This is a genomic window from Legionella quateirensis (genome assembly GCF_001467955.1).
Taxonomy (GTDB): Bacteria; Pseudomonadota; Gammaproteobacteria; order Legionellales; family Legionellaceae; genus Legionella; species Legionella quateirensis.
In genome coordinates this window covers 634,411-717,886 of sequence record NZ_LNYR01000012.1, presented here as the reverse complement: position 1 = coordinate 717,886, position 83,476 = coordinate 634,411, and the positions used below count along the sequence as shown (strand labels likewise).

The following is an 83,476-nucleotide window of genomic DNA, read 5'->3' as shown; positions in this document are numbered from 1 at the left end:
GTAAATAAATACTTCCCGGTTTTATAAATGATGAGACGATAATTATCTACTATTCAATGTAAATGTTCGTCTTTGCGAACGTAGTGAAGCAATCCAGAACACAGTTCCAATTAGGTTCCGATGTGGATTGCTTCGCGTTGTTCGCAAAGACGGGTATTTATAGGACCATGAAGACTTAAATAAATACATTTTCGGCGTGATCATTTATTAGAGGATTACTCAATCCTCAGCTCAAACGGATCAGGGCGAATTCCTTAATTTGATTGCAGTGTTCACTGGGCTTGTTGGTACTTTAGTTTAGTTCAACGGCTTATCATCGGCAAAAGATCTAAAGCCGTTCAAATATGGTTCTGGTATTAAACCCAAACAACCGTTCATGCATTCGGTAAGCATATTCATCTGTCATATTCGCCAGATAATCACAAACAACGCGGTAGGCTTGCGTTTCATCTTCGGCTTGCTTAAATAATTCCCGATTCTTATTATCCAACAGACTGGCCGGATTGGAACTGATGGCATCAAACAATCGGAGCACAACGGTTTGTCCACCGTATTCAAAGGTACGTGCTTCCTGTGAATCAATTACGTTGTGAAAAATACATTGCATTAAATACTTTAACAATGCGGCTGCTTCAGGGATTAGCGCGATATTGTATTTTAATACATTATTTTCAAATTGTTCATTCATAGTCACTATTTGGGTTGAGGTAATAAAATAATTAACCATTTCCCCAATGGTTTGTTTTCTTAAACAAAGCTCATTTGAAAATAATGAATTGATTAAGCGATCCTGATGTTTTGCCAGAGAGGTATTGCTAAGTAGCTCTCTGAATTCTGGTGTATCCAGATGAGAAGGATTGATGAGTCGTAAATGAATGGCATCCTCCAGATCATGAACCCCATAAGCTATATCATCCGCAGTATCCATTATGGAACAATCGAAACTATGGAAGGCTGATTTACCACATTGAGTATCCTGCGGCTGTTTGGATAACGATTGAAATAATGTTCTATCACTTTCAGAAAATGGGGATAAGAGCCAATCGATTTCAGGTTGCTCACAATCAAAATAGGCTTTAGGTGGTAACCAATCGTTAATTTTTATGGTTTTATGGATGGACTCATGGATAGGGGGTAGCTTTTTTGCAACCACATCGGATCGTTTTACGGGATATTTTAATATGCCCAATAATGCACGACGGGTTAAATCAAGACCGAATCCCCCGTAGCTGTTCTCAACCTTGGTGAGCAGTCTTAGAGTCTGGCCATTTCCTTCAAACCCGCCATATTCACGCATCATGTAATTTAAAGCGACTTCACCACCATGTCCAAAAGGAGGGTGTCCTATATCGTGGAGCAGGCAGATAACACTGATCAGATCATCATTGGGTAACAGGCTGGATAAAAACATAGGATGATTTTGATTAGTAATCAGATTACGAACTATGCTTCTGCCAATGGAATCAACTTCCAGCGAATGAGTCAAACGAGTACGATGAAAGTCACCTTCATCTGTTCCTAAAATCTGAGTTTTTCGTTGCAATCTTCTAAAAGCAGGACAGTGAATTACTCTGGTTCTATCTCGTTCATAAGGATCTCGATGATCCTGAGAACCTCGTTGATTGGTTTGACCAGAGCGTCGATGTGTCCACATAGTATTCATCACAGAGAAACAAAAAAGATACTTTATGCCATAGTCTGTCTGGAAACAACCGGATTTCTAAAGTTTTCTTCAAATCGGTAGATAACAAGCAATAAGAACAAAAGTAAAAAATATAAATCAGGGGGTTATGATGAATTATAAAATAAGATTCCTGTTTTTGGGGGTGTGTATCGGTAACTTATCCTCATGTATGGTTTATGAAGAATATAATACAGCAAGTTATCAGACTTATACTTATAATGATGCTCAATTATACCCGCAAGCCGACTATCGAATGTACAATTATGGTTATCAGAATGGACCGAGCCAGAGCGGGGTCAGTGTTCCAGATTCCTATCATGTAGGTGAATATCATTCGCCAGTATCTTTTAAGGACAGAGATAGAAACTGGGTCAGCGGTCAAAATCCCCAAGGATATACAATTCAGGTCGCTGATGATGAAAAGGCATCAAAAGTAGCTCAAAAATTATATAAAGCTCCTAAAAATGATCGTATGGCTCAGATTAAATATCAGCGTAATGGTAAAGCCTATTACAAGGGGTTATATGGCACTTATGATAGTCAGGAAGCAGCTCAAAAAGCATTGGATGAGCTTCCTCCTGAAATTAAGCAGGGTGCAGGCGTAACCAACTGGGGTAATGTCCAAAATAATTTGAATGAATAGGGCAGTAATTAGCCTGCTGCAGTAATAATAATCATCAATTTGGTAACTCCAGGGCTATTGGTATGTTCCACATCAAATTGTTTAATGGTTATGGTGTATTTATCATTTAGTTTAGCAAGCCATTGCATGAACAGCTTAAACGGGACCGTATCAAAGGTGAGCTGGATGTCTCCTGAACCGGTTTGTTGCAATTGATAGGGAAATTTCAGAGTTTCATTATTTTTCAATTGTGTAGCGAGTAGAGTGAGTAATTGGCTGTTATCAACAGATTGTTTTTTGGTAGCTGAATGTGCTTTTTGCCGTACCTGGTTCATCCAGGCCAAGGTTTCAGTTTTTTCAATGAGTTGAGATGATTTTAAAGCCACACTATTGCTTAATGGGGTATAAAGAAATTGATAGTAAAAGTAAATAACCAGGCTTAACACAGCGGCTATTACCATCCATTTTTCTCGTTCATTAAGCGAATTCAAATAGGATTTCACATGAGCTCCAGGGTAGCAACTACTTGTTGATCTCGAGTTGATGCTTGGGTTTGTTTTACTTTTAATTGCATCGTTTTTAATTTATTTTCCAATTGTTCCAAATTGGCAAAATCAGCACTGACCAGGGTAACTGATAATGTTTTATTTTGATAACGCAAATCTTCTATCGTGTTATGATTTTCATTCATGGCTTTGGCAAATTGATTTAATAAAAACCAAAAACGCGTCTGACTGTTTGAGTTATTATCTCCCAGAAGTTGGCTGATGCGAAATTTAGGACTTATTACCTGCTTGGCATCAGGAAAAAACTCATGATAAATAGTCGCAATCTGGTCATCCAGTTCTTTGTTTTGTTTATTCAACGAGTATAAGGATATGGCATTTACTAATAACAGTGAGACTAACCAAAAACAGCAGAGTATACCTGCGAGTTGATACCCTTTTTTTATCCAGTCAGAAGTATTCCCATGCTGCATTTCACCTTGACACAGGTTTAATGGTTTGGCGTTTAATAATTTTTGAGCGATCCAGGTGTATGAAAAATCATTTCTCTTTGTAATTGATGCTCCAGTGTTTAATTGACTGTCCTGAAATAAGAGAACCTGATCCAGCGGATGTTTTTTTAAATAATTCTGAGCAAGCTCTCCTGAGAGTGCTCCTTTAAAATCATCATGATAAACCAACAGAGAAGATTCCGTAATGATTAACTCCTGAGGAGACAGTGCGAACCAATCAAGGGTAATTCCTTCATAGTCGATAGTGTTTTCATCCAGGAGGTGCATGATGAATTGTATTCTTGTTTTACTTATTACGGTAATAATGTACTGGTTGTTTTGATATCTGAGTTTATCAAACGCAAAATGAAGTTCTTCCACTGGCTGAGCCAGTTTTTCCTCAAGAGCAAAAGGTATGGCTACTCGCGCTTTACGTTCTGGAAGCCAAGGAAGCTCCAGATCCAGGATGCTTGCACTGGCACTTGTTTCAACTATTAGCGTCGTACATTCATTTTGTAAGGATTTAATTTCGGCAAAATTACGTTGTGCTGGTGGAGCACTTAATACTCCTTCCGAAGAGAGTTTCAAACAAAAGCAACCATTATCATCAAGATGCTGAGTAAACAAGAAACATTTATCCATGAGTTAAACTCTATATTAGTTATCGATGTTAATGGTGCTTTTGATTTCAGTATATCTTATATAATGCAAATTAGAATCATACATAAGCCCTATGCTTTTTTGTATTTTGTACCGCCCATTGCTGTTTTAATTGTTGTGATAACAGATAAACTGCCATTGCATACTGAGGACTGGAGTTATAACGGGTGATTACAAAAAAATTAGGGTAAGCCAACCAATATTCGTTACCTTCATCAGTAAGAAGTTCAATCACACCTGCACGGCCTGGATGATATAACGATGCGGTAACCGGTTTGATTCCCGCAGCTTCCAGTTGAGCAAAATTATAATTAGCTGTTTTAGGATTCATTTGTATTTTTTTGTACTTCAATCCTGAAATTTTAGCTGGTTGCGCGATTCCGCCATTTAATTTCCATCCATGTTTATGAAGATAGTTGGCAATGCTTCCAATGGCATCGGCGTTATCCGTAACCAAATCTCGGCGTCCCTTATTATTAAAGTCCACTGCATAATATCGATAACTGCTTGGCATAAATTGTGGTTTACCAATTGCACCTGCATAAGATCCTTTGTGATAAGTAGCCGGTACTTTGTGTTCACGGCAAAGCAGCAAATATTCTTTTAGCTCTTTGGTAAAGAAAGGAGAACGTTTAGGATAGTTGAATGCCAGAGTTGCCAGCGCATCAAGAACTCGATAATCTCCCTGACGTTCACCATAAAGTGTTTCAACACCTAAAATTGCAATAATGATTTCAGGAGGTACCCCGTATCTTTTTTGTGCTTTGTCGAGATCTTTTTGATTTGCAGCCCAAAAATCTAAACCTCCTTTTAATCGTTGAGGTGTTAGAAATAATGCTTTATAAACATCCCAGTTTTTCTTCTCATAAGGCTTATCCATCGATTCAATAATCTGTGGTTGAAGAACCACTTGATTCATGACGTCCGTTAATTGTTTTTTGTTGAAATGATGTTGCTTTACCATGCTGTTTATAAAATTCTGTACGTCTTTGCGTTGGGTAAAGGCTGTGTCTGAATAGCTCGAGAAGGTTAGCAGAAAAAGTAGGGAATAACCTAACCAGATGATTCGTCGCATTGTGCATCCTATTAGTGAAGCGAAAGGAAGAATTTTAGTAAAATTGAGGGGCATTAGCAAATTTTCTTTACAAAATGAACCAATTAGTCCACAAAAATAACAGAAATAGCTTAGCCTACTTTCTGCACGGCCACATTTAAGATAGACTTATGCAATTTGCAAAAAGGGTTATTTCAGTTGAGCGATTTAAAGCGGATTCGTAATTTTTCAATAATTGCCCATATCGATCATGGCAAATCTACTTTGGCTGATCGATTCATCCAGATATGTGGCGGGTTAACAGAGCGAGAAATGAGTTCTCAGGTTCTTGATTCTATGGACATTGAACGAGAGCGGGGCATTACCATCAAGGCGCAATGCGTCTCATTAAATTATACTGCCAAGGACGGCAAGACCTACCTCCTCAATTTTATTGATACCCCGGGCCATGTCGATTTCAGCTACGAAGTATCTCGCTCTCTTGCTGCATGTGAAGGTGCCATTTTAGTTGTTGATGCTGCTCAGGGGGTCGAAGCCCAGACAGTTGCTGTATGTTATACCGCGATTGATCAATCACTGTCAGTACTGCCGGTATTAAATAAAATTGACTTACCCCAGGCTGAGCCAGAACGGGTAATAGAAGAAATTGAAGACATTATTGGTCTGGACGCGCATGATGCCATAAGAGTCAGTGCTAAAAGTGGTATCGGGGTAGACGACGTCCTCGAAGCGCTTGTTGCTAACATACCGCCTCCTGAGGGTACTCTGGATGCTCCTCTGCAGGCACTTATAATCGATTCATGGTTTGATAGTTACCTGGGAGTTGTATCACTGGTTCGTATTGTTAATGGTTCCATACGTAAAGGCGATAAAATGCGGGTGATGTCTACTGGCCGATCCTATGAAGTGGATCAGGTAGGTATTTTCACACCTAAAAGAACCAAGCTGGATGCATTAAATGCTGGGGAAGTAGGGTACGTTGTCGCCGGGATTAAAGAAATTCAAGGGGCTCCGGTTGGGGATACTTTGACACTCGATAGAAATCCTGCTGCACAGGTATTGCCTGGTTTTCAGCGGGTTAAGCCACAGGTATATGCCGGGTTATTTCCTATAAGCTCTGATGATTTTGAAGCATTTAGAGAAGCATTGGCTAAATTGAGTTTAAATGATGCTTCACTGTTTTATGAGCCAGAGTCTTCAGAAGCATTGGGATTCGGTTTTCGTTGTGGATTCCTCGGTATGTTGCATATGGAGATTGTGCAGGAGCGTTTGGAGAGAGAATACAATCTTGATTTGATTTCAACCGCACCAACTGTGGTTTATAAAATAGTGACTCAAAAGGGTGAAACGCTGCTCATTGACAATCCATCCCATTTGCCGCCATCACCGCAGATAAAAGAAATGTATGAACCTATCGTCAGAGCGAACATACTGGTTCCACAGGACTATCTGGGTCCCATTATTAATTTGTGTGTTGAGCGTCGTGGTGTGCAGGTGAATATGACCTACAGTGGGCGTCAAGTCTCCGTAGCTTATGATATTCCGATGAGTGAAGTGGTTTCGGATTTTTTTGATCGACTTAAATCAGTCAGTCGGGGTTATGCTTCACTTGATTATAATTTCCTGCGATTTGATGAGGCTGATTTAGTGAAAATGGATGTACTCATTAATAGTGAAAAGGTTGATGCCTTATCTGTTATTGTGCATAGAAGTTCCGCCAACAGTCGTGGTAAGTTAATTGCTGAAAAAATGCAGGAACTTATTCCCAGACAAATGTTTGATGTAGCAATACAGGCCGCTCTTGGCAGCCATATTATTGCCAGACAGACTGTTAAGGCTTTACGAAAAAATGTCACTGCAAAGTGTTATGGCGGTGATGTGTCACGTAAACGAAAATTATTAGACAAACAGAAAGCAGGTAAAAAGCGCATGAAACAGGTTGGACATGTTGAAATACCGCAGGAAGCATTTATGGCAGTTTTTCAAACCGATAGAAAGAAATAATTTGGTTGTACGCGGTATATGGATTTTTAGATTTGGTACATTTTAGGAAATTAATTTATGAACTTTGCTTTAATTTTAGTGGTTCTGTCCGCAATCAGTGGATTTATATATCTTTTGGATGTGGCTTTTTGGGCTAAAAAACGGGGTTCGGATCAAAAACCAGGCCGCATTATTGAATATTCTCGTTCTTTTTTTCCGGTGTTCTTTATTGTTCTTTTATTGCGTTCTTTTTTAATTGAGCCGTTTCGAATTCCTTCTGGCTCATTGGAACCTACTTTATTAGTGGGTGATTTTGTTGCAGTGAATAAATTTGCCTATGGGTTAAGACTTCCTGTCTGGGAAAAAAAGGTAGTTTCAATATCAAATCCTAAAACTGGCGAAATCGCAGTGTTTCGCTGGCCACCTGCACCTTCATATGATTATATCAAGCGTGTCATCGGTGTTCCTGGTGATCGTGTGGTCTATCATGACAAGAAATTAACGGTGAATGGCAAGGAAGCAAAGCAAACCTTTGTTGAGTACACTATTGATGAAAGTTCTGGAAAAGCGGTTACCAAATATAAAGAAGATCTGAATGGTGTAGTACACGATATTTTCGTCAGAGCAGATGTTCCAGCTGTAGATTTTGATATAGTGGTTCCTGAAGGGAATTATTTTATGATGGGTGATAATCGAGATGACAGCGCAGACAGCCGTTTCTGGGGATTTGTTCCTGACAATTATTTAAGAGGGAAGGCCTTTTTGGTCTGGATGAGCTGGAATGGTAAGACAGATAATTTACGCTGGTCAAAAATTGGAAGATTAATTAAATAAAGGAATATAGAATGCAAAAGCAGAAAGGAATGACATTAATAGGGATGTTGTTTACTGTAATTGTCGTTGTTATGGCAGCAATTGTGGTAATGAGGGTGGTTCCTGTGTATATACAACACTATTCTATAGTTCAGTCTATAAAAGGTTTAAATTCAACACCAGCCTCTACTTTAACCGGAGATTCTTATACTGATATTGATACGCTCAGAAAAAGTCTTACCAAGCGTTTTGATATTAATGGTGTAGACGATCTGAAGAATGATCAGTTAGTTATTTCACCGGATGGTCCTAATAAATTCAAAGTAAAATTAAAATACCAGGTTGTTAAACCTTTGGTATATAATATGAGCTTATTGGTCGATTTTGACGATACATATGAGGTGGTAGCTGGTAGTGAAAATTGATTTAGACAGACTGTGCAGACGATTAAACTATAAATTCCAAAAACCTGCTTATTTGAAGCAGGCTCTGACTCATTGTAGTGTAGGCAGTGATAATTATGAACGGTTTGAGTTTCTGGGTGACTCCATTTTAAGCTTTGTTATAGCTCATGAATTGTTTCATCGGTTTCCTTTGCAAAGTGAAGGACAATTGAGTCGTCTTCGATCATTTTTGGTTAAAGGCGAAATGCTGGCTGAAATTGCCAAAGAATTATCTCTTGGTGATTTTCTTTATCTGGGACAGGGTGAATTAAAGAGCGGTGGTTTTCGACGTGCTTCTATTTTAGCTGATGCATTGGAAGCCCTGTTCGCCGCTATTTTCCTGGATGGAGGTATCACTGCCGCAAAAGATGTTATCTTAAATTTATATCGTTCTCGACTCGATAGTCCCAATTTAAATGATTGTTTGAAAGATGCCAAAACACAATTACAAGAGTATTTACAAGCTGAAAAATATGCTCTTCCAGAATATACTTTAACGAAAGTAGAAGGCGATGAGCATGACCAGATCTTCTATGTTACCTGTTCAGTTGAAGGAATAAAGCATGTTTCTTATGGCCAAGGTGCTAATAGAAGAAAGGCTGAACAGTTAGCCGCCAAATCTATGTTAGAGCAACTACGACTAACAATACAAACCAGCTGAGACTAGGGGGCTGTTGACAGTTGGTTGATCCTCATCCCTGTTCATAAAATCAGGTGTTAGTGGTGATTTATAGGTCTAAACTCTAACATACAATTACTTCCATCACTTGAAACGACCAGTTCGTCTCCATCATCCGTAACAGTTATGGGCTTTGAGTAATATTGACTCATTCCTGAAATAAATTGTTTCTTATCTTCATCTTTGGTGGAAATTGATGGCAATAAATGAGTGAGAAACAGGTTTTTAACATTTGAATTATGTGCCATTTTAGCCAGCTCAATAGTGTCTGAGTGATAGGATTCTATGGCAGCAAGTTGACTTTTGCTGTCATTGGTTGCTGGCTTCTTACTCTCTGTATACATTGTGGTATTAAGGGCTTCATTTATCAAAACATCAGCATTTTTTGAATTGTCAGCAAGTGATGCAACTATTCTGGTATCACCGCTAATCACTATTTTGCATCCTTTATAATGAATCGTATAGCCTAATGCCGGGTATACAGGCGCATGATCGACTTCAAAGGCTGATACGGTGACACCATTATTGTTATATACCATGAGTTCTTTCGAATGAGGATTAACGACATGAGTTGTTGCAAATGCCGCATTGGGATCAAATTTTTGATTAATAGACCTGAATAAAACATCCTGACGATATGCTTTGATTATTCCGTTAACGACGTCTTTAACTCCATAGGGGCCATAAATATCTAAAGGTTTCGAACGACCAGCGTACCATGATACATTCATGACTTGGCCTAATCCTGAAAAATGATCAGAATGCCAATGAGTAAAAAATATTTTAGAAATCGATGAAATGGGTAATTTTAACGCAGCTAAAGTAATAATCGCAGCCTCGCCTGCATCGAATAGCATAAAATCATTATTAACCATCACTGCTAAACACGATGCTTTTCGTACGCTTTGTCTGATTGGATTAGGTACTCCAGTGCCGCAAAAGTAGATATGTAAGGAATCGTCATTGAGTAAGGATTGGTTTGAATTCAGTTGTGTTGTTTGTGAATTTTGACTGTATACGTTTTGCGAACAGGAAATAATAAGCAATAAGACCAGCACATAAAATTTTTTCATAGTTCGCTCTCCATAAAAATCTTGGTATTTCCATAAGTTAAAATCTCATCCAGAACAGTGTGATGGATTTTCTGAATGTGTTGCTGTTCCAGGTTTAAGAGATCCCTCTTTACATTCGGGATGACGATATTAAGTGTAATTGTACTTTAAAATTATACGATACTGATCCTAGGGTGTGTTGACAATTCATCTATTTATTTCCAACGTCCCGCGACTTGTTCCTGAGAGATCCTCACAAAATTTAAGCATCTTATAAGTGCCTACGTACCGCGCTTTATGCGCGGTATCCATAGTAATGGTAGTGCTATGCAAATACTTTTTTCCTTAGGAGCAAAGCCTGGATACCGCCCATAAAGCGCGGTACGTCGATTTTTAATTATAAATCAATTGGTTGCGCTCGCATTTTTGTGACCATCTCTCAGGACTTGTTCGCGGGATCCAGAGATCAAGTATCATTAACAAACATAATGTATTCATCAAGATCGAACTGGATCCCGCGATCAAGTCGCGTGACATCGAAATCGAAAATGTCAACAGCCTCTAATATAAATCTGTTATGAGTTGGATGTCCATCATCTCCTGAAATAATATTATGCAAGTTGTTCCAGCATGGTGTAGCAGTCCATCCACTCTTCTTCTGATTGATGTAAGGAAGACAGAGCATTATCTCTTTTAGCTAATAACTGTTCTAATTTTTGCTGTTGATTGCTGTTTTCATAAAGTAATGGGTCTGCCAGTTGACTATCCAATTTTTGAATGTCATTTTGGAATTGATCAATAAGCTGTTCCAGTTTTTTTATTCGATTTTGAATTACTTTTTTCTCTTTATAGTCGTTTGTTGATTGAACTGAGGTTGTTGGTTTTATATCTTTAGATTGCAGCCATGAATAATAATCATCCAGGTCGCCATCAAACGCGAGAACTTTTTGATTATGTACTAAATAAAAATTATCCACGCTCGTTTTTAGCATATGCCTGTCATGCGAAATAAGAATTAAAGCACCTTCATAACTTTGGAGAGCAAGTTCGATGGCTGAACGCATGCCCAAATCCAGATGGTTTGTGGGCTCGTCAAGTAAGAGCAGATTAGGTTTGAGCCAGACCAGTTTTGCAAGAGCAAGACGTGCTTTTTCACCGCCCGAAAAGTGCTGAATGGGTTGGACTGCCATATCGCCTATAAAATTAAAACCACCAAGGAAATTACGTATGGTTTGTTCTCTGACTTCAGGTGACAGGATTTGGATGGTTTCAACGGGACTTAATTTACAATCCAGTTGCTCTAGTTGATGTTGTGCGTAGTAGCCTATTTTTAAATGGGCTGAGCGATGAATCGTACCGTTTAATGTAGGCAGGACTCCGGTTAACGTTTTAATTAAGGTTGATTTACCTTCACCGTTGGGTCCTAATAAAGCAATTCTATCACCTGGATTCAGGGAGAGGTTAATTTTTTTTAAAATAGGGTTTTGATACCCTGCATCCACAAGATTGCATTGAATCAATGGATTCCCTGCACGAGGGCAGGGGAAAAAATCGAAAGAAAAAGGAGAGTCAGCTTGCGCCGCGGCAATAATCTCCATTTTTTCAATGGCTTTGACTCGACTTTGCGCCTGCTTGGCTTTTGTTGCCTTTGCTTTAAATCGATTGACGAAAGACATCATGTGAGTAATTTTAGCTTGCTGTCTCTCGTGCATAATCTGCTGCAATGCTAATTGTTGCGCGTGAGTTTTTTCAAAACAACTGTAATCACCGGTATATAAATGCAGCTGTTGATGTTCGATGTGCACGATGTGCGTTACAAAGGCATCGAGGAACTCTCTGTCATGCGAAATCAAAATAATAGTACTCGGACTTTGTTTTAGAAAACGCTCCAGCCAGAATATGGCTTCCATGTCGAGGTGGTTTGTTGGCTCGTCAAGTAACAGCAGTGAGGCTGGTTTCATTAAACAGCGCGCGAGACTCAGGCGCATACGCCAGCCTCCGGAGAAACTATTGACTGATTCTTGCTGTTGATCACCCCTGAATCCCAAACCGGACATAATAGTCGCTGCCTGAGCAGGTTTGCTGTAACCCCCGCTATGGCTTAATTCGTCGTGACAGGCCAATACTTCGGAATCATTACCGGATTGCTCTGCTTTAGCCAGACGTTGTAACAGTTTAATGTATTCTTCATCACCTGCGAGAACGAAATCCAGGGCCTTTTCATTACTGTCAGGCAATTGTTGCGATAAGTGGCTGATACTTAATTGTGGATTTATTAAATACTCACCAGTATCTGCTATCAGTTTTCCCAACAAGAAGTCAAACAGAGTTGATTTACCGCAACCGTTGTGGCCAATAAGACCAATTTTTTGTTTTTCATAAAGACTGACATCTGCTTTATCCAGCAAAATTTTATTGCCGCGCGAGAGAGTGATTTGACGAAGGGTTAGCATCATGAACCATAGAACTGATATTAATGATTTATTTTATCATATTTAACGGGATGATATAAATTTAAATGCGTGCACTGCTGATGTTTCAATCGCTTTTAATGACGCAACTCCCCCAATTCTAATTGCTGGGTTCAATTGTTTTTTTTCGTGCTGATTGATAACGCGCTTGTTTCTCTATATCAATATAACGATCTGTTGTTGCACTGGAACTATGTCCGGCATCATCTCGAACATGTTCTCTTGGCCGAATTTTGACATCTTCAGAAATTCCGGTATGCCTCAGCCAATGTACTGTTGCGGCAGATAAATTATCGGCTTCTTCTGTAAGTCCTTTTTGACGTAAGCGTTCACCGGCCAAATCAAAACAGCGTTGAATAATTCTGCGAATTGGAGCGGTATCACTCATTGGTCCATTTCCTCGAATTTTCGGTATTAAAGGTGAATTATCGGCAGGTGAGGGGAGGGCGGTTAAACCTAAAAACAAACGCCAGCGAGTTAAGCTTTCCAGCATCGCTTCGCTTACGGCAATCTGACGCTCCTTATTTCCTTTACCTACAGTAGTAAACCACCAGTGACCATTACTGTCTTTGGCAAAATCATTCATACTGGGAATCCATCGATCACTGGCCGCGAGTTCAGATATACGTAAATACATCCCAAAGAGCAAACTAAGCATAAATCGAGTACGTTCATGCTTTTCAGGCGAGTCTTCAGCCATAGATTCCGCCGCATTCAATACTTCATTCCATTGTACAAGACTTAATCGTCGGATCGGAGTATTGTGTTGTCTTTTGCGAATAAACTTACTTTTTTGACGGATGAGCGCAACGGGATTGGAAATGGCATACTCTTCAGCAATTAAAAAATTAAACAGAGTACTTAAAATGGCAAATATTTCCTGTGTTGCTCCTTGTGATAAGCTAAACTGTTCAACTGATGCATTGTGACCATTCTTAATAGACGTTTTACTGATCGTCACTACAAAGGGACGCCATTCAACATTGGGTATTCTTTTACCGTCCTTTTCTATGAATCGAGGAACTTTTTTTAAGCTGATCCAGGATTTGGGAGGATTTTGACAAAAATGAATATACTCTTCGATGTCATCTCGTTTTAATTCATTCAGCGTTTTATTTTTTACATGCCAGGTCCATTGAAGCAAGCGTTCTGCTTCCCTACGATAACTATTAAATGTTCCTTGACTTCCAGTGTAGCTTTTAAGAAAGCTTAGCGTGTAGTTAAAGTCATTTTGAAAACGGGCATCAGGTAACATCACGTGTTCATGATTTTTATGCAGATGAGTCAGATTATCAAAAATAGGAAGGAGTATAGTTTTCATAATTCAGTATAAAGTTCATGATTATTAATGCTAGCTGAAAATCACTGATTTAGATAGAAGGACAATAATATTCTAAAATGATATCTTTCAAATCAAAAGGATTAATAATTAAATTAAATTGAACTTTTAATTAAAAATTAGTGAATTAAGATATTGACCTTGAAGTTATGAACTAGTATTATCTGCGCTCTGTCCTTGGACGGGTAACGGGGTGTAGCGCAGTCTGGTAGCGCGCCTGCTTTGGGAGCAGGATGTCGGGGGTTCGAATCCCTCCTCCCCGACCAATTTAGCGCCCGTAGCTCATCTGGATAGAGCATCGGCCTTCTAAGCCGAGGGTAGCAGGTTCGAATCCTGCCGGGCGCGCCAGCCGTCATGTTGTATTAAGTTTACGCTGGAAAAAATTTTATGGTGAGCGTAGCTCAGTTGGTAGAGCCCCGGGTTGTGATCCCGGTTGTCGTGGGTTCGAGTCCCATCGTTCACCCCATTTGTAGAAAAAATAATAGTCTACCGCTAAAGATTCCATCTGAGTCTTTACAAGACTGAATTACTGATTGATAATCCAACCTGATTGCGAAAGTGGCGGAATTGGTAGACGCACTGGATTTAGGTTCCAGCGGGGCAACCCGTGAGAGTTCGAGTCTCTCCTTTCGCACCATTTCATGATAATTTCCAAGAGGTGAATTAATGCAAGTTTCTGTTGAGACCTTAAAAGGTTTGGAGCGTAAGGTAACAGTTTCTGTACCTACAGAGAAAGTTGAGGAAGAAGTGAGCTTACGTCTCAGAAATCTTGCTCGCAAAGTAAAAGTTGATGGATTTCGTCCAGGTAAAGTGCCAATGAATGTAGTTAAGAGCCGCTATTCTGACAGTGTCAGGGAAGAAGTCGCTCGCGAAATGGTGCAGTCTACTTTATTCGAAGCATTACAAAAAAATGAACTGGTTCCTGCAGGTTATCCATATGTTGAACCTGAACAGGTAGAGCAAGGTAAAGATTTCAGATACACCGCAGTATTTGAAGTAATGCCAGTATTTGAAGTTGTAGAACTGAATCAAGCCACAGTTGAGTTAACACGTTCAGAAGTTACTGATAAAGATGTTAACGATATGATGGATAAATTACTTGAGCAAAATAAAGAATGGCATGAAGCGTCTCATGCTGTTAAAAAAGGCGATAAAGTGGTTATTGATTTCCAGGGATTTCTGGATGACAAACCTTTTGAAGGCGGTAGTGCTGAAGGACATGAATTAATCATCGGTTCTGGAGCAATGATTCCTGGATTTGAAGATGGAATTATTGGCGGTAAAATAGATAAGCCTTTTGATATTAAAGTGAATTTTCCAGAAGATTATGGACATAAAGATTTAGCGGGCAAAGAAGCTACCTTCAAGATTACAGTTCATAAGGTAATGGAAGGTAAATTGCCTGAATTAAATGATGCTTTCGCAGAGAAATTCAATATCAAAGAAGGTGGTATTGAGGCACTCAAAAAAGATATTAAAGACAATATGGCTCGTGAGTTGGAACGCCGTGTCAGCATGATGAACAGAGAAAAACTGTTTGATAAACTGATGGAAGTAAATACAATTGACTTGCCTGTAGCTCTTATTGATAAAGAAATCGAACATCTAAAACATGATATGTATCATCGATTGTTTGGACATGAGCATAAAGAAAATGAACAAATTCCAGACTTTCCACGTGAATTGTTTGAAGAACAGGCTAAACGTCGTGTTCATCTAGGCTTGCTCTTTTCAGAATATGTTAAAAAACATGAAATAGTTGCAGACAAGGATAGAGTTAATGCTATGATTGATAAATTCGCCAGTGCTTATGAAAGTCCTGATGAATTGCGTGCATGGTATCAAACCAGCAAGGAACATATGGCTGAAATTGAAGCGCTAGTGATGGAAGATATGGTTGCTGATAAAATCGCTGAAGATGCAAAGCTAAAATATAAAAATAAGGATTATGATTCAGTGATGAATCCCAAAAAGGGCACTGAGAACAAAGGAGAGTAAGTATGCCGGGCTATTCAGATAACTTAATTCGAAGTGCTAGTGGATTAGTTCCAATGGTGATTGAGCAAACATCACGTGGTGAGCGCTCATATGACATTTACTCAAGATTGTTGAAAGAGAGAATTATTTTTCTTTTGGGTGAAGTCGAAGACCACATGGCTAATTTGGTAGTTGCCCAATTATTGTTTCTTGAATCTGAGAATCCTGAGAAAGATATTTCTCTGTATATCAATTCTCCTGGTGGTGTTGTTACTGCAGGTCTTGCAATTTACGACACAATGCAATTTATTAAACCGGATGTAAGCACACTGTGTATCGGACAAGCGGCCAGTGCCGCTGCCCTGTTACTATGTGCTGGTGCGGATGGTAAACGTTTTTGTCTTCCTAATTCACGAGTAATGATTCACCAGCCTCTGGGTGGTTATAGAGGTCAGGCTACAGATATTGAAATTCATGCACGTGAAACTCTGGCAGTTAGAGAGCGTTTAAATAGCATTATGGCCAAACACACTAAAAAAACACCTGATCAAATTATGCGGGATACCGAGCGAGATAATTTCATGAGCGCTTCTCAAGCAGCTGATTATGGGCTGATTGATAAAGTTCTTTATGATAGAGAACTGGTATCGAGTGCATCTGAGTAACTAAGCAAATAAATATTAATGCCAATTCCGCGTTTTTTGCGGGATTGGCATTAATTAATTGGCGTATCTTTTTCTGATTGACTAAAATTTTACATGTATATTACTAAATTATCTGGTAGTAGCTGTAAGAAGGGGTTAGGTTATGAGTAAATCCGGTAACGGAAGTGGAGATAAAGTTCTATATTGTTCTTTTTGTGGCAAGAGTCAGCATGAAGTTAAAAAACTAATCGCAGGACCCTCTGTATTCGTGTGTGATGAATGTGTTGAGTTATGTAATGATATAATTCGTGAAGAAACACATGAAGTTCAGGAAGAAACAGAAGCCCATTTACCTTCACCTAAAGAAATATCAAATTTTCTAGATGAATATGTTATAGGTCAGCCGCATGCTAAAAAAGTATTGTCTGTAGCTGTTTATAACCATTACAAACGTTTACAACATAAAAGTGAAGACGGTGTAGAACTGGGTAAAAGTAACATATTACTCATTGGTCCTACTGGAAGTGGTAAAACACTGCTGGCTCAGACTCTGGCGCGAATTTTGAACGTTCCTTTTGCTATGGCTGATGCTACGACTTTAACTGAAGCAGGTTATGTTGGAGAAGATGTAGAAAACATCATTCAAAAACTGTTGCAGAAATGCGATTACGATGTAGATAAAGCCCAGCAAGGAATTGTGTATATTGATGAAATTGATAAAATTTCAAGGAAATCAGATAATCCCTCTATTACTCGAGATGTATCTGGTGAAGGTGTGCAACAGGCTTTATTAAAACTGATCGAAGGAACAATTGCTTCTGTACCCCCTCAAGGTGGTCGTAAGCATCCTCAACAGGAATTTCTCCAGGTAGATACTTCAAATATATTATTTATTTGTGGTGGTGCATTCGCTGGATTGGAAAAAGTAATTCGAGAACGAAGTGATAAGTCAGGCATCGGTTTCTCTGCGCAATTAAAAAATAAAAAAGACAGCAGTCAAGAGGTTTCCAAAGTATTAGGCCAATTGGAATCTGATGATTTGGTAAAATATGGATTGATTCCTGAATTTGTTGGTCGATTACCTGTTGTTACAACTTTGCAGGAATTGGATGAAGCTGCATTGATCGATATTCTGACTCGACCAAAAAACGCTTTAACCAAACAATTCCAGTCGCTGTTTAAAATGGAAGAGGTCGATTTAGAGTTTAGAGAGGAAGCTTTAACTGCAATCGCCAAAAAAGCATTGGAACGAAAAATGGGTGCTCGTGGTTTGAGAGCTATACTTGAAAATATTCTTTTAGACACCATGTATGAACTACCTTCATTAGAAGGGGTGAATAAGGTTGTTATTGATGAGAGTGTAGTAAATAATTCATCCAATCCTATTCTCATTTATGAACATGAAGAGATGAAAAGCGCCTCAGGTAGTACCGAATAAATAGTGTCATCTGAATTCCATAGTGAGAACCAGTCACTATGGAATTCAATTCTTCATCCCTCATGGTTATAAATACAGGCGAACTTTTGTACTTGTGTTGACATTGTTCTATGTTAACAACTTCAAAGCATATTTGAGTTTGTTATCAGAAAATCAATAATTTATCACTCATTTAACGAATTGTTCACCGGCTCTAATATCTGTATACTCATAAAAAACGTAGCAAAATGCTAATTAAGGCTTTTCGTTTGAATAAGGGTTCATCATGTCTAGTGAAAATGAAATGATATCGAATGAGACTGTAAATATGTCTAACGTACCTGTTTTACCATTAAGAGATGTAGTGGTTTACCCTCATATGGTTATACCTCTATTTGTCGGACGTGGAAAATCAATTAAAGCTCTGGAAGCGGCAATGATTGATAATAAACAGATTTTTTTGGTCGCTCAACGCAAGTCTGCTAATGATGATCCAACACCGGATGATATTTATCAGGTAGGAACTCTATCCAGCGTTTTGCAATTATTAAAACTTCCTGATGGAACTGTAAAAGTTCTAGTTGAGGGTGAGAAACGAGCTCGGGTTAAAGAATACAATCAGGAAAAGGGGTATCTTGAGGCTTCACTTGACCCTATTGAAGAAGTGAATACCGAATTAAAAGAGCCTGAAATCGGTATCTTAATGCGTTCCTTAATGTCTCAATTCGAACAATACATCAAGCTGAATAAAAAAATCCCTCCCGAAGTATTGTCACCTCTGGCCAGTATCGAAGAGCCAGGACGGTTGGCTGATACTATATCTGCCCATTTAACTCTTAAAGTAGATGATAAGCAGGAGCTGCTGGAAACTTTGGACGTTGGAACTCGTCTGGAACGTTTAATGGCTGCGATTGAAAATGAAATCGATCTGTTGCATGTCGAAAAACGTGTCAGAGGCCGTGTTAAAAGGCAGATGGAAAAAAGTCAGCGTGAGTATTACCTTAACGAACAAATCAAAGCCATTCAAAAAGAACTGGGAGAAATGGGCGAAGAGGGCAATGAAATTGAACAACTGGAAAATTCAATTAATAAAGCCGGTATGCCTAAAGAAGCCAAAGAAAAGTCACTGGCAGAACTTCATAAATTAAAAATGATGTCGCCCATGTCCGCTGAAGCAACAGTCATCCGTAATTATCTTGACTGGATGCTGATGGTTCCCTGGAAGAAAAAAAATAAAATTCAATTTGATTTGCTCAAAGCAGAAAAACTACTTGATAAAGAGCATCATGGTTTGGAACGAGTTAAAGAACGTATTATTGAATATCTGGCAGTTCAACAACGTGTTAAACGATTGAAAGGTCCTATTTTGTGCCTGGTTGGTCCTCCTGGAGTTGGTAAAACATCCTTGGGACAATCTATTGCAAATGCTACTGGCCGTACTTTTATTCGTATCGCTCTTGGCGGTGTAAGAGATGAAGCTGAGATTCGTGGTCATAGACGAACTTATATTGGTTCCATGCCAGGAAAAATTATTCAAAAATTATGTAAGGCTGGAGTCAAGAATCCTCTGATTATGCTTGATGAAGTCGATAAGATGGCTATGGATTTCCGTGGCGATCCTGCGTCAGCATTACTTGAAGTTCTGGATCCTGAGCAAAATCATACCTTCAGTGATCATTATTTAGAAGTAGATTATGATCTAAGTGATGTGATGTTTATTGCAACAGCTAATTCGCTTGAAATTCCCGCACCATTGCTTGATCGAATGGAAGTAATTCGTCTGGCAGGATATACCGAAGATGAAAAGGTAAGTATAGCGGAACAGTATTTAGTGCCTAAACAAATCGTACTCAATGGATTGAGTAATAGTGAAATACATATAAGTGAAGGCGCAATCAGGGAAATAATTCGTCATTATACGCGTGAAGCTGGCGTTCGTAATCTGGAACGAGATATAGCGAGTGTCTGCAGAAAGGTCGTTAAAGAAATTCTATCTAATAAAAAAGTTAAAAAACTCACTGTAACTGTAAGTAATATCGAAAAATATCTGGGTGTAAAAAAATTCAGGTATGGTTTGGCAGAAGAGTTTGATCAGGTTGGACAAGTCACCGGACTGGCCTGGACCAGTGTTGGAGGGGAGTTATTAACTCTTGAAGCTTCAATGATGCCGGGTAAAGGAAAGGTTACACACACTGGCCAGTTAGGTGAGGTGATGCAGGAATCCATCCATGCGGCAATGACAGTAGTTAGAAGTCGTGCTAAAAAACTCGGTCTTGCAGATGACTTCTTTGAAAAAAGTGATTTTCATGTGCATGTACCTGAAGGCGCTACTCCGAAAGACGGTCCTAGTGCGGGAATAGGGATGGCTACGGTACTTGTATCCGTTGTGACTCAAATTCCAGTTAAAGCAGATGTCGCAATGACGGGCGAAATTACATTGCGTGGACAAGTATTACCCATTGGTGGTTTAAAGGAAAAATTATTGGCTGCTCATCGAGGTGGAATAAAACACGTACTTATTCCTGAAGACAATGTAAAAGACCTCGAAGAAATACCTGATAACGTTTTAAGAAAGCTTACAATTCATCCTGTTAAGACCATTGAACAGGTTCTTGAGCTGGCTTTACAACGCAGTCCTTGGTTAGATCAGCCAACAAATGTACAACCTGAGGTAATTGTGAGTAAGAGATCAAAAAAAATTAAAAATAATGATTTACATGCTCATTAATAACGGGTATATTTCTCTACACAGCCCGCCACTGGCGGGCACTGCAAGGATGTACGAACTTGACTGGAGCAGTTAAATCTGTTTAAATGCGCTCCGGAATATGGATGATTAACTGTAAAGGGGAAAAGATGAATAAGAGTGAATTAGTTGATGCTATAGCAAGCGGATCAGGTTTGACAAAAGCTGACGCAAGCAGAGTTCTTGAAACTTTTATGACTACTGTAACTGATGCCTTAAAAAGTGGCGATCAAGTTGTAATACCTGGATTTGGTTCTTTTTCAACAGGTAATCGTTCAGCACGTACTGGTAGAAACCCACAGACTGGTAAAACTATTCAGATCAAAGCATCTAGAGTAGCCAAGTTCAAAGCGGGTAAAAACCTGAAAGAAGCTGTACAACAAGCTTAAGTTTTCTGGGTGCTTAGCTCAGCTGGGAGAGCATCGCCCTTACAAGGCGAGGGTCGTAGGTTCGATCCCTACAGCACCCACCATGAATTGGAGTGGTAGTTCAGTTGGTTAGAATACCGGCCTGTCACGCCGGGGGTCGCGGGTTCGAGCCCCGTCCACTCCGCCAGATTAACGCGCCGAAAGGCGCGTTTTTTTTATCAGCTTATGGTACAATCTGTCTTCATCAAGCTTATTAAATATCAATAATGGATCTCGGGACATGTTGCAGAAGTTAAATGAACGCATACAAGGTGTTGTAGCTTGGTTAGTCATTATATTAATCGCTATTACATTCACTCTTTTTGGTGTTGATTATTATCTACAATCGCATCAAACATCCAATGCCAAGGTTGTAGTAAATGATCAACCAATAACCAACCAGTCATTTGAAACTAACTACAGGCGCACTCGAGCTCAGCAAGATTTGGCACAGATGACCGCTTCTGATGAAAAAAATCTGCAAAATCAAGTTCTTAATCAAATGATTACCAATGAGGTTACGCTCCAGGCTGCTCGTAAATACGGTTTTGAAGTGACCCCGGATCAAGCGAACTCAGCTATTCTTAATATTCCTCAGTTTCAAGTTGATGGGCACTTTTCGAGTGAACGTTACCAACAAGCTTTGAACGGTGCTTTATTTACCCCGGAAACCTTTCAGAATGAAGTAAGACAAGGAATGTTGCTCAATCAGCAACGTTTTGCTTTTATGGGAAATTCATTCGCATTACCTGATGAAATAAAACGTTTTGTCAGATTATATATGCAAACACGTGATTACGATTACTTAACCGTAGCTTCTTCACATTTTGTTAATCAGATTAAAGTAACCGATGATGATATAAATTCTTATTATAAAGCACATCAGAATGAGTTTATGACTCCTGAACAAGTCACGGTAGATTATATTACGCTATCAATGCATGACATTAAAGCGAATCTAAAGGTTTCTGACGATGATGTTAAACGTTATTATGAAGAAAATAAAAGTAACTATCTAACTCCGGCTCAATGGAAAGTCACACATATTTTATTTGCAATACCTGAGGGGGCGTCTAAGGAAGAACAAGACGAAATACAAAAGAAAGCCGATGCAGCTTACGCTCAATTAGAAGAAAATCCCAAGCAGTTTGATCAGTTGGTTTCTACAAGTTCCGATGATAAATTATCAGTAGCAGATAAGGGAGTATTGCCCTGGATTACCGCTGGACAAACTGAATACGCTAAAGTGCTGTCCAACTTAACTGAGCCAGGTCAGATTTCTGCTCCAGTAAAAACAAAACATGGTCTGGAAATTTTTAAATTGGTAGCTTACAAACCAGTAACTACAAAATCACTAGATCAGGTCGCTTCTACTATTAAAGATCAGCTTTTAACTGATACAGCGCAAACCCAGTATGCACAGGCTTTGGAACAGCTTTCTGATTTAAGTTACCAGACTCCTGATACTTTAAATCCTGTTTCGGATGCATTGAAATTGAAAGTTAAAACTTCTGAACCATTCTCGCGTTTAGGTGGGAAGGATTTAATTACCAAAAACAAACAAGTTATTAATGCCGCGTTCAGTCATGATGTGCTTGAGTTAAGCAATAACAGCGATCCTATTCAACTTGATAATGATTCTGTGGTTGTCATTCGTGTCAATCAGCATATCCCATCGAAGAAACAAACTGTAACAGCAGTACATGATCAAATCGAAAAAGCCATTGCAAAGTCTCGAGCTGATCTGAAAGCAAAAGAAGTAGGAATGAATTTATTAAATCCAGTTGAAGACGAACAGCAGAAGGCTCTTATGACTTCAAATCAATTGGAATGGAAATCAATCGTTCAGTCTTCTCGAGATAGTGATAAAGCAGATACTGTAATTAATGATCTGGCCTTTAATCTGTTAAGACCTGAAAGTCGAGATGGCGTCATACTTGATAATGGAGATTATGTAGTCGTTCGATTGAAACGTATTAATGATGGAAAATTAAGTTCTCTGGATAAAGAACAACGTGATAGTCTGATTCAACAAATTGAAGCAAGCTATGGCATGATGGATTATGACCTGTATGTCAATACGTTATTAAAACAAGCCAAAATTGAACGACATTAGAATTTAGGGTATCAATTTGATATTGATAGGCATTTTACTTCGGATTACTTTAATTAAATCAAAAGTAATTTGCCTAATCAATTGTAGACGCAGTTTAATTGTTCACATCTTCAATAAATAATTTTATATCTGTATGAAGACAAATCATTTCATCTAAGTTTGGATGAAATTATCCGCTTGTACAATCATCGACTATATATGTATAAATCTTTATATTTAATTTGAGAGCTGTAACTTATTCGTTCGGCTACCTAGCAGAATTTAGTCTTCATCAGACCTTGTATCTTATCCTATTGTCTTAGTAAGCCATTTAATACCAATAGTAAAATAACCAATAAAATAATAGGAATTATAATCATATGTTAACAATTTTAATCATCGGAGCAAGTCAAGGCTTAGGTTTAGAGTGGGTAAAACACTATAAAAAACAAGGAGCTGCAGTCATTGCTACAACCAGAAATCCAGACGCTGCAATAGAACTTAAGGAATTGCTGATCGGAGATAAAGATAAAATAGTTCAACTGGATGTTACAGACAAAACACAAGTTTCTTCGGTATTGGAGCAATTATCAGAAGCTCCTGATCTTACTATATATAATGCAGGTGTAAAAGGATATACAAAACTTCCTGAAACAAAGGTTACTTTGCTTAACGCAGCATTGATATGTAGTGAATCGGATTCAAGAGAGGCAGGACGTGAACTGGCATTTAAAGTTAATGCTCATGGATTTGATCAAATAGTATTTGAATTGAAAGATAAATTGTTATCTAAACCACAAGCGACAGTAGTTTATGTCAGCTCGGGAGTTGCTGAAACGTCACAAAATATTAGCGGAGGATATCCCTTTTATCGCCAAAGTAAAACTACGGGTGATTCCTACGCAAGAGGCTGGGATATCGATCTTTTTCAAAATACTACGCTAGAATGTCGTCCTAGAGTGTTTTCTATTGTACCTGGTCTTGTGGATACTGGAATGGGAGCAGGCATAGACGGAGCAGCTCCTCCTGCTACACGTATTGCAGAAATGGCGGAAGTCATTGCGCACGTACAATTGACAGGGGATACTCATGGGATATGGAAATATGACGGTACCAAGCTTATGGAATATCAAATACCTGAATTAATGAAGGACGTGACTCTGAATAAATTGAGCTATGCATCCATTTTAGCTAAAGAAGGGTTATATAAATTGAATGATAGCTCGGACGCCAAAGAGAGTTTAGAACCAGTTTGTGGTAACGTTTTGGGCTAGGGGTTGTTGACAGTTACCTTGAATAGTCTACATTCCGCGCTTTATGCGCGGGATTCATCAATAAATCTATTGTTAACTCAATCTGAGTCTGGATTCCGCGCATAAAGCGCGGAACGTAGGCTCTAGAATCAATTGTTAACAGACTCTGGTAATACTGATCGGTAATCAGAGGCATTCATGCCTCTCCATAATATCAGATTAACCTAACTCATTCATTGTTGATACTGCATGATAACCAGCGTCTACATGAACTACTTCACCAGTTATGCCTGATGCTAAGTCGGAGCAAAGAAAAGCTGCAGTATTTCCTACTTCATCCGCTGTTACGTTTCGTTGTAGTGGAGTGATGTTCGCGTAGGCTGCCTGAATTTTACGAAAATCCTTAATGCCTGCTGCAGCAAGAGTCTTGATTGGTCCTGCAGAAATGGCATTTATTCTTAATCCTCTTGGACCCAGACTTGCTGCCAGATAACGTACTGCTGCTTCAAGGCTTGCTTTTGCTATGCCCATGACATTATAGTTAGGTACTGCTTTTTCTGCTCCGTAATAACTTAACGTTAATATGGAACCTTGTGTCTCTTCCATCATGGGTAAGGCTGCCTGCGCTAATCCTACCAGGCTGTAGGCACTGATGTCGTGTGCTATTCTAAAGCCTTCTCTATTAGAGCATTCAATAAAGTCACCACTTATTTGATCTGCCGGAGCATAAGCTACCGAATGAATCAGTATATCGAGCTTATCCCAATGTGTTCTCAGATTGCTAAATAGGGAATTAATGTCCTCATCACGGGCTACGTCACATGGGAATGTTAAAGTAGAATTAAATTCTGCTGCCATGTTTTCAACACGAGACTGTAATTTTTCATTTTGATAGGTAAACGCCAGTTCAGCGCCTTGAGCATGAAATGCTTTTGCAATTCCGTATGCAATGGAACGATTACTTGCCAAACCGATAATTAATGCTTTTTTCCCAGATAAAAATCCCACAGTATTCTCCTTCCTCTTACTCTTTTTTAGTAGTATGTGATGCGAGTAACTCACGCATTTTTGCTTGAATCATCTCTATGGCAATTCGATTTTCACCGCCACGAGGTACAATGATATCGGCATAACGGCTCGATGGCTCTATAAATTGCAGGTACATTGGTCGAACAGTTGTCTCATACTGATGAAGTACTGACTCAAAAGAACGATGGCGCTCAACAACATCTCTTTTCAAGCGGCGAGTGAGGCAGACATCAAGCGGTGTGGACATAAAGATGCGAATATCCATAATTTCTCTTAGGGCTTTATCGCTGAACAGCAAAATGCCCTCCAAAACAATAATCGCATGCTGACCAACAGCTCTGGTTTCGGATAAACGCAGATGTTTCGAGTGGGAATAGATCGGTATATCGACTGATTTACCATTCCTTAACTGACGTAAATGGTCGCAAAGTAGGGCATGATCGAATGAATCGGGGTGATCATAATTTATTTTTTCACGTTCACCAAAAGGCATATGGCCATTATCTTTATAATAAGCGTCTTCAGAAATAACTACTACTTGTTCTGAACCGAGTTCGCTTACAATAGTATTTGCTAAAAGACTTTTACCTGAGGCTGATGGGCCGGAAATTCCAATAATTATAGCTTGCTTAGTCATAATGATATCGTTAGAAATTTTGAGCAAATAGTAAAGCTATTTTGCGTTAAATTCAATTGAATATAGGTTTTTTCATGATGATCAACTCATATTTATCTGGCTTTTTTCTTATATTGACTTAATTACGTGACATTCAGAATATTTAAATACTGATTAACTGATCAGCACTCAAGTCCTTTTAATAGTAATTTCTCATTAGCCTCTGGAATTTCGTCCACCTGAACGAAGGGAAGGAATTCCAAATTCAGGCACCGCACCACGTTCAGGAGATCCCTCATTACACTCGGGATGACGCTTCCCTGGGTTATAACGTCATCCTGAACGCAGTGAAGGATCTTCAAATGCAGGCACAGTGCCACGTTCAGGAGATCCCTCGTTACACTCGGGATGACGCTTCCCTTGGTTATAACGTCATCCTGAACGCAGTGAAGGATCTCCAAATGCAGGCACAGTGCCACGTTCAGGAGATCCCTCGTTACACTCGGATGACGCTTCCCTGGGTTATAACGTCATCCTGAACGTAGGGAAGGAGCTCCAAATGCAGGCACAGTGCCACGTTCAGGAGATCCCTCGTTACATTCGGGATGACGCTTCCCTGGGTTATAACGTCATCCTGAACGCAGTGAAGGATCTCCAAATGCAGGAACAGTGCCACGTACAGGAGATCCCTCGTTACACTCGGGATGACGCTTCCCTGGGTTATAACGTCATCCTGAACGCAGTGAAGGATCTTCAAATGCAGGCACAGTGCCACGTTCAGGAGATCCCTCGTTACATTCGGGATGACGTTTCTTGAGGCTATTGAGACGTTACTGATTTAACCATAATACATTCAGTCTTCAACTAGTATACTCTGATTTAAATTGTGTGTTAAAAGCCTCTAATGGTTCATTTAGTGGAACACCAACAGATCCGGAAGGTGATTTAATGAGTAATAAAGCGGATAAAGTCGGGGCTATGTCCGTAGTGTATACTGGTCGAGAGATCCGTTTAGGTTTAAAGTTTGGATTAACGAATAATAAAGGCACGTAACTATCGTATTGCCATGGCGTGCCATGGGAGACTTTATCTTCTTTTTTATCAAGATGTGACTGATAGGGCGGTTGAATCAAGTATACATCCCCTGATCGATAGGGATAGGCCATACGATTAACCTTTGCACTGAGCCAATCTTTTTCAATATCGGTGATGGGTAATGGATAGGCTTTATATATGCCTGGTTGCTGGATTAATGCATTGGCTATAAATCTGCTGACGGCGGACACGCTTAGTTTGTGCTCAGTGATGATGTGATGATCGAGATATAAATAGGGTGGGGAGATTGACATTAATGTCTGCTCAGGAAGCTGGTATTCTTTTTTTAATGTCTGTCTTATGAACTGTTCCAATTGTTCAATATTCACAGGGGCAGCTTGGGGGATATCATGTGCTTTAAGATAAGAAGGACTGTCACTTACGCCATGATCTGCAGTAAGTACAATTAGGATATTCCCGAGCCCTACCTCTTTATCAAGCACGGATAACAAGTGACTCATTGTCTTGTCCAGTTGCAATAAATTATCTTCTGCCTCAAGACTGTTGGGGCCGAATTGATGCCCTATGCCATCTACTGCTGAAAAACTGATTGCAAGATAATCCGTTTGATTGGTTGATTTCCCTAATTGTTCATTTACCAGCAATTGTTCTGCAAAATCAGCAGTTAATCGATCTGCTTCAGGTGTTCTGGATAAGCCTTTGAAATAGGATTCAGATGGTGGATTCGTGACATGATGAGGGAATGTTTGGTTGAAGTCACCATAATTTTGTTTAAATGGTAGTGTAGTTCTGTTTTGATATTGAGCTATGGGTTGGCTGAGAGTCCAGTCGAATGGTTCAGGCTTATAGTTTTTATTCCAATTTTGAACCCATTGTGGATAACTGGAATAATAATAACTGCTGGAAACGAAGCCGCCATTTATCTTGTCAAACCAAAAAGCTTTTCCTGAATGGCCTGCCATCGTTATCGCTGAGCGATCTTTAAATGAAACGGCATATACTTTTCCTTTTTTAGCAAGGCTCATTTCATCGCCCAAAGTCGTACCTTGCAAGTTTTCAGGCGATCGGCCGGGTATTGTGGTTTGGGTATGCACAGTAGGTAAAATAGTGGTTTTCAAATCTTCCATACAATAGATAATACCTTTAGATTTTCTGTCAAACCATTCATTATCAACGACTCCATGCAAAGAAGGATAACTACCTGTTGCTATAGTTGCATGACCGGCACAGGTTGTGGTGTTGGCGTGAGGATGATGTGCGTTTTGAAAGTCAATACCATGGCTTAGAAGGTAATTAAAACCATCAGGTCTAAATTGTTGCTGATGATGATGTAATAAATCACCTCTTAATTGGTCAACTACAATTTGTACAATTAGTTTGGGTTGAGTGTTATGAGCATATCCAATAAAAGTACATAAAATCAACAGAAAACTGCAGAGGATTTTTATCATTCTAATCACTGCTTAAAATTAAATTCCTGGTTAAATTACCGTAAAAAAGAGTCATAATGCAATATATAAATGAAATATAGAAATTTTTTTTTATTAAAATCAAACGGTTGAAATTTAAATAGTTAGTAAAAAGAAAACACATGACGAAAATAATTAATTAGTTTAAACTGATTTTCGGTGAAAGAAATTCACTAATCCTGTTAATGGAGTTTAAGGAGAAATTAAGATGGCTTTTGAATTAGTAGCATATGAAATATTAAAAACCAACATTATAGAAAGTATAATATCATTAATTAAATCTCATGATAGTAAATATAAAATTGATCCTGAAAAATTATGGGAAGCTGTAGAAATCCTTCCTGAAGAAAGAAGAGTTCAATCGCAACAATTGTTAAAAACCATAAATCTTCTTGACAATCAAAAGGAGCACATGGATAAGGATGAAGTGGCTCGAGTGTTGAATACATTGGCATTTTATATCTATGAAAAAATAGAAAATTCTTATAGTGGATTGTATGCTTTAGTATTAAGTTCTGATAGAAGTTCATTTAAACGATGTTTGGAATTATCGCTTGATTTAAAATTATCAAATAAGCCTGGTGATATTGAATTAGTTGATATGTATAAAAGTCTGGAGAAATTTTTATCTGACAATGTTTATGTTGGTGGAGATTGCAGAAAAGGCTATCTGCCGAATCAGCCTTTTGATATTAAAGGATATAAAGTTGAGGATGACATAAAGGATTTAATATCAAAAGGAAAGGACCTGCGTCTAAGTCTTATAGATGCTGCAGCAAGTAAAAAAGAACAAACTGCAAGCCCTGCCAAATCCAGTTCCACCCTGTTTGGCGGAAGTAGTTCAAAAGCTTCTAAAGAAAGAGCAGATAAAGCACATGCTAAAGACACAACACATTCCGCTGAAACTTCTTCTACAACGAATGGGCTAAGTTAGTATCTTGGGGGGATGGGCAGTTGATCATCGCTCATAACCTTTTAAGTAGCGCGGCTATTACTATAGCGCCCCATACTTTTAAACCGTCATCCTTGTTTTCGTGAGGATGACGATCTTATAAAAGCTCAAATTAAGATAAATCAATGTGTATCTTTAACGGTTAGCTGATCTCAGAGCGTAACCTGATTGGATAACCTGAGCGAACTGCAGTACCCAGGACTTTTGAATGCATCGACTCGATGAAATGCCACTCAGGCTTCGGGTCAAGGATAGAGTTGATGTAGCATTGCTATCACTGTTCAATTGGATAACCAAACATTGCCCACTCCATAATGCCGCCATCTACTGAATAAACCTCTTGATAACCAATATCCATTAAGCATTGAGCTGCATATAAGGATCGGACACCTCCTCGGCAATGTAAATATATGGGTTTTGATTTATCTGCAATGGAATCTTTAATTTTGATAGTAATTTCATCTTTGGGTATATGCAGCGCTCCCGGGATACGAATATCCTGCCACTCATCAATCTCTCGGACATCAATTAAACATAAGTCCGATTGAGCATCTATTCTATTTTTTAGTTCATGAACATCTATAGTTTTAATCTCATGCTTTGTCATAACGAATTTCTCTCATTGACGGTCTGGTTAATGTTGAATGGTGAAGAAACCAATAAATTGTTGCAGTCAGCACTCCACCTATTAGAGTGGCAAAAGCCCAGGTAGGCGCAGATACTAAAACCGGTTTTTGACCAAGTCTGTATAAATTACCAGCATCTCGTGCTACGGCACCTGCAAAGACAAAATGTAAAACTCCATTAATTAAGGCAATTAAATAAAAAAAGGTTTCTAATTGTGTACTGAATTGTTTTGCCAGTTCACTAATCATGAATCAGGCTCCTTTTATTTGTATTGATTGTCGCCATGATAACAGAAAAATTGCGGAAATTACTAAAACTACAGCCAGGCTTTGGATCGGTGAAGGTGTTTCATCGAAAATCAGATACCCCCAGAATAATCCCGTTAAGGCAACAACACCTCCTGTTAAACTATAAAATACAGGGCCAGCTATACGGATGAGGGTGAAAAAAAGTAAATAACCCAGGCTGGATAATATAATTTCCAAAACGATAATCTGTTTAACAAAGGTAAAAGGGCCTGAAAGAGAGTAAAAAGCACCTTGGGAAACAACAAGGGGAATCAGCAGGAGTGAGGCGGCCAGAAGCATGCCACTTGCGGCTTGAAGCGAGTTTATTCCTTTAGGTTGCTTTATACCTATGTATATGGAGCAAAGAGCAAATCCTAATGGACTTAAAAGTGCTAATAAAGTCCAACCAGAATATAAGCCTGTGGTATTAATTCCAATGATAAAAAGGATTCCAGTCATGCCCAGTAATAATGCTACGAAACGCCATCCATCCAATTTCTCCTGACCTGTCAGCAGGGCTAATGGATATACCAGGAGTGGGACAGTATTAACGAGTACTGCGAGTAATCCCGCAGGGATATGACTGGCGATGAAATACATATTGGTGTTTGGAATGGCGATTCCTATTAATCCACAAATAAAAAAATAGGGGTAATAGGATTGGTTAAACAGAGCGAATTTTCCTGTGGCAATACAAATACAGGATAACAGTATAGCCGGGCCTAAGGATTGCCAGAATGCATAACCGAGTGGGGATACTCCATTGGTCATAGCAAATTTAGCTAATGAGTAACCTGACCCCCAAATAAAGCCTAAAACAATGAGAAGCAAGAGAGCTTTTAGGGAGTTCAATTTATCCATAAAAAGGTATGCGCATTAAAATGATAGAATTTGAATTATGACATTCAAGTACTCAATTAATCAATGTGCGTATTTAAAAAGTGAAGAACGATTAAGGATATACTTCTCAGTAGGTGGGCGCTTCTAATGTGTCTAAATTGTTCTTATAAAGATAAAGCGCAGTACGTAGGCACTTATAAAATGCTTTAATTTTGTGAGGATCTCTCAGGAACAAGTCGCGGGACGTATACCTTGTCGGATGTCTAAAAAAACTTAAGAATAATTGGAAGAGTGGGCCTTTGTGGGTGATTGAAAAACAGATTGGGTGCAGATCTCAAATTAATTTATTTACCTATAATTAGAGGATTGATTCACGAATTCAGGTGATGAAAGAATGACTTTATCTTTCATTTTATCATTAACATAGGGTAACATCAGGCCATTCCCAAATTTAGAGAACAAGCATGAACGCTAATGAAATACCGGTGCCACATCTGACTACAGCTCATTCGGGTCCTTTATATCATGTAGAAAAAATACTATTAAATCATGTTGCTCCAATCGAAGCCTGGTTCAGGCAAAAATGGAAAGAGACCCCAGCACCATTAACCTCATCGGTAGATTTACGACATGCAGGATTTAAACTGGCCCCGGTAGATACTAATTTATTCCCTGCCGGATTTAATAATCTTAATCCTGATTTTCTTCCTTTATGTGTGCAGGCTGCTCAATCGGTATTGATTGAGTATATTCCGGACTGTACTAAAATTTTGATTTTACCTGAAAGCCATACGCGAAATAAATTTTATCTGCAGAGCTTAAATATTCTACGTACTATCTTTATTAAAGCAGGCTTTATAGTCCGTATTGGAAGTTTGGACCCTGAAATAAAAAGTCCCACAGAAGTGGTTCTTGAAAACGGTGACAGTTTACTATTAGAGCCTTTGCGAAGACAGGGTGATAGAGTGGGACTGGAAGATTTTAATCCGTGTTTCTTATTGTTAAATAATGATATGTCATCTGGTGTGCCTGAATTATTAGAGGGATTGGAGCAACGCATACGACCCACCGCTAAATTAGGTTGGGCATCTCGGTTGAAATCAAGTCATTTTCAATTTTTTGATGAAGTAGCCAGGGAATTTGCAGAACTGGTTGATATTGATTCCTGGCTGATCAACCCTTATTTCAGTGCCATTGATGGAGTGGATTTTATGGCCCAGGAAGGAGTTGAACAATTAGCACTGGAGGTCGATAAAATTCTGGGTTTGGTTGCCGATAAATATGCTGTTTATGGAATTAAAGAAAAACCATTTGCAGTAGTTAAGGCAGATAATGGCACTTACGGTATGAGTGTTATGATGGTTCACGATGCTAATGAAATCAGACAATTAAATAGAAAGCAGCGTACCCGGATGTCTAGTAGCAAAGGAAGTCGAAAGGTTGATAGAGTAATTATTCAGGAAGGGGTCTATACGTTTGAAACCATGCCAAATGGAGCAGTGGCTGAACCTGTTGTTTACATGATTGGACAATTTGTTGTTGGAGGATTCTACAGGGTTCATCAGGGGCGTGGAATTGATGAAAATCTGAATGCTCCTGGAATGCATTTTGAACCGCTTGCTTTTGCACAAGCCTGTAATATGCCATGTGACGAATTGGAAGTAGTTGATTGTCCCAATCGTTTTTATGTGTATGGGGTGATCGCTCGTTTGGCAGCTCTGGCTGCTGCAAGAGAAATCAGAGCCATTGGAGGTGAATAATGAGACTTGCTGTACTAATGGATCCCTTGCATCGGTTGAAACCCTATAAAGATACAACTATTGCAATGATATCCAGCGCTAAAGCTATGGGCTGGTCATGTGTCTATTTTACCCAGGAAGATATGTTTTGCAGTGCAGGGCATTCTTACGCTCATGTGCATGAGATCAGTATAGGTGATGTACACAGTTCTCAATGGGCAGAAATAAAGGATTTAGGTGAAAAACCATTAAGCGATTTTGATATAATACTCATGCGCAAGGATCCTCCCTTTGATTTAGAATACATTTATAGCACGTACGCATTGGAACTCGCAGAACGAGAGGGGGTTTTGGTTGCTAATAAACCTCAAAGCTTGCGTGATGCCAATGAGAAGTTTTTTACCTTGAATTTTCCTCAGTGTTGTCCTGATACCTTGGTGTCCAGAGACATCAAACGATTAAAAGCATTTTGGCAAAAACATAAAAACGTTATTTTTAAACCATTGGAAGGTATGGGGGGAAGCTCCGTATTTCATGTTGATGAGCAAGGAAGAAATTTGTCGGTTATTCTTGAAGTATTAACAAAAGGGCAAAGCAATTGCATCATGGCACAATGCTATATTCCTGAAATAGTAACTACAGGAGACAAGCGGATTCTTGTGATTAATGGTGAACCCGTACCCTATGCCCTGGCGCGAATTCCCGCTCAAGGTGAGTTACGAGGTAATTTGGCAGCTGGAGGCAGAGGAGAAGTTGTCCCTATCTCGGCTAGAGATCGCTGGATATGTGAACAAATTGGGCCTGTGCTAAAGGCTAAAGGTTTGTACTTTGTTGGTATCGACGTGATAGGCGATTATCTGACCGAAATTAATGTGACAAGCCCTACCTGTTTGAGAGAAATTTCAGCAGAAACAGGATTGGATATTTCGGGTGATTTTCTTCGCAGCCTTGAGAAGCTTCGTCAGTAATAATTGCTGTATATCGGATGGGGAATAGAGAGCAAGTTGGTTAGGTTTAGACCCATACTCGCTAGGCTAAGCATAATAGTAGCCCGATGAATTGCGAAGCACGTAATCCGGGAAGTCCCGCGAAGTGGGCACCGATTAAATGGTACTATGCTGCGCATAGCCTTCCCGGATTTCGCTGTGCTTCATCCGGGCTACTTTTTGATTTTTTCCTTAGCCTGACGACTATGATCTGATCGAAATTAATTTGACTAGTACCATTTGTTTGAGAGAAATTTCAGCAAATTCTGAGCATTCATCTAAAAAATCAGCACCATGCAACACTGTGGCATGGTGCTGATTTTCAGGATTTATTCATCAACATAATCGTTGGCTGCTGCTGATTCATCTGCCTGAACATCTTGAGCATAGAGAGAACCATTGTCTTGTTCCGCTCCGGTAATCAGGTACGTTCTATGCTGTAAATAGGCATCACGAATAAATGAATATTGATCTAATGCTTCATTCATTAAACGTTCCGTTTCAAAAAGTTGTGAACGCAAGTCAACATATCTTAACCCAATCAATCCAAAGGCAAGAGCATCATTGTTCATATAAACATAAGGACTCCAGAGGGCGAATTGGAACAGCCATCCCGAGCCGTCTCTGACTGTACTGGGACCTAGGAAGGGTATGACAATATAGGGTGATTTTTTATCACCCCACTTGGCAAATGTAAGCCCTAAATCATTATAATGAGGGGGCAGTCCGAATTTATTGGCCACATCGAATATCCCAACCACACCAATGGTCGAGTTAATGGCAAAACGCCAAGAGTCCCTTATTGCCCATTTTCCTTTAGCTTGCAATATATCATTTGCAACAGTGGGTATCATATCGAGGTTATTAAATGCATTATCAACCCCTTTACGAACTACTGCAGGTACAACCGCAACATAAAGTTTTGTTGGGGGTTTTAACATGGTCGCATCAAAAGCCATATTAAAGTTATGAACTTTGCGATTAAATGGCTCATAAGGGTCTATGGGATTAGTCCCTTTATGAGCACATCCTGTTAACAATAAAGAACTCACCATAGTTGCACATGTTACAATTAAGCGCATAATTTTTTTCTAATTATTAGATACTTAAATCGATGTTACACCAGTTTATGATTCTTGCAAACAGCTCTTATGATAAGAAATTCGTAAGTCCTGTAACTATAAACCAGGATGGTCTAATCGTGTTTGAGGTATGAATTATCTTGATTGGATTTAAAACTTCATTAAAAAGGTAACTGGTCCATCGTTACACAGATGAACCTGCATGTTGGCTCCAAAACTTCCACATTCTGTCTTGGGATAGGCCTGATGAGCCATGCTCAATAATTGATCGAAGAGTTGTCGTCCCAGTTCAGGTGGTGCAGCATTTGAAAAGCTTGGCCGGAGGCCTTTTTGCGTATCAGCCATTAAAGTAAATTGCGGTACTAATAAAAGCCCTCCATTGACCTCTTTCAGACTTAAATTCATTTTGCCCTGGCCATCATCAAAAATACGGTAGTTGATGCACTTATCGAGCATACGTTTTAATTGATTCTCAGTATCATCAGGTTCGAATCCGCAAAGGATCATCAATCCTTGCTCTATTTTACCTATCGTAGTTTTATTTACTTCAACTCGCGCCTCGGTAACACGTTGAATAACCGTTAACATGCATCCAATCCTTGTTTCGAAATCTCTTTGGTCGCATAAATCAGCGCATCAATTATTCCAGACTCTCTGTCAGAATGCCCTGCATCGCGTACAATTCTAAGATTTGATGCGGGAATTGCCTGATGAAGCTCCCACGCACTGGCTAATGGGCTCACCAGATCAAATCGTCCGTGTACAATATAAGTGGGAATGTGTCTGATTTTATTCACTTGTGCCATCACCTGATTTTCTTCGATAAAATAATGATTATTGATGAAATGTGATTCCAGGGTAGCAAGAGCAAGGGCAAAATGAGGATCGCTGTATTGATCAATGACGTAGAGATGCGGTTGTAAACTGCTGCATCGTGCTTGCCATAGTGCCCAGTTTTTTGCAGCACTCATTCGAATCAGATCATTGGAACCTTGCAGACAATCTGCATAAAATTGCGGAACATTATGGAGCATGTTCTCTGGAACCAGACTAATAAATTCTTGCCAATAATCAGGGTAAACGAGACTTGCGCCATGTTTGTAGAACCAATCAATATCCTGTTGTCTGCCTAAAAAGATTTGATGCAACAGTAATGCTTTAATTTGTTGAGGGAATTTTTGGGCATAAAGTAATGCTAATAATGAGCCCCAGCCACCACCGCAAATTACAAACTCGGATAGCTTCAGGAAATCTCTAATTGCATCAATATCATCCAGCAGTAATGACGTAGTATTTTCTTTAATTTCAAGATGGGGAGTAGAACGTCCACAACCTCGTTGGTCAAACAGGATTATTCGATAACGCTGCGGATCAAAAAAACGTCTTAGATGCGGATCCGCTTCAGCCCCTGGTCCTGGATGCAGGACGATCACAGGAATTCCTTCCGGATTCCCTGTTTCTTCAACATAGAGTACATGGGGTTTGCTTACCATGATCTCATGTTGGGCATAAGGTTTAATTGCTGGGTAGAGGGAATGCATATTAGTCCTTTAGAATTTTTGTATATTATACTTTAATTAACTGCAATACAGAAATCACATTATTCTGCGCTCTGTATAGCTTTAAAGCAATAGCAGTGTCAGCTGAAATTTATATCAGAGACCTGAATATTACCTTTGTCTTTATGAGTTAAATTGAAGATAATGCGCTCTCTATGTTCGATTGGAATTAATTTATGATCATGACAGCACTCCTTAAAGGCTTGAATGAAAGACAATGTGAAGCTGTTACCGCACCTTTAAACAACATGTTGGTTTTGGCTGGCGCCGGGAGCGGTAAAACGCGAGTATTGGTAAGTCGTATTGCTTGGTTAATCGAAAAAGAACATCTTTCACCACATGGAATTCTGGCCGTAACTTTTACAAACAAGGCTGCTGGTGAAATGCGTACACGATTAAGCAGCATGCTGACTGCACCAATAATGGGGCTCTGGGTTGGAACATTCCATGGCTTATGTCACCGTTTGTTGCGTCGTCATTATCAGGAAGCTCGTTTACCAGAACAGTTCCATATTCTGGATTCTGAAGATCAGGCTCGAGTGATAAAAAGAGTCATCGCTTCGTTAAATCTGGATTCTGATCAATGGCCAGTAAAACAAGCCCAGTCTTTTATTAATGGCAGGAAAGATGAAGGTATAAGACCTCAACACGTGAATGCCTTATCTTATGGGCCAACAAAAACTTTGGTTGCAATCTATAGTGCCTATGAGCAGGCTTGTCAAACAGCTGGTGTTATTGATTTTGCAGAACTCTTATTGAGGACCCACGAATTATTGAGAGATAATCCGGAGATTCTGGCGCATTACCGGCAACGATTTCAGGCTATTCTGGTTGATGAGTTTCAGGATACCAATACGATCCAATACGCCTGGATACGTTTGCTTGCAGGGGATAATACTCCGGTATTGGCGGTAGGGGATGACGATCAATCCATTTATGGCTGGCGTGGCGCAAAGGTAGAAAACATTCAGAAATTTTCTACAGATTTTAAAGATACTCATATCATCAGATTAGAACAAAATTATCGCTCGACTGCGACCATTCTTGAAGCAGCTAATGCATTAATTACCAATAACAACTCACGTATGGGTAAAGACTTATGGACTGCTGGGAGCACTGGTGAAAAAATAATTGTATACAGTGCATTTAATGAGTTGGAAGAAGCCCGCTTTGTCGCAGAGCGGATTATGATGGAGATTAACCAGGGATGTAGCGCTGATGAAATTGCCATACTGTATCGTTCAAATGCGCAATCACGAGTATTAGAAGAAGCATTATTGCGTTCAGGGATTGCATACCGAATTTATGGCGGAGTACGATTTTTTGATAGGGCAGAGGTCAAAGATACTTTGGCATATCTGCGTTTGCTGGTGAATACCAATGATGACACGGCATTTGAGCGGGTAGTTAATTTCCCTACTCGTGGAATCGGCGAAAAAACACTGGAAGATTTGCGATATCATGCCAAAACAGAGCAGTGCTCATTATGGAATGCCGCGAAGCATCTTTTACAATCAGGGGAAATGGCACAGAGATCCGGTTCGTCCTTATCGCGATTTATTGAATTGATTGAACGATTACAGATTAAAACGGTCTCTATGGAATTGGATGAGCAATTATCAGAGGTCATTCAATTAAGTGGACTTTATGCACACTTTAGCAAAATTAAAGGGGATAAATCGGAGTCACGGCTCGATAACCTTCAGGAGTTAATTAATGCGGCCAAACAATTCCGATACGAGCAGGATGAAGAAGATGAACTACCTCTGGTCAATGCATTTTTAGCTCATGCATCACTTGAAGCCGGTGAGATGCAGGCGGAGGAACATGAACGCTACGTCCATTTAATGACCTTACATGCAGCCAAAGGCCTTGAATTTCCCATAGTATTTTTGGTCGGTATGGAAGAAGGGGTCTTTCCAGGAAAGCAATCTCTAGAAGAGCCGGGGCGTTTGGAAGAGGAGCGTCGGCTGTGTTATGTCGGAATGACTCGGGCTATGCGCAAACTGATCCTGTCCTATGCTGAAGTCCGGCGACAATATGGGCGAGAGGAATATCATAGACCATCACGTTTTTTACGTGAATTACCCGAACAACTGATAGATGAAGTGCGTGTCAAGGCACGATTTAAGCCTGGGACAAGTTCACGAAGTCCAATTCCTTCGGCAGCCGAATCTTCAGGAATACCGATGGGACAAAATGTCGTTCATGCAAAATTTGGACAAGGTGTTGTTCTTGCGGTTGAAGGAAGTGGCGCTCATACACGAGTGCAGGTTAAATTTAGTGAACATGGGGTAAAATGGCTGGTTTTGGCCTATGCTAATTTAACAGTTGTTGGTGAATGTTCTCATTTTTAAAGTAACGGTTGTACCCAGGTTAACGAAAAGAGCATTAGTCTTTGTAAGTATTCGTTATTTAATGTTGAATTTTTCTCTTGTCGATGCTAGGGTGCGACTGGCTAAAGAAACTGGATTCAATTAAAATTCAGTGCGGTAGTGAATCTATTTGAGTAAACTGCCGATATTAACTTAAATTATTAGTTAACCATTAATAAGGGGAATTGTGTGAAATTTTCAAAATTTTTAACCGCAGGAGCACTGGCAACTTCTTTAGTATCACCCATGACCATGGCCGCTGATGCTACAACCACCCCTATGTCTGATGCTCAAAAAAAAGAAATTGAAAAAATAGTTCATGATTATCTGGTCAGTAACCCGGAGGTTCTGTTGGAAGCTTCTCAAGCATTACAACAAAAGCAACAACAAAATATGCAACAGCAGGCACAGTCCGCAATATTGGAAAACGCAGATCAACTCTTTCAAAGTAAACTGACAACGGTGGGTAATGCCAAGGGATCTGTCACCATAGTAGAGTTTTTCGATTATCAATGCATTCACTGTAAAAAAATGTCTCCAATAATTGATAGTTTAGTTAAAAAAGATTCTGATTTAAGAGTAATTTATAAAGAATTCCCTATTTTTGGCAAAAGCTCTGAAATGGCTTCAAGAGCCGCTCTTGCTGCAGGCATGCAAGGTAAATATCAACCTATGCATGAGGCCTTATTGAAAATTGAAAAGCGTCTTGATGATCAATTAGTCATGGATGCTGCTAAATCATTAGGCTTGAATATGGATAAGCTGAAGAAAGACATGGACAGTAAAGATGTAACTGATATTCTGGAAGCGAATCGACAATTGGCTGAAAAATTACACTTGATGGGAACTCCTGCTTTTATCGTTGCATCTACTCCTGATGGCAAATTTAAAACGGGAACTGAGCCTTCATTTATTCCCGGTGCAGCAAGTGAAGAGTCATTACAGGAACTTATAAAGAAAGCAGCTGGAAACTAGAGTAATTCAGTAACCCATCTGAGTGATGCGGGATCTAAAACCGTTGTCCCGAACGAAATGAATTACCAAAAGTACTGATTTATTGAGACTATGTTGTGCGTAGTCTCAATAAATTTAATTCGGGTTGATGATATGTATCATCAAGCAATAAGATTATTCGGGGTGTTACGCTAAACCTCGTACTTGTTAATTTTGAGATTTTCATGACAAAACCAACTACATTTCAAGAAATCATATTAACGCTGCAGCAATATTGGGCTGCTCAAGGTTGTGTTTTGTTACAACCTCTGGATATGGAAGTTGGGGCAGGTACTTTTCATCCTGCAACTTTTTTAAGGGCTATTGGTCCTGAACCGTGGTCAGCGGCTTACGTGCAACCCTCCAGAAGACCTACTGATGGACGTTATGGTGAAAACCCCAATAGAGTTCAGCATTACTATCAATTTCAGGTAGTACTCAAACCTTCTCCTCTGGACATTCAGGAAAAATATCTTGATTCATTGCGCGCTTTGGGTGTTGATCCACTGGCGGATGATATTCGCTTTGTTGAGGATAACTGGGAGTCCCCAACATTGGGCGCATGGGGGTTAGGTTGGGAAGTCTGGCAAAATGGTATGGAGGTTTCTCAGTTTACCTATTTCCAACAGGTAGGTGGTTTGGCATGTAAACCCGTCACTGGCGAATTAACTTATGGACTTGAACGAATATCCATGTTTGTCTTGGGTGTTGATAATTTGTTTGAATTACCCTGGTGTAAAAATTCACAGGGTATTGTGACTTATGGTGATGTATTTCATCAAAATGAAGTTGAAATGTCGGCATATAATTTTGAGCATGCCAATGTTGAAGAATTATTTAAACAATTTGATTATTACGAAAGTGAGGCACAAAAACTGATTTCTTTGCAGCTGCCCCTTCCTGCTTATGAAATGGTAATGAAAGCTTCACATTCATTCAATTTACTTGATGCACGTAAAGCAATATCCGTTACTGAAAGACAACGTTTTATTCTTCGTGTAAGACAGCTTTCAAGAGCAGTAGCTCAGGCTTATTATCAAGCTCGAGAAGCTTTGGGCTTCCCTATGCAAAAGGTGTGTGATGGTCAATGATTTTATTTTTGAGTTAGGGTGCGAAGAGTTACCCTCAGCTGCAGTCTGGCCTTTGGCTGATGAATTTGCTAATCAATTACTCGCTGCATTAGATAAAGCGCAACTAAGTTATGGAGAAGTGAAACGATTCGCTACTCCGAGACGATTGGCTGTTGTAATTCGAGATTTACAGTCAGAGCAAGAAAGTCAGACGGTGACTCGTAAAGGACCAGCTGCGGTTGCAGCGTATGATAAGGATGGAAATCCTACTCCTGCATTAACAGGTTTTGCAAAATCCTGCGGTGTCTCTGTGGAAGCACTGACCCGAATTCAAACGGATAAGGGCGATTGGATGGTTTGTGACATTCAAAACACAGGTTCACAAACAAAGACCTTATTACCATCATTGGTTGCTCAATCCATAGCCTCTCTTCCTATTGCTAAACCCATGCGATGGGGTGATGGTGATGAAGAGTTTGCCAGACCCGTTCATTGGGCGGTAATGCTTTATGGTGATGAAGTTCTTGAGCATGAGATTCTTGGTGTTAAGTCTGGACGTGAAAGTCGTGGACATCGATTTCACCATCCACAAAAAATAAAAATAACCAACGCTCGAAGTTATGAAGATCAACTGCGTGAATCGTTTGTTATCGCTGATTTTGCAACGCGTCGAAGTATGATTCAAGAGCAAGTGAATCAATTAGCTGAGTCGCTACATGCCAGTGCAATTATGCCTGAAGATTTGGTTAATGAGGTCACCTCTATAGTGGAATGGCCTCAGGCATTAGTAGCTAATTTTGAAAAAGAGTTTCTGGATGTCCCGGCTGAAGCATTAATTGCTTCAATGCAATCTCATCAAAAATGTTTTGCCTTGAAGGATAAGCACGGTACATTGTTACCGCATTTTATTACAGTAGCGAATATAGCCAGTTCCAACCCTCAGCAGGTAGTAGCAGGTAATGAAAAAGTGATGCGTGCGAGATTAAGTGATGCCGCATTTTTTTTCAGACAGGATAAAAAGCAACCTTTAAGTGAACATATACCTTCAACAGAACAGGTAGTGTTTCAGGTAAAACTTGGAACTTTACATGATAAGGCGTTACGGGTAAAAGCGTTGATGCATCATTTAAGTCAGGCTCTTAATTTATCAATTAAGCAAGCAGAACGCGCTGCGATATTAAGTAAATGCGATCTGATGACGGGTATGGTTGGCGAGTTTCCTGAGTTACAAGGATTGATGGGTTATTATTATGCGTTAAATGACGGTGAAGACCTTACGGTGGCACACGCTTTGAACGAGCAATATATGCCTCGATTTGCTGCTGATATGCTTCCTGAATCAGGATTAGGACTGGCACTGTCATTAGCTGATAGAATCGATACATTAGTTGGTATTTTCGCTATTGGCCAAAAACCATCCGGAGTGAAAGATCCGTTCAAATTGCGACGACATGCTTTGGCTGTAGTCCGATTATTAATAGCGACACCTTTACCTCTTAATTTAGCTACATTGATTGATGAAGCCATAGTAAACTATGGCGATACGGTCAGTATGGATAAGACCGCTGCTCTTGAATTAAAGGTATTTATCCTTGAGAGACTGCAATCCTATTATCAAGGCCAGGGAGTGAGTGCTGATCTGGTACAAGCTGTACGTGCTCGACAGGACGACTGGCTCTATGATTTGGATTTGCGACTGAATGCTTTGAAACTTTTTATTACCCTGCCTGAAGCCGCATCGCTTTCTGCCGCATGTAAACGGGTGAATAATCTATTGGCTCATGCAGACAAAAGCGATTTGGAAGCGGAGATCAATGTCAATATTCTAGAGGAAGGGGCCGAAAAAGCACTGTATACTCATATAAAATCGGTAACAGAATCTACTGATTCTTTATATAGAGATGCCAACTATGGTTCATTGCTTAAACAGTTAGCCAGCCTTAAAGAGCCTGTAGATGCATTTTTTGATCATGTAATGGTTATGGTAGAAGATACGGCAGTGAAAAAGAATCGTCTGGCCTTGTTATCAAAATTAAATAATTTACTACAAGGCGTTGCTGATATTTCAATGTTACAGTTGTTATGACTCAATTAATTTTACTGGATCGTGACGGTATAATAAATCAGGACTCACTACACTATATAAAGTGTGTAGATGAGTTCATCCTGATTCCTGATAGCGTAGAAGCTATTGCTCGTCTGAGCAAGGCAGGATACGCCATTGGTGTGGCTACCAATCAGTCAGGTGTTTCCAGAGGACTTTATACCGAAGATGAACTGGCAGCAATTCACTTGAAAATGATTCTGGCAGTCCAATCTGCTGGTGGCAAGATTGATGCGATTGAATATTGCATACATCTTCCATCAGAGCATTGTTGTTGTCGTAAACCAAATCCTGGAATGTTGTTGGCCTTAGCTAAAAGGTTTAATTGTTCTCTTGAGAATGTTCCTTTTATTGGTGATCGAGTATCTGATATTGAGGCTGCATATGCAGCTGGAGCAAGTCCGGTTATGGTGTTGTCTTCGATGACTGATCTTATCGGATTAAATGCATATCCTGAGGTGCCTGTCTACAATTCCCTGGCAGAGTATGTCGATCAGTTTTTGTCGCAATCATGAGTGCTATAACAACAGTTGGATATGAACGCGAGGAATTGAGAGAGGAAGCAGCTCTTCTGGCAAAGCAACTTGATTTTACTCTGGATAAAGAAGCCGCTACCTGTTTGTATGTAACTTCAAATAAGTTGGCTTTGAAAATACCCAATTTCTCACTTTTATCTGCAGATTTTAGTGCGTCGACCTGGAATAAAAGACGATCGGAGGGGAAAAAACAAGGTCTAATTCGTGCTTGTAAGCCTGCTCAAGGCGTTAAAATCCTGGATGCTACAGCAGGGTGGGGAAGAGATTCTGCGATTTTAGCCAGTTTTGGGGCACAGGTTGTAATGTTGGAGCGTAACCCGCTAATGGCTGCATTGTTATCCGATGCAATTCTCCATCAGAATGAGTTGGACAAACAAAAGTTAAAGGTATCACTTTATGCTTCTGATGCTCGTTTTTATTTAAATAATCTTGCCGATATGGATTATCCAGACGTTATTTATATCGATCCCATGCATCCACAGCGTACTAAATCGGCTCTGGTTAAAAAAGACATGCAGGCGTTACAGCAGATGATCGGAACTGATGAAGATGCATTAGACTTAATAAAAGTGGCCATATCTCATGCAAGACAAAGAGTTGTTGTAAAATGGCCACAAAAAATAAAACCTTTGATGGTGCCTGATAGCAGCATCGAAGGTAAGACTGTTCGATTTGATATCTATTTTAATAAAACAGGTTAAGTTATCCACGATATAATTGCCGCATAAGTAACTATACGGCTATCCTACTGTTCGGCTTCCTTACAGTCGCGGCTTGGTTATTTTGCCGTTGAATAAATGTAATGTCATACTCAGTACATTTAACCAAACTCTTCAAGTTCTTCTCTTAATCGCTTTTCTTCAAATAAATCTTCTATTTTTCTGCGTCGTTCCAATTTTGTAGAAGGACTTGGTTCTGGAATAACTGGTGCTGCCTCACTTACATCTTCAATATCTGTATCAAAGTCATCAAAACCACGAGTACTCATAGCCATCTCCCTAGCCAACCCGTTGAATTCCATTTCTGTAAAAGGAGTTGCAACATTAATTATTGATAATAGTTATCTTATAAAATATTCATATATTATAATAAGATACGAAAATTATTGTATCAACTTTGCCGTTGATTGCCTATAAAAAATAGCAGATTTTAGCTGTTTGGGACAGTGGAATTTTTTGTACAGAGTTGTGTGAGATAAATGTCACAGCTCTCTCGTCTTGAGTCCGAGAAAACTGTGATTGATGACCTTTGAAATAGATAGGAATTCTGGGCAGGTTAAACTCTAAATCTATTACTTAGGAGCTGCTCCTGTTCGTTCTTCTTCCACTTCCTGCTCTTCTTCTTTTTCTTCTGGAGGTGGATTTGCCTTATATTGTTCTTTAATATCCTTTATAGCAGCTTTTACTGTATCATTTTTTGCTGATTTGACTACAGGTGTGGGTATACTTGAAAGTTCCTGTTTTATTTCAGCCGCTCTTTGACTTATCCTTTTATAAGATTCAGGATCGTCTTTAAATATTTCTTCAAGCTTGAGTTCTTTACCTGACTTGTCGCGAATCTCAATTTTACCTAGTTCAAAACCAGCTCTTACAGATCCTTCAACAGCCTGTTTTGCTCTTTCCATCAACGTTTCTTTATTTTCAATTTCAATAGTCCAGGTGATCTTATCGTTGCCTTGAGCTCTAATCATTTGCGACACTAATAAAAAATCGGTAAGCGGTTTTTGCGCCAGGCTCTGGTAATATCTGGGACTTAACATGTCAAAGTGAAATCTAAATACACCAGGTTGAGGCTGTTCAATTTTCATCCCGGTCATCGATTTAAAGGCTTTTATATCTTCCAATTTGGCGTAAGCCAGTTTCGCTTTAATTTCAGTATCGGAATAAGTGGCAATACCATTTCTGGATCCATTAGCAGGAAGTGGATGTTTGGCTCTATTTTCTTCTGCAATTTGTTCAAGCATTGCAACGTTGTCTGCATTAGCCCTGCGTAGTGTTTCGATCAATCCCATTTGCTTGTATTCTTCAGCCGAAGCTTGATGAAGCTTATTGATTGCTTCAGTGGTGGATTTATCAAATTCAGCTAATTGCTTTTTGTGTGATGCAGAAAGATCATTAAGCATACTGGTTTTAAGATCGCCTATTCGTTTATCCGCATCCGTATCAGTTTTAGCAATGTTGTATGCCTTCATTAAATTGTCTTTAAAATCGTTGTCATCAAATTGAGCAGTTAACATTTGTTTATCAAGATCTTGTTGCGCTACAATAGCTGTTCTTGATTTATCAATATAGTATTTAAATGTACCTATTATATCTTCTGCGCCAAACTTTCCACCGGGAATTTGCTTTACCAAGTCTTTGAATGTTGCTAAATTCTCATTAAATTTCTTCATCGCTTTTTCATAAGCATCGCTGGGTACCAGAACTTCAGCGATTTTGTTTTTTACCTCTTTAGCTGCATTGGCTGCATCTGGATTTGAGTTGTCATTTATTTTATCAAGAAGTGACGCTCCGTATGGCCCTTTAGATTTAACGGGTATCTCATCATTATCCGAATTTCTTTGTTTATCCAGTGTTTTAAAAGCGCCACTTGCAAACGTGAGATTATTTCCCAGACCGATTAGATTTCGGTAGGTTTGACCGAGATTGTCAAGGGCAGTAGGCGTCAGTTTATTTACATATTCATTGGAAAATAGATGTTTCCCAATTAATGGTATTCTTGATAGTAGTGGGCCTGGCATAGTGTTCACCTAATAACTGGATGAGTTATTTGAAGTATAACATGGTTTAATTAAGAAAAAATTAAGTTAATTATCAGTAAATACCCCCTCAAATTCGAGGGGGTATATTGACCTTAAATTGGGCAGTTGGATCTATTGTAAGACCCGTCTGCACTGATTATTAATGTTATGATTACCAGGCAGGTATTGCTGCATCACCGAACAGTTTTTTGGCTTTGTCTTTGACTTCATCTGAATTCAGAGCTTTGACAAATAATTCCAGCTGAGGTCTCTTTTGGGTATCCTTGCGTATCACGATAATATTGGCATAAGGAGAGTCTTTACCCTCTGTATACAATGCATCTTTGCTTGGATTTAAACCTGCAGGCAGAGCAAATGTGGTGTTGATGACTGCTGCAGCAACATCAGGTAGTACTCTAGGCAATTGAGCTGCATCCATTTCTTTAAATTGTAATTTCTTTGGATTGCTTTCTAAGCTTGGCACACCCGCATTGGTCGCATCTTTTAATGTAATTAAATGAGAATCTTCCAACAATAAAAAGGCACGCATTTCATTACTGGGATCATTAGGTACCGCAATAATACTGTTCTCGGGAATATCTTCCAGAGATTTGTATTTTTTGGAATAAATACCCATTGGATAGACAAAGGTTCTTCCTATAGCTTGCAGATTATAACCATGCGCTAGAATTGCAGCTTTCAGATAAGGTAAATGCTGGTATACATTGGCATCCAGGCTACCATCTTGCAGGGCTTCATTAGGCAGATTGTAATCATTGAACTCAACAATTTTTATGGTTAAGCCATAGTCTTTTTCAGCTACTTCTTTAGCTGTTTCAATGAGTTCCGTTTCAGGCCCAGCTATGGTTCCTATGACCAGTGTATTCGGAGAGGGTTTGCTGCTACAGGCAACCAGACTTAATATTAAAACCAGATAACTTAGAATTCGCATTATGAATCTCTCAATTAGTGATGTAAAAACCGTTTTGCCAAATAGTCTCCACCCATTTGCATGAGCTGAACTAAAATTATTAAAACAACTACTGTTGAAAACATGATACCGGCGTTAAAGCGTTGATATCCATAGTTAATTGCTAATGTTCCTAATCCACCAGCTCCAACCGTTCCTGCCATCGCAGAATAATTTACTAGAGTAATTGCAGTTACAGTGATCGCATGGATTAGGCCAGGTTTTGCTTCAGGCAATAAGATATGATAGATAATCTGACCTGTGCTGGCTCCCATCGCATAACCCGTTTCGATCAGGCCAGAAGGTAAACTTTGGTATACATTATCTACCAGGCGTGCAAAAAATGGGGTAGCTCCGAGAGTTAAGGGTACTATTGCTGCATTCATTCCGATAGAGGTACCCACTATGAGACGAGTTAATGGAATTATAGCTACTAACAAAATAATAAAAGGGATAGAACGAAATACATTAATTATTGCGGAAAGTATTTTATGCATCTTGGGATTGGGTTTGATACGTTTACTTGAATAAAGCAACGTGCCTAAAGGCAATCCCAGCAGTACTGCAAAAAATGTGCTGGTGATCACCATATACAGTGTTTCACCGGTTGCATTGAGTAAATCATATACCATCGGGTAGGACATAACCTAAGATCTCCACAGTTAAATCGACTTGTTTACAGCGCTCCAGGAATGCGTCGAGCAATAATGGGTTTGCAGTTAACTCAACGACCAGGACTCCGCAGGTGACCGAATCGAAACGATCGATATTTGCCAGTAAAATATTGATGTCGATATTTAACTCACGACTGGTTTGGCTTATAAAAGGAACGGTTGCTTCTTCACCCTGGAAAAATAATCGAAGCAAAGGTTTTTCAGTTGCATATCCAGCCAGTCTGCTGGTCAGGCATGTAGGTAGTTCCGGGCTGAGTTGAGCATAAAGCATCGTGCGCGCCAAACTGTCCTGGTTGTTAAATACATTCGATAGGGCAGTAGTCTCGATTATTGAGCCATTGACCATAACAGCCAGTCTGCTGCATATTCGTTTCACTACATCCATTTCATGGGTAATTATGACGATGGTAATTCCGTATAAAGTGTTGATTTTTTTTAATAAGCTCAGAATTGAATCAGTTGTTTCAGGATCAAGGGCTGAGGTTGCTTCATCACAAAGTAGGATTTTAGGAGAACAGCTTAATGCGCGTGCGATAGCTACCCGTTGTTTTTGTCCACCGCTGAGTTGTGAAGGGTAAGCATTTCTTTTATCTGTTAATTCTACTATAGGCAACAGCTCATTAATTTTTGTACTAATGGACTCTTCATCCATACCTTGAATGCGCATGGGCAGTGCAATATTGTCATAAACATTTTTAGAATTTAACAGGTTAAAATGTTGGAAAATCATGGCGATTTTATGACGAGCCAATGCTAAGTCCTTTCTGGACATATTCATCAAGTTTTGTCCGTCAATGAGGACATCGCCATGGTCAGGCCGTTCCAGTAAATTAATACAGCGTAATAAAGTAGATTTCCCAGCACCACTTTTACCAATGATGCCAAAAATTTCACCTTCCTGAATAAATAAATTAATATCTTGAAGGGCTGGTTTGCCTGAGAAAGATTTAGTTACTCCACACAATTCAATCATAACAATAACCTGGAATATGCTGCGGAAGACTTAGAGGGATATAATAGACTGCCCGCTTTAGCCGTATTTTCAAAAAAGTTAACTCTTTTGAGCGTCCGCAAGCTGAGTTTTCAAATCGACGCTGGTTGATATTATACACAATCTGACTATGTATACAAAGTATTATCCTGAATTCACCAATTAAATAAAGATATAGACCGAAATAATGTCCTCTTATTGTATCAAACGAATCGCTTGATTAACGCAAGCGCAGGACGTTATTTCGGTTTCGATCTTAAATGCGACTAAATTATAATTAACTCTTCAACTCGTTACGATTTTTAAAATATTCCAAGGCATGAGGATTAGCCAGAGATTGTAAATTCTGCACAGGTAGGTCATGAACAACCTGTCTAACCGCTACTTCAACGATTTTTCCACTGATTGTACGCGGAATATCTGTAACCTGGAGTATTTTGGCGGGCACATGCCTGGGGGAGGCATTTTCACTAATGGTGTGTTTAATGGATTGAATCAACTCTTCATCGAGAATTGTCCCTTCGCGTAATTTAACAAATAGAACTATACGCACATCATCCTGCCAATCCTGTCCGATGACTATACTGTCTATAACTGCTTCTACCTTTTCAACCTGTCTATAGATTTCAGCAGTACCTATTCGAACTCCGCCAGGATTTAATACTGCATCAGAGCGTCCATAAATGATCAGGCCATCGTGTTCTGAAATCTCGGCAAAATCACCATGAGCCCATACACCAGGAAAACGGGCAAAATAGGCATTGGTGTAGGCTACTTTATCTTTATCATTCCAAAATCCAACAGGCATGGATGGAAAAGGTTTCGTGCAGACTAATTCACCGCGGGTTTGACGTACTGAATGTTCTTCTTCATCAAATACATCTACGGCCATACCTAAACCAATACACTGCAACTCGCCTCGATATACAGGAAGTATCGGGTTACCCAAGGCAAAGCAGGAGATAATGTCAGTACCACCAGAAATTGAACTGAGCTGGACGTCATTTTTAATATGTTCGTAAACAAAATCATAATTTTTGTGAAGTAATGGTGAGCCTGTAGAGAGAATGCATCTCAGTTGAGAGAGGTTGCATTCTTCTTTTGGCTTGACGCCTGCTTTTTCAATGGAAGAAATGAATTTTGCGCTGGTACCAAAAACGGTAATGCGTTTTTCATCAATTAATTTGAATAATCGATTGGTCTCAGGATAAGTGGGTGAACCTTCATATAAAGTGAGAGTAACACCAAGTGCCAGAGCGGAAACAGTCCAATTCCACATCATCCAGCCACAGGTTGTATAAAAACATAAATTATCGGTATCACGTAGATCGGTGTGCAATCCCAATTCTTTAATATGTTGTATTAGTGTTCCTCCAGCTCCATGGATAATGCATTTGGGTTTTCCAGTAGTACCTGATGAAAACAGTATATAAACCGGATGATCAAAAGGGAGTGATTCAAACTCGCACTCTGTGGCGGGTTTTATAAAGTCCTTCCAATATAAAGCATTGGGTATGTCCGTAAAATTAATCTCTTCATGGATGTTGGGGCAAACCACGATTTGTACTAAGGACGAAATCGCTTTTTTTAATTGAACAATTTTTTCAGCACCGCTGTGGATTTTTCCCTGATATTGATGTCCATCACAAATAAACAGTACCTTGGGTTCGATTTGTCCCAATCGGTCAATTGCTGCTTGTGCTCCAAAATCAGGTGAGCATGAAGACCAGACAGCACCTATTGAGGTCGTTGCCAACATGGCGATAATTGTTAACGGAATGTTAGGCATCAGAGCAGCAACTCTGTCGCCGGCAACAACACCTATCGCTTTAAGCCCAGCAGCGCATTGAGCAACGTGATCATATAATTGTTCATAGCTGATTACTTGTTGTTTATTATCCTCGTTAACGCTGATTATTGCTGGATGATCATCTCTGCGTGATAACAGCTTTTGTGCAAAATTAAATCGAGCGCCACTAAACCAACGCGCATCCAGCATGGTTTCATAGTAATTGAGTATCTGATGGGGTGGGGTATCGAAAGTCAGTTTAAAAAAATCGCATAAAGTTTGCCAGAATGATTCGGGATGTTTGATAGACCAGGAGTGGAGATCCTGGTAGTTTTCGAATATTTGACAATTCTGTTGTGCTGCGAACAGCATAAATTGTCCCATGCGCGTATTTTGTGGGTTTTTAGGAGTCCATACTATTTCATTCATGAATTGTTCTCTCTTGCTTCCTACTTCCCTGAATTGTCCTTTGGGCGGCAATCAGGCCAGGATGAGTCGTGTTAATTAATTACAGGGATTCGCCAGTAACGCATTTGCGACTTTGGATTGATTTTTACGTCCCAAAATCTTACAAATCATATCTCCGGCCGCTACGATTTTAAATATATCTACCCCGGTATTTATTCCTAAACCGTGCATTAAATAAAGCACATCTTCGGTAGCAACGTTACCGCTTGCTCCTCGGGCATACGGACAGCCACCAAGACCGGCAACGGAGCTGTCGAAACGGTACACACCGTGATGTAGGGATGCGTATATATTGGCGATTGCCTGACCGTAGGTATCATGAAAGTGCATGGCTAACTGGCCTAACGGGATGAGTTTTAGAACCTTATCCAATACTAATTGGGTTTGTCTGGGAGTTCCTACGCCTATAGTATCGCCGAGCGAAATTTCGTCCACGCCCAGATCAAGTAACTTTTGAGTGACTTCAGCAACCATTTCTGGTTTTACTTCACCCTGATATGGGCAACCCAGAACACAGGAAATATAACCTCTGACTTTGATTTCGTTGGCTTTAGCCAGTTCAAGGACGGGTTTGAATCGTTCAATACTTTCCTGAATGGAACAATTGATGTTTCTTTGGTTAAATAATTCACTTGCCGCTGTGAATACTGCAATCTCGCGAACACCGGCTTCCAGCGCTTTCATCATTCCGCGTTCATTGGGAACAAGTGCTGAATAAGATACAGAGGGATCTTTCATAATCGATCGATACACCAGTTCGCCATCTGCTAATTGCGGTATTGCTTTAGGGGATACGAAGCTGGTTGTTTCAATATGTTTTAGACCTGTTTGACTGAGTTTATTGATGAGATCAATTTTGTGTTCAGTGGATACAAAGGATGACTCATTTTGCAGGCCATCACGAGGTCCTACTTCTATAATTGTCACGTGTTGTGGATAGTCCATAATAATCTCAGTAGTTTATGACTCAGATTCACTGAGTGAAAGCAATTCCGCCCCTTCATTTACCTGTGCACCCACTGTATAGAATATATCTAACAGCACTCCATCGACAGGAGCATGAATAGTGTGCTCCATTTTCATTGCTTCCAGAACAATTAAACGCTCACCTGCTTTAACCGGTTCACCCGCTTTTTTCAGAATAGCAACAACTGTTGCCGGCATTGGGGCTGTTAATTGGCCTTTATGCAACGTTGTATGCGCGTCCAGTTTATTCCAACGAAATCGTTCAATACTTATCTGGCCCCGTTCAGAATATATGGTTAAATACGAATCCTTATTTTCAACAGTGACTTGATATTGATGTCGGTCCGTTTCGATTTTTAGATGGTTGTTATCAAGCTGAGTGGTTATAACCTGTTCATTATTATTTAAGTTGAGTTTGAAACTCGTTCTGTCAATCGGTGTAATAAGGGCTTCAGTAACGGTTCCTTCATGTTGATAACGCCATATCCAGTGTCCCTGAGTATGCATTTGCCAAGCAAAAGAGTCTTTAAGCAGAGGATCTTTGATGTTATTTACGGTATTCACATAATCATATGCAATTGCCATTTTTAACGCTGATTGTCGATCTGGAGTTGATAAGTTAATCTGTTCATTACTTAAAAAATCGGTACTTAGCTCGGCTTTTTTAAATTTGGGGTGACGGCAGATAGCTTGCAAAAATGGGATGTTGGTTTTAACTCCCCCAATGAAATAATGTGAGAGTGCCTGATTCAAACGTTGAAGTGCTTCTTCTCTATTCTGTCCCCATGCGATCAGTTTGGCGATCATGGGATCATAATACATGGTAATCTGAGAATTAAGCTTCACACCAGTATCAATACGAAGTCCATCTCCAGAAGGCTCTTGAAGAAAATTCAATTGTCCAATGGATGGGATAAAACCATTAAAGGGATCTTCGGCATAGATACGACATTCGATTGCATGTCCTTTGGCGATAATGTCACTTTGATCCAGGGGAAGGTGCTCATTAGCCGCGATTTTAAATTGCCAGGCAACCAGATCAATCCCGGTAATCATTTCTGTCACTGGATGTTCGACCTGGAGTCTGGTATTCATTTCCATAAAATAGAACTGATCTGTGTCATCTACCAGAAACTCGACTGTACCTGCGCCTCTATAATGAATAGAACGTGCCACTTCGCATGCTGCATCAGCCAATCTTTTTCGCATGGAATCAGTTAAATTGGGAGCAGGGGCTTCTTCAATTATTTTTTGATGCCGTCGTTGAATCGAACAATCCCTTTCAAAAAGATGAACAACAGCTCCGTGATTGTCCGCGATGATTTGTAATTCAACGTGACGAGGATTGAGTACCAGTTTTTCAATGATCATCGTGTCATCAGCAAAACTGGCCAGAGACTCTCTTTTAGCTCCTGCTAGACTATCACTGAATTCGGCTTCACTATAAACGGATCTCATTCCTTTACCGCCACCGCCATTGGCTGCTTTTATCAGTACAGGAAAACCAATTGATCGTGCTTCGGCCAGTAGTTTTTCTTCTGACTGCTCAAGGCCATGGTAACCTGGGGTTAACGGCACATTGGTTTTTTCAAGGAGCTGTTTTGCTAACTGTTTTGAAGCCATAGCCTCCATTGCTTCAATAGACGGTCCTATAAAGATAATTCCTGCCTGTTCACAGGCTTTCGCAAATCCGGGATTTTCAGATAAAAAACCATAGCCAGGGTGAATTGCTTCAGCGCCGCTCTCTTTTGCGGCTTGAATAATATGATCTATATTCAAATAGCTGTCTTTTGCAGCGGCTTCACCAACGTAACAGGCGCTATCAGCCAATTGTACATGCAAACTGTTTTGGTCTGCGGATGAGTAAATTGCTACGGTATGAATCCCCATGGATCGCGCAGTTTTAATGATTCTGCAGGCTATCTCACCTCTATTAGCAATTAGAATTTTATTAAACATGCAAGTTCCTAGTTCCAGTTAGGTGTTTCTTTATTTAAAAATGCATGAAGACCTTTTTGTCCTTCAGCGGAAACTCTCTTTTGAGCGATGAGCGTGGCAGTGTAGTAAACCAGTTCTTCATCGATGGGTTTATTAACAACATATCGAACCAATTTTTTGGACATTGTAACTGCCTCAGGGGCATTATTACTTATTTGTTTGGCATAATTGAGTGTAAAGTCCAATAAACTATCCTCTGGAACAAGATGCTGCACTAAATTCAGGGATAAGGCTCGTGCCGCATCAAAAATTTCAGCGGACATAAACATCATTTGTGCGGCTCGCTCCCCAATAGCTTTTACAACATAGGGGCTTATAACTGCAGGAATCAATCCTAATTTAGCTTCAGAAAAACAAAAGCGGGCAGTATGTGCTGCTACGGCAATGTCACAGGCAGCTGCAAGTCCTGCTCCTCCACCAAATGCAGATCCATGTATCATGGCAATTGTCGGTTTGCTGCTTTGATTCAACGAATACATTAAGTTAGCCAGTATCATCGTGTCTTTTACATTTTGTTCTTCGTCGTACCCAATCATGCTTTGCATCCAGGCTAAATCTGCGCCGGCACAAAAGTGTTTCCCATTTGCTTTAAGTACAATAACCCGTACTTTGTCATTGTTGATTGCTGAGTCAAGCTGAACTTGCATCTCGGCAAGGAGATGATTATCAAAGGCATTATGTTTGCTTACTCGATTTATAGTTAATAAACAAATCTGATCCTGAATTTCATTAAGAAGGTCGCTCATGAGTTTAATCCCTGTTACATACGAAAAACGCCAAAATGCGTGGATTCAATTGGGGCATTTAAGGCTGCCGATAAACCAAGTCCCAGAATCATTCGTGTATCCTGAGGAGCTATGACTCCATCATCCCAAAGTCTTGCACTGGCATAATAGGGGTTGCCTTGCGTTTCATATTGAGATCGCAGTTGATTTTTAAATTGTTCTTCTTCTTCGGCAGGCCAGACTTTACCTTGTTTGGCATATTTTTCACTGTTGACCTGAGCGAGTACGTTAGCTGCCTGTTCTCCTCCCATGACTGAAATACGCGAATTAGGCCAGGTCCAGATAAAGCGTGCATTATAGGCGCGTCCACACATGGCATAATTACCGGCACCAAAACTTCCGCCTACAATAACAGTAAATTTGGGTACATTGGCATTAGCAACAGCGGTAACCATTTTAGCGCCGTGTTTTGCTATTCCGGATGCTTCATATTTGGAACCTACCATGAAACCGGTTATGTTTTGCAAAAAGATTAACGGAATTTTACGTTGGCAACACAGTTCGATGAAGTGACTTCCTTTTAATGCGCTTTCACTGAATAAAATCCCATTATTAGCAATGATTCCTACCGGATATCCGTATAAATGGGCAAAACCACATACCAGTGTAGTTCCAAACAGCGCTTTAAATTCATCGAAATCTGAACCATCAACCAAGCGAGCAATGATCTCCCTTATATCAAAAGGTTTTCTTGGATCAGCAGGAACAATACCATTGAGTTCCTTAGTATCATAAAGTGGTTCAACGGATTCAATACGTGTAATGGATTCAATTTTTTTACGATTTAAATTGCCTACGGCAATTCGAGCCAGATGTAGGGCGTGCGCATCGTTTTCTGCATAATGATCAGCAACTCCAGAATGTCTGCAATGAACGTCTGCTCCACCTAATTCTTCAGCGCTGATAACCTCACCCGTGGCCGCTTTAACCAATGGGGGACCTCCAAGAAAGATTGTTGCCTGATTTTTCACCATAATGGATTCATCTGCCATCGCTGGAACATAGGCTCCACCTGCAGTGCATGAACCCATGACAACAGCAATTTGAGGTATATTTCGCGCTGACATTTGAGCTTGATTATAAAAAATACGACCAAAATGATCTCGATCTGGAAAAACCTCATCTTGAAGAGGCAAAAAAGCACCGCCAGAATCTACGAGGTAAATACAGGGTAAATGATTGATCTGAGCGATTTCCTGGGCTCTTAAGTGTTTTTTGACGGTTAGTGGATAATAGGTTCCACCCTTAACTGTTGCATCATTGACTACAATAACGCACTCAGTACCTGATACACGGCCTATGCCTGCAATGATCCCGGCGGCAGGAAGGGTATCATTATATACCTGATAGGCTGCCAGTTGGGATAGTTCAAGGAAGGGACTGCCAGGGTCTAATAATTGGTGCAGTCTTTCTCGGGGCAGTAATTTGCCATGTTGCAAGTGGCGGGCACGGGCTTTCTCGTCTCCTCCGAGGGAGATTTCATTGATTCGTGAACGTAGTTCATCAACCAATGCCTGCATTGTTGCTTGATTGTCTTTAAATTCCTGACTTCCAGTGTTGATTTGACTGATTAGTTGTGCCATGCCTGAGTCCTTAACGAATCAAAATAACGCTCAAAACGATGATAGTCCAGATTACCCAGACAATAGCAATAAAATGAGGCATTTCACGACCTTTGATTACTCTGTATAGAAGCGCAGGTATCCCCGTAATGATGATTGGCATTAACATTAACACCAAAACTTTTCTTATAATTAATCCCCAGCCGGTCTGACTGAATATTGGGGTTAATTTTAAGTTTACATAAGTGAAAAACAAATCTATATAAACAATAAGAAGGTGAGCGTATCTCGAGAAGACTACTATCAGAACACTGAGCAGTAGATAAATAAGACTTTGTCGTAGCATGTACATCCTTTATTTTTATTAGTAACGATTCGCCATGATTCTGAAGGCATGGTGAATGTTAGGGTGTGTTGACAATTCATCAATTTATTCCCAACGTCCCGCGGCTTGTTCGCGGGATCCATGAATTCAGTATCATTAACGAACATTATGTATTCATCAAGATCGAACTGGATCCCGCGAACAAGTCGCGGGACGTCGAAATCGGAATTGTCAGCATATCCTAGTGCTTTTATAATAGTTCAATAGCCATGGCTGTAGCTTCACCACCACCTATGCATAAGGAAGCAACACCACGTTTTTTACCTTGTTGTTTCAATGCATGCATCAAAGTAACCAGTATGCGTGCACCAGATGCTCCTATTGGGTGACCCAAAGCACATGCGCCGCCGTGAATATTAACCTGTTCTGGATTTAATTCAAGCTGAGTTATTGCTGCCATGGTCACTACTGCAAACGCTTCATTTATTTCATAAAGATCGACATCACTCTGATTCCAGGATGCTTTGTTCATTACTTTACGAATAGCGTCTACAGGAGCAGTGGTAAACCATTGTGGTGCCTGAGCATGACTGGCATGGGCAACTATCCTTGCCAAAGGTTTGACACCGCGTTTTTCTGCATTGGCTGCGCTCATCAAAATAAGGCTAGCCGCACCATCTGAAATAGAACTGGAGTTTGCTGCAGTAACGGTGCCGTCTGATTGGAATGCTGGTTTTAATTGAGGAATTTTTGCCAATTTTGCTGCATCAGGACCTTCATCTACACTTACGGTGATGTCTCCTTTACGAGTAGTTAAGGTGACAGCGGCAATTTCTTCGACAAATGCCCCACTTTCAATAGCTTTCAGTGCGTTTGACATAGAACGGATTGCAAACTCATCCTGTTGTTCTCTGCTGAAATTGAAATGTTTGGCCGTTGCTTCCGCAAAACATCCCATTAATTGTCCTCTCTCGTATGCATCTTCAAGTCCGTCAAGGAACATATGATCTTTTAATTCACCATGACCCAAGCGATAACCGGATCGTGCTTTTGCCAATAGATAAGGCGCATTACTCATGCTTTCCATTCCGCTTGCCAGGATCACCTGAGCTGAACCAGCCTTGATTAAATCATGTGCCAGCATCGCGGCTTTCATCCCAGAACCGCACATTTTATTGATGGTTGTTGCGCCAGCTGAATTAGGTATACCTGCTTTGATTGCAGCTTGTCTCGCTGGTGCCTGACCTATACCTGCCTGCAGGACACAACCACTTATGACTTCATCTATTTCAGCAGGAGCAATTCCTGACTGTGCCAGAGCTGCCATATGTGCTACAGCCCCAAGTTCTGGTGCTGAAAGAGCGGACAGAGTACCTAACATTCCGCCCATGGGAGTTCTTTTTGCTGCAACAATTACCACATCATTCTGTTCCATGTCACTATTCCTTATGCTGTTTCTTTAAAAAGTTCACGACCTATCAACATTCTTCTGATTTCAGAAGTACCGGCTCCAATTTCATAGAGTTTAGCGTCACGTAACAATCGTCCTGTTGGGTATTCATTAATATACCCATTACCACCCAGAGTTTGAATTGCCTGAAGTGCCATTTGTGTCGCTTTTTCTGCAGTATATAAAATAACACCTGCTGCGTCTTTACGACTTACCATACCGTTATCGCAGGCTTTTGCTACGGCATACAGATAAGCTCGGGAGGCGCTAAGTTCCGTATACATATCGGCTAATTTACCCTGAATAAACTGAAACTCCCCGATAGCCTGATTAAATTGTTTGCGTTCATGTACATAGGGTAGAACAACATCCATGCACGCCTGCATGATACCGACCGGACCCGCAGCCAGTATGGTCCGTTCGTAGTCCAGGCCACTCATTAAAACCCGGACACCCTGGTTAAGTTCGCCGAGAACATTTTCTACAGGAACTTCACACTGCTCGAAAACCAGTTCACAGGTATTGGAGCCTCTCATTCCCAGCTTGTCTAATTTTTGCGCCGTTTTGAATCCGGCCATACCTTTTTCGATAAGAAAAGCAGTAATACCTTTACTGGCCGCGTGTTTGTCCGTTTTAGCATAGACCACTAAAACATCGGCATCGGGTCCATTGGTAATCCACATTTTAGTGCCGTTAAGGATGTATTTATCACCGTGTGACTGTGCCTGAAGTTGCATACTGACTACATCAGAGCCTGAGTTTGATTCACTCATGGCGAGGGCGCCAATGTATTCTCCGCTTATTAGCTTAGGCAGATATTTTTCTTTTTGCGAATTGTTTCCATTTAAAAAGATTTGATTGACACATAAATTAGAATGAGCCCCATAACTTAATCCCACAGAGGCCGATGCTCTGGAAATTTCTTCCATTGCGATCGCGTGAGCCAGGTAGCCCATATTGGCTCCACCGTATTCTTCACTGACCGTTATACCTAATAATCCTAAATCGCCCAATTTGCGCCATAAATGATTTGGGAAGGTATTCGTTTCATCAATTTGAGCTGCAAGGGGAGCGATTTCTGTACGGGCAAACTGATGGACCGTGTCTCTTAACATGTCATAGGTTTCACCCAGTTGATACTTTAGTCCGTTGTGCATGGATTATATCCTGTTGATTGTACAAATACACAAGACTATACCCAATCGATTCGGCCTTGTCTATTCACTGACAGTTTCTAACACAGTGTATTTTAAAAAGACTCTTTACCCAGGTTAAAAAATAACCTAATCTTAAGCCGGAGCGAAACTTAATTGATTGCTATAAGTTTTTCCTGAATTCAGAGCAGGTTAATCTGCAATTAAATTGAGCACAGAATTCGGGTTTATATAGGAGAGTTGCTCATGCGTAAACTGGTTTTATGGGGTCACGGTGTTGATGAATATCGAGAAATGTTTGATTTGTCAGACAATGAGATTAATTCCAAAATTCTAGAATATGGATGTGGACCTAGTGCGGTGAATTCTCAGATAACTCAAATGAATAATCAGGTGGTCAGTTGTGATCCTTTGTTTGTTCTGGACAAGGATACTTTATATTCAAAGTCAGTGATGATTTTTTCTCAAATGGCTGAAGAAATCAAATCCGAGCAGGAACATTTTGATTTCAGTCGAAGCGGTAGTTTTGATAAGTTGCTTGCAGAAAGAAAAGTGGGATTTGAACAGTTTTTTGCTGATTATATAAAAGGCAAGACTGAGGGAAGGTACCTTGGCGTTACCGATTATCATTTGCCTTTTGCAGATTTTACATTCGATTTTGCTCTATGTTCACATTATTTATTTGCTGATCTGGACGATCAAACCGTAGATTTTCATTTGAACGTGATCCGTGAACTGGCTCGAGTGGCAAAGGAAGTCAGGATATTTCCATTAATAGATAATGACGGACAAACCTCTTCATTTCTGGGACCAGTATTATTGGGTCTTCAACAAGACAATTATGGGATCGAAGTTCGCGAAGTCGCTTTTCATTTACAAAAGTCTGGAAATGCCATGTTAAGAGTCTGGGCCCAGCAATGTATCGTATAACGTAAGTAGGGAACCGAATGAAACAAAATCCCTTTTCCGGAGTATTTATATGTATTCGATGATACGTCCATTGCTTTTTAAACTGGACGCTGAGACAGCTCATCAATTAGTGCTATCCACCCTTGATCACATGCCAGGGTGGTGTTTCAATAATATTGAAGGTAAGTCAGTCCATGCTATGGGACTTCATTTTCCACATCAAGTTGGATTGGCTGCAGGTCTCGATAAAAATGGAGACCATTTGGATGCCTTGGCTAAACTTGGATTTTCTTTTATTGAGGTCGGAACAGTCACTCCAAGACCACAGAGTGGCAATCCAAAACCGCGATTGTTTCGATTGCCTGAGGCACAGGCCATCATTAACCGAATGGGCTTTAATAACCAGGGAGTAGAGGCTCTGGTTGCCCATGTTAAAAAAGCTAAATACAAGGGGATTTTAGGGATCAATATTGGTAAGAATAAAGATACCTCCTTGACTGATGCTGCGAAGGATTATTGTTATTGTTTACAAAAAGTTTATGAGCATGCATCCTACGTAACCATCAATATTTCTTCTCCTAACACTCCTGATTTACGGCAGTTACAGAAGGGGGATTATCTTACTCAATTGTTATCTCAATTGCATAATGAACAAATCAAATTAGAAGATCATTATCAGCGTCATGTACCCTTGGTTGTTAAAGTTTCCCCTGATGAAGATGATGAAACATTAAAACTAATGACTGAAGTGATCTTGAATCATGGCATTGAAGGGATTATTGCTACGAATACGACCTGTACACGTGATTTGGTCAAGAACCTGCCTTATGGAGAGGAACAGGGTGGATTGAGTGGAAGACCAGTAGAAGAATTATCGACTCATTGTCTGACTTTATTAAAAAAGTATGCAGGTGATGCTATCACTTTAATCGGAGCAGGCGGTATCGTTAGTCCTGCCAGCGCTCAAAGAAAAATTGCAGCTGGAGCATCATTGGTACAGCTTTATACAGGATTAATTTATCAAGGCCCAGGATTGGTGAATCGAGTAATTGCAGGATTGAGTGGCGCATGATGTATGTTACTAAAGAATTGACTGCGCGCATGGAAGCGTGCATTAAACAAACCCATATAGAAGTTACCAGACAATATGCTCACGGAACATTCTTGGATGTTAACGGAGGTACCGCGTGTTTTTCTGGGTTTGATTCATTTTTATCCCAGGTAGTTGGATGGGGGTTTCATACGAAATCCAGATACTTTAAGACGGAAATTGAACTTATAGAAAATTTTTATAAATCCCTTGCGCATTCGCGCGTTGATATTGAGTTATGTCCCTATGTTGGTAATGATTTAATGATTTTCCTGAGTGAACGAGGATATGCAGTAAGCGAAATAAATAATGTTTCGGTATTGGATTTGTCGTCCTTGAAAACAGGGGAGCATTTAGATAGTCATTATACGATCAGGGAGGTGTCATCCATTGAGGTGGATGAATGGGCCAAAAGAGTGGCTATGGGTTTTGGTTATCCCGAAGCACAAGAACAGTTTTCTCATTATGCGAGAGCCAAAGGGATTCGTGCATTTGCTGTTTATGATGAGGATCAGATTATTGCTGGAGCAACCATAGCCATGCATGGAGATGTCTGTGATTTGGGAGTTACCAGTACTTTACCTGCATTTCGAGGTAAAGGTTTGCAAAAAAAATTGTTGTTGACCCGATTACAGTATGCAAGACAACATGGATTAGCTATAGCAACAGTAACAACTGAACCAGGAACGATCTCTGACTTGAATGTACAAAAGTCTGGATTTCGGTGTGCCTATACCCGTATTAAATTGACCAGAAGCGACCTGCCTTAATAGATTGTGCTTCATACTTGGGTATGATGATAATTCAGATTTCGACCGCTTTTGGTTCACATTCCTCCTTCCTGATTAAATTAGACTATAATTGTGTTATTGGCGATCCAACTGGTTTAATTGCGTTCTTCAGGGGCTTATATGGATATACAAGCATTCCAATATATTCTAGGACAAGGATGGAGTTTAAATACATTTCCTGATCTGGATTCAGAAAATACATTAGTGATGGTTTTCGCATCTCCGGAATTTATAAATCATGTTAATCCGATTATTGAACTTGCAAATTTTTACTCCAAGTCCAAGTTAATTGGATGTTCAAGTGCTGGTGAAATTTTTGGCTCCAAAATATTTGATCAAAGCCTGTCAGTCGTTGTTGTACGATTTAACACTACCTTATTGAAAATTGCCAAAGCAAAAGTAGAACATGTCACGGATTCAAACAGCGCAGGTATTTCAATCGCGCAACAGTTAAAAGACACGGAATTGAAGAGTATTTTTGTCCTATCTGATGGGTTGAGCGTTAATGGTTCTGAATTGGTTAAAGGTCTGAATACTGTTACAGAAGACAAAGGTTTAGTTATAACAGGTGGTTTAGCTGGTGATGGCAGTGATTTTAAACAAACATGGACCATCGTTGGCGGAGAAATTCTTACAAATTATGTCGTTGCTGTGGGGTTTTATGGTTCTCATATTCATGTTGGACATGCCTCAAAAGGCGGTTGGGATAAATTCGGTCCGGTCAGACGTGTGACTCGTTCAGAATCCAATATTTTGTATGAACTGGATTATCAACCTGCTTTACAATTGTATAAAGAATATTTGGGTGAAAAAGCGTCTGAATTACCTTCTTCAGGATTACTTTATCCTTTGGCAATCAATGAAATTGATGGTAACGAAAGCATCCAACTAGTACGTACTATTTTAGCTGTCGATGAGAAAGAACAATCGCTGATCTTTGCTGGAGATATCCCTAGCGGATGCTATGCTCAATTAATGAGAGCTAATTTTGATCGCCTTATTGATAGCGCTAATGAAGCTGGGCAATTAGCCAATCAACGAATGATGAATGATCATTTGGCAACTATCGGCCCATTGTTGGCTATTGATATCAGTTGTGTCGGGAGACGATTACTCTTGGGTGAGCGAACAGAAGAAGAGATTGAATCAGCGTTGATTTCTCTGCCTAAGGGTTCAACTCAGGTTGGTTTTTATTCATATGGTGAATTGTCACCCTACACGGTTGGTAAATGTGAATTGCACAATCAGACCATGACCATTACAACTTTTTATGAATACTAGGAGCTAATCTCTATGTGCAGGGGCTTGTTCTTGCAGACCTGAAGTTCTCTGGATCTTGGGATCTCAGGAATTATTTAATCAATTGCGAACAGAACACCAGGAACATGATGTTTTGAACTGGTTCAAAAATATGGGTGTATATGGAATTTCATAAACTATTATTAAGACAACTTGAAAAAGTATCTGTTTCGGTTGATAAAAAACCTGAAACGGATGAGCAATGGCTTGCCTTCCTTAAACGGATTAATAACTCCTACAATGAAGCAGACCAGGAACGGTATATGCATGAGCGTTCAATGGAAATTTCATCTCGAGAGATGATGAGCCTGAATATGAAGCTTGAAAATGCTCAAAACATAGCGAAGCTCGGCTACTGGACCTATGATGGCATCGCGGATCATGTGATTTGGTCTAAAGAGTTGTTTTTCTTATTTAATCTCAACCCTCTGGATAAAGCGCCGACTTATAATGAATTCATCGAGTTGGTGCATAAAAAAGATCGTTATGAGCTGGTTAACAAGATCGAGACAGCATTAAGTGATCGAATAGATTATGAATGCGATGTCAGGGTACGAAATCCTGATGGTGAATATCGATGGTATAAGATCGCAGGCCGTTGTCGTGAAGGTGAAAAACAGCTTGAAGGTATTGTTATGGATATCCATAACGATAAGATCGCCGAGGAAAAAATTCAGGAGTTGAATAACCAGATTTCATCAACTGCTCGCCGAGCCGGAATGGCCGAAGTGGCGGCAATTATACTGCATAACATTGGTAATATATTAAACAGTTCCAATGTGTCCATCACTTTAATAAAAAACCGATTGAATCAACAATACAAACAAAAGTTATTAAAAGTATTGGAAATGCTTCTTCAACATGAGAATGATTTGGTTGCCTATTTGGTCAATGACGAAAAAGGAAAATTAATTCCCCAATACCTTGTATCGCTTTCCAAACTTATTTTAGAAGATTATAAAAAAAATCAATTAGAAGTGGACAATCTTATTAATGATCTGAGACATATCTCTCAGATTGTTGACATGCAAAAATCTGTAAGTGGTACATCCAGTTTAATAGAGAAGGTTTATTTACCAGAGATAATTGATATTGCATTAAATATGTCTATGAATACACCAATGACTGAATCAATAGAAATTGTAAAAGAATTCGAGGAGTGTCCTTTAATTGATACCGATAAGTCTAAATTATTACAAATAGTGGTGAATATTATCCAAAATGCACGCGATGCGCTACTACATAGCACATCAACCCATGCTAAAGAAATTGTGATTACGATTAAAAAAATCGATGCTGAATTTGTTCAGTTATCAATAAAGGATAATGGAGTAGGTATTAATCCCGATAATTTAGATCGTATTTTTTCTTTTGGGTTTACCACTAAAATCAATGGACATGGTTTTGGATTGCATAGTGCGGCACTATCCGCTAAAGAAATGGGCGGATCGCTTTTAGCTGAAAGCTCGGGAGAGGGTGAGGGCGCTCAATTTATTTTATCGTTACCTACAATAACAAGCTGTCGCGGGTATAAAGGAGGTTCTAATGAGTGATGTAGAACTTCATATTATGATTATTGATGATAATCCAGCGATTCATCAGGATTTTATTAAAGTCTTAACTTCTACAACTCGTGTTGAAGAAGTCAGTGATTTGGATAAACAGTTATTTGATGATGACTTACCTGGGGTAGTCGATTCTGAATTGTTTAATTCTTTGCCTAAATTTATTTTTGAAACGGCCTATCAAGGAAAAGAAGGCGTAGAAAAAATAAAAAAATCGCTTCTGGAAGGTCTTCATTATTCATTAGCATTTGTTGATATTCAGATGCCTCCGGGTTGGGATGGTATTGAAACCATCAAACACATGTGGAAAGTTGATCCGGATATTCAAGTAGTCATATGTACCGCTTATTCTGATTATACCTGGGAAGAAACTGTTAAAGAGCTGGGAATTGGTGATAACTATTTAATTTTAAAAAAACCTTTTGATTTAGTTTCAGTGCGACAGCTTGCCTGCGCCTTATCCAGGAAATGGACGCTGGCACAAGCTGCTAAAAGAAACACTGAAATGTTACAAAACACCATAGAGCAACGAACTGAATCGTTGCAGCAATCATTGTCTCTGTTGCGTTCGACCATTGAATCGTCTGCAGATGGAATCCTGGTAGTCGATTTAAATCGCAAAATCATTGATTATAATTCCAAATTTCAACAGGTTTGGAACATCCCTCAATCCATGCTGGACACCAAAAACGGTGAGCTGGTCAGGGACTATATGCTCAATCAAGTTCAAAAAGCCAATAATTATCTGAGCCAAATTAATCATCTAGAGAAGGCGATTGATGAGGTGAGTAGAAATGTAGTGCATTTGAAAAATGACACAATCATGGAGTGTTATTCACAACCTCATCGATTGAATAATATTACTATTGGGCGAGTATGGAGTTTTCGAGACATTACTGAGCGGGCAAATCTGGAGAAAAAACTGGAATATCAAGCGTCCCATGATATGTTAACTGGATTACCTAATCGCTCATTGTTAACAGATCGGATTCAACATTTAATTGAGTATTCACAACGTAATTCAAAATGTTTTGCAGTCCTGTTTTTTGATTTGGACCGATTTAAATTAATCAATGATAGTCTGTCGCATGAGGCTGGCGATAATTTGTTAAAAATGGTAGCTATGCGATGGGAACATCTTTTGCGGAAAGAAGATACCATCGCGCGCATTGGTGGTGATGAGTTTGTTATGATAGTTCGTGATTTTTCATCAGATGAGAGTGTCATTACCGTTGTTGATAAAATCATACATTCTCTTAAAGAACCATTCAGGCTTGCTAAACGTGATGTGATTATTACAACCACAATTGGCATTAGTCTTTATCCTAAAGACGGTTCTACGGTAAATGATTTAATAAAGAAGGCCGATTTGGCAATGTACCAGGCAAAAGAACGAGGTGGTAATCAATTTCAATTCTATAATGAACAATTGAATGATCATGCAGAGAAAACTTTAAAACTTGAGACGGAACTTCGTCAGGCACTTGTTAACAATGAGTTTAGAGTTTTTTATCAACCTCAATTTGATATGGAAAAGAGAAGTTTATTATCTGCCGAGGCTTTAATCCGTTGGCAGCATCCTCAAAAAGGCTTATTGCTGCCTATCGACTTTATTCCTACTGCTGAAGTTTGTGGGTTAATAGTACCTATAGGCGAATGGGTAATTGACCAGGTTTGTCAGCAGATAAAAAGATGGCACGATAAAGGATTACCTTGGGCTAGAATAGCCGTTAATGTCGCAACCCAACAATTAAAACAAGTTAATTTTGATACGGTAATTACAGAGATACTAAACAAATATCAGATTGACCCACAGTATTTGGAGTTGGAAATCACCGAGAATGTAGTTATTACTAATTTGGATATATTCCAAATGATTAATAAACTAAAGGATATAGGTCTCAAAATTGTCCTTGATGATTTTGGAACAGGAAATTCCAGTTTAAACTACCTTAAACATTTAAATATAGACCGATTAAAAATCGATCAATCCTATATCAAAAACATTACTTGTTCGCGAAGTGATGAGGTGATTATTGAAGCAATAATTGCCATGGCTCGCAGTTTTAATTTTAAAGTGCTTGCTGAGGGTGTGGAAACATCCAATCAAATGAACTATTTGAAAAAGAAAAATTGTGATGAAGTACAGGGTTATTTATTCAGTAAACCAATATCAGCCAAGGCACTTGAAAAATTTTTAAAGTAGAACTGTCTGGATAATGACCTTGTCTATCCACTCTTCAGTATAAACTTCCGTCATTGCGAGCAACGCGAAGCAATCCAGAGAGGATCTTTATTGGATGTCTGTTCTGGATTGCTTCGCGTTGCTCGCAATGACGGGCATATGATCATTTTGGTCCAAGTAAATACATTTCCGGCGTTGTCATTGATGAGGAGATTTCTTTGTACTCAGTGCCTATTGTACCTGCAGATTTGTTCTCAGTTTAAGAGTGTTGGCACTAAATCAGAATACGGGGTACAATTTAATCCATTTGCCAACCTTTGACTCTCTAATCAATGAAAAATAATACTCCAGTTAAAACCAGCCTTTTATACAAGCGTCTGTTATCTTACGTTAAACCATTTTGGCCGGTACTGCTTCTGGGGATTTTTGCCAATATCCTTTATTCAGGTATAGATGCCACCTTTACCTACATGACCAAACCTTTTCTGGATAAAGGATTTATCAGTATTGACATGACTTTTGTCAAAAAGATCCCGCTTATTGTTTTAATTGGTATTACTTTGAGGGGTATAGTCAGCTCACTGGGCAGTTATTGTATGACCTGGGTTGCCCGATCTGTCGTTAAGGTATTGAGACAAAGAGTATTTTCTCATATTTTACATCTTCCTGCTGATTTTTATGATGAAGCTACTTCGGGGCAAATGCTTTCCAAAATTCTTTATGATGTAGAGCAGGTCGCTCAAGTCAGCGCAGATGCTTTAACTGATTTTGTTCAAAACACCTGTTTGGTTATAGGACTACTTACGGTCATGATGGTTATTTGCTGGCAACTTTCATTGATGTTTTTATTAACCATTCCTTTTGTCGGATTAATTGTAAATTACACCAATAAACGGGTTAGACGGATCAGCCATCGAGTTCAAAAAACCATGGGAGAAGTCACTGAAATTGCAAGTGAGGCTATTGAGGGATATCGAGTCGTCCGTATTTTCGGGGGTGAAGGGTACGAAGCAGGAAAATTTAATGACGCGACGGAACATTCGCGTTTAAATGATATGAAGGTTGCTGTAAGCAAGGCTGTTAACGTCTCTGGAGTACAATTTGTTATTGCTGTGGGGATAGCCATGATCATCATGGCTGCCATTCAATTATCAACGGTGATTACCGTCAGCGCAGGTTCCTTTTTAGCAATTATTGCTGCTATGTTGCAATTGATTAAACCAATGAAAACCTTAACCACTCTGAATGCTACCATTCAAAGAGGATTGGCTGGGGCGGAAAGTGTATTTAACCTGCTTGATTTGCCTGTCGAGTCAACTCAGGGTATTGAACTGGCTCATAAAGCATATGGAGAAATTCAGTTTAAACAGGTTTCTTATGCCTATAGGGATGGACAAAGAGTATTGCATGATGTGAGTTTTACCGTTGAGGCAGGAAATTGCGTCGCACTTGTTGGTCATTCAGGTAGTGGTAAAACCACGATCGCCAGTTTGTTACCACGATTTTATGAAGTATCCGAAGGCGTCATTACACTTGATGGCATCCCAATTAATCAGCTTAGTTTAAAAAGTCTGAGAGAACAGATGGCTTTAGTAAGCCAACATGTCACCCTGTTTAACGATAGTTTAGCGAATAACATAGCGTACGGTCGCAGTGATGTAAGTCGCCAACAAATTATCAACGCTGCAAAATTAGCCTATGCCGACGAATTTATTTCAAAATTACCTCATGGTTATGATACTCGCGTTGGTGAAAATGGAGTTTTATTGTCTGGCGGCCAACGGCAAAGAATAGCGATAGCCCGAGCCATTTTAAAAGATGCGCCAATTTTGATTCTTGATGAGGCCACTTCAGCTTTGGATAGCGAATCAGAACATTACATACAGGCAGCATTGGAACAGGTCATGCAAAATCGAACAACGCTGGTTATTGCGCATCGATTATCGACCATTAAACATGCTAACAAGATTATTGTTATGCAGCATGGGCACCTGGTAGAACAAGGCTCTCATCATGAGTTACTTCATTTGAATGGCCATTATGCCCAACTGTATAAAGTGCAACAATTAGGGATGGTTCAAGAGGAAGCGCTTAGTTGATGACTTTTTTTATCGAAAAGCTGTGGTATGGGAATCATCCCCTAAGATGGCCTTTACTCCCTTTATCCTGGTGTTACCGTCTTATTACGATGATCAGACGCAAGTATCTTGAATCCTTTTGTCAAATAAAACCTTCAGTTCCAATAATTGTAGTGGGTAATCTGTCGGTAGGTGGAGTAGGAAAAACTCCACTGGTTATTGCCCTGGCTAGAAGAATGCGTCAAAAGGGAATCAACGTTGGAATAGTCAGTCGTGGGTATGGCTCGAAAATCAAACATGTACCTTATGAAGTACAGTTGGACGATTCTGCAGAGCAGGTCGGTGATGAACCATTAATGATTGCACACAAGACAAATTGTCCTGTTGTTATAGCGCCTAATCGGATGGATGCTGTTCAATATCTTTTGGATAAATGTAAGGTGCAATTGATTATCAGCGATGATGGTTTACAACATTATCGGATGGGGCGAGCCATAGAGATTGCGGTAATTGATGGAGTTCGTGGCTTGGGAAATGGATTATTGTTGCCAGCAGGTCCTTTACGGGAATCTGCGGCTCGATTAAGCGAAGTGGATTTTATTATTGTAAATGACGGTATTTGGGACAATGCCTACACAATGCAGTTAACCCCTGGAAAAATAATAAAGTTGGCTACAGGGGAGGAAATTGATTATGAAGTTTTTAAAAAGAGGGATGTAGCTGCGGTTGCTGCGATTGGAAATCCACAACGTTTTTATTCCACTTTAACTCATTTAGGGATAGAATTTAAAACTTATTCTTATCCTGATCATTATCGATTTGAGTCCCATGATTTTAATCATCCAGAATCTCTTATTATTATGACGGAAAAGGATGCCGTGAAATGTCGTTTCTTTATTTCTGACAAGATGTACTATTTACCAGTTGAAGCAACATTGAATGAGGCCTTTTGGGACGCATTATGGACGCACAAACTATTAAAAGGTTATTGTTAATATGATACCAGTACGAATTTGGATTGTTTTATTTTCCTTTATTATGTTGATCAGCAATACAGTGATTGCCGCTGATACTGAAGCAGAAGACGTAAGTGAAATTCTGCAACCAGTAGAACCTCTGGTAGGCAGTTGGACTTTTTCAGGTATGGTGACCAATGAAAGCGGCGATCGCTATGGTTATTTTTTTCAGATTCAAAGACAAGGTACTGATTTTCATACAAAAACAGCATTAATTGACGGCCAGACAAATAAATTAGTACTTTTTTATGAAGGCAATGAGAAAATTGAAAATTCAACCCAATTGAACTGGCAGGTCGGACGTTCCTTTATTCGCTATAATCCAATTAATGACAGTTGGATATTTGGCGTGAAGGCTGAAGAAGATAAAGGGTTTAATTTTAAAGTAGATATGTTAAAACAGGCTAATGAAGCCAAAGAAACATTAATTTTACGCCCTGGTGTCGAGTTACAGGCATTACAAACCAGTCGATTAAACGGGCATATACAAACCGGAACTGAAACTAAAGAGCAGTTTGTTACGGGTAATAATGCCTGGTTTGGCAAGGTATGGTTTAGTAAGGATCAAACTTCTTCTCATGACATCAGCACTACCTTTTGTAGATTGAGTGATGATAATGGATTTTATTCAGCCAATCTCAAGGAAGCGGATGCTACCGGTGCTGCAGTTGCTGGATGGCGTGACCCAGCAGGTAATAAGGTTAAAATGTCACAATTTATTTCCATTAAATCAATCGATCCGAATCAATGTTTGCTGAGTTTAGGGTTTCCTAAAATCAGTTTAAGAGTATTAAATACATTAAATACTGAAGAAAATACTGTATTGAAGCCCTCTTTATCGGTAGCTGGTTTTTCTAAAGATAATCCTAAAGGATTTTGTTTTATTAATGAACAATCTTTTACTCAGGTTAAGGAAGCAGCAGTTACTGCAGTATCATCTACGGCATAGGTTTTTCTGGCAGATACTGGGCCAGTACGCTTGCCAGGATTAATGCAGCAGGAATGATCAACAAGGCCTGTTGGTAGTCGCCGAGAGTATAGATACCTGGCTTGTTGCTGAACGCGTCCATTAAATACCCTATAAGTGGTTGTAACAGTGGGGCGGAGAGCATGGCCAGAGTATTCGTAAATCCAGTACAGGTTGACAGCGATTCTGCTGGTGCTAACTCATTTGCAATCGAATAGGCAAGCATGTACGCTCCACAACAGAGACCTATAGTAAACAGCAGGACTCCTATTAATGCGATGTTGTGAGTTGGCAGGAACAGCGTCAGGAGAAGCAACGTTGCTGTGGATAAACAAGACGCATGGATGAGTGGCTTGCGTTTAACAAAATATACGGATAGCTGACCAAAAACAGGGCAACTTAAGCCCGCTCCTAAAAGTATCATCGATGTGAGTATGCTGGCGGTCTTGATGCTGCAATCCAGTTTTAATTGTAAGAAGGGTACTGCCCATAATGCCCCAAACACAGTGATTACAGAAAATTCAAGGCATACGAAAATACCGTTAATCCAGGCCAATTTATTCTTTAAAATAAGAAAAAACTGTTTTTGATAATGATGATTTATCTGCGCTCCAGGTTTATGGCTGGGAATGAATTTGTAACATAACCCGGTAATTAGAAGACCTAAAATACCAGCCCCGGTGATAAAGTATCTCCAGCCAAAACTGCTTATAAAAGCCCCCATTCCTATCATTCCAAAGACCGTTACAGTAAAGCCCAGGGTTTCAGATAGACCGATCATGAAAGCATACTGCCTTAGGGGATAGTGTTGACGTAATAAATGTGAGAGACCAACGAAGGCAAAGGAAGAACCAGCTCCAATAATCAAACGTCCTAAAAATAAATAGGGAAGTGTGTGTCCTGCTGCAAAAATAAAACATCCTAGAGCGCATAATGCTGCATTTAAGGTTAACAACGTTCTGGTGTTATAGCGGTCAAACAGTAATCCAACCGGGATCTGAAAAGTGGTATAAACATAATAAAACGCACTACTCAATAAACCTGCTGTAAGTGCGGAAAGATTTTGTTCATGCATAATCGCACCTACAATTATTCCAGAGGATAATTGCAGAAAGAATTGAAACAGTAAAAAAAATACTCCTACTAACCAAATGATGGTTCTAGGAGCTTGATGTTGAGTCGAAATAGTCAAAAGTAACCAGTTGTATTGATAAAAAAAGCGAATATATAGGATAAGCTGGATACTGTAAATTTTTTTTAAACTTTGTCCAGATTAGCTCTGTATTTTTATAAAAATCAAGATAACAAGTGATCAATTAATGATTTCATTGGGGAGTAAACGTCGCACTATAATTATTTGAATTGGTAGTCATTAAACGTAGCCTGTATTAGACGAAGTCGTAATACAGGGTGGTTTCTGTACCAATATCAGAGCAGGAAATTGTTGAAGGTGTTGATCTTGTATTACGACTTCGTCTAATACAGGCTACGGCGCTACGGCTCTGTTATCAATAGATAATAACCAGCCATTTGTACTATAATAATAGATATTATTTATCAATTCGGTGCTCTATGAATTTAAGAGATTTGCATTATTTTGTTGTTTTAGCAGAAGTGAAGCATTTTGGTGATGCAGCAAAAAAGTGCTTCGTCAGTCAACCTACTTTAAGTATGCAAATTAAAAAATTGGAGGAAACTCTTGGTGTAACATTGTTTGAGCGCACCAATAAGCAGGTGTTGTTAACGGATCAGGGCGATGTATTGTTGTCCAGGGTAAAAAAGATACTTATGTTGATTGATGAGATGAAAGATGTCGCTCGCCATTCGCATGATCCCTTTGCCGGTAATTTACGCCTGGGGGTGATACCTACAGTCGCACCTTATCTTTTACCTCTGGTTATGCCGGCTATCAAAGTTCATTTTCCTGATTTAAAAGTCTGGTTGATAGAAGATCAGACACGGCGTTTAATTGATAAATTAGAGCATGGTGAAATCGATGTTGCACTAATGGCGCAACCAATTGTCGGGAATTTTACCAGTTACACTTTATTTGAAGAAGCGTTTTATTTCGTCTGTGATGAGTCTAATGTATTGGCTCAGTCCAGTTCACTATCAGTTGATCAATTAGTCAATCAACCCATTATGTTACTTGAAGAAGGCCATTGTCTGCGTGATCAGGCTATGGCAGTTTGCCAAATGGCCAAGACTCATGAAGTAGCAGATTTTACGGCTACAAGTCTTGAGACCCTTCGATTAATGGTGCAGTCAGGAATTGGCGTGACTTTGTTACCAGCACTGGCTGTAACTGTAGATCCTTCACGGCGATTGAAGTACATTCCTTTTGAATCACCAGCACCATCTCGAACATTGGCTTTATTTTGGAGGAACGGAACTCCAAAAATCAAATGCCTTCAGGCAATTGGAGAACAGATTTCTCACCTGATCAGATCACATTTAACTTAGCTTAAGTTAATTTATGAATTTTGATCAGCATTCCAACCTGAGGATGATCCAGATAATAAACTTCACTTCCTTTTAATCGTTGTTTTTGAGCAATGGTAAAGGACGATTGGGGATTATTGGACGGCGCTAGATGTAAATCAGTATCTAATAAATAATAATTGCTTTGTCTTACCCTTAACGTTCCCTGTACTATCCAGCCGTTATGATTTAACTCGGGCAATGCAACAGTGCTTTGATTATTTGCCGGTTGTCTCCATGAGTAGTGACCTAATACCTGATATCTGGACTTATGGCTGAGCAAATAATATTCATTCTTTAATCCGGATTGAGAGGGTGGCAATAAACTGTATGAGTTAATGGTTTTACCCGTACTTCTTTTTAGGGTGATTGCTTTTTGATTCACTGGTATTAAAGGTGAGTTTAAATCAAGCTCGTTATTTTTGGATGCATTTTGTGGATGAGTAAACAGGATGAGATCGATCTGATAACTTGATTGAGCTAAAGTGAAACCGGAATATAAGATATTGATTGTTATTATTAAAAATCTGAGCATGGCTGTGTCACTTGATGTTTTTGAGTATTATACCTATCTAAAGAGAATAATACATCGTTGCAGCAGGAGTATTCATTAATTTTCCCTAACTCAATGAAATACTCCTTAACAACTACTATTCAACAACAATATTTGGAAATTTGTCCGCATAATTTATTGGTTTTTTAGACAGTTCAATGGCGCTGATTAAAGCAGTTTTTATAAAGGCATCTGTTAATTCACTTCGTGGTTGAGTAGCAGTTGGTACTCCTTCATCGCATTGCTTTCGGATGTGACTGTCCAGAGGAAGTTGACCCAAAAACATGCTGTGGTTGGCTTCACATATGTTTTTTGCTCCTCCCTCACCAAATATTGCTTCCTGATGACCACACTGGCTGCACATGTGGGTTGCCATATTTTCAATAACACCCAACACGTCAATCCCTGTTTTAGCAAACATAGTTAGTGCTTTTTGTGCGTCCAGGGTCGCTACATTTTGCGGTGTTGTTACTACTATAGCCGCAGTTAAAGGGATTTTTTGCACCAAAGTTAATTGAATGTCGCCAGTTCCCGGCGGTAAATCAATAAATAAATAATCCAATTCATCCCAAAGAGTGATATCTAACATCTGGATCAACGATTTGGCAAGCATGGGGCCTCGCCAAATCAGTGTCTGATCCATATCCGTGATATAACCAATGGACATCGCTTGTACTCCATGTGCCTGAATGGGTAGATAACGTTCCCCACTGATTTGAACTGGCTTGGTCGGCCCCAGCATCAGTGGCATGCTTGGTCCATATATATCAGCATCCAAAATACCCACTCTGGCACCTGAGCGAGCAAGGGCGGTGGCAAGATTCACCGTAACGGTTGATTTGCCTACGCCACCTTTACCTGAAGCTATGGCAATAGTATTCTTTACTCCGCGTAAGCCTTTTCCGGGCATCTGTGTTTTATGAGCTCGGATGAACTGAGTTATTTGTAATGTTATTTGGTGATGAGGAAATTGAGTATTCAGAGCTGACAAAGCGAGATCTTTAAATGTATCTTCCAGAAGTTTACAGGGAAAACCTGTTTTGACAGTGATCATGATTGAATCTGAAGTAGTCTCCAGGTTGTACTGTAAATTCATTTCTTTGCCATTAAGACCGAGTAACGGGTCTTTTAGATTATCCAGCAGGTTTATTACCGTATTTTCAACTGTCATATGATTAACCCTGTTTAATTCAAAAACAGGATGATAACGCAGGAGCTACTGAATCACTAGTGTTGCTGCCAAATCAAGGAATGATCAACTCCAGTTTTAACAGGTCAGTAAATCAGGGAATTTTGTCATTCAGAATGTAATGCTGGTTGGAGGCATTTTATTCGGAATGACATATATCGGGGTATTATTGAGAAATTTCCTCGACTTCATATTGCCAATGGATCCAATGATTATTGGATAGATAATAAAGTCCGCAATGGATAGGAAGAGAGTATTGGCTTGATAAATAATAACCATATTCATTGAGCTGCTTTTGATGTTGAGTCAATGTAGACTCTTCCTCTTTACCGGTTTTGAAGTCAATAATCCACAGCTTGGATTGATCAATAAATATTCGGTCTATAATTCGAGTCACCAGACGGTTTTGATCTTCTACTATTAATTCATATTCATTCTGTTCGTTTTCATGTTTTGCGATGATCCACAAACCAGTTTTATCCTGAAACAATTGAGTAATCTGGGTTCTAATTATTGATAATGCTGATAACTGCGCCTCTTCATCAAATCCCAATTTTTTTAATTCAAGCTGTGCCAGATTCCAGGGGACCTGATCTGCGTTTTGAGGGTGATGGTCACAAATCCATTGCAATAATTGGTGAGCCGTGATTCCTATCAGTCTGGGTATACCCGTTACTAATTCATTAGGTGGCGGATTCATTGGATTACTGAATACAGGATTGGATCCCTGATAACAGTTTAAAGAAAGCTTGCTTAATTCCGGTACAGGATATTCGGATTGTTCGGTGCGCTCTTCTTCCTGACATAGATTAAACTCCTGATTTTTAAGCAGACCACGAAATGAAGATTTTGATACTCTTGATGAGCTATCGAATAAATACAATCTGGATTTTGCTCGGGTCACCGCAACGTAAAGTACTCTTTGTGCCTCATAATGATTCTTTTCTTCATCCAGCTGGTTTAAATAGTCGTATAAGGGGCATTGTTCCTGATGAGCCGCCTTGATGGGCGAGACCAGTAAGAGATCATTCTTATTTTGGGTTGGCAGTTTAAGCCATCGCAACATGGGTTGATCTGCTCGTTTAAGTTGGGTACCCAAGCCCGGTAAAATAACAGTATCAAATTCCAACCCTTTGGATTTATGGATGGTCATTATCTGTAATCGTGAGGGTGTGGTTTGCTGCGAATAGAGTTTATTGAACTCCAAAAAAAACTCATTCATATCAGGTAACCGGCCTTTTTGTTCATACCGATCTATTAAAATCCAGAATTGTTCCAGGTCATTTAATTGATTTTGATTCAGAATTTTATCAACAAAAAGTTGGGTTAATGTTTTTGCCACCCATTCCGAAAGTTTGTACTGATATCGTTGAGCGAGTGATTGGTGCATAACCTGAGCAAAATATTGAGCGCGAGTTGTACCTTCTTCACTTAAACCATGTATTTTATCTAATTGTAATAATGCGCTATAGATTGATTTCTTAGTATTAAATTGCGCGATTAAATGAAGATCATTCAGAGATAAACCACAATAGGGGCTGTGAAGCATTGACAGCCATGCCAGTCTATCTCCTGGATTTAATAAGGATTGAGTTAAAGACCAAACGTCACGTAAATGAACCAGTTTGGCTAACAAATCTATATCTGTTCCCTGATAGGGTATTCTGTGGTGACGAAGCAGATTCATAATATCAGTTAATTGCGATCGTGAACGTACTAAAATGGCGACACTCTGATCCGGATGTGCTTTTAATTCATCTTGAATTACCTGAATCAGCAGGGTAGCTTCGTGTCCTCGATTGTTGCATTGCATGGCATGAATTGCACTTGGTACCTCATTTTCTATGACATGTACTGAAGGATGAAAGGAAACCGCTCCGGATTCGATATCAATGTGCTGAGGAAAAATTTTGGAAAAATGAACATTAACCCAGTTGACTATAGGCGCGCTGGAGCGGAAATTACAGCTTAGTTCCAAAGGCTCTAGTGGTACAGATCCAATGCCTTGTTCTTTTGCACGGAAAAATAATCCGACCTCAGCCTGACGAAACCGATAAATGGATTGCATGGGATCACCTACTAGAAACAAGGTTTTGCCATCATCCGGCAACCAGCCCTGGACTAATCTGGTAATCAGCTCAAATTGTGATATGGAGGTATCCTGGAACTCGTCAATCAGTAAATGATGAATTGCATTATCCAGATATAAAGCCAAATCTGTTGGATTATCAAGTTCGCCTAAGGCAACTAACGCTTGATGTGAAATGGTTGTAAAATCCACTTCATTTTGTTCACTAAACATAACCTGTAGATAACTGGCCAGCAAAGGTAACAAGACAAACAAAGCCTGAAGAACCTCCCACTGTTCTGGGTCATACTCTGGTTTTGGTAACGTACTGACTTGTAACAGCGCATCCAGGAAATCCGGGTACTCTTTTAACTCAGCAAGCAGCTCAACGCTTTCTGCTTTTAGTCTCTTGTATTCCTCGGCACTATAATGGGGCTTCAAAAAACCAACATTATGATCAAAGCTGTTGCGAATCGAAAGGGTGCTATCAAGTATCAGTTTACATAAAGCAGCGCAAGTATCCTGATTGGATTGTGTGAAATCATACCAGTCTCTTAGAATATAACGCGGTGAATCAGGATTATTTTCAGTAGCAGCCACTGTGCGTGCAAGGAGAGTTAACTTGTCTGCCAGGATGAATGGCAGACTTTCTCTAAAGCGAGATAATTCATGTTGTTCAATGAATCGTAAAGCATCTTCAAAAGTGGCTTTATCTTGAGCCCGGGCTTGGAACAATGGGGTAAGCCATTGGTCTCTTTGTCCTAATAGTGATTTAAATAAATCAATCAGTCGCTCTTGCCTGTTATCTACATGAATAAGTAAGGTTTTGATCGCATGCTGATATTCAGGAGTTTCTATGGCAAATTGTATGCAGTTACGCGCAGCTTTAAGATAATAGCGTTCCGGAGTATCTGTTATCTGAGCGTAAGCAATTTGTTGTTCCAATAGAGGGATGGCTTGGTTAATACTTTGGCACAAAGAGTCTATGGTAATAATTTTTAAGCGATTGGGTTGTTCCAATAACTCCCAATTAAACTGGACGCTACGACTTAGAGCTTCCTGTGCGTAACTTAAAGTGAGCTGTTGGTGTGGACTTGTAGCCTTTTTGTTTAATGCCGCTTGCTGCAGCGCCAGGATTATTCGTTCACGCATTTCAGTAGCTGCTTTACGGGTAAATGTTAACGCAACAATTTGTTCTGGTGAACTGACAGTGCTTAATAATCTCAGATAGCGCTGGGTCAGTATTTCTGTTTTACCAGACCCAGCAGGAGCCTGTACTATAAAAGAGGAGCGAGGATCCGTGGCCCTGCTCCTTTGGTCGCTATCAATAAGCGTCATGCTTCTATTCCAATACAATTTCCTGAGCAGGTGGCCTTAAATTATAATGAGAACTCATACAGTGACCGTATGCACCAGTATTGGCAATCAATAACACATCACCTTCTTTGGTAACTGGTAATAGACGGTCATAACCCAGAGTATCACCAGATTCGCAAATGGGGCCTACGATATGTGAAAAACCGGCTTTTTCTTCATAGAGACGGGTTAAATTAACGATTTCATGATAGGCGCCATACAAAGAAGGTCTTATCAATGAGTTCATACCTGTTTCTATGCCAATAAATTTAACTTTTCCTTTTTCTTTGCATTGGGTTACTTTTGCAAGAATGACACCGCTTTCTGCGACAAAGAAACGTCCTGGCTCTAACCAGATTTGTAGCTGGGGATAGCGCGATTTAACAGCAAGTAAAGAGGCATCAAGTGACGCAAAATCAATGGGATGTTGTCCCGGTTTTTCAACAATACCCAAACCACCACCTAAATTGATGGATCGAACCTGAGGAAATTGATCGGCCAGTGATGCCAGCATCAAAGCGGTTTGTTGCCACAAATCAGGAGTGAGAATTCCACTTCCGGAATGGGCGTGAAGGCCTATGACTTTTATATTATGTTTTTTAGTCAAGGAAATGATTTGTCCCACATCATTTTGGGTTATACCAAATTTTGATTCATTGCCTCCAGTTGAGACATGTTTGTGGTGACCTGCTCCAGTACCTGGATCGATTCGAACGATTACTTCCCGATTTTTAAATAACTCGGGCCAATTTTCCAAAGGATATAAACTGTCAATAGTGACATAGCAACCAACTGAAAGAGCAAACTCATATTCAACCTTGGGAGCAAAATTGGGTGTAAATAATATTCTCTCTTTGTTTATATCGGGAAATAAATTAAGTACTAATTCAAGCTCTTGAATGGAAACACATTCAAAACCGATCCCTTCTTGTTCAAGCGTTCTCAATATAGAGGGGTAGGGATTCGCTTTAATGGCATAAAATAATTTATCGATTGACTGCAACTCCAGTAACAGTTTCGCACGATTAGCTTGGGTAGGGCTATGATAAACGTAGCATGGGGAATAGAGCGAACTTGCTGATAACAACCGGTCGCGCTCCGATTCCCACCATGGAGTAGGTCGTACATTGGGTTTGCCAAATTCCTCATGCCAGCTTTTGGAGTAATAGAATATCTGTGGATTGCTTTCGATCAATAAATGATGCAATTTTTGGCAGAGTTTATCTGCTTGCGATTCATCTACCACAAAAGTCAGGTTTAAATCATTCGAAGCCAATGACATTAAATAGACTTGTTTTGCGTCGAACACTTCCAGCGCTGGGCCCAGATGAGGTAACACAGTTCGTATATGATGACCTACAAGACTTACTGCACTGCAGGGTTCAATCAATTTAGCTCGGCCAAACTCATTTAAATCAGACAGTAGGGCATTAATAGCAGGCCTATCATACAATTTAGCATTGGTATCAAGAGATAAAGTGACGTTAAATTCCGAAGAAGACAATAAATCAACTGAAAAACCATGATTTTTAAAGGTTGCAAAGACGTCCGCCAAGAATCCTACCTGTTGCCACATGTTAAGTGTATCAATAGAAATTAACAGAATACTGTGTTTAACCTGAATCGATTTTATTAACGGAGCTGATTCATCAATATCTTTTGTTATTAAAGTACCAGAATGTTCTGGTAGTTGAGTGAATTTAACAACCATGGGTATATTGGCTCGTCGCACTGGGGGTATGCAATTGGGATGAAGTACCTTTGCTCCCATAGAGGCAATTTCCTGAGCCTCGTCATAATTCAACTGTTTCAGCAATCGGGCATGGGGTAATTGATGGGGATTAGCTGTATAGATACCAGGAACATCTGTCCATATTTCGCAGGATGAAGCATGCAATTTTCCAGCAAGAAGTGCTGCAGACGTATCCGATCCCCCTCGACCTAATAACACTGTTTCACCTTGAGAATTGGAAGCAAAAAAACCTTGGGTAATTATTGCCTCGGCTCCACTACTCAGGAATTTTTCTATCAAATCAGGGTCGTATTCACTGTCGCAGCGAGCGGACAGATAATTTACGGATTCGCCACCATGAACCGGGGTGCTGATCAGAAGTTCCCTTGCATCGTACCATTTGTTATTAATTCCCTGATTTTGCAAAAAGACATGTCCGAGACGCGTCATCATCAGTTCGCCAAGACTTAAAATCTGAGCATGCGTTTTGGCAGGAACCTGTTTGAGTAAAGCAATTCCGGTTAACCATTGTTCTAATTGATGTAATTCATCGGCAATCAGATCAGGACTCACTTCCAACTCTTCGGCAAGTTTAAAGTGACTGTTCTGAATATCGATAAGTAGGCTGTGATGTCCGTCCAGTAAAGCGGCTTCAATTGCTTTTTCCAGTTTGTTTGATATCTGGGTGAGTGCGGAACAGACAATAACCGGTTGTACACCAGTCTTTAAGTGTTTTTTGGTAATTGCTGCAATATTATTCCAAGTGGTTCGTGATGAAACACTTGTTCCACCAAATTTAGTGACGATGTGTTGCATGATTGTATTCCGCACAAAAATAAAACACATTAGCATGGAGTAAAGGAGTTACACAAGTATTTATATAAATTTGCCTGATACTTGATTGGAAGTAATTGATCATCATGAGTATATTGCGCTCACTGTGGGTTTATTTTTATTACTTATTGAATTTAAAGATAAAAATTTTAACTGAAACGTTTGAATTATGAGTAAATTCCTTTATTATCGAATTTGATTTAAATTTTGGAAGCATTTCAAATTAACGAGTGTGGAGTGAAAAACATGCACAAACCCCTAAGAACGCTAGTAAGTGCTTCAATACTTGGAGTTCTGGCGACAAGCACCGTCCATGCCGGTGGATTTTCTCTGTATACTGAAAGCAGCGCAGCTGCGATAGGTAACTATGGTGCCGGTATTGCTGCCGAAGCCGCAGACGCATCTATTGGATGGTATAACCCTGCTGGTTTAGTATTAATTCGTAATCAACAAGCAGTATTTGGTGGGGTTGGAGTCTTTCCAATCGCAAAATTGAATGGTACTTCAACATTCCATACAAATGGATTGGATGATTACGTTCAAACATTTAATAATTTAAACGGTGCAGAGAACGGCTTTGTTCCTTCTTTCCATTACGCTCGTCCTTTGGGCGATAATGCAACGTTTGGTTTAAGTCTTGTGTCTCCTTTTGGCTTAGCTACCAGTTGGGATCCTTTATCCCCAGTTCGTTATGAAGCAACTTTTACAGAATTGATTACTACCAATATTTCACCTGAAATTGGTGGCCGATTGACAGAGAATTTCTCAATAGGTGGTGGTATTGATTTGCAATACGCACGAGTTAAATTTAATCGCATGCTTGGTACACCTACAGCATATCAAAATTTACCTGTCCCAGGACTTACACCATATATACTTGACTCTCAAAGTTATAACAAAGGTCAATCATTTGGTGTTGGATTCCATGCGGGTGTGATGGCAATGTTTAATGACAACCATACACGTCTTGGTTTGAACTATCAGTCCAAAATAAGACATCATTTCCATGGTTTCAGTATCCTTGGTGGAAAACTTGCTGATCCTAGATTGACACTTGCCAATCCTTTTGCGGCAAATGTTAACTCCATGTTCAGATCGAATGACTTGAACAGTAACATCATCGATTTACCTGATATTGTTACTATAAGTGGTTACCAGGATGTTAATGAAACGATTGCATTATTGGCTTCTGTTGTATATACCAACTGGAGTACTCTTCGTACAATCGAACTAAATAATGTTGCTGTTCCAAATACTGCTGTTAATCCTGTTAGACAAACAAAATTGAACAGTATTTCAGCACAAAATTATTCAGATACCTGGCGTGCAACAGTAGGTGCGAATTACCATGTTAATCCAAATTTAATGTTGCGTGTTGGTGGTGGATATGATGCGACGCCTACTAACGATGTTGATAGAGACATACGTTTACCAGATACTGATCGTTGGGCTCTTTCTGTTGGTGCTCATTATCAAGCACGTCCAACTATTGGGGTAGACATAGGTTATACTCATTTATTTACTGGTAGTGATCCAAAAATTAATCGTACAGATTTTATCGGCACAACATCTTACTATAATGTTAATGCTGGTGGAAAAGCTGGTGCGAATCTTGTTGGCGCGCAATTGGTATGGACAATTGATCCAGCAATTCCAGTTCCAACAAAATAACATGTATTCATGTTTAGAAAAGCCATGCTTTGCATGGCTTTTTTTTTCTTTAAATAAATCCAATGGCTTCGACAAGCCTGCATGACTGGGAGTTCCGTCAAGTACAGAAACGTGAAGGATCTCCAAATGCAGGCACAGTGCCTCAATCAGGAGATCCCTCATTG

At 39.7% G+C, this 83,476-nt stretch carries 67 protein-coding genes and 6 tRNA genes; 39 read left to right on the top strand and 34 right to left on the bottom strand.

The genetic code is table 11. The annotated features are described in order from the left end of the window. Positions 1–328 precede the first annotated feature (328 nt). Positions 329–1,654: an anti-phage deoxyguanosine triphosphatase gene (locus Lqua_RS07625; RefSeq protein WP_058473668.1), complete on the bottom strand. Its 1,326-nt coding sequence runs from the start codon at positions 1,652–1,654 to the stop codon at positions 329–331. Positions 1,655–1,790: 136 nt separating this feature from the next. On the opposite strand from Lqua_RS07625, the gene Lqua_RS07620 reads away from it, so the two are divergent. Then, positions 1,791–2,327 (top strand): SPOR domain-containing protein, encoded by a 537-nt coding sequence (locus Lqua_RS07620; protein ID WP_083501281.1) that lies wholly within the window; start codon positions 1,791–1,793, stop codon positions 2,325–2,327. A gap of 8 nt (positions 2,328–2,335) precedes the next feature. On the opposite strand, the gene lspM is transcribed toward Lqua_RS07620, so the two are convergent. From lspM to mltB, 3 genes are all read right to left on the bottom strand, one after another. Next, on the bottom strand, positions 2,336–2,809 hold the full coding sequence (gene lspM / locus Lqua_RS07615; RefSeq protein WP_058473666.1) for a GspM family type II secretion system protein LspM: 474 nt from the start codon (positions 2,807–2,809) through the stop codon (positions 2,336–2,338). Next, complete coding sequence (gspL, locus tag Lqua_RS07610; RefSeq protein WP_058473665.1) at positions 2,806–3,945, bottom strand: type II secretion system protein GspL; 1,140 nt, start codon at positions 3,943–3,945, stop codon at positions 2,806–2,808. The genes lspM and gspL overlap by 4 nt, the downstream gene beginning before the upstream one ends. Before the next feature lie 76 nt (positions 3,946–4,021). Continuing rightward, positions 4,022–5,038 (bottom strand): lytic murein transglycosylase B, encoded by a 1,017-nt coding sequence (gene mltB / locus Lqua_RS07605; RefSeq protein WP_058473664.1) that lies wholly within the window; start codon positions 5,036–5,038, stop codon positions 4,022–4,024. A gap of 177 nt (positions 5,039–5,215) precedes the next feature. Between mltB and lepA the strand changes: the two genes are divergently transcribed. The 4 genes from lepA to rnc are packed head-to-tail and all read left to right on the top strand — an operon-like array spanning position 5,216 to position 8,917. Continuing rightward, on the top strand, positions 5,216–7,021 hold the full coding sequence (gene lepA, locus Lqua_RS07600) for a translation elongation factor 4 (protein WP_058473663.1): 1,806 nt from the start codon (positions 5,216–5,218) through the stop codon (positions 7,019–7,021). A 57-nt stretch (positions 7,022–7,078) separates the two neighbouring features. After that, positions 7,079–7,834 carry a signal peptidase I gene (gene lepB / locus Lqua_RS07595; RefSeq protein ID WP_058473662.1) on the top strand — a complete coding sequence of 252 codons (756 nt, stop codon included), beginning with the start codon at positions 7,079–7,081 and terminating at the stop codon, positions 7,832–7,834. 11 nt (positions 7,835–7,845) lie between these two features. Continuing rightward, positions 7,846–8,238 (top strand): DUF4845 domain-containing protein, encoded by a 393-nt coding sequence (locus Lqua_RS07590; RefSeq protein WP_058473661.1) that lies wholly within the window; start codon positions 7,846–7,848, stop codon positions 8,236–8,238. Next, positions 8,228–8,917 (top strand): ribonuclease III, encoded by a 690-nt coding sequence (gene rnc / locus Lqua_RS07585; RefSeq protein ID WP_058473660.1) that lies wholly within the window; start codon positions 8,228–8,230, stop codon positions 8,915–8,917. Before Lqua_RS07590 ends, rnc begins: the two co-directional genes overlap by 11 nt. A 56-nt stretch (positions 8,918–8,973) precedes the next feature. Here the strand turns inward: rnc and Lqua_RS07580 are convergent, their stop codons facing one another. The 3 genes from Lqua_RS07580 to Lqua_RS07570 form a co-directional block, all read right to left on the bottom strand. Continuing rightward, positions 8,974–10,008 carry an MBL fold metallo-hydrolase gene (locus Lqua_RS07580; RefSeq protein ID WP_058473659.1) on the bottom strand — a complete coding sequence of 345 codons (1,035 nt, stop codon included), beginning with the start codon at positions 10,006–10,008 and terminating at the stop codon, positions 8,974–8,976. A gap of 590 nt (positions 10,009–10,598) precedes the next feature. Next, entirely contained in the window at positions 10,599–12,440 is a 1,842-nt protein-coding gene (locus tag Lqua_RS07575; RefSeq protein ID WP_058473658.1) for an ABC-F family ATP-binding cassette domain-containing protein, read from the bottom strand. 118 nt (positions 12,441–12,558) lie between these two features. Beyond that, entirely contained in the window at positions 12,559–13,779 is a 1,221-nt protein-coding gene (locus Lqua_RS07570; protein ID WP_058473657.1) for a tyrosine-type recombinase/integrase, read from the bottom strand. Positions 13,780–13,986: 207 nt separating this feature from the next. Between Lqua_RS07570 and Lqua_RS07565 the strand changes: the two genes are divergently transcribed. The 13 genes from Lqua_RS07565 (at position 13,987) to Lqua_RS07505 (ending at position 24,357) form a co-directional block, all read left to right on the top strand. After that, positions 13,987–14,063 (top strand) — tRNA-Pro (locus Lqua_RS07565). A gap of 5 nt (positions 14,064–14,068) precedes the next feature. Continuing rightward, positions 14,069–14,145: transfer RNA gene (locus Lqua_RS07560), tRNA-Arg, on the top strand. 42 nt (positions 14,146–14,187) lie between these two features. Next, positions 14,188–14,263, top strand: a tRNA-His gene (locus Lqua_RS07555). A gap of 86 nt (positions 14,264–14,349) precedes the next feature. Further along, positions 14,350–14,434 (top strand) — tRNA-Leu (locus Lqua_RS07550). 29 nt (positions 14,435–14,463) lie between these two features. Continuing rightward, entirely contained in the window at positions 14,464–15,795 is a 1,332-nt protein-coding gene (gene tig, locus Lqua_RS07545) for a trigger factor (protein WP_058473656.1), read from the top strand. A 2-nt stretch (positions 15,796–15,797) separates the two neighbouring features. Continuing rightward, positions 15,798–16,439, top strand: coding sequence for an ATP-dependent Clp endopeptidase proteolytic subunit ClpP (clpP, locus tag Lqua_RS07540; protein ID WP_058473655.1), 642 nt, complete (start codon positions 15,798–15,800; stop codon positions 16,437–16,439). A 142-nt stretch (positions 16,440–16,581) separates the two neighbouring features. Next, positions 16,582–17,856: an ATP-dependent Clp protease ATP-binding subunit ClpX gene (clpX, locus tag Lqua_RS07535; protein WP_058473654.1), complete on the top strand. Its 1,275-nt coding sequence runs from the start codon at positions 16,582–16,584 to the stop codon at positions 17,854–17,856. A 265-nt stretch (positions 17,857–18,121) separates the two neighbouring features. Further along, entirely contained in the window at positions 18,122–20,563 is a 2,442-nt protein-coding gene (gene lon / locus Lqua_RS07530) for an endopeptidase La (RefSeq protein WP_058473653.1), read from the top strand. Positions 20,564–20,691: 128 nt separating this feature from the next. Continuing rightward, positions 20,692–20,970: an HU family DNA-binding protein gene (locus Lqua_RS07525; protein ID WP_058473652.1), complete on the top strand. Its 279-nt coding sequence runs from the start codon at positions 20,692–20,694 to the stop codon at positions 20,968–20,970. Positions 20,971–20,977: 7 nt separating this feature from the next. Further along, positions 20,978–21,053 (top strand) — tRNA-Val (locus Lqua_RS07520). Between the two features lie 6 nt (positions 21,054–21,059). Further along, positions 21,060–21,136: transfer RNA gene (locus Lqua_RS07515), tRNA-Asp, on the top strand. 93 nt (positions 21,137–21,229) lie between these two features. Beyond that, the gene (locus Lqua_RS07510; protein WP_058473651.1) at positions 21,230–23,104 is read left to right on the top strand and encodes a SurA N-terminal domain-containing protein; all 1,875 of its coding nucleotides are present in this window, start codon (positions 21,230–21,232) and stop codon (positions 23,102–23,104) included. A gap of 359 nt (positions 23,105–23,463) precedes the next feature. Next, positions 23,464–24,357 (top strand): SDR family NAD(P)-dependent oxidoreductase, encoded by an 894-nt coding sequence (locus Lqua_RS07505; protein WP_058473650.1) that lies wholly within the window; start codon positions 23,464–23,466, stop codon positions 24,355–24,357. 198 nt (positions 24,358–24,555) lie between these two features. On the opposite strand, the gene Lqua_RS07500 is transcribed toward Lqua_RS07505, so the two are convergent. Further along, the gene (locus Lqua_RS07500) at positions 24,556–25,344 is read right to left on the bottom strand and encodes an enoyl-ACP reductase FabI (RefSeq protein WP_058473649.1); all 789 of its coding nucleotides are present in this window, start codon (positions 25,342–25,344) and stop codon (positions 24,556–24,558) included. A 16-nt stretch (positions 25,345–25,360) separates the two neighbouring features. Further along, positions 25,361–26,002 (bottom strand): uridine kinase, encoded by a 642-nt coding sequence (udk, locus tag Lqua_RS07495; RefSeq protein WP_058473648.1) that lies wholly within the window; start codon positions 26,000–26,002, stop codon positions 25,361–25,363. A gap of 538 nt (positions 26,003–26,540) precedes the next feature. Here udk and Lqua_RS07485 point away from each other — a divergent pair. Continuing rightward, a complete protein-coding gene (locus tag Lqua_RS07485) occupies positions 26,541–26,798 on the top strand; it encodes a hypothetical protein (protein WP_058473646.1) in 258 nt (85 codons plus the stop codon). Between the two features lie 43 nt (positions 26,799–26,841). Here Lqua_RS07485 and Lqua_RS07480 read toward each other — a convergent pair whose 3' ends face one another. After that, complete coding sequence (locus tag Lqua_RS07480; protein ID WP_058473645.1) at positions 26,842–28,488, bottom strand: alkaline phosphatase family protein; 1,647 nt, start codon at positions 28,486–28,488, stop codon at positions 26,842–26,844. Between the two features lie 226 nt (positions 28,489–28,714). Between Lqua_RS07480 and Lqua_RS07475 the strand changes: the two genes are divergently transcribed. Next, complete coding sequence (locus Lqua_RS07475; protein ID WP_058473644.1) at positions 28,715–29,440, top strand: hypothetical protein; 726 nt, start codon at positions 28,715–28,717, stop codon at positions 29,438–29,440. Between the two features lie 292 nt (positions 29,441–29,732). Here the strand turns inward: Lqua_RS07475 and Lqua_RS07470 are convergent, their stop codons facing one another. From Lqua_RS07470 to Lqua_RS07460, 3 genes are read right to left on the bottom strand one after another with little or no spacing between them, the layout of a single operon-like run. Beyond that, complete coding sequence (locus Lqua_RS07470) at positions 29,733–30,065, bottom strand: rhodanese-like domain-containing protein (RefSeq protein ID WP_058473643.1); 333 nt, start codon at positions 30,063–30,065, stop codon at positions 29,733–29,735. After that, complete coding sequence (locus Lqua_RS07465; RefSeq protein WP_058473642.1) at positions 30,052–30,333, bottom strand: hypothetical protein; 282 nt, start codon at positions 30,331–30,333, stop codon at positions 30,052–30,054. Before Lqua_RS07465 ends, Lqua_RS07470 begins: the two co-directional genes overlap by 14 nt. Before the next feature lie 3 nt (positions 30,334–30,336). Then, entirely contained in the window at positions 30,337–31,233 is an 897-nt protein-coding gene (locus Lqua_RS07460) for a DMT family transporter (protein WP_058473641.1), read from the bottom strand. A gap of 443 nt (positions 31,234–31,676) precedes the next feature. Between Lqua_RS07460 and gshA the strand changes: the two genes are divergently transcribed. Then, positions 31,677–32,972: a glutamate--cysteine ligase gene (gene gshA / locus Lqua_RS07455; protein WP_058473640.1), complete on the top strand. Its 1,296-nt coding sequence runs from the start codon at positions 31,677–31,679 to the stop codon at positions 32,970–32,972. Then, on the top strand, positions 32,972–33,919 hold the full coding sequence (gshB, locus tag Lqua_RS07450) for a glutathione synthase (protein ID WP_058473639.1): 948 nt from the start codon (positions 32,972–32,974) through the stop codon (positions 33,917–33,919). The genes gshA and gshB overlap by 1 nt, the downstream gene beginning before the upstream one ends. Positions 33,920–34,266: 347 nt before the next feature. Here the strand turns inward: gshB and Lqua_RS07445 are convergent, their stop codons facing one another. From Lqua_RS07445 to pip, 3 genes are all read right to left on the bottom strand, one after another. Continuing rightward, positions 34,267–35,019, bottom strand: a complete 753-nt coding sequence (locus Lqua_RS07445) for an MlaA family lipoprotein (RefSeq protein ID WP_058473638.1) — start codon at positions 35,017–35,019, stop codon at positions 34,267–34,269. Positions 35,020–35,169: 150 nt separating this feature from the next. Continuing rightward, positions 35,170–35,607 (bottom strand): D-aminoacyl-tRNA deacylase, encoded by a 438-nt coding sequence (gene dtd / locus Lqua_RS07440; RefSeq protein ID WP_058473637.1) that lies wholly within the window; start codon positions 35,605–35,607, stop codon positions 35,170–35,172. Beyond that, the gene (pip, locus tag Lqua_RS07435; RefSeq protein ID WP_058473636.1) at positions 35,601–36,560 is read right to left on the bottom strand and encodes a prolyl aminopeptidase; all 960 of its coding nucleotides are present in this window, start codon (positions 36,558–36,560) and stop codon (positions 35,601–35,603) included. The genes dtd and pip overlap by 7 nt, the downstream gene beginning before the upstream one ends. 194 nt (positions 36,561–36,754) lie before the next feature. On the opposite strand from pip, the gene uvrD reads away from it, so the two are divergent. From uvrD to Lqua_RS07405, 6 genes are all read left to right on the top strand, one after another. Then, on the top strand, positions 36,755–38,935 hold the full coding sequence (gene uvrD, locus Lqua_RS07430; RefSeq protein ID WP_058473635.1) for a DNA helicase II: 2,181 nt from the start codon (positions 36,755–36,757) through the stop codon (positions 38,933–38,935). Between the two features lie 207 nt (positions 38,936–39,142). Continuing rightward, positions 39,143–39,928: a DsbA family protein gene (locus Lqua_RS07425; RefSeq protein WP_058473634.1), complete on the top strand. Its 786-nt coding sequence runs from the start codon at positions 39,143–39,145 to the stop codon at positions 39,926–39,928. Between the two features lie 203 nt (positions 39,929–40,131). Continuing rightward, complete coding sequence (gene glyQ, locus Lqua_RS07420; protein ID WP_058473633.1) at positions 40,132–41,037, top strand: glycine--tRNA ligase subunit alpha; 906 nt, start codon at positions 40,132–40,134, stop codon at positions 41,035–41,037. After that, positions 41,027–43,102: a glycine--tRNA ligase subunit beta gene (gene glyS, locus Lqua_RS07415; protein WP_058473632.1), complete on the top strand. Its 2,076-nt coding sequence runs from the start codon at positions 41,027–41,029 to the stop codon at positions 43,100–43,102. The genes glyQ and glyS overlap by 11 nt, the downstream gene beginning before the upstream one ends. Beyond that, the gene (gene gmhB / locus Lqua_RS07410; RefSeq protein WP_058473631.1) at positions 43,099–43,635 is read left to right on the top strand and encodes a D-glycero-beta-D-manno-heptose 1,7-bisphosphate 7-phosphatase; all 537 of its coding nucleotides are present in this window, start codon (positions 43,099–43,101) and stop codon (positions 43,633–43,635) included. Before glyS ends, gmhB begins: the two co-directional genes overlap by 4 nt. After that, positions 43,632–44,357 (top strand): class I SAM-dependent methyltransferase, encoded by a 726-nt coding sequence (locus Lqua_RS07405; RefSeq protein WP_058473630.1) that lies wholly within the window; start codon positions 43,632–43,634, stop codon positions 44,355–44,357. Before gmhB ends, Lqua_RS07405 begins: the two co-directional genes overlap by 4 nt. A gap of 119 nt (positions 44,358–44,476) precedes the next feature. On the opposite strand, the gene Lqua_RS18435 is transcribed toward Lqua_RS07405, so the two are convergent. The 13 genes from Lqua_RS18435 to Lqua_RS07345 all read right to left on the bottom strand — a co-directional run bounded on the left by Lqua_RS18435 (position 44,477) and on the right by Lqua_RS07345 (position 59,531). Further along, positions 44,477–44,644, bottom strand: a complete 168-nt coding sequence (locus Lqua_RS18435) for a PA3496 family putative envelope integrity protein (RefSeq protein WP_165483187.1) — start codon at positions 44,642–44,644, stop codon at positions 44,477–44,479. Positions 44,645–44,947: 303 nt separating this feature from the next. Beyond that, a complete protein-coding gene (locus tag Lqua_RS07400; protein ID WP_058473629.1) occupies positions 44,948–46,396 on the bottom strand; it encodes an HAD family hydrolase in 1,449 nt (482 codons plus the stop codon). A gap of 172 nt (positions 46,397–46,568) precedes the next feature. Next, positions 46,569–47,348, bottom strand: a complete 780-nt coding sequence (locus Lqua_RS07395; RefSeq protein ID WP_058473628.1) for a MetQ/NlpA family ABC transporter substrate-binding protein — start codon at positions 47,346–47,348, stop codon at positions 46,569–46,571. Between the two features lie 14 nt (positions 47,349–47,362). Further along, positions 47,363–48,010, bottom strand: a complete 648-nt coding sequence (locus Lqua_RS07390) for a methionine ABC transporter permease (RefSeq protein ID WP_058473627.1) — start codon at positions 48,008–48,010, stop codon at positions 47,363–47,365. Next, positions 47,988–49,013, bottom strand: coding sequence for a methionine ABC transporter ATP-binding protein (locus Lqua_RS07385; RefSeq protein ID WP_058473626.1), 1,026 nt, complete (start codon positions 49,011–49,013; stop codon positions 47,988–47,990). The genes Lqua_RS07390 and Lqua_RS07385 overlap by 23 nt, the downstream gene beginning before the upstream one ends. Before the next feature lie 295 nt (positions 49,014–49,308). Continuing rightward, positions 49,309–51,249 carry an acetoacetate--CoA ligase gene (locus Lqua_RS07380; protein WP_058473625.1) on the bottom strand — a complete coding sequence of 647 codons (1,941 nt, stop codon included), beginning with the start codon at positions 51,247–51,249 and terminating at the stop codon, positions 49,309–49,311. Positions 51,250–51,324: 75 nt separating this feature from the next. Beyond that, the gene (locus Lqua_RS07375; protein ID WP_058473624.1) at positions 51,325–52,233 is read right to left on the bottom strand and encodes a hydroxymethylglutaryl-CoA lyase; all 909 of its coding nucleotides are present in this window, start codon (positions 52,231–52,233) and stop codon (positions 51,325–51,327) included. Positions 52,234–52,248: 15 nt separating this feature from the next. Next, positions 52,249–54,213 carry an acetyl/propionyl/methylcrotonyl-CoA carboxylase subunit alpha gene (locus Lqua_RS07370; RefSeq protein WP_058473623.1) on the bottom strand — a complete coding sequence of 655 codons (1,965 nt, stop codon included), beginning with the start codon at positions 54,211–54,213 and terminating at the stop codon, positions 52,249–52,251. An 8-nt stretch (positions 54,214–54,221) separates the two neighbouring features. Continuing rightward, on the bottom strand, positions 54,222–54,998 hold the full coding sequence (locus tag Lqua_RS07365; RefSeq protein WP_058473622.1) for an enoyl-CoA hydratase-related protein: 777 nt from the start codon (positions 54,996–54,998) through the stop codon (positions 54,222–54,224). Between the two features lie 14 nt (positions 54,999–55,012). Further along, entirely contained in the window at positions 55,013–56,620 is a 1,608-nt protein-coding gene (locus Lqua_RS07360) for a carboxyl transferase domain-containing protein (protein WP_058473621.1), read from the bottom strand. A 10-nt stretch (positions 56,621–56,630) separates the two neighbouring features. After that, on the bottom strand, positions 56,631–56,945 hold the full coding sequence (locus Lqua_RS07355) for a hypothetical protein (RefSeq protein ID WP_058473620.1): 315 nt from the start codon (positions 56,943–56,945) through the stop codon (positions 56,631–56,633). 229 nt (positions 56,946–57,174) lie between these two features. Next, complete coding sequence (locus Lqua_RS07350; RefSeq protein ID WP_058473619.1) at positions 57,175–58,359, bottom strand: acetyl-CoA C-acyltransferase; 1,185 nt, start codon at positions 58,357–58,359, stop codon at positions 57,175–57,177. 11 nt (positions 58,360–58,370) lie between these two features. After that, the gene (locus Lqua_RS07345; protein WP_058473618.1) at positions 58,371–59,531 is read right to left on the bottom strand and encodes an isovaleryl-CoA dehydrogenase; all 1,161 of its coding nucleotides are present in this window, start codon (positions 59,529–59,531) and stop codon (positions 58,371–58,373) included. Between the two features lie 243 nt (positions 59,532–59,774). Here Lqua_RS07345 and Lqua_RS07340 point away from each other — a divergent pair, with 243 nt between their 5' ends. The 9 genes from Lqua_RS07340 to Lqua_RS07300 all read left to right on the top strand — a co-directional run bounded on the left by Lqua_RS07340 (position 59,775) and on the right by Lqua_RS07300 (position 71,410). Further along, on the top strand, positions 59,775–60,458 hold the full coding sequence (locus Lqua_RS07340) for a class I SAM-dependent methyltransferase (RefSeq protein WP_058473617.1): 684 nt from the start codon (positions 59,775–59,777) through the stop codon (positions 60,456–60,458). A 49-nt stretch (positions 60,459–60,507) separates the two neighbouring features. After that, a complete protein-coding gene (locus Lqua_RS07335) occupies positions 60,508–61,509 on the top strand; it encodes a quinone-dependent dihydroorotate dehydrogenase (protein WP_058473616.1) in 1,002 nt (333 codons plus the stop codon). Then, positions 61,509–62,297, top strand: a complete 789-nt coding sequence (locus Lqua_RS07330; RefSeq protein WP_172459547.1) for a GNAT family N-acetyltransferase — start codon at positions 61,509–61,511, stop codon at positions 62,295–62,297. The genes Lqua_RS07335 and Lqua_RS07330 overlap by 1 nt, the downstream gene beginning before the upstream one ends. 141 nt (positions 62,298–62,438) lie before the next feature. Next, a complete protein-coding gene (locus tag Lqua_RS07325; RefSeq protein WP_058473614.1) occupies positions 62,439–63,599 on the top strand; it encodes an FIST signal transduction protein in 1,161 nt (386 codons plus the stop codon). A gap of 140 nt (positions 63,600–63,739) precedes the next feature. Next, positions 63,740–65,170, top strand: a complete 1,431-nt coding sequence (locus tag Lqua_RS07320; RefSeq protein ID WP_058473613.1) for a sensor histidine kinase — start codon at positions 63,740–63,742, stop codon at positions 65,168–65,170. After that, positions 65,163–67,388 (top strand): EAL domain-containing protein, encoded by a 2,226-nt coding sequence (locus Lqua_RS07315; RefSeq protein WP_058473612.1) that lies wholly within the window; start codon positions 65,163–65,165, stop codon positions 67,386–67,388. The genes Lqua_RS07320 and Lqua_RS07315 overlap by 8 nt, the downstream gene beginning before the upstream one ends. A gap of 311 nt (positions 67,389–67,699) precedes the next feature. Next, positions 67,700–69,466 carry a lipid A export permease/ATP-binding protein MsbA gene (gene msbA, locus Lqua_RS07310; protein WP_058473611.1) on the top strand — a complete coding sequence of 589 codons (1,767 nt, stop codon included), beginning with the start codon at positions 67,700–67,702 and terminating at the stop codon, positions 69,464–69,466. Then, entirely contained in the window at positions 69,466–70,440 is a 975-nt protein-coding gene (lpxK, locus tag Lqua_RS07305; protein ID WP_058473610.1) for a tetraacyldisaccharide 4'-kinase, read from the top strand. The genes msbA and lpxK overlap by 1 nt, the downstream gene beginning before the upstream one ends. Before the next feature lies 1 nt (position 70,441). Next, positions 70,442–71,410 carry a hypothetical protein gene (locus Lqua_RS07300; RefSeq protein ID WP_058473609.1) on the top strand — a complete coding sequence of 323 codons (969 nt, stop codon included), beginning with the start codon at positions 70,442–70,444 and terminating at the stop codon, positions 71,408–71,410. Here Lqua_RS07300 and Lqua_RS07295 read toward each other — a convergent pair. Continuing rightward, positions 71,400–72,620, bottom strand: coding sequence for an MFS transporter (locus Lqua_RS07295; protein WP_083501280.1), 1,221 nt, complete (start codon positions 72,618–72,620; stop codon positions 71,400–71,402). The two genes, Lqua_RS07300 and Lqua_RS07295, sit on opposite strands and share 11 nt — an antisense overlap. Positions 72,621–73,000: 380 nt before the next feature. Between Lqua_RS07295 and Lqua_RS07290 the strand changes: the two genes are divergently transcribed. Continuing rightward, positions 73,001–73,891 carry a LysR substrate-binding domain-containing protein gene (locus Lqua_RS07290; RefSeq protein WP_058473608.1) on the top strand — a complete coding sequence of 297 codons (891 nt, stop codon included), beginning with the start codon at positions 73,001–73,003 and terminating at the stop codon, positions 73,889–73,891. Between the two features lies 1 nt (position 73,892). Here the strand turns inward: Lqua_RS07290 and Lqua_RS07285 are convergent, their stop codons facing one another. From Lqua_RS07285 to Lqua_RS07270, 4 genes are all read right to left on the bottom strand, one after another. Then, positions 73,893–74,444: a CsiV family protein gene (locus tag Lqua_RS07285; protein WP_058473607.1), complete on the bottom strand. Its 552-nt coding sequence runs from the start codon at positions 74,442–74,444 to the stop codon at positions 73,893–73,895. Positions 74,445–74,559: 115 nt separating this feature from the next. Continuing rightward, on the bottom strand, positions 74,560–75,633 hold the full coding sequence (apbC, locus tag Lqua_RS07280) for an iron-sulfur cluster carrier protein ApbC (RefSeq protein WP_058473606.1): 1,074 nt from the start codon (positions 75,631–75,633) through the stop codon (positions 74,560–74,562). Positions 75,634–75,817: 184 nt separating this feature from the next. Next, complete coding sequence (locus Lqua_RS07275; RefSeq protein ID WP_058473605.1) at positions 75,818–79,057, bottom strand: UvrD-helicase domain-containing protein; 3,240 nt, start codon at positions 79,055–79,057, stop codon at positions 75,818–75,820. A gap of 4 nt (positions 79,058–79,061) precedes the next feature. After that, complete coding sequence (locus Lqua_RS07270; protein ID WP_058473604.1) at positions 79,062–81,623, bottom strand: bifunctional aspartate kinase/diaminopimelate decarboxylase; 2,562 nt, start codon at positions 81,621–81,623, stop codon at positions 79,062–79,064. A gap of 255 nt (positions 81,624–81,878) precedes the next feature. Between Lqua_RS07270 and Lqua_RS07265 the strand changes: the two genes are divergently transcribed. Further along, positions 81,879–83,312 carry an OmpP1/FadL family transporter gene (locus Lqua_RS07265; RefSeq protein ID WP_058473603.1) on the top strand — a complete coding sequence of 478 codons (1,434 nt, stop codon included), beginning with the start codon at positions 81,879–81,881 and terminating at the stop codon, positions 83,310–83,312. Positions 83,313–83,476: the final 164 nt, after the last annotated feature.

What these genes read in the sequence shown, in the direction of transcription:
- Lqua_RS07625 (WP_058473668.1), bottom strand. Translation starts at nt 1,654, where the DNA reads ATGTGGACACATCGACGCTCTGGTCAAACCAATCAACGAGGTTCTCAG.
- Lqua_RS07620 (WP_083501281.1), top strand. Translation starts at nt 1,791, where the DNA reads ATGATGAATTATAAAATAAGATTCCTGTTTTTGGGGGTGTGTATCGGT.
- gspL (WP_058473665.1), bottom strand. Translation starts at nt 3,945, where the DNA reads ATGGATAAATGTTTCTTGTTTACTCAGCATCTTGATGATAATGGTTGC.
- mltB (WP_058473664.1), bottom strand. Translation starts at nt 5,038, where the DNA reads ATGCGACGAATCATCTGGTTAGGTTATTCCCTACTTTTTCTGCTAACC.
- lepB (WP_058473662.1), top strand. Translation starts at nt 7,079, where the DNA reads ATGAACTTTGCTTTAATTTTAGTGGTTCTGTCCGCAATCAGTGGATTT.
- Lqua_RS07590 (WP_058473661.1), top strand. Translation starts at nt 7,846, where the DNA reads ATGCAAAAGCAGAAAGGAATGACATTAATAGGGATGTTGTTTACTGTA.
- Lqua_RS07580 (WP_058473659.1), bottom strand. Translation starts at nt 10,008, where the DNA reads ATGAAAAAATTTTATGTGCTGGTCTTATTGCTTATTATTTCCTGTTCG.
- Lqua_RS07575 (WP_058473658.1), bottom strand. Translation starts at nt 12,440, where the DNA reads ATGCTAACCCTTCGTCAAATCACTCTCTCGCGCGGCAATAAAATTTTG.
- Lqua_RS07570 (WP_058473657.1), bottom strand. Translation starts at nt 13,779, where the DNA reads ATGAAAACTATACTCCTTCCTATTTTTGATAATCTGACTCATCTGCAT.
- tig (WP_058473656.1), top strand. Translation starts at nt 14,464, where the DNA reads ATGCAAGTTTCTGTTGAGACCTTAAAAGGTTTGGAGCGTAAGGTAACA.
- clpP (WP_058473655.1), top strand. Translation starts at nt 15,798, where the DNA reads ATGCCGGGCTATTCAGATAACTTAATTCGAAGTGCTAGTGGATTAGTT.
- clpX (WP_058473654.1), top strand. Translation starts at nt 16,582, where the DNA reads ATGAGTAAATCCGGTAACGGAAGTGGAGATAAAGTTCTATATTGTTCT.
- lon (WP_058473653.1), top strand. Translation starts at nt 18,122, where the DNA reads ATGTCTAGTGAAAATGAAATGATATCGAATGAGACTGTAAATATGTCT.
- Lqua_RS07525 (WP_058473652.1), top strand. Translation starts at nt 20,692, where the DNA reads ATGAATAAGAGTGAATTAGTTGATGCTATAGCAAGCGGATCAGGTTTG.
- Lqua_RS07510 (WP_058473651.1), top strand. Translation starts at nt 21,230, where the DNA reads ATGTTGCAGAAGTTAAATGAACGCATACAAGGTGTTGTAGCTTGGTTA.
- Lqua_RS07505 (WP_058473650.1), top strand. Translation starts at nt 23,464, where the DNA reads ATGTTAACAATTTTAATCATCGGAGCAAGTCAAGGCTTAGGTTTAGAG.
- udk (WP_058473648.1), bottom strand. Translation starts at nt 26,002, where the DNA reads ATGACTAAGCAAGCTATAATTATTGGAATTTCCGGCCCATCAGCCTCA.
- Lqua_RS07485 (WP_058473646.1), top strand. Translation starts at nt 26,541, where the DNA reads ATGCAGGCACAGTGCCACGTTCAGGAGATCCCTCGTTACATTCGGGAT.
- Lqua_RS07480 (WP_058473645.1), bottom strand. Translation starts at nt 28,488, where the DNA reads ATGATAAAAATCCTCTGCAGTTTTCTGTTGATTTTATGTACTTTTATT.
- Lqua_RS07475 (WP_058473644.1), top strand. Translation starts at nt 28,715, where the DNA reads ATGGCTTTTGAATTAGTAGCATATGAAATATTAAAAACCAACATTATA.
- Lqua_RS07470 (WP_058473643.1), bottom strand. Translation starts at nt 30,065, where the DNA reads ATGACAAAGCATGAGATTAAAACTATAGATGTTCATGAACTAAAAAAT.
- Lqua_RS07465 (WP_058473642.1), bottom strand. Translation starts at nt 30,333, where the DNA reads ATGATTAGTGAACTGGCAAAACAATTCAGTACACAATTAGAAACCTTT.
- Lqua_RS07460 (WP_058473641.1), bottom strand. Translation starts at nt 31,233, where the DNA reads ATGGATAAATTGAACTCCCTAAAAGCTCTCTTGCTTCTCATTGTTTTA.
- gshA (WP_058473640.1), top strand. Translation starts at nt 31,677, where the DNA reads ATGAACGCTAATGAAATACCGGTGCCACATCTGACTACAGCTCATTCG.
- gshB (WP_058473639.1), top strand. Translation starts at nt 32,972, where the DNA reads ATGAGACTTGCTGTACTAATGGATCCCTTGCATCGGTTGAAACCCTAT.
- Lqua_RS07445 (WP_058473638.1), bottom strand. Translation starts at nt 35,019, where the DNA reads ATGCGCTTAATTGTAACATGTGCAACTATGGTGAGTTCTTTATTGTTA.
- dtd (WP_058473637.1), bottom strand. Translation starts at nt 35,607, where the DNA reads ATGTTAACGGTTATTCAACGTGTTACCGAGGCGCGAGTTGAAGTAAAT.
- pip (WP_058473636.1), bottom strand. Translation starts at nt 36,560, where the DNA reads ATGCATTCCCTCTACCCAGCAATTAAACCTTATGCCCAACATGAGATC.
- uvrD (WP_058473635.1), top strand. Translation starts at nt 36,755, where the DNA reads ATGATCATGACAGCACTCCTTAAAGGCTTGAATGAAAGACAATGTGAA.
- glyQ (WP_058473633.1), top strand. Translation starts at nt 40,132, where the DNA reads ATGACAAAACCAACTACATTTCAAGAAATCATATTAACGCTGCAGCAA.
- glyS (WP_058473632.1), top strand. Translation starts at nt 41,027, where the DNA reads ATGGTCAATGATTTTATTTTTGAGTTAGGGTGCGAAGAGTTACCCTCA.
- gmhB (WP_058473631.1), top strand. Translation starts at nt 43,099, where the DNA reads ATGACTCAATTAATTTTACTGGATCGTGACGGTATAATAAATCAGGAC.
- Lqua_RS07405 (WP_058473630.1), top strand. Translation starts at nt 43,632, where the DNA reads ATGAGTGCTATAACAACAGTTGGATATGAACGCGAGGAATTGAGAGAG.
- Lqua_RS18435 (WP_165483187.1), bottom strand. Translation starts at nt 44,644, where the DNA reads ATGAGTACTCGTGGTTTTGATGACTTTGATACAGATATTGAAGATGTA.
- Lqua_RS07400 (WP_058473629.1), bottom strand. Translation starts at nt 46,396, where the DNA reads ATGCCAGGCCCACTACTATCAAGAATACCATTAATTGGGAAACATCTA.
- Lqua_RS07395 (WP_058473628.1), bottom strand. Translation starts at nt 47,348, where the DNA reads ATGCGAATTCTAAGTTATCTGGTTTTAATATTAAGTCTGGTTGCCTGT.
- Lqua_RS07390 (WP_058473627.1), bottom strand. Translation starts at nt 48,010, where the DNA reads ATGTCCTACCCGATGGTATATGATTTACTCAATGCAACCGGTGAAACA.
- Lqua_RS07385 (WP_058473626.1), bottom strand. Translation starts at nt 49,013, where the DNA reads ATGATTGAATTGTGTGGAGTAACTAAATCTTTCTCAGGCAAACCAGCC.
- Lqua_RS07380 (WP_058473625.1), bottom strand. Translation starts at nt 51,249, where the DNA reads ATGAATGAAATAGTATGGACTCCTAAAAACCCACAAAATACGCGCATG.
- Lqua_RS07375 (WP_058473624.1), bottom strand. Translation starts at nt 52,233, where the DNA reads ATGGACTATCCACAACACGTGACAATTATAGAAGTAGGACCTCGTGAT.
- Lqua_RS07370 (WP_058473623.1), bottom strand. Translation starts at nt 54,213, where the DNA reads ATGTTTAATAAAATTCTAATTGCTAATAGAGGTGAGATAGCCTGCAGA.
- Lqua_RS07365 (WP_058473622.1), bottom strand. Translation starts at nt 54,998, where the DNA reads ATGAGCGACCTTCTTAATGAAATTCAGGATCAGATTTGTTTATTAACT.
- Lqua_RS07360 (WP_058473621.1), bottom strand. Translation starts at nt 56,620, where the DNA reads ATGGCACAACTAATCAGTCAAATCAACACTGGAAGTCAGGAATTTAAA.
- Lqua_RS07355 (WP_058473620.1), bottom strand. Translation starts at nt 56,945, where the DNA reads ATGCTACGACAAAGTCTTATTTATCTACTGCTCAGTGTTCTGATAGTA.
- Lqua_RS07350 (WP_058473619.1), bottom strand. Translation starts at nt 58,359, where the DNA reads ATGGAACAGAATGATGTGGTAATTGTTGCAGCAAAAAGAACTCCCATG.
- Lqua_RS07345 (WP_058473618.1), bottom strand. Translation starts at nt 59,531, where the DNA reads ATGCACAACGGACTAAAGTATCAACTGGGTGAAACCTATGACATGTTA.
- Lqua_RS07340 (WP_058473617.1), top strand. Translation starts at nt 59,775, where the DNA reads ATGCGTAAACTGGTTTTATGGGGTCACGGTGTTGATGAATATCGAGAA.
- Lqua_RS07335 (WP_058473616.1), top strand. Translation starts at nt 60,508, where the DNA reads ATGTATTCGATGATACGTCCATTGCTTTTTAAACTGGACGCTGAGACA.
- Lqua_RS07330 (WP_172459547.1), top strand. Translation starts at nt 61,509, where the DNA reads ATGTATGTTACTAAAGAATTGACTGCGCGCATGGAAGCGTGCATTAAA.
- Lqua_RS07325 (WP_058473614.1), top strand. Translation starts at nt 62,439, where the DNA reads ATGGATATACAAGCATTCCAATATATTCTAGGACAAGGATGGAGTTTA.
- Lqua_RS07320 (WP_058473613.1), top strand. Translation starts at nt 63,740, where the DNA reads ATGGAATTTCATAAACTATTATTAAGACAACTTGAAAAAGTATCTGTT.
- Lqua_RS07315 (WP_058473612.1), top strand. Translation starts at nt 65,163, where the DNA reads ATGAGTGATGTAGAACTTCATATTATGATTATTGATGATAATCCAGCG.
- msbA (WP_058473611.1), top strand. Translation starts at nt 67,700, where the DNA reads ATGAAAAATAATACTCCAGTTAAAACCAGCCTTTTATACAAGCGTCTG.
- lpxK (WP_058473610.1), top strand. Translation starts at nt 69,466, where the DNA reads ATGACTTTTTTTATCGAAAAGCTGTGGTATGGGAATCATCCCCTAAGA.
- Lqua_RS07300 (WP_058473609.1), top strand. Translation starts at nt 70,442, where the DNA reads ATGATACCAGTACGAATTTGGATTGTTTTATTTTCCTTTATTATGTTG.
- Lqua_RS07290 (WP_058473608.1), top strand. Translation starts at nt 73,001, where the DNA reads ATGAATTTAAGAGATTTGCATTATTTTGTTGTTTTAGCAGAAGTGAAG.
- Lqua_RS07285 (WP_058473607.1), bottom strand. Translation starts at nt 74,444, where the DNA reads ATGCTCAGATTTTTAATAATAACAATCAATATCTTATATTCCGGTTTC.
- apbC (WP_058473606.1), bottom strand. Translation starts at nt 75,633, where the DNA reads ATGACAGTTGAAAATACGGTAATAAACCTGCTGGATAATCTAAAAGAC.
- Lqua_RS07275 (WP_058473605.1), bottom strand. Translation starts at nt 79,057, where the DNA reads ATGACGCTTATTGATAGCGACCAAAGGAGCAGGGCCACGGATCCTCGC.
- Lqua_RS07270 (WP_058473604.1), bottom strand. Translation starts at nt 81,623, where the DNA reads ATGCAACACATCGTCACTAAATTTGGTGGAACAAGTGTTTCATCACGA.